The following is a 115,343-nucleotide window of genomic DNA, read 5'->3' as shown; positions in this document are numbered from 1 at the left end:
GAACCATTTTCAGCACCCTAAAGACCCTAAGGAGCCTGATGCTTCTGATAATAAGTAGGGAATGCGCCCCTGATACGACCAGCCCAATGAAAGTGGGCAGTATGGAAAGCAGGTCTATAATCCCGAAAAAGCTAAAGATGTACTTTTTAGGACGCTCGGAAACATAAATCCTGGCTAAATACTCGATTGAAAACAAGAGGGTAAAAATCCACTCTATGGTGTAAAGCAGCTCGCCATAATTCACTTTAATGTCCACCACACTTTCCAGCATCACCGCCAGAACACTCAATAAAATGGCAACCAGTAGCACCACATCAAAAGCCTTTCCCCAGAAAGTATCAGCCTCGAAGATGATGATGTAAAGCCGCTGCTTAAGTGTCTGATTTTTAGCCATGATTGCTAATATAACCGGAGTTGCACACAAATGCCTCGTTTCTGAGCGTCATTGCGGAATTTTTCTTCCAAACTTTTTAAATAGGAAGAAAAATGTCCGCAATCTCAATAACGAACGAGATACCGTATAAAAAGCTGATTTTATCCGGTATCTCTATGAGACAATAAGGGAGATTCCGGATAATTTTATTCCTTTCGGAAATATGTGAATAAAATTTCCGAGATGACAAGATGAAATAAGACTCCATTGGCCATGTATCAACCTGAAAATTATTTAATATCAAAATGATTTTCATATCGTAATTACTCGTAACTTTTCTAAAATCTCCTTCTAATTATGTGCCGATTATTAGCCTATTTAGGTCAACCTATCCTGATGGATAAGTTCCTGTACGAACCAGAAAACTCTATGATCAAACAGAGTTTTAATGCTAAAGAAATTGAAGAGCCACTGAATGGTGATGGCTTCGGGTTGGGGTGGTTCGTGCCTGAAATTGACAAAGACCCTGCAGTTTTTGTGTCTGTTTATCCGGCCTGGAACAACAGGAATTTACGCTATCTGGCACCCAAGATCAGGTCAAATTGCCTGGTGGCTCATGTGCGGGCGGCCAGTGTGGGTGATGTTTCAGAGTCCAATTGCCACCCGTTTCATTATAAAAACTATCTGATGGCGCATAATGGCGGGGTAGAGAATTTTGAGAGAATAAAGAGACCGATAAAAACCCTGCTCTCTGATGATATGTATTTATGGGTGAAAGGGCAGACAGACTCAGAGCACCTTTTTGCTCTTTTCCTTCATTATCTGAAACAGAAAAGGGTAGATTATACTGCTGATGATGTGGCTGATAGCTTTCAGGAAATGATCCATACCATGAACAAGCTGATGCAGGAGCATGGCATAGAAGAAGAGGCCTATCTGAATATGGTTTTTATAGATGGAGAACGAATGGTGGGCCTGCGTTATGTGTCAGATACTACAGCTCAGCCACTCTCGCTTTATTATTCTGAAGGCAGCAGGTATATATGTGAAGATGGTGCCTGTCGCATGGTATCAGCAGAAGGTAAAGATCGTTCGGTTATGATTGTCTCTGAAAAATTGACGGATTTTGCTGAAGACTGGAGACCTATACCTGCCAATCATATGATGATGGTTTATAAGGATTTATCTATTAAACTGAGAAAAATAGAAAGTTAGTCTTGCGTAACGCTATCTTTGCGCAAAATATAAAAATATGTCTTTCTCCTCATTAGGAATTTCACAACCATTCATTAAAGCTCTGGATGAGCTAAAAATAAAAACCCCATCTCCGGTTCAGGAGCAATCCATCCCATTTCTTTTAACCAAAGGAACAGATTTTATTGCCCAGGCGCCTACTGGAACGGGAAAGACCGCAGCCTATGGTTTGCCACTATTGGCAAGAATCAACCCTGCATCACCTCATATTCAAGGGCTGGTATTAGCCCCAACAAGGGAATTGGGACAGCAGGTGGCCAAGCAGTTGTTCAAGTTCACTAAATACTCTGAAAAGATCTTCACTGAAGCCGTTTATGGTGGCGCTAAAATAGAGGCTCAGATTTCAGCACTAAAAAGACCAACACAAATTGTGGTGGCCACACCCGGTCGTCTGGTTGACCTGCTTCAGAAAAATGCCATTGACCTTTCTCATGTAAAGACAGTGGTGCTTGATGAGGCAGATGAAATGTTGAGCATGGGCTTCAAAAAGGAGCTAACGAGGATATTAAAGCATACTACTGGAAAGACCAATACGTGGTTATTTTCTGCAACCATGCCACCAGATATTAAGGCCATCATTAAAGACTATATGGCCCCCGATGCGCATAGAGTTACTATTGGTAGTGATCGTTTGAATAAAGACATTGCTCATCAGTACACCATCACGATGGCGGAAGATAAGCTTGATACTTTGGTGAAATTTCTAAAGGAATCTGGTGAAGACAGAGGTATGATTTTTTGTAAAACCAAAGTTGCTGCTCAAACTTTAGGGAAACAGTTAATAGCCAAAAACCTTTCTGCAGAGGCCATACATGGTGATTTGCTTCAAAAAGAGCGTGATAAAATCATGCGTGCTTTCAAAAATGAGAGCTTGCAATTTTTGATAGCTACTGATATAGCCGCCAGGGGAATTGATGTTAAAGATTTGGCATTCGTAGCTCATTACGAACTCCCTGATCAGATCGAATATTATATTCACAGAAGTGGAAGAACGGGTAGGGCTGGTAATAAAGGACTTTCATTGATGTTCCTGACCAAAGGTGATATGAAGCAGCTAGACTTCCTTCAGGAAAAGCTTCAAATTGGTATAGGTAAGGTTAGGGTTTAGAAGATATCAAATCGGCCTATAATTTATAAATACAAATGGCTATATAAAAGCCAAGGTTTGTAGTGTAAAGATGTCCGCTCCATCATTTATGGATTCATGATTTTAGACTGTTAAAAAAAACACGTTTGAGAGGTAGTTCAGGAGCGGGTTGTGCAGTAAGAATTACAACTTTGGTGTATAGCTTTTGGCAGTTTAATGTCATACAATCCTGATGATTTATCCTTAAGATTTAATTTTCAATCGATTGCCGCGCCTGTATTGAAATAATATTTCCATTTCATTATTCCTTGAAGTCACAGTCAATATACTGCATTATAAAGAATTGACGTATTGATTTGCGCATAGTGGTGTAGTATTGATGTAGTCCTATTTAGTACTTTTCCTTTCCTTGTTGAGTAAGATTGTTGAAGTGTGCAAACGTTTTCATGCACATCTTATTAACTCAACTATGCTTATGAAAAATTTTATACTATTTATTGTTGTCTTGTTTGCCTCATTAAACTTGAATGCTCAAGGACTTCCATTAGATTTTGAGTTGCCATCAGAGGACTACACATTTACCACATTTGGTGATGCTGTATTTGTAGTGGCAGCAGACCCTGATGATGCAGGAAATAATGCCTTGAAGATGACGAGACCAGCTAGTACTAACTGGTGGAGTGGAGGAACTATTGCATTAGATGTTCCTGTCGATGCCACTACTGGAGCGTTCAGTATGGACGTTTATTCAAGCAGAGCCCTTGGTTATGTAGAACTTAAGTTAGAGCAGATCCCGGGAGTTGAAACAATCATGTCAACGACTCATGGCGGCACAGGCTGGGAAACGCTGACCTTTGATACCAGCACAGGAGCAATTAATGGAACACCAAGTGCGGCTGTAATAGTAGTAGTAACTCCAAGGATAACTAATGACGGAGGTGTTGCTACCAATCCGGTATCAGAAGAGATTTATTACTTTGATAACATTCAGTCAGCAGGTGGAGGAGATCCCTCCATTGAGTTACCATTGGATTTTGAGTTAGTAGGCGTTGACTACCTGAGAGAAGTATTCGGTGGAGGCTCAGCTGTAGTGGCGGCAGACCCGGAGGATGCAGGAAATAAGGTGCTTCAGTTTGACAGGCCAGTAGGTGCCAATTGGTGGAGCGGAGGAGTTATAGATTTAGATGCCCCAGTTGATGCGAGCACAGGAACCTTCACTATGGACTTATATTCTACAATTGAACTTGGTTACGTAGAGCTGAAGTTTGAACAGGGAGCTGACAATATTAGTATGTCTGCTACCCATGGTGGTACAGGTTGGGAGACACTTATCTTTGATACAAGTACAGGAACCATGGCAGGCACACCTAGTGCTGCCACTGTATTGGTTTTTACCCCAAGGATAACGAATAGTGAACCTCCTGCTGCTAATCCAACTGTTGCTGAAGTTTATTACATTGATAACATTGCAGTAGGCGCAGGTGGAGGAGATCCCTCCATTGAGTTACCATTGGATTTTGAATTGGTAGGTGTTGATTATCTAAGAGAAGTATTCGGTGGAGGCTCAGCTGTAGTGGCGGCAGACCCGGAGGATGCAGGAAATAAGGTGCTTCAGTTTGACAGGCCAGTAGGTGCTAACTGGTGGAGTGGTGGAGTTATAGATTTAGATGCCCCAGTTGATGCGAGCACAGGAACCTTCACTATGGACTTATATTCGACCATAGTGCTTGATTATGTAGAACTTAAGTTTGAACAGGGAGCCGACAATATTAGTATGTCTGCTACCCATGGTGGTACGGGCTGGGAGACACTTACCTTTGATACAAGTACAGGTACTATGGCAGGTACACCTAGTGCTGCCACTGTATTGGTTTTTACCCCAAGGATAACGAATAGTGAACCTCCTGCTGCAAATCCAACCGTTGCTGAAGTTTATTTCATTGATAACATTCAGTCAGCAGGTGGAGGCGGAGGAGACCCTTCCATTGAGTTGCCATTGGATTTTGAGTTAGTAGGTGTTGATTATCTAAGGGAAGTATTCGGTGGAGGCTCAGCTGTAGTGGCAGCAGACCCGGAGGATGCAGGAAATAAGGTGCTTCAGTTTGACAGGCCAGTAGGTGCTAACTGGTGGAGTGGTGGAGTTATAGATTTGGATGCCCCAGTTGATGCGAGCACAGGAACCTTCACCATGGACTTGTATTCTACAATTGAACTTGGTTACGTAGAGCTGAAGTTTGAACAGGGAGCCGACAATATTAGTATGTCTGCTACCCATGGCGGTACAGGTTGGGAGACACTTACCTTTGATACAAGTACAGGAACCATGGCAGGCACACCTAGTGCTGCCACTGTATTGGTTTTTACCCCAAGGATAACGAATAGTGAACCTCCTGCTGCTAATCCAACCGTTGCTGAAGTTTATTACATTGATAACATTGAAGTAGGAGCAGGCGGAGGAGATCCCTCCATTGAGTTACCATTGGATTTTGAATTGGTAGGTGTTGATTATCTAAGAGAAGTATTCGGTGGAGGCTCGGCTGTAGTGGCAGCAGACCCGGAGGATGCAGGAAATAAGGTGCTTCAGTTTGATAGGCCAGTAGGTGCTAATTGGTGGAGCGGAGGAGTTATAGATTTAGATGCCCCAGTTGATGCGAGCACAGGAACCTTCACTATGGACTTATATTCTACAATTGAACTTGGTTATGTAGAGCTGAAGTTTGAACAGGGAGCCGACAATATTAGTATGTCTGCTACCCATGGTGGTACAGGTTGGGAGACGCTTACCTTTGATACAAGTACAGGAACCATGGCAGGCACACCTAGTGCTGCCACTGTATTGGTTTTTACCCCAAGGATAACGAATAGTGAACCTCCTGCTGCTAATCCAACTGTTGCTGAAGTTTATTACATTGATAACATTGAAGTAGGAGCAGGTGGAGGTGGTGGAGGTACCACACCAAATGGTTCTGAGTTAGTTATTAATGGTGGTTTTGAAGAGGGGCCTGGTCAAACAGCATGGGAATTTCTGGATCAGGGTGGTTCAGTAAGTATTACTGATACTGATAAACGCGATGGCACTTATTCTGCATTAATTGTAGCTGATGTAGCCGGTAATGGAGGTGCGGCATCCTTTCCAGTTCTAAATCAATTGGTTTTTGGTGAAAACGAAGTTGCTCCAGGCGATAAAATTAGGGTGACATTTAACGTCAAGGCCATATCTGGTACGGCAGCTCCTGTATACAAAGCGGCATTATTTTCAAATTTTACAGGATCCGGAGCATTCAGACATGATATTACTTTTCCTGCTATTACAGGTGAATGGCAAACAGTTACCGCAGACATTACGACAAATGGAGCGCTAGATCCTGCCAATGGGCTTGGCATTCAATTTCAGGCAGATTGCGGTGCAAACCCTGACTGTAGCGCTGAAGTTTACATAGATAATGTAAGTGCTTTTGTACTGGGCGATATAGATACAGGAAGACCAGTCATTACACTAAATGGAGATAATCCATTTGAACTTGAAACAGGAACACCATTTGTCGAGCCAGGTTTTACTGCTTCAGACAATGTTGATGGTAATCTTACGGCTAGTGTGGTTGTGAGTGGTGATGTAGTGGATGAAAATGTAGAAGGTTCTTATGAAATTAGATATAATGTATCCGATGCGGAAGGCAATAAGGCCATAGAAATGACCAGAATTGTAAATGTTGGCGAAGGTGGAGGCGGTGTAGATGTAGGGCCTTCTTTAATACCTAATGGTGGTTTTGAGGATGGCGTTGCACAAACAGATTGGGAATTTCTTACTAACAATGGCACCATAGAGATAATTGATACTGACAAAAATGGTGGAACATATTCTGCAAAATTAGTGGCTGATGTTCCTGGCACCACAGCTTCAAATCCAATTATACAGCAGGAAGGATTTGCACTAAATGAAGTGAAGCCGGGAGATGTTGTGAGAGTTAGTTTTGATGTAAAAGCGTTAGTAACTCAACCTGGAGCCGATGTAAAGGCGGCATTATTATCTAATCGTGCAAATGGCGCAGGCGCTACCAGATATGATATAAGTTTTACACCTACAGGAGCATGGCAGTCGGTTACACAGGATATTACTATAGACAATCTCTTTGTTTCTGCGAATGGACTTTCAATACAATTCGAAGCAGGTTGCGGAGGAGTAACAGGTTGTAATATTGAAATGTATGTGGATAATGTAAGTGTTTCTTTAGTTGGTGGCGGAGTAGATCCAGGTTCGGTTGAGTTGCCAATAGACTTCGAACTACCGTCAGAGGATTACACTTTTGCAACATTTGGTAGTGCCGTATTTGCGATAGCTACAGATCCTGAAGACGCAGGAAATAATGTATTGAAGATGACACGTCCTGCAGGCACTAATTGGTGGAGTGGTGGTACGATATCATTAGAAGTTCCCATTGATGCGACTACAGGCGCTTTCACTATGGACGTTTATTCAAGCATTGCCCTGGGTTATGTAGAACTTAAGTTAGAGCAGACACCAGGAGTTGAAACAATCATGTCAACAACTCATGGAGGTACAGGTTGGGAGACTTTAACCTTTGATACCAGCACAGGAGCCATTAATGGCGTACCAAGTGCGGCTGCATTAGTAGTTGTAACACCAAGGATAACTAATAGTGAACCTCCTGCTACCAACCCGGTTGCAGAAGAGATTTATTATTTTGATAATATTCAAGTGGCAGGTGGAGTTGACCCAGATCCAAATTGCGAATCTGGCCTAACAGGAAATACACCAGGTGTGGATTACGTGTTAGTTTGGGCGGATGAGTTTGATGCAGAAGGTGCAGTTTGTTCAGAAAACTGGTTCCACCAAACTCAACTGCCAGCAGGCGGAAGTTGGTTTAATGGCGAACTTCAGCATTATACAGATCGTCTGGACAACTCGTTTGTTGCCGATGGCAATTTGAATATTGTTGCTAAGAAAGAGTCATTTACAGATCAAGGCGAAACCAAAGAATACACTTCGGCAAGGCTTAATTCCAAATATGCTTTCACATATGGCAGAGTTGACGTTAGGGCGATACTGCCAAGTGGAGATGGCACGTGGCCTGCAATTTGGACATTAGGAAGAAACATAAATGAGCCAGGAGGATATTGGCATGATGAATTTGGTGAATTAAATTGGCCGGCTCCAGGTGAAATTGATATCATGGAACATGGGCTTCAGGCTGATGGCGTTATTCTCGGATCAACTCATACACCATCTGGTTTTGGTGGTGCTTCAAATACTGGAAGCACAACAGTAAGTGATTATAACACCGCTTACCATGTATATTCAATTATCTGGGATGCTGAGAAAATAGACTTTTTGATTGATGATGTAGTTTTCCACACTTACAATCCTGAGGTTAAGAATGCAGATACCTGGCCTTTTGATTCACCTCAATACTTATTGTTGAACGTAGCAATGGGAGGCGTAGCAGGTACAATAGATCCTTTATTTACAGAAAGTTCTATGGTAATTGATTATGTAAGGGTTTATCAACAAAATCCTGGTGCTGACGCTACTTTAAGTGACCTATTGGTAGACGGAGAAACAATTGATGGGTTCGATTCATACATTATCAATTATACTGTTGAATTACCAGCTGGTACTGAGTTGGTACCTACAGTAACGGCAGCAACAACAAATAACGCTGCAAGTGCAGTGGTAACGCCTGCCAGTAGTATACCAGGTACTACAGAAATTGTGGTTACATCGGAAGATATGTCAGCAACTAAAACATATTTTGTCGAGTTTATAGAAGCAACTGGGACTGATGCCACGTTAAGTGATCTTCAAGTTGACGGCACTACAATAGCTGGATTTGATGCAAACACCTTAAATTATAGTGTTCAGGTGCCTAAGGGAACTACTTCCGTACCTGTGGTGACTGTTATTACAAATGATGCTTCAGCAAGTGCAGTGGTAACTCCAGCAGGTAGTATTCCTGGAACAACAGAAATAGTGGTAACATCTGGAGATGCATCAGTTTCTAAAACTTATAATGTTGAATTTACAGAAGTAGCGGGTTCAGATGCTACATTGAGTGACCTTAAAATAAATGGAACTACTGTTTCGGGCTTTAGTGCAGACATCTTGACCTATGCTGCTGAATTGCCTTCAGGTACGACCACAGTGCCAACAGTAAGTTTCACAACTTCTGATGCGGCTGCTACTGCAGAAATAACTGCTGCATCTGCTCTTCCGGGCACTACGTCAATTCTGGTAACATCTGAAGACGCTTTAGATACTAAAACTTATACGATAAGCTTTACCGTTGCAGATAAACAAGATCAGCTTATTGAATTTCAGGATATTGAAAACATTTCACTGGCAGCCGAATCCATAGAATTAAGTGCAGAAGCCAGCTCAGGCTTAGCAGTTAGTTTTAGCTCGTCATCTGATAAAATTGAGATAGTTGAATCTAGCGCTACTTTGCTAAGCCCTGGTAGGGTAAGTATTGTCGCTCTTCAAGCGGGAAATGCAAGTTTTGAAGCTGCACCTTCTGTTGAACAGAGTTTCTGTATAAACCCAGTGAAACCAGTGATTACTGCTAATGTGGAAAGTGATGAAGTCATTATTTTAACCTCTAGCAGTAGTTTTGGTAACCAATGGTATGTTAATGGAACTTTGATATCAGGAGCAACTGCAAATACATTTGAAACTACTGAGATTGGTAATTATACCGTGAAAGTAAGGGTTGATGATTGTGTGAGTCCGCTATCAGATGAGTTATCCCTTGTAGTGACAGGCTTTAACCAATTAGCTTCTGGGATCAATATTTATCCTAACCCTGTTCAGGGTGTGTTACAACTTACAGGAATTAAAGGTGAAATAATTAATTATCAATTCTTTGATGCATCAGGTAGAAATGTTCCTGTTCAATTAGTAGAAGGAGAGGGCGTTTACAGAGCGGATATATCGAATTTAAACAATGGAATATATCTTCTGAAAGTCAACGTTAATGACCAATCATTGCAGTTTAGAATAGTTAAAGAATAAGTAATACAAGGTAATTTTTGAAGTATGAAAAACTTAAAGACATCAAATATGAAAACTATAGTATCTATGCTCATTATTATCGCAGCTGGTTTAGTTAGCTGTAATGATGACGATGAAGCGACACCTGTTGATTCAGCACAATTGAAAGCTGAAGTAACCGCTCAGTTATCAGAATCTACCTGGAATGTTCAAACCGTTACTGTTGATAGATTAGATCAAAACGATTTATTTGAAGGTTTTTCCTTGTCATTTGGTGATGGCACTTTTACTTCCCAAAATGGAGGTGAAGTTTGGCCCGCATCTGGAACGTGGCAGTTTGCCAATGAAGAAGCCACGGCAATAGTTAGAGATGATGATACGGTAATAAATATTATAACACTTAATGACTTTGCGTTAGTGATATCCCTGTCCTGGAGTGAAAATACCATTGGACTCGGTCGAACAAACTCAATAAGTGGAGAGCATGTGTTTACGTTTAGCAAATAAAGGTTACATGCCGTGAATCTTTTTTGCATTCAATCAAAGGGCCAGAAGATTCTGGCCTTTTTGCATTATTAAAAACAATGCAAGAATTAAGTAAAGCATGGTTTAGATAAGCTTAAAAAAAGTGCGGAAAGGGTGGTAGATAGCTAATAAACAATATTAAAGTTACTTTGACACCTAGGGTTATAAACACTATCCATAAAATTGAGTTTATTTGCTACTTATGCGAAGTTGGAGCTACAGGATATTTACACTTTTTGTCTTCTCGATTGCCTTTGCCAGTCTGTCCTATTCACAGACAAAGGAGGATTATTTGAACAAGCTGATTGTCAGCAAAAGTGGCCTAAATTCAAGACTCAATAAAGGTGTTTGGCTTGTTGAAATTAACGACCAAACGAAGTTGCATGCGCTGCGAGAGGCTGGTTTTAATATTAAAAGAAGAGTAAGCAATAACCTTCTACTTGTTGAAGCCACCAAGCTCGAATCTGCTAATGCTCTATTCTTAAACCATTGGGCGGTCAATGATCAATGGAAACTTTCTGACCAGCTTTTGTTTGGAAGTCAATGGCCACAAGAGCTTACTGTTCAGGTACTTGACAATAACCTTGTGCCTGATAGCTGGAAGCAGATTGGAGGAAAAACCTATACGGTAAATGCTAAAAGCATTAAGGATAGGCCAGCCTTTCTTAGTAATTCAAACATCCTTTATGTTGGTATTGAATCTAACAATGCTAAGACTGAAACTAGGGTGCTGGACATGAACCTCAACCCAAACAGGATCAATGCTATTCACGCCCAATATCCAACACTCGATGGTCAGTCAATTGTGGTGTCCATAAAAGAGCAGGCATTTAATGATACTGATATTGACCTTGTAGGCCGAACTGTTGACTCAGACTTAAAATCCCCTGATTTGGATAATCATGCCACAGAAATGGCTACTATAATTGCAGGGGCTGGAAACTCCTTTGTTACTGGCAGAGGAGTAGCCAAACAGGCCAAGATTACATCTTCCAATTTTGAAAATGTATTTCCTGATGAAAATACTGATTATAAAGACCTTAATGTATCTGTTCAAAATCATAGCTATGGAACAGAAATTGAGAATTTGTATGGAACAAAGGCCATGGGATTTGACCAAAGTGCTAATGACAACAAACAACTGCTCCATGTTTTTTCTTCTGGAAATCAAGGAGAGGCAACCTCCGAGTCTGGAGATTATAGTGGGATAGCGGGTTATGCCAATCTTACCGGTAATTTTAAAATGGCAAAAAATGTATTGGTGGTTGGCTCTGTGGATACGGTGAACAATGTGCCCTTCTTTGTTTCTGTTGGCCCTGCCTATGATGGTCGTATTAAACCAGAAGTAGTGGCTTATAGTGCCGTTGGCTCCTCCAATAGTGCTGCGCTGGTATCAGGACTCACAGCACTTGTGCAGGAAAAATACCTTGAGATGAATGGAGTTTTGCCTACTTCAGCCCTGGTGAAGTCAGTTTTAATCAATACCGCTGATGATATAGGCAATGCAGGCCCTGACTTTAAGACTGGCTATGGCAATGTTAATGGCCTAAAAAGTATTGAGGCCATTGCCTCTGGTCAGCATTTTGAAAGTACAGTGAGTCAGGGGGAAAGTCAGGGTTTTAATATCGACCTTCCTGCTAATGTTAGTCAGCTTAAAATCACTTTGGTTTGGAATGATCCTGCCGCTGAAGTTAATGCTTCCAAAGCCCTTGTCAATGACTTGGATTTAACAGTAACATCTGATGAGGGAACCTATCAACCATGGGTTTTAGACGCTTCAGCTTCAAAAGAGTCATTGGCGTTACCCGCACAAAAAGGTGCCGATCATACCAATAACATTGAGCAGGTTGTAGTTGATAATCCTGCAGAGGGAAGCTATGGCATTACCATTGAAGGTTTTGATGTACCTCAGGGGCCGCAATCATTTGCCATTACCTATAGCTATGAGCTATCAGATCAATTTGTTTGGACTTCACCTTCAGCAGGTGATAATATGCCTTATAATGGTGAAACAGCTGGCTATCTGCGCTGGGAGACAAGCTTTGCAGGTACTGGCATGCTTGAATACAGCATGGATAATGGCAATACCTGGGCATTGATAGGTGACAATGTTAACCTTAAGCGCGAGCGCTACCGTTGGAACACAGAAGATTTAATCGGTCCGGCCAAAGTCCGAATGGTTATTAATGGTGCTAGTTATGAAACAGAAATCTTCTCCCTTTCAAAGACTTTGAGATCAAGCATTGGTTTTAACTGCGGTGATTCTGTTTTGCTGCAATGGAGTAAAGACCCCAAGGCCCAGTCATACCAGCTATCATCTTTTGATGAAGGTCCATATTTAGAATATTTTACCACTATTGCTGATACATCACTGGTGGTGCATAAGGCCAATGGCATTACTAAATACAGTGTTAAACCGATCTATGAAAATGGATTTTTAGGAATTGGTAGTGAAACCTTTGATTATGACCAGCTGGGTACTAATTGCTATTCAAATGGGTTTGTAGCTGAAATAGAAGATGATAGAATTAAGCTTACTGCTTATTTGGCGCTGACCTATGGCGTAAAGGAAATAGGGTTTGTCAGGTTAAATGATACTAACCCTTGGTACCTAAATATTGCTGTAGGCTCGTTAAGGGAGATAGTAGTTTATGATGAACAGCCTGAGGAAGGGTGGAATGAATATAGGGCCATAATTAAGTTTGATAATGGTGAAACCCTGCTATCAGAAGTCATTAGAATTTACTATTTCAGCACTACATTGGCTTTTGTTTTTCCTAACCCCGCAGAGGCCGATGATTTTTTGGTGGTTTACACCAAGGACTTTGAAGGAGCAGCGTTAAAATTCAGATTGATCAGTAGAACGGGGCAATTGATTTTAGAAGAAAGCCTTTACTCTGACATAAATGATGTCGCTATACCTAATATAGAAGATGGCTTGTACCTGTATCAGATAGAAACCCCTGAAGGAATGGCTTCTGGCAGAATCATTATCCAGCAGTCGAGATAATAATTACATTGCAATACCTTAACAAAAACTTCATTTGGTTGTTCCAAAGATGTTTTTTACCTTTGAAGTACAAAACAATAGCAATGCTATTGCAGAATTAAGCGTTAGTGACCAAGTATAAAGTAGACTATCGCAAAACAGGGAAACTCTCCCGAGCTGGCTGGATATAATCCGGCTTTTTTTGTTTTAAGGCTATTCTAAATTTAATCATAAAAAAGAAAGGTATCTCAAAAGTTAAGCGTCATTACGAACGCAGTGAAGTAATCTCTAATAAGGACTCATAAGAAAGCTTAAGATTGCTTCGATTCCTCGCAAAGACGATATTTAAACACTTTTGAAATACCTTCTTTTCATTTCAACTATATTTAGCAATTAACCAAAAATTATTCCTTCATTGTCAGTACCATGGTCTCCATTCCTACAAATGAGAAAACCAGTTTGGCTCCTTTTGGTGCCTCTATTTTGAAATTTCCATTAAGGTCTGAAACTGTTCCGGTGGTTGTGCCTTGAACAACTACATTAACACCAGGAAGTGGCTTAGCAAGGTGATTTGTAACAGTACCTGAAACTTTTCCATTACTAAAATCAAGGCCATCAACCATCATAGGTTTGTAGGCCTCGGAGTTATCTTCAACTTCTATAGTCTCTGGGATTTCATTTTCCTCTTGACCAATTTTTAAAGTGGCAGTATTACTGCCTTCATCACCAAGTGAGAAAGTAATAGGCAATATAATTCTTTGCTTTACTGCTTTGCCGTTTTGTTTTGGTGCAGACCAGTTAAATGATGCACTCACAGCATCCACAGCTGCCTGATCGCAACCTGCTCCAATTCCTTTTACTGCGGTTACCTCAGTAATTTCTCCAATTTCGTTAACAATAAACTGGACATATACTTTTCCCTGCACGCCAAGTTTTCTGGCTTGTTGAGGGTATTTTAATTCAGAACCCAACCATTTATAAAATGCCTCGTAACCACCTTTTGGTGCTGCAGGCTCATCAACAATAGTGAAAACACCATCTGCAGAATTAGCCTGTTTCATTTGTTGAAAGTTTCCAGAGCGGTCGAGAAAAATTCCTATTTTACCCTCATCTTTCATAACATGCATAGATGCTATGCTTTTTGGGTCAATACCCTGAAGGCTCTGCAACTCTTCCTTTGAATTGGCATCAACTTCCATATATACGAAATCTGATTTGGGAAACTTGGCAATTAATCCTTTGTATTCATCCATCAAGTTAGCAGGTACATCCATCTGAGTGGCGGTTTCCATCACGGTATCAATGTCTTGCATTACTTCATCATTACAGCTTACAATAATGGCCATTGACAATAGGGCAGGAAGGGTCAAAGCCATTTTCCAGCTTTTCACTTTTTCTTTGATTGTTGTTATCATTTGTATTCGTTTGAGGGTTTTAGATTTATTAAAATGATGGCCTATGCTAAGGTGAGCCTGATTTAGGGCCATTTTAGCTAATAGACTTCTGTATTCTTCAGAGTTAGTTACAGCTACGACTTTTTCATCAGCCAGGTATTCATGGATATCCTGTATCTCTCTGCGCATGTACCATGCTAATGGATTTATCCAACATAGTATTTTTGATGCTTCCAGGAGAACAATATCCCATGAGTGTTTCTGTTTGATATGTGCTAACTCGTGATTTACAATTCTTTCCTTCTCCGTTGCTGTTAGCGCAATAGAGTTATCATAAAACAGGAGGTTGAAGAACGAAAAAGTAGGCAGTGTGCCATTAGTCTCAATCCAGATAATACCGTTTTCCTTTTTAATTGAGGTCTTTTTAGAGAAGGTAAACCAAACCACCTGCATCAATTGAAATAGGAAGTACTGAAGCAAAAGACCGGCAATTATCCAGTATACAATAGAAGAGTACTGCAAATAATTTGTAGTGGTTTCAACTTCAAGCGCATTTACTGTTTGTTCACCAATAACAAGCTCAGGTAGTATTGTAATAGGCAGTTCATTTACAGGGACATTGCCTATAAGCATTGCCCCAAGCTTAAATATTGGAGCCATCAAGGCAATTATTGCAGCTGAGATCAGGTAAAACCTTCTAAACTTAAAGTCGGTCTCGTTTCTAAGAAGTAAGTAGTACAATGCTCCAAAAAGCAGAATACATACATTTACTTCGAGTATGTAGGTTATAAAATTATTCATTGTCTTCTGTGTTTATGTCTCCTTTAACATGCTTCAAAAGCTCTTCTACCTCCTTAATATCCATGTCATTTTGCTTGGCAAAAAAGGACACCAGGTTTTGAAATGAACCTCCAAAGTATCCTGATAGAAAGTTGTTAAGATAGAACTTGCTATAGTTGTCTTTGGCAACAATAGGGAAGTACTCATGCGTCTTACCATAGGCCTTATGATTTACAAAACCTTTTTGTTCCAGTATTCTAACAATGGTAGAAACGGTATTATATGCAGGTTTCGGTTCAGGCATTTTTTCTATAATGTCTTTTACAAATGCTTTTTTAAGCACCCAAAGTATTTGCATTACCTGTTCTTCAGCTCTTGTTAATTCTTTCATCTATTGACTGTTTATTGTACACAAAACAAGTATAAGACTAATTTTTTAGTTTAACAACTATAAAATTAGTTTAATAACAAAAACCTTAGTTGTTGTGTGAGTATATTATAAACACTTCTGCATCTGGAAATATGAAAAAAAAGGCTATAAACAGCATAAAAAATGCTAAAAAACCAGTTTATTTAATCATTTCAGAATAATTTAGTAGCCTGATATTTTTTATAAATATTTATGAGGCCTGCTACCCAGTATACTAAAAGTGGACGTATTAATATCGCCTATCAGGTTTTCGGATCCGGTTCAATAGACCTTGTATATATTCCTGGTTGGGTTTCCAATATCGACTGGATGTGGGCTTGTCCTGAACTTGTCGACTTTTTACAAGAGCTGGGCAAAATCTGTCGTGTGATCCTGTTTGATAAAAGGGGTACGGGGCTTTCTGATAGGGTGGTGGAGCTATCGACACTGGAGGAAAGAATGGATGACATCAGGGCTGTGATGGATGCCGTTGGCTCTGAGAAGGCCATTCTATTTGGTCATTCAGAGGGCGGATGTGTATCAGCTCTATTTGCGGCTACTTATCCTAACCGTGTCATTTCATTGATTGCTTTTGGAATATTTGCCAAGCGAAGATATGCCCCTGAATATCCATGGGCACCAACTGATGAGCAACGCCAGGTGGTGTATGACATGATTGAAAACAATTGGGGAAGTGGGGATATGAATTTAGAGTCTCTGGCACCTTCTAAAGCTGATGACAGAGTATTTATGGACTGGCTTGCTAATTATTTCCGATCTGGAGCAAGCCCAAGTGCTGCCATGGTGCTTACCAAAATGAATACTGAAGTTGATATCATAAACATTCTGGGTTCCATCAAAGTACCCACTTTGCTGATGCAGCGGACGCATGATATTGATGTGAAGGTTGAAGAGGGTAGGTTTATTGCAGATAGGATTAAGGAAGCAAGGTTTGTAGAGCTTGAGGGCAGCGATCACTTATTCTGGGTAGGAGATACCCGGGCAGTTCTGGAAGAAATGAAAGCCTTTATCCTTAATACAAATCCAGTGAAGGTGTATGAAGAGAGACTTTATACGATTCTTGCTGCTCGCATTCACCCTCCGGAATTGGGATCAAGTAATATAGAGAAGCTCATTAGTAAATTGGTGATACAATACCGTGGCAAGATTGTAGTGTATGGTCAGCATAGTTTTGTGGCGATTTTTGAAGGGCCAAGTAAAGCTGCTCACTGTAGTATAGATATGATAGGAGCTTTGAAAAGCAAAAATGTTCAACTGACCATTGGTATTCATATCAAAGAAGGAGCTGTAGATCAAGCCCATTTTATTGGTGATAAAACCCAAAGCATAATAACATCAATTCTGGCACCTGCACAACCCAATCAAATTTTGATTACCCAGGCTGTCAAGTTCTTGTTGTCTGGAGCAGGATTGAATTTTACGCAGTATAAAACCATTTTGGAATCAACTTCAGGGGAAACACTCAGCCTTTATCAGATTACTGATCATCTGGAAAGTAACGACAAACCGGCTGATTTCTTAGGGAGGCCCCTGTTTCAAAATGACTCGTTTTTAGAAAACGTGCTTCAGATTATAGATAAACATTTAGGAGATGAGATGTTTGGTGTGGATATGCTTTGCAGGGAAATTGGTATGAGTGAACGTCAGGTTCAACGCAAGCTAAAAGCTATAACCAATAAAGCTCCTAATCAGCTGATCTCTTCAGTAAGACTTCACAGGGCAAAGGAGCTGCTGTTGGACAATCAACATAATATTGCCGAAATTGCCTTTCAAATTGGGTTTTCTAACCCATCTTACTTCTCAAAAAGCTTCAAAAGAGAGTTTGGCCAAAGCCCATCCGACATACTTCAGGATAGATATTAGTCTAAATGTCGGTTTTGTTGCATGCTGTCGGATTTTTCCCAAAATCATGTCGGAAATGTTAAACTATATACCGGATTTGTTCTAGCTCAAAGGCCTTAGGCCCACCTACCTTTGTATCATAATTAATAATAGTTTGGGTTGATTGATAGACTGGCGTCCCCCTATGTAAGGCGGGGGATTGCCATACCCTCCAAGAAAATTCAATAGGAGAAGTCAGATTACCTGAGCTACTGAAAGTTAAAAGAGATACAAATTTTAGTTATGAAAATTAAAAGAGGGCTAAGTATCGTGAGCATTTTGCTCTTTACGAGTGCAGTGTCATGTACATGGGAGCAAATGGCTCCAAAAATAGATTGTTCAACTGATCCTGTTCAAATAGAACTTGTTGAGAGCGCTAATGCCGAATGTGGCGCTTCAAATGGAAGCTTTTCTGTTAATGCCACAGGTGGAGAAGCACCTTATGAGTTTAGCTCAGAAGCAGGAACAAGTACAGACGGGGTATTTTTAAATGTTGAAGCAGGTTCATATGTTATTGTAGCCACGGACGCTAAAGGTTGTAGTGTTGAACTGGCTGTAACAATTCAAAATCAAAGTGGTGTCAACCTTGAAGAGGTAGTAGTCAATCATTCCGGCTGTGACACTTCAAATGGAGCTATTCATGTTTCAGCAACAGGAGGTGAAGAACCTTATTTATTTAGTATTAATGGAAATACTGCACAGTCGAGCAATGTTTTTACAGATCTGGCACCTGGAGATTACGCTGTTAGTGTAAAAGACCAAACTGGTTGTGAGATTACTCAAAGTGTCAAAGTGTTATCAGGTGTGAGCTTCGAAAGTTCTATCAAGAGTATTATCGCCAATAACTGTGCAGTAAGTGGTTGTCATAATGGAAGCAGGTCGCCAAACCTCAACACTTTCGCCAGTATTCAATCCAATGCAAGCAGAATTAAAGCCAGAACGGGAAACGGCTCTATGCCATTAGGCTCTTCACTATCTCAGTCTCAGATTGACATGATAGCCTGCTGGGTAGATGACGGTGCCTTGGAAAACTAAGAATATCAATCACATAAATTAAGATTAAATACTTGAACACTATGAAAACTAGAATAATAACGGTTTTGATTGCTTTGGGCACTGTTGGCCAGGCGTTGGCACAAACTCCAATCGTTGACCATAATGGAAAAGCCTCCTTTTTTTCTGAGGCACCAATGGAAAATATTGAAGCCCTAAATGAGAAGGTACTCGGTGCCATTGACCTTGATAAAGGCATTTTGGCAGTTTCAATGTTGATCAAAGGCTTCCACTTCGAAAGGAGTTTGATGGAAGAGCATTTCAACGAAAATTACCTTGAGTCAGACAAATACCCAAAGGCCACTTTTAAAGGGGTGATAAGCAACTTTTCTGAATTGGATTTCTCTAAAAACGGAAGCTTTGAAGCGGAAGCGGATGGAGAGATTGAAATTCATGGCGTTAAGAAACCTTTAAAAACCATGGTAAAGTTTGATGTTGTAGGCTCAAAACTAGCAGCGGCAACGGCTTTTGAAATAAAAGTAGCGGAGTTTGATATAGAAGTGCCGAGGCTGGTAATCAAGAATATAGCAGAAGTAGTGGAAGTAAAGGCCTCATTTAACTTTTCATTATAACCATCATGACTAAACGATTTATAATAACTTCACTTGTACTGTGCTATTCATTAGCAGTATGGGCGCAGGATGACCTGCTGGCTAGTTTGGAAGCTGAGCAGAGTAATGAGAAGACCATGGTAGAGGCTACTTTTAAAGGAACCAGGTTGATCAATGGCCATACTATTGAAACGAGAAAAAGAGGAGTGATGGATTTTATCATTGCTCACAGATTTGGCACCATTGACGGTGGTACATATGACCTTTTTGGCTTAGATAATGCTACTATGCGTATTGGTTTGGAATATGCATTTTCAGATCGGTTTTACCTTGGTGTAGGAAGAAGTTCATTTGAGAAAACTTATGATGGTTTTGTCAAATACCGTCTGATTCGTCAGTCAAAAGGGGCTGGTAGTATGCTTTTTTCTGCAACCTGGTTGAGTACCATTGCGATCAAAACATTGAAAGATCCTGAAAACGACTTGTCCTTTTCTGATAAGGTGGCCAATTCTCATCAGCTGTTAATTGCCAGTAAACTGAGCAGTGGAGTTTCCTTACAGTTAATGCCAACATTGGTGCATAGGAACCTGATCCGCGAAGAGGATGAGAACAATGATGTGTTTGCATTAGGGGTGGGAGGGCGTATTAAACTTTCGCAGCGCCTGGCTTTATGTGTGGAGTATTATCATCAGTTTCAAAAACTGAATGACAATACAACAGATGCCATCGCAATAGGTGTTGACATTGAGACTGGTGGGCATGTATTTCAACTGCAGTTTACCAATGCTACTTCCATGATTCCTAAAGGCTTTGTGTCAGAAACAACGAACGACTTTTTTGAAGGAGAAATCCATTTTGGATTCAATGTATCAAGAACATTTCAACTGAAATAGTAAGGAATACGCTACCACAAAACTAACTTATGCCAACTAAGTTAGTCAACCGTGCTAAGCGTGAGGGCGGTTCAACGAACCGCCCTTTTTTATAATCCAGATGTTGGAATGTAATAGTTTTTGTCGGAAATGTTAACACCAGTCACAGCGCTCTAACATTATTTTTGTGAAACAATTTTAAACTGAATAGACATGAAATATATAAGCTCATTTTTTACACTTGTTCTAATTGTTGCGGTATTAACAGGCTGCAAAAAGGATGAGGAAGAAGCTCCTGATAATCTACAAATAGTAATAGAAAAAATATCTGGTACTTGGTCCGTATCCTACGCTGAATTAGACGGTAATGGACTGACTGAGGCATTTACAGGACTTCAAATAACAACAGACTCTGATCTGCTATTTAGTACCAACAGCAGTACCGTAGAAAGACAGCCCAATCCCTGGGCTGAATCAGGATCATTTACCTTACCTGATGAAATAACCAGTACGGACAATGTTCTCATAACACGAAATGATGGCGTTGTGCTTTCGCTGTTATTTATAACAGAAACTAATGTTCAGGTTACTTTCAATTTTAATAATGACAATATAGGATCTAATGGAAGAGTCAGTGCGGTTTCAGGAGATTGGGTATTTGAGTTTGAGAAAATATAAGATAGAAGAGTAGCGTAAGAAGCAATTAATTACTCGCTCAAAAAATATATGCATACGCTATCCGATGGGTCACCTTCGTTTATGGCATATTATCATGTCGGAAAAATTCGCATCTGTCGGTTTTTTATCATCCTGATGTCGGAAATGTTGCCAGATTCACCGGATTTGTACTAACGACAAGGCTCCCCAACCTTTTAATTTTGTATTAGCTAAATCAGAACTGCCCTGCACGCCAGTTGCAGTTTATGACATGACTTAATACAATAAATCTACAATATGGACTCCATCAGACTTGATAGACAAAACATTATGAAAAAATCACTCATCCTGATGGTACTCAGTTTAGGTATACTTCAGCCAAGCTTTAGCCAGGAGGGCTTTAGACCTTTTATTACAACATGGAATGTGCCTTCAGAGGACGAATTTATAATACCCCTCACGACTAACAGAGCTTATGATTTCGAATTTCATGTGATTGAAGAAACTGATACTTTATTTTCAGGTCAACATACCAATGCCGATGGAGAATTTGTTTTCGAGAGTATTGATGCTACTACTGTTGAATTACACATTTACGGGCAGTTTCCACATTTTGCTAATTATACCAAGGAGCTTTTGCTGGATGTAAACCAATGGGGTGATATTAGTTGGCTGAGCATGGAGCAAAGTTTTAAAGATTGGCCAGGTTCCAACTTTAGCGCTACCGATACTCCTGACCTCAGTAATGTAACAAGCATGAACAGAATGTTCCAAGCAGCTAATGCATTCAATGCCGACATAAGCTCATGGGACGTAAGCAACGTGAAAAACTTTGGTGTTTTGTTTTTTCAAGCGCATGACTTTAATCAGGATATAAGCTCATGGGATGTAAGCAGCGCTACCAATATGATATCGATGTTCAGAGCCACAAACACCTTTAATCAAGACCTGAGCTCATGGGACGTTGACAGTGTTACCAATATGGTAGAAATGTTTATGGATGCGAAAGCATATAATCGTGACATTAGCCAATGGGATATAAGATCTGTTACTAGTTTTAGCAAATTCTTGCAAGGTGCAAATAGTTTTTCAGGGCCTAACTATGACAAACTCCTGAATGCTTGGGCTGAACTAGCCAGTAATGTTGGTGTAGTTGCAAATGTAAGACTTGATGCTAATACCATAGCGTTTTGTCTAGGTGAGGAAGGTAGAAATGCCTTAATTAATGATTTCGGCTGGCAAATTAATGATGCCGGAAAGCAGTGCAGCTCGGCAAATGACATTGTCTCATTTTCTCCTAACCCTTTTCTAACCATAGGGGACGTTACTATTGATCCAAGCAAGCACCTTGTGCAGATATATTTACCTATTGGCGGTGATTTTACTAATATAACTCCTCAAATTGAAGTTTCAGCCAATGCTATCATTTCACCAGAAAGTGGTGAAGCAGTTGATTTGAGTTCTCCAGTAACCTATACGGTTACAGCGTTTGACGGCACAGAACAAGAATGGATTGTTGAAGTGCTGAACAGACCTTTTGTTACGACATGGGAGGTGACCAGTGATGATGAAACTATCTCTATTCCTACCCCAAGCACTGCATTTGATTTTCAATACCGCTGGATAGAGGAAGATAAAGTCGTTGAAGAAGGGTTACATACGGGTGGTGCAGGAGATTTTAGTACTACATTCCCAGAAGCTGGTATCTACCAGCTGGAGATACTTGGTCACTTTGGTCATTTTGTTAATTACACTAAAGAGTCACTGCTGGATGTAAACCAATGGGGCGATATTGTATGGGGGAATATGGAAAGTAGTTTTGAGGATTGGCTGGGAGAAGGATTTAGTGCTACTGATGCACCTGACCTAAGTGGTGTTACCAATATGCGTAACATGTTTTTTGGCGCATCCAATTTCAACTCACCGCTAAATCATTGGGATGTAAGCAATGTTACAATGATGCGAAATTTGTTTAGTGGAGCATCATCTTTTAATCAGGACTTAGATAACTGGGATGTAAGTAAAGTATTTGATTTTGAAAGAGTCTTTAGAGATGCTACAGCTTTTAATGGTAACGTTACCAACTGGGAAGTAAATGAGGCTACTACTATGTTTTTGATGTTTTCAGGAGCTGAGAACTTCAATCAGGATATTAGTGACTGGCAACCAGTAAAAGTTGTTGAAATGAGGGATATGTTTGCTTTTACTCAAGCCTTTAACCAAAACATCTCTCAATGGAATGTTCAAACCGTTCAGAATATGGGAAGGATGTTTTTTGATGCTAAGGGTTTCGATCAAGACCTGAGTAACTGGAATGTTACGGGTGTTGTCAATATGGCATTTATGTTCGAAGCATCTGGACTTTCACCTCAAAACTATGATAAAACTCTTATTGGCTGGTCTGAAAAGGAGGTTCAAGATGGTGTAACATTAGGCGCACAAGGCATAACCTTTTGTAAAGCGGCAGAAGCCAGACAATCTTTAATTGATGACCATAACTGGACTTTTAATGATGATGGTAATTTTTGTTCATCAGAAACAAACATTGTCTTTTTTCACTCTAATCTGGAAAATGGCTTAGGAATTATCAAAGCTTCAGAAGGTATAATTAGCCTAGCCGTTCCCGAGGGTACTAATGTGAGTGCAATAGCATCGACCATCAAATTATCTCCAGGAGCCACAATTTCACCTGAGAGCGGTACACCTGTAGATCTCAATAATGTGGTGTATACAGTTACTGCTGAAGATGGTGTCACTTCACAAGACTGGACTTTTGAATTTACCGGCCCTCGATTTATAACCACATGGGTAGTAGAAGGTGACGAAGGATTGGTAATTGATGGAAGTGACGAAGGTTTTGATTATGATTTTGAATTTATTATCGTAGATGCTAATAATACAGTCATTAGCACTGGTAATGGCACTACGTTTCAAGCAGAATTTCCTTTTGAAGCAGGGGAATATCGTGTTGAGATAACGGGTGAATTTCCACACTTTGCAGGGTATCCGGGAGACCAGCTAGTGGATGTCTTGCAATGGGGTGATATTCAATGGAAATCGATGAGGAATTCCTTTAGAAATTGGACTGGTGAGCGCTTCAGTGCAACAGATGTGCCGGACCTGAGTCAGGTAAGTAACATGGCTGGGTTGTTCTTTAATGCTCAAACATTTAATGGTGATATAAGCGACTGGGATGTAAGTAGTGTAACTAAAATGCAAAACACATTCCGAGATGCACATGCTTTTAATCAAGACATTAGCTCCTGGGAAGTAAATCAGGTGACGGATATGTTCGGGATGTTTCAGAACGCTACTTCATTTAATAGAGAAGTACAGGTGTGGAATGTGGGCCTTGTCACTAATATGAGAGAAATGTTTAGAGGGGCCACACTGTTTAATCAAGATCTAGGTGGCTGGAATATCACTAGTGTAACAACCATGGTTCAAATGTTTAATAACTCTGGTCTGTCACCTCAAAATTATGACAAGACCTTAATTGGCTGGGCGGCACAGGAAGTAAAAGATAATGTTACTTTAGGTGCAGAGGGCATCACATTTTGTAATGGATCAGAAGCAAGACAATCATTAATTGATGATCACAGTTGGGTGATTAATGATGCAGGTAGTTTTTGCTCGCCAGAAACAGACATCTTGGCTTTCTCTATTGAAGGTCAGGTTGGTGAAGCTATCATTGATACAGATAATCATACAGTGGCTTTAATCATGCCATTTGAAACCGACTTAAGTGCTTTGCTTGCAAATTATACTATCTCGGCTGGTGCTGCTGCCAGCATAGAAAGTGGAGCGATTATAGATTTTTCATCATCAGTAATTTATACTATAACAGCCGAAGACAATGTGACAATTCAAGATTGGGAGATATCAGTGACCGAGGCACCCAACATTGCTACTGACATTGAATCTGTAACTGTAACTACAGCCATAGGCACCGAAGAAATCTTAATTGATGCTGACTCACATACAGTGAATATAAGATTCAGCTTTGGAGCTGATATTACAGCTATTCCTGTGATATTCACTTACTCTGAAGGAGCAACAAGTACTATTGGAGAAACAGGCACTTTCGACTTTACAAATCCGCTAGTAATTACCGTTATAGCGCAGGATGGTGCAACATCTCAGGAGTGGACTGTTTCCGGAACAATAGCACCTAACACTGCTACAGATATTGAAACTGTAACCCTAGAGGTAGACACCGAAGAAGTCATAATTGATTTTGAAGCACATACTGTAAATATGCAATTTAGTTTTGGTACAGATATTACGGCTATACCTGTGCTGTTCACCTACTCTGAAGGAGCTACAAGTACTATTGGAGAAGCGCGCACTTTCAATTTTACAAACCCGCTAGTAATTACCGTTACAGCTCAAGATGGTGTGACATCTCAGGAGTGGATTATTTCAGGAAGAATAGCACCAAACACTGCCACGGATATCCTATCTGTGATTGTTAATGTGCCGACAGATGAAATTGTCATTGATAATGAAGCACATACAGTAGATATTGTATTTGCTCCTAACACCAATTTGTCTTCTGTGCCTTTGGAGTTTACTTTATCAGAAGGAGCTAGTAGTGATCCCGCAAGTGGTACCAATTTTAATTTGACCAACTCAGCAGTTGTTACCATAACCGCTGGTGATGGTGTTACTACTCAAGATTGGGCGATTACAGGTATCTCAGAGACCGTACTAGGAGTTGAACAAGGTGAATTCACTTGGAGAATTTATCCTAATCCTGTCCAAGATATGCTGCATGTGCAGTCATTAATAGAGGTTAGCGCATATATGACCGATCTCAAGGGGCAGACGGTGCTTAATGTGAAACAAGGTCTTGAGTTTGAATTTGACCTCAGTAACATCCCTTCAGGGTTTTATCTTCTCGTGTTAAAATCAGGAGAGAAAATCACCCACCAAAAGATTTTAAAAGCACATTGATAATGTTAAAGCCTGGACAAGGGTGGCCTCATTAGGCCACCTTTTTTTATGACATGTGGTATGTCGGAAATGTATTAGCATGTCGGATTTCTATTAAAACCCTGTCGGAAAAGTTAATGCATTCACCGGATTTGTGTTAGTAACTAAGCTTTTTTGCCTCATACCTTTGGATCAATTAATTATTAAAATAATAACAAAAAAAACAAACCAAAATTTTAAGTAATGAACAACCATTTTAAACATTTAAGAACATTAGCACTCGCTATTTTTGCAATGGGTTTATTTGCGTCTTGTAGTGACGATGATGATGTTAGTATCAATGACACATTAAGTGTTCAATTGGCAAGCACTAGTGATTTAGGAAGCATTCTTGTAAATCAAAATAACCAGACATTATACTTTTTTGGTGGTGATGTTAATGGAGAAAGTAACTGTAATGGAGGTTGTGCAGATAAGTGGCCTCCAATGTTAGGTGATGCAGCAGACCTTGTAATCGCATCAGATTTAAATGCCGCTGGTTTTACTACAATAACCAGAGCTGATGGCCAGAAACAAATTGCTTATAAAGGATGGCCTTTATATTACTTTTCACCAGAAGGTGACGGTCAGTTAGAGGCTGCGGGTTCAACTTCAGGAGAAGGACTAGGTAATTCATTTTTCGTTGCCAAAACTGATTATACTGTCATGTTGGCTAAACAAGTTATAACTGAAGGTGAAGATGCTGTGTTCTATTTGGTAGATGACCGTGGTTTAACATTATATGGTTTTGCCAATGACGAAGATGGTGTAAGCAACTGTTCTGGTGGTTGTGCTAATGCCTGGCCAATATTTCCAGGACAAGACAATGTGGTTGTTCCATCAGTATTAAACGAAACTGCTTTTAGTTCTATTGACAGAACAGATGATTTAGGTTCTCAAATGACTTATGGAGGCAAGCCGTTATATTACTTTGTTCAGGACGAGGAAATCAGAGGAAATGTAACAGGACATAGTGAGACTTTTTACGTTATCTCACCAGCGCTTTAAGCTGACTAAATAGCAATAATGATGAAGCAGCACAGATCTTTTCTGTGCTGCTTTTTTATGACTATTTATTTAAAGTTTAATATTTATCAATTGTTATACTTCAAATGGTTGCTCAGAGGGCAGTTTGTCGGAATTATTGCATTGTGTCGTTTTTCTCTCAAAACCATGTCGGGAATCTTAAAGTATTCACCGGATTTGTGCTAACCCTTCAGGGGATGGAGTACCTAGCTTTGTATCATAATTAAAACAAAGTGTAGTAAGTCAAAGTATTATGGAAAAGAGTATTTATGTATCAATAGCGTTTGGAGTATTGTTTTCACTACAAATAATGGTGCAGCAAAATCAGCTTCAAGGCCTTGAGGCTAAAAATTATAAACCATGGGAGAGTACTAACTATGGGAAAACTATGATGGTGGAGAAGCGCAAGCAAACCACAAGATCAGAAGCTAAGAATGAAAAGCCTTGTGAATCTAAGGTTGATTTAACACCAATTGAGTTCTCAGCAAAAAGAAAGCTAACGGGAGCACGCGCAAAAAACAGGCGCCCTGAAAGAAACAATACCAATCGTATGTTTGATAATTAAAAATGTGAATAGTTTTATAATTCAAGTTAGCTGCCCTCTTGCATTTTTGTGAGGGGGCTTTTTTAATTTGAGTTTGTTCAGGGGACTTTACTGATACTGAGTAAAGGCATAGGAAATAATATTAGCTCCCATTTTTAGTGCTTCCAAGCGTTTTGATTCTGGATCATTATGAATTGAAGGGTCTTCCCAGCCATTACCCAAATCGCTCTCGTAGCTGTAAAAGCAAACCAAGCGGCCTTCATAGATAATTCCAAAGCCTTGCGCAGGTTTTCCATCATGCTCGTGAATCTTGGGCATCCCACCTTCAAAATCAAACTTTTGATGATATATGGGATGATCATACGGTAGTTCTATAAACTCTAATTCGGGGAACACTTTTTTCATTTCCAATCTTATAAACTGATCTAGTCCATAGTTATCATCAATATGGAGAAAGCCTCCTGCTTCAAGATAGGTTCTTAAATTCTCAGCCTGACTAGGGGAGAAGACCACATTACCATGACCCGTCATGTAAATATAAGGATAAAGAAATAGCTCGGGACTGCTTATATCAACCTCTTCGTCATCCTCATCAAAGTTGGTGTTAAGCTGCTGATTGCAAAATTTTGCCAGGTTGGGCAGAGCGGTTTTATTTGCATACCAATCGCCACCACCATCATATTTTAGCTTTGCCAATTTCAGCCTTACCTGACCTTGTACTGAGGCAGATATTATGATTAGCAAAAGGAAAATTGACTTTCTCATACTTCAAATAAACATAAATTGACCAAATTGTTACTTTAATTACTGGTAAGAATGTTCTTATTTTGAACTAAACATTCATCTTTTGGATTCAACAAGCATATTAATAAACATACGCAAGATTTTACGCTCTGTTAATTTAGAGTCAAAACGCATCCAAAAGGAATATGGTATCAGCATTCCACAGTTGCTTACATTGAGTTATTTAAATACCCAGCCCGAGTTTAAAGCTACTCATAAGCAGGTTTCAAGTTATTTAAATCTTAACTCGAGTACAATTAGTGGTATTATCTCAAGAATGGAGAAACACAACTGGATTGCTAGAATTCCAGATCCACAGGATCGTAGAATCAGCTACATTACTTTAACTGCCTTTGGCCAAAAACTATTAAGTGAAACTCCGCAGTTAATGCATGAGCAGCTAACTGTAAAATTGGAAAAGACCTCTCCTGAAAAAGTCAAAGAACTTGAAGCGGCCTTCGAATTACTTATCGAATTTATGGGCATTAAAGATGTTGACGCCTCACCATTGATCACGGTAGAAGAAATCAATTCTGATATTTAATTTCTACACAAACTAATTTGTGTTTATTCCATATTGATCCAGTATAAATGGATTAATTAACCTCATGTTGCTACCTTTGCACCAAATTATGTTCTATAGAAACTAATTAGTGAATGCATATTATTGATTTGACAATCTTTGTCATTTACATGCTGGTGATGTTGGGAGTGGGGTTCTACTTTCTTAAAAAAAATAAAAGTACAGATGATTATTATGTTGGAGGTCGAAGCATGGGCTCCTGGCATGTTGGGCTCTCCGTTGTGGCTACTGATGTAGGTGGTGGATTTTCCATCGGTCTTGGTGGTTTAGGATTTACGATGGGGATATCAGGATCATGGATGCTCTTTACTGGTTTGATAGGTGCTTGGTTAGCTGCGGTATTTTTAATTCCAACCATCAGTAAGCTATCTAAGGAAATCAATCTGCTCACGTTTCCTCAGGTGTTTGGCCATTTTTATGATAAAAAAGTGGCACTACTTGCTGGTATTATATCAGCCATAGGCTATGTAGGTTTTACAAGCTCTCAAATATTGGCTGGTGCCAAGTTAGCCTCTGCTTCCTTTGTAAACCTTGACATCAACAGTGCTTTGATAATAATGGGCGTAATAGCCATTGTATATACCGTTATGGGAGGTATGAAAGCAGTCATCTACACTGACACTATTCAGTGGATCATCCTTATGAGCGGGCTTATCTTTATAGGAATTCCTATGGGTTACATGGCCATTGGAGGCTTGGATGCCATCAGGGAGACATTAGGAAGTGAGTTTTTGGCTTTTAACAATATTGGTTGGCAAACATTTGTCAATTGGGGTATTACCATTATCCCGATCTGGTTTGTTGGTATGACATTATACCAGCGCATTTATTCTTGCAGGGATGAGAAACAGGCAAAGAAAGCCTGGTTTATAGCTGGCTTGTTTGAGTGGCCCATTATGGCGCTCATGGGAGTGATGCTTGGTCTTTTTTCCCGTGTAGCAGCAGAGCAAGGTATGTTTGCAAGTCTTGGCTATGGTGATGTCTCAACTTTAGATGCTGAACTAGGCCTACCACTACTCTTAAGATCAATATTGCCTGTTGGATTAATGGGCTTGATGATGTCTGCTTATTTTTCCGCAATAATGTCTACGGCAGATAGCTGCCTTATGGCGGCTTCTGGTAACCTGCTCACAGATGTTTTTGGCAAATGGCTGCATATCAATCAATCGGATAGTAAAGTGCTACGGTCTAGCCAGTGGCTTACTTTAATTATTGGAGTTTTAGCATTGGTCTTGGCGTTATTCATGACCGATGTGCTTGAATTGATGTTGTACTCCTATGCTTTTATGGTTTCAGGCCTGTTTATTCCCATAATTGCCGCTCTGTTTTGGAATGGCAGAAATGGCAATGCTGCCTTTGCTTCCATGCTTGTTGGCGGAAGCACAACTTTAATCTTAATTTTAAGTGGAGCGACCTTGCCATTTGGGCTAGACGCCAACATCTACGGCATACTTGGTTCGCTTATCACTTACATAATTGTAAATAGATTCGTATCTTTTAATAAATAAACTATGAACGATATAAAAACTAAAATCGAATATACTATTCTTAAACCTGCTCAAACTGTCGGGATGATAGAAAGAGATGAGATAGCCTCGTTTCTTGAAGTTCATTTAGATGAGTATGGTGATGAGAAAGCTGATATTGCTAAATGCATTGATTATGCATTGAACTCAGGTGTTACTCCAGGTGGGTTTATTGTTACAGCCAGAGACAGTGGTAAAATCGTTGGTGCTGTAATTGTGAACAGAACAGGCATGAAAGGCTTTATCCCTGAAAACATTCTTGTATATATTGCCATGCACAGCGGTTACAGAGGGCAGGGCATTGGTAAATCACTTATGCTTAAAGCTATTGAACATGCGGATGGCGACATTGCATTACATGTTGAGCCTAATAATCCTGCTAAGTTGCTTTATGAAAAGCTCGGGTTTACTAACAAGTACCTGGAAATGCGTCTTAAAAAGTAGACATTGGAGACAATAGATATCGAACCTTTGGTGGCACTGAGGCATCAGCTGCATCAACATCCTGAATTATCAGGTCAGGAAACAAAAACTGCAGCTGCTATCATCAATTTTTTAAAGGTTTATCATCCTGACCAAATTGTGGACGGTTTGGGAGGTGATGGTGTGCTTGCTATTTATAATGGCAGTCAGCCAGGCACAACAGTTATGGTTCGTTGTGAGCTGGATGCTTTACCCATTCAGGAAATAAACAATGACCTTTCTTATAAATCATCAATTAATGGTGTAAGTCACAAGTGCGGGCACGATGGTCATATGGCTATGGTTGCAGGTCTTGCTGATCTTCTTAATAAAAACAAACCTGCTAAAGGAAGAGTCATTTTGCTGTTTCAACCAGCAGAAGAAACAGGTGAGGGTGCTCAGCGCATATTAGACGACCCTAAATTCGAAGACTTTCAACCAGACTATATTTTTGCCCTTCATAACTTGCCAGGCTATAAGACCAATCAAATTTTAATTAAAGAGGATGTTTTTGCAGCTGCATCCAAAGGATTAATTGTTAACCTTGAAGGGAAGACATCGCATGCTGCAGAACCTCAAAATGGTATTTCTCCAGCTAAAGCGCTTACAGGAATAGTCAACCAATGGAGTAGTATCAATAATGATAATCTGCCACTGAAAACTTTTGGGATAACAACGGTTGTACATGCTCAGCTAGGAGAGCGAGCTTTTGGTGTGTCTCCCGGTAAGGCTCATGTTATGGCAACACTTAGGACTTACGATGATGAAGATTTGCAATTGATGACGCAGCGGGCCTTGGATGTTGCCAGTAATGAAGCGGAAGAATTGAAGCTTGTTATTAATCATTCAGAAACTGAAGTTTTTTCTGCAACCATTAATGAGGCAAGTTGTGTTGAATATATAAAAGAGGCCGTCAAATATCATAATTTTGAATATGTTATGATGGATGACCCTTTTAGATGGAGTGAAGATTTTGGGTTGTTTACTCAAAAATATAAAGGGGCAATGTTTGGTTTAGGAATTGGTGAAAACCAGCCTGACCTTCACAATCCTGATTATGATTTTCCTGATGAGGTAATACCTACAGGTGTTAAAATGTTTTATTCTATTATTAATCAAATACTAAACAATTGACTAGTAGTCCTTCAAAAATATACCTCAGCCAATCTTCATTAGCCAATAATTTAGACTTTATTAGGCAGCAACTTGGTGATGAGGTTATGCTTTCGTCAGTGGTCAAAGGTAATGCTTATGGTCATGGAATAGCGCAGTTTGTGCCGATGGCAGAGCAGTGTGGTATTCGTCACTTTTCTGTTTTTTGTGCAGATGAGGCACATCAGGTGAAAGAGGTGAGCCAAGAAAAAAGTGATATCATGATAATGGGTGATATTGCTAATGAAGACCTTACCTGGGCTATCGAAAATGGGATTGAGTTTTTTGTTTTTGAATTTGACAGGCTGATTGAGGCAGTTGAGGCTGCAAAGTCATTGGGTATTAAAGCTAAAGTTCATATCGAAGTAGAGACAGGGCTTAACAGAACAGGCTTTGACAAGGACAGTCTTCCCGAATTAGCTAAAGTAATTATTAATAATGTAGAGCACCTGTCTTTGGAAGGTATTTGCACTCATTTGGCCGGTGCCGAGAGTATAGCCAATCATGTGCGGATAAAGAAGCAGTTGAGTATTTTTAATCAAACAGTAAAATGGCTTAACAAAAAGGGAATTATCCCTAAAAGGAAGCATACCGCATGTTCTGCAGCAGCCATGACTTACCCTAAGACAAGAATGGATATGGTGAGAATAGGTATCTTGCAATATGGATTTTGGCCAGGCCCCGAGACTTTTATCCATTTTCTGGGCAAACGGAATGCTGAAAACAAACAAGACCCTTTGAAAAGGGTTATTAAATGGAAGAGTGCTGTAATGAGTACTAAAAATATTTCAAGAGGTGAATTCATAGGATATGGCAATAGTTATTTAGCACATCAGGATATGCGGGTTGCTACAGTGCCAGTGGGCTATTCCCATGGTTATAGCCGCGTGTTAAGTAATCAGGGCAGGGCGTTGATAAATAATACCCGGGTAGGGGTTATTGGCCTTGTTAACATGAACATGATGATGCTCGATGTTACAGAAGTTGACGTTTCAAAAGGAGATGAGGTTATTCTTATCGGTGGAGACAATGGGATTGAGATCTCTGTTGCTTCCTTTGGTGAACTGAGTAATCAGCTAAACTATGAATTATTGACACGATTACCGTACCGGATTCCAAGAATTATAACAAAGTAAAATGGCGTTTTTAGAATTATATAGATCAAGACTTCAACACAATCATAAGTTTTTAGAAAAGCTCTTTAATCAGCGGGGAATTGAATGGGGAGTGGTGACAAAGCTACTCTGTGGCAATAAAAGCTATATTAAAGAAGTACTCAACTTGGGCATTACGGAGATCCATGATTCAAGGATTAGCAATTTGAAGACTGTTAAAAGTATCAACCCAGATATACAGACTGTTTACATTAAACCTCCGGCCAAACGAAGCATACCTAAGATTGTTAGGTTCGCAGATGTTAGTTTTAATAGTGAGTATACTACTATAAAAATGCTTTCTGATGAGGCTGTAAAGCAAAAGAAGCTTCATAAAATCATTATAATGATTGAAATGGGTGATTTGCGGGAAGGTGTTGTTGGCGAGAATGTTATCGAGTTTTATAGCAGTGTTTTTAAATTGCCCGGAATTAAAATTGTTGGACTTGGTACCAATTTAAATTGCCTTCATGGAGTTATGCCATCGCAGGACAAACTGATTCAGTTGAGCCTGTATAAGCAGCTGATTGAAGTGAAGTTTGACAGAAAGATTCCCTGGGTATCAGGAGGTACTTCTGTGACTATTCCATTGTTGCTTAAAAATATGCGCCCAATGGGGATCAATCATTTTAGGGTAGGTGAGATCCTCTATTTTGGGTTAAACTTATTCACAATGAAAACAGTCAAAGGCATGAAGGATGATGTTTTTAAACTTCATGCTGAGATAATTGAGCTGAGTGAAAAACCAAAAGTGCCAATTGGAGAGCTTGCTGAGAATCCTTCTGGAGAAGTAACACAAATCAATGAATCTGACTATGGGAAAACCAGCTACCGGGCTATCATAGATATTGGCCTTCTGGACATTTCTCCGGAATTCCTGATACCTGACGATAAGAAAATTGAGATATCAGGAGCCAGCAGTGATATGCTTATTATCGATTTAGGAAGGACAAGAAGAAATTACAAGGTCGGGGATCTTGTGTCTTTTAAACTTAGGTACATGGGCGCACTGAGCATTCTTAACTCAAACTATATAGAGAAGAAGGTTGTTTAAAGGCCTTTTATATTTAAAATCAGGTTTGCATCTGGTGAATTCTTCAGCCACTTTTCCTTTTCACTAGGTTTGGCAACACCCGGATAGTCTCCTGAATAGTCCCCAATTTCATGAATAATCTGGAAATGCAGATGTGGTGGCCAGTGAACATTCTCTTCATAAGTTCCGAAATTGGCAATGTGGTCACCCTTTTTCAACTTCTTGCCTACGAACAGGTCATTAAGACATTCAGTATTTAAATGTCCATAAAGGGTGTAAAACTTAACATTTTCCAGTTGGTGCCCGAGTATAATGGTCGGGCCATAATCACCATGCTGATTGTTATTGGCAAAGCTATGGACTGTGCCATCTAGTGGCGTGTAGACCGCAGTACCCACTGCGGCCCATACATCTATACCTAAATGTATCGATCTGCTTTCCTCACCACCAAAGACTTCGCTTCTGGAGTAGATAAACCTATCCTCACCATAGCCTCCAACCCCAACACTACATGAGTTATCATATAAAGTGTTAAAGACATAATCAGTAAAAGCCTGCTCATTGTTAAGGTCGATATTCAAAAGAGCAGAATTGTTTGAGGTGAAATCGAAAATATGAAAAGGCTCCTTCTCAAAATTGAAATGTGTAACAGAAGTGAACTGATGCCTATTTTGAAGAAGAACTTGCTCTAGTGAACTCATTAATTGCAGTTTGATATCCCGGCACCAAAGGAAAGAAATAAAAAATAATTTGAACAAGAGTAGGGGTAAAATATGATTGGTGGGTTATGGTATTGTAAACAACTTAAGTGAAATACCGAAACCAAAATTTAGAATTTAAAAGAAATTAAATATTACTACTATGGAGACTTTGAAATTAAAATTGAGAACAATTAATCAGTTAGTGTTGGCAGTATTAATGACTGCTGTGCTTGTGGCTTGTGGTGAAGAAGACATGACCGAAAATCAGTCTGAGGCTGCGGAGATTGTATCTGCAGAAGCTGAAATGGATGCTGTTTTTGAAGATGTGGATGACATTTCCTCAGTTTCTTTGGAATCCGCTGATGCAAACTCAGGAGACCGTATTGCAGAAGGTGATATAGAAGATGACAGGATTTGTGAAGGTGTATTTTCTTATGAAGGAACGCGTGAAGAAGGTACCATCACGCTTGACTTTGGTGATGGCTGTATTGATGCTAATGGAAATGTTAGAAAAGGAAAGATATTTATATCCCATGTCGGAAGTTTCTTTTTGCCAGGAAGTACAACTACATTGACTTTTGAAGATTATTCAATCAATGATATTCAAGTAGAAGGCAAACGTACTGTCACTAATATCACAGAAGATGACCGTGATACCTTATCATTCAGTGTGATGCTGGAAGGAGGTAAAGTCACTTGGCCAGATGGTACTTTCGCTACAAGGGAAGTTGATCATGTTAGGGTATGGGAGAGAGCTTTAAACCCTATTAACGATAGAATACTTGTTTCAGGAACTGCATCAGGCACTACAAGAAGAGGTGTAACTTATGCGAGTGCTATTGCTGAGGACCTGGTTTTTGTGAAAAACTGTAGAAGAAGTAGGAGAGCTGGGCTGCCTGTTGATGGTGTGAACGTAATAACAACCAGCAACAAGGTTATTACGCTTGACTTTGGGGATGGGGAATGTGATAATGAAGTTACAATTACTGTGGACGGAGTTGAAGAAGATGTGACACTGGGTTAATAAATAAAGACAGCAGTTTTTTTGAAGCCATCTCAACATAACGGGATGGCTTCTTTTTGTTTAAGCATATTTCTTACATCTTAATATGGGAAACAGCTGTTATTATTTCCCAAAACAGGAATTAAAAAATTTTGAATATTACCTAAAACGATGATTTTAAGCTGTTTAACCAAAAAATATTCATTGGCATAGTTTTTATTTATGGTAGATTATATTACATTAGAAACACCAACTATGAATCGCATAACAGTCAATACAAAACTATACTATCTGCTAACCCATGCAGATGGTGAAGTCCACAAGAAGGAAGAGGAAATGGGCGACAAGATGATGTGGCACATGTCTATGAACAAAGATAAGTTCTATGCTGAGATTGATGAGTTAAGCAGGCATGATCGGGAGAAGATTTTTGATGACTGTATCAAGGAGTTAAAAACTTTTGATAAAAACGATCAAATCAACTGCCTTGCATGGATGTGTTTAATAGCCAATGCAGATGGCTTCATGGACAAGAGTGAGTGGGATTTGATTTATAGAATTTACCATAAGTATCTTTCCTTAAATCTTCCTGAAATAACTGCTCGCCAAAAGGAACTGCATAAGTTCATTCAGCAATATGCCAATATTCCAGATTCGTCCAAAAACGAACCCAGGGATCCAACAAAAGTTAAGGAGGTGTCAAAACCTACGAAAGTAGAAGTTAAAGTGGCTCAGGCTGTTGACAAACCAAAATTGTCTTTTCCGATGTAATCAGTTGAGTGATTTACCAAACCACTCTTTAATTACACCTTCAGCTGGTTTGTTTTGAGGAGTAAATTCTTTGCACGCAACACCACCTATATTTTCGTGATTAGTATGCCATTTCCAGACAAAACCACCTGCAAACCAATCTTCCTTCCAAAAAGTATCGAAAGTAGCATCAAAGGCATTGGCCTGGGCCTGATGGTTGACTGCTAAAGTATCCTGATCATATTTCCAGTGCCCGTCCGCTGTAAAATCTACACTTTGAAAGCCAAACTCTGTAAATAGTATCGGTTTGTTGTGTTTATCTGACAGCTTTTTCAATTGACTTTTGCTTTCAGCCCACTGCTCCTTTATCTGATCTTTCGAAGGTGTCTTTTCTTCACTGACAGGGAAGTATGCATCTATGCCGATGTAGTCAAGTTGATCCCAAAATGTGACATTCTCAAAATTGTCCCAGTTGGCAGCGTATGTAATTTTACCCTTATATGCCTTTTTTACCTCACTGATTAACCCTTTCCAATATTCGGGTCTTTGCACTACTGCCTTTCTGAATTCGGTGCCAATGCAAAAAAGCTCAGCATTTACTGAATCGGCTATTTTAGCATATGCTAAAATATATTTGGTGTAACTGGTTTCCCATAATTTCCATTTTTCTTCACTATCAGGCTGAAAATCACCTGGCCAGCCCTGCCCCCTGACCCATACATGTGGTTTCACCATTACACTCATGTTCATACTATGAGCCATTTCAATAGTCTTTGCAACGCCATACAGGCTTTCACCCCAATGTTGCCGGGTATGATGAAAGAATATTTCTCCTTCTTCCTCTCTGGTAAAAGCATAAGGTATAACGGCAATCCATCCAGTGTTCACAGCTCTTAGCGGCATTAGCTCGTCTGATGAAATCTCATTTCTTGGGGCTACAAAACTGACACCATTGATTTTGGTTTTAGCAAAAGGCTCTTTATTGAATGATAGTAAACCTATCACCAGAACTCCAAATAATATAATTGAGAGAAATACTTTTTTCATTGATTCTTTTTGTGGTTCCTTTTAAAGAACAATATTATAAAAGTAGGCAATAAAGTTAAATCAATGATCAATGCGAAAATAAGTGTAAGGCTGATGAGCAATCCCGTGAAAAATGTGCCTCCAAAAGAGGAGAGGATAAGGATCAGAAATCCTCCTGAAAGTATAATACTTGTCACTATTATGGCTTTACCTGTACTCAAGTAAGTTCTTTTCAGCGCATATAATAACGACTTTCCTTTATCCAGCTCCAGCTTTAGTTTGCTGGTAAAATGGATGGTGTCATCCACGGCAATACCAAAGGCAATGGTAAAAACTATTGAGGTAGATAGCTTAAGTGTAATTCCGAAAATACCCATAATTCCCGCTACCATCATCAGGGGAATAATATTAGGAATGAGCGTAATGAGGACCATACGCAATGACCTGAAAAGTAATCCGGCAATAAGCGCCACTACCGCAAAGGCAATAGCCAAACCTTTCATCATATTCTCGGCCAGATAGCCATTGTTTTTGTCAATTAAATTGGATGTACCTGTCAGGATGAAGTCAACGTCAGAAGTGTTTACTTCTTCGTCAATGTATGTTCTAAACGCCTCATTTCTCTTCAAGCTAATCGCACTACCTATATCATCGATCCAGCCTGACATACGCCCGGTCATTTCATTATCAGCCGTCAGTTTACCATCTAAATCACCTTTAATTTTCATGCGCTTCAGAGGGCGTTCAATAGCACGCCATTCAACTTTATTATCAGGCAAAGTGTATTCTTTTGCAGAGCCACCACTTACAGCTTGATTCAACGCCTTAAGTACACTATTTGAACTGGTGAGCCCACCAACATCATGTTCTGACTTAAGATAATCGCTGACCCTTTCTATTTCCCGTGCTATATCCGGACTAAATACTGTTTTGGAAGAGTCTTTAACCTCGACTGCAACTTCAAACGGCCTTGAACCACCCAGCTGCTGATCAAAGAAATTGAAGCTCACTTTTAAGGGATCATCATTGGGTAGATCCTCGATAAGGTAGGTATTGACCACTATCTGATTAATTCCATAAACAGAAATTAGCACCAATGCTGCACTTGATACTAAAACAGTAGTTCTGTTTTTCATTACCCCCAAAAAGCATCTGCTCAGTAATTTTACCCATGATGTTTTATGCGCCATCTTGATAGATATAGAGGGTGCCGGTAATAGCAACATACAGGCCGGCAGTAGGGTGAAGGTTACGACAAACGCTATGACAACGCCCAAGGCAGTATATAGCCCAAATTCCTGAATGGGTCTTATGCTCGCAGTATAAAGAGTTAAGAAACCTACAGCGGTGGTTAGTGATGTGAGAAAGGTAGCCATACCAACTTCCTTGGCGGCAATTTTTATTGACTCTATTTTACTATCTCCATTTCTTAAGTTCTCAATGTACTTAGTCATCAAATGAACAACATCAGACATCCCCACCACAAACATGATGGTAGGCAAAAGGCACATGAGTATATCCAACGATTTGTTGGTGACGGCCATGAAGCCCAAGATCCATATAGTAGAGACTGATACAATCAGCAAAGGAATGACAATGCCCCACCAGTTGCGGTAAGCAAGACCGAGGAATAGAATGACTAACACAACAGAGGCACTGATGAAAGTCATGAGCTCTTCCTGTATTTTGCCTATAAAGATTCCCTGAGCATAGGTTTTGCCAGCAATATGATATTGTTCAAATTCTGATTGCCCTAATAGGCTCTGAATTATGCCTAAAAACTGGTCTGTAGCTTCTTTATCTCTAAAGTTTATATGTCGAATGACCACGACTGTTGATTTTCCATTTTGAGAAATAAGGGAACCTATGTATTGTGGTTGTTTAAAGAGTCTTACACTATCGGCATTAAGCCTGTCAGGAGACTCAGGGTGAACCAAAGGGATATTGAAAATTCCGGCTTTAGAGATTATAGGCTGCTCTATATTGGTGATGGAAATAACAGATTCCACTTGTGGTACTTTCTCCAGGCTATCAGTTAGTTCTTTAATTTTTGTGAGCAGTTCCGATTTAAAAATACCTTGTTCATTTTTTATGCCTATAAGTAAGTAGTCATTATCATTTTCAAACTTGCTGCTGAACTCTTTATAAAATTCAAGTTCCGGATCATCAACTGGAAAGAAATCTTCAAATACATAATTGAACTTGAGACTTGGTAATTGACTTATAGATAGTCCTGTTATTAAAAGAATAAACAGGATGGTGCTGACAGCAAGTTTTTTGGTCATGAATGAAAGTTTCTAGTCAGCTAACAGTATTGATTTAATAAGTGTTTGATAAGTATTTTATCTGCTGCGACAAATTTCAAAATTTTGTCCGTGAATGATGCTTATTAATTTATATTTTTGAAGAACCACTACAAATACTACTCATATGAAGCAATATCTCGATTTGATGCAGGATATTTTGGACAATGGAGTTCAAAAAGGAGACAGAACAGGAACAGGTACCATCAGTGTTTTTGGAAGGCAGCTTAGGTTTGATCTTTCTAAGGGTTTCCCATTGGTTACTACCAAAAAGCTTCACATCAGATCAATTGTTTATGAGTTATTGTGGTTTTTGAATGGTGATACAAATATTAAATACCTAGAAGATAATGGTGTATCCATTTGGGATGAGTGGGCTGATGAAAATGGTGAATTAGGCCCTGTTTATGGGCACCAATGGCGTAGCTGGCCTACACCTTCTGGAGGAACTGTTGATCAAATAACCCAGGTGTTGAATCAGATTAAAAACAATCCAAATTCCAGAAGGCATATTGTTACCGCCTGGAACCCTTCAGAAGTAGATAAAATGGCTTTACCACCTTGCCATGCATTGTTCCAGTTTTATGTAGCCGATGGTAAATTGTCTTGTCAGTTATACCAACGTAGTGCGGATTACTTTTTAGGGGTGCCTTTTAACATTGCCTCTTATGCTTTCATGGTTCACATGTTTGCGCAGCAGTGTGATTTGGAACCTGGTGAGTTTGTGTGGACTGGTGGTGACGTACATTTATATAACAATCATATCGAACAGGCCAATACACAATTGGGCAGAGAGCCATTTGAGCTTCCGCAATTGGTTATAAAGAGAAAACCAGACAGCTTATTTGACTATAAGTTTGAGGATTTTGAAATTGTGAACTATCAGGCACATCCGACCATTAAAGCCCCAATAGCTGTTTAATATTTTCAAACAGAGAGTTTGATGTTGAGTAGGCGTTGTTATTGATAGCCTTTATAATTCCTATGCCTGCAACATTAGTGGTAAAGATGAAGTCTGCTGCTAGTAACTCGTCCTTTTGCGCTATTACTTCACTGAGTTGAATGCCCTTTAAGTTGATTGTGTTCATTATATGCTGACGCATAACCCCACCAACACAGCCGCACTCAAGACCTGCAGTGTATAATTGATTTTTCCTGATCCAAAAGATATTGCTTGATACGCATTCTGAAATGTTCCCATTAACATCCGTTAAAATTAGCTCATCCAGCTTTCTATTCTTTCGCTCAATAGCAGCCATGATATAGGGCAGGGCGCTAATGGTTTTAAGTGATGAGTAAGAATGAAAAGCTACTTTTACATTTTCAGAAAACGCTGCTTTTTCAATAATTCTAATGGTTGGCTGATCACAAGGTCTGGTGCTAATTAAAATTTCCACCTTTTCAGAGCCTGAATAATAGCCCTGCTGATCTTCACTACCTCGCCATACCAAAACCTTGATACGATTATACTCATTGGCTTCATTGGCTTCTATTACTTTGGTGATTTTTCTTTCAAAGTCGGCTATTGATAAGTCCAGGTTCAATGACAGTAATTTGGCACCATGCATCAACCTGTCATAATGTAATTTAAACAGGGGTATGGTGGCCTTATTGGTAATGATGGTTTCAAAAAGGCCATCTCCAAACTGTATGGCACGATTATTCACCTGAATGGCCAGATGATCTTCAATGAGTGTATCGTTAAACAGTGCTTTCAATGATTCTAAAATAGTAATAAAAATACCTTGGCATGGCATTTTTGAGTTTTACAATGAATATTAACCATTTATAATTAAAGCTTGTTCGAGTTGTAAAATTATAGCTAATATTGATACCGTAAAATAAGGGATAACTATGGCAGAAAAAAGCAGTGTATTTGATATGATAGGACCAATCATGATTGGCCCTTCTAGCTCGCATACTGCTGGTGTTGTACGTATCGCCCGAGCAGCTATTAGAGTGTTAGGTAGCAAACCTACAGAGGCTGTTATTACTTTCTACAATTCTTTTGCCCGGACTTATGAAGGCCATGGCAGCGATAGGGCCATAGTAGCAGGTTTGTTGGATTATAAAACAGATGACGATAGAATTAAGAACGCTTTTGATCATGCTGAAAAGGAGAACCTTCTCTACACTTTCAAATCTGTTGGCAATGCCTCAACCATGCACCCGAATACCATTAAGCTTAACCTGACCAATGGTGATAAAAAAGTAGAAGTGATAGGGCAAAGCAAAGGGGGTGGAGTGATTAACATTGCTGAAGTTGATGGTTTTGACGCTGACTTCTCTGCAAACCTTCACACATTGATTATAAAAGCAGCCGACACTAAAGGTAGTATTGCCAAAATTGCTAATATTCTAAATCATGATGATTGTAATATAGCTACCATGTCAGTTTCAAGAAAAGGAAAGAATGATGTGGCCTGTCTGGTGATTGAGATGGATTCTGGTCTCAGGCCCTTATCACTGGAATACCTTAAAAGCCTAAAGTGGGTAAATGAGGTGATCTACATCCCGGATATTGATTTATAAAATGATAAATAAACTATTGAATGAAGTATCTTAAATTATTGATATTCATATTGTTAAGTTCTTCTGCTGTGTTTGCACAAGAGGCCAAACAGTGGACATTGCAGGAATGTGTTGACTATGCAATAAAGAATAATATCTCAGTAAAACGCTCTAATCTTAATATAGATCAGAGTTTGTCAAATTTGAACCAGAGTAAGGCTGATTTGGCACCATCATTAAACGGTCGTGCCTCTCATGTTTACAATTTCGGGCAGAATGTTAACCCGGTTACAAACCTGATTACAGATTTGGACTCCAGAACCAATACTTTCGGCCTTTCTGCCAATGTTACGCTCTTTAACGGTTTTGCAAACTACAATACAATAAAGCAAAACAACTTTTTGCTTGAAGCGTCCATCACTGATTTGGAACAGGCCAAAAATGATATCGGATTGAATGTAGCTCAGGCATACTTGCAGGTTTTATTTAATCAGGAGTTGCTGGAATCAGCTACTATACAAGTGGCATCATCAGCCGAACAGGTAAGAAGGACTAAAGTACTTGTGCAGAATGGAGCATTGCCAATGGCTGACCAATTACAGGCCATAGCGCAGGAGGCCACTAACGAGTCACAGCTTATTGCCCGTAAAAACGATTTGAATTTGGCAAAACTTCAATTGATGCAATTGCTACAGCTTCCTTATGACCCTAACTTTTCAATTTTCATTCCCGAGCTATCGGTTGAGGAAGTTGTTCCCGTTACGGCCACCTCGGAAGAGATTTATCAACTTGCTTTTGAAACACAGCCCATAGTGAAAGCAGCAAAGTTGCGGATAAGGGCGAGTGAGCTCGGCCTTGAGGCTGCCAAAGGCAGCAGGCTCCCAACGATCACTGCTTTTGTAGGGGTAGATACACGATTTAATGATCAAAATACAGCCTTTGGGTTTAGTGAACAGTTAGATAATAACCTGGGCCAGAATCTGGGTTTCAATTTAAATGTGCCTATTTTCAACAACTTCAGGGTGCGTCAATCTGTGCAGGTGGCTAAAATCAACAAGACAAGAGCGGAGATTAATGATATCGAAGCGAAGAATACATTAAGACAGCAAGTTGAACAGGCATACCTGAATGTAGAAGCCGCATTGCAAACGTATAATGGTAATCAACGTCAGGTAGAATCTTTGGAATTAGCCTATGAGAATGTAAAAAAACAGCGTGAGCAGGGAGCGGTTAATATTACAGATTTTACAATTCTTGAAAATGATTACAACAGGGCTGTTTCTGATCTTATCAGGGCTAAATACGACTATATTTTCAAACTTAAAGTATTGGATTTTTATCAAGGGAAACCTCTAGAACTATAAAAAATGGCAAAGAAGAAGAAATCAAATAAGTGGTTATATTATGTAATAGGTGCATTCATCGTCCTGATCATCTTTGTGGTGATTGGCAGATCGGCAGGATGGATAGGTAAACCTAAACAAACTGAAGTAGAAGTGGCTTTAGCTAGGAAAGTTACCATTGTAGAGAAGGTAAGTGCTTCTGGTCAGGTTCAGCCTGTATTGGAAGTTAAGCTGAGTCCGGAGGTTTCTGGTGAGCTTATTGAGCTTAACGTGGAAGAAGGTGATGCCGTAGAAAAGGACTTTGTTTTAGCTAAAGTTAGGCCTGATAATTTTATAGCTGCGGTAGAACAGTCCAGGGCATCTTTAAATACACAAAGGGCAAACCTGGCTTCTTCAATAGCAAGTTTGTCAAGATCAAAAGCCACATTTACGCGAGCAGAGCAGGACTATAACCGTCAAAATAAACTGTGGGATGAAAAAGTGATCTCAGAAGCTGACTGGCAATTGGCTGTGCAGAATTATGAGGTAGCGAAGAATGATCTAAGGTCTGCTGAGGAATCTGTAGAGGCATCAAAATTTGTCGTAAAAAACAATGAGGCTCAATTATCACAGGCGCAGGAAAACTTAAGAAGGGCCACAGTAAAATCGCCAATGACAGGTACCGTTTCTAAACTTAACGTAGAGCAAGGAGAGACAGTATTGGGTACGCAGCAGTTTCAGGGTACAGAGATGATGCGTATTGCTGATTTGAACCAGATGGAAGTGCGTGTTAATGTTAATGAGAATGACATCATTAGAGTTGCTCTTGGTGATACTGTATTGATTGATGTGGACTCTTATAGTCACTTAGAGAAAGAATTTAAAGGTATTGTGACTTTGATTGCCAATACAGCAAATGACAAAGCTTCAGCTGATGCGGTAACTGAATTTGAGGTGAAGATTAAGATCCTTAACTCTTCTTATAAAGATTTGATTAAAGAAGGCAACAAATACCCTTTCAGACCGGGTATGACAGCCAGTGTGGAGATTATTACCGAGCGTAAGAACAATATTCTATCTGTACCATTGTCATCAGTTACTACCAGAAAACCTGGTGATGACAAGAAGTTTGGCAGAGGCGGTGATGGTGAAGAAGAGCAACCAAAGCAGGCCAATAATGCTCCAAAACCTGATGAAGAGGTTAAAGAAGTTGTATTTGTGAATGAAGCAGGTGTAGCTAAGATGCGTGAAGTTAAAACGGGTATCAGCGACTACGAAAACATTGAGATACTGGAAGGTATCAAAGAAGGTGAGGAGATTGTTTCAGGGCCATTCTTGGTAGTGTCTAAGCGACTTTCTGATGGTGATGCAGTAACATCTAAGAAAGAGAGAGGCAAAGAGGATGATAAGAAAGAAGAGGAAACTGAAGACGAATAGTTAGTCTTATAAAATGTTATATCTTAAAAAGGTTCAGGTGTTTTGCTTGGACCTTTTTTGTTTATTTTAATATTTTGGTTGCACAAAGGTAAAAGCATGGTTAAGGAAGATGACGGCATATTTAAATCAAATTCAATAGAATATTGGGATAGATTTTTTAATTACCTTTTAAGGTATTGGATGGCGCTAGCTAGCAATGTCGTTGGAATCATTATTAGTACATTTTCATTTCCACCTGCAGCGGCAGCATTTGTAATGATCCTTATAATTTTAATAATTAGAGGTTTTTACTGGAGTAGCGTTAGAATTACTAAGGTTTCAATTCAAGAAGAGAACTTAAGGATTGAGTATTATAAAAAAAATGTATTCCATATTATAGAATCATTAATAGATGGTGTTGAGATTAAACTTGTTCCTCTACATGTGCAAGATAATGTATATAAAATGAAGATTAAGTTAAACAACATCACAATTACTCAATTTCCTGATGATTATTGGTCAACTGAATTCATGGAAAAAATGGAAAATCTCCTCAGAATGAAAAAGAGTAAGTGTTAATATCTTAGCCCTGTTTCGTATCCTCACGAAACAAGCAATAGGATGGGTTTAATAATGACTTACATGAAAAGTTCATGAGGACACAAACCATCGCTTTGTGTAGCTGGAAACCCTTTAAGCTGAAGGGGATTTCTCCATCGTGCCTCGGTTCGAAAAGACGCCTAAATTTGAAAAGTTGATTTCTTAGGACGCAAATCAAGGAAGAAAATACTGTTCGTCACTTCGCTACGCAACGCAGTGGAGTGATAAGTCTCCTGAATCTGATAGGGATTTCTCCCTCATTCCTCAGTCGAAATGACGATAATAAAGAGCGTCATCATGCGTAAGCAGCAATCCCCTTAGTCCTTAAAGGGTTTCTCAAAGCAATTAACGCTATATACAGTTGTCACAAAACGTATTTCAGGAAGAGTTTCTATTGATTAATGATTACCCAAGGTCATAAATGGCACAGAATAACCAATTAATTTGTTAATTTGTTTAACAAAAAAGTATAGCAATGGATATTCAGTTAGAAAAGGCAAACCTTATTGAGAGATTACGTCAGGTTAAAGATGAATCGTTGATCAAGGCAATAAAAAACATGCTTGATTATTCAGCAAAAAAAGAGTCGATCGATCACCTATTAGAAGATTCTTTAGATCGAGGAATTGAACAGTCTAATGCAGGTTCAGGCCGTGCGCATAAGGAAGTTATGAAGGAAATGCGGGAGAAATTCAAAAAATGAGCTTGAAGATTTTCTGGACAAAAGAGTCAGAACTTACTTTTAATGATAATATTGATTATTTGGCAAAAGAATGGAATAACACAGCCATCAATAATTTCCTAGACCGTGTTGATGAAGTAGTTGCAAACATCTCTAAACATCCAAAATTATATCCACTACATAGAAAAAAGACAAACGTCCATAAATGTGTTGTTAATGATCATATTACCCTGTTTTACAGAGTAATCAATAAAGATAGAATTGACTTAATAACATTTTGGAATACTCATCAGAACCCGAATAATTTGAAGTCTTAGATAGTTGTGTCGTACTTTGCTACTTTCTTATATAAAAATCAATTGCAAAAAATCCTTATCATACTTTAGCCCTGTTTCGTGTCCTCACGAAACAAGCAATAGAATAACGACTTACATTAAAAGTTCATGAGGACACAAACCAAGGTATTAATTCAGGGTCAAAAAAGGATTACAGATCAAGCCTGCCTTTGTCGGCAGACAGACCAGAATCTTCTAAAACTAGTGCTTTCTAAAATAACCAATAAGCACTATATTGTACCATGTTCGGACTATTTAAAAGCAAGCCTCCCAAAAAGAAGATAGATTACCTCGTTTATCGCACAGAGGTTGCCAAATACAAAATGATGGTAGATGACATCAGGAAGAAGTTTACCTCTTCCAAAGACATTATTGTGGTGTGCTTTTTTAAGGATACCTATCAGCAGCTCCAAAAGCTCTTTGAAGTGTCGCGGGTTAACCAAGGAGACCATGATACCAGGTTCTCATTACTTATGCATGATGAAGGTAAATGGAAGACTTTTGGTATGGATTATACAATGATTCTTGGTGACATACACCCTATGGCCTCGGTAATGCAGGAGGTAGCAGATAGTCACAATGGGGAAGGCCCATTAACCTGTTACCTGTCCTTTGACAACGCCTTTTTTAATCTCTTTGGAGGTGAACGACTGGTTACTTTACTTGATAGGTTAGGGCTGGAGGAGTACGAACATATATCTCACACCATGGTAGATAAGTCTATTGAAAGTGCTCAGAAAAAAATCGAAGAAAAAGTAGAATTTCAAAAGCCTGCCAGCTCTATTGACGAGTGGATGCAACTGAACGTTAAGAAGTAAAAGCACTCCAATCGATTTTATATGCCTTTGGTATTTGATTGCACTGCTATAACTACTGTTTTTAATATCTAAAGAAAGTAGTATTTTAAGTATATGGGTGAAATTCAGATTTTAGAAAGTCCTAAAGCAAAGTGACTTAGCCCTGTTTCGTGTCCTCACGAAACAAACAATAGGATGGGTTTCATAACTACGTACATGAAAAATTCGTGAGGAAGCGAACTATAGAGTGGAGAAAAAATCTAATTAGTGGATTCTACTGTTATCGTATTTATCTTACCTGAAATCCAATGGTAAATTCAAATCCAAATTCATTTACTGTAAAGTATCCCTCACCGGTTTCATAATCTTTTTCGCTGGCTATGGTAGTTGGGTTCAGTTCCGTATAAAACATAACAGCATCCTGATTTTCTAAATTTAACTCATCCATAGGCTCATCATTGTCAATAAAAATGAATGACCAATCTTCATTCGTGAGTAAAGTTTGACTATCAGGTTCTAACTCACCGCCCACCGGAAAATCCTCAGCCACATAATCTTCACCCAGATCAAATAATGAAATAGAGGTATCAGTGACTTTGGCAAACCCAAATAGTACATCTGGGCCTGAATCATCATCCCATGGCTCTGAATTCGCATTTTCAAAATTTATTGAAACGATGCCAATAGCGACTGCATATCGTTGTCCCACAACCACAGAAGCAGTGGCTGTTTGGGAGATACCGCCAGATCCTGTCGCTGTTAAAACTATATCATAAGTACCTGTGGCAGCATAGGTATAGTTAGGGTTTTCAGCGGTTGAAGTTCCTCCATCACCAAAATTCCAGAGATAAGTGGCCGCATCAGTTGATGTATTGGTAAAAGTTATGGTCTCTCCAGCTTCTATTACCAACCTGTCTTGAGCGAATGACGGTACAGGAGTCGGCCCCGTAGGGTCATCATCTTTGTCGCAACTGAATAGAATTATACTTAAAAAAACGGGTAAAAGCTTGCCAGGTATTTTCATCAGAATAAAATTGAAATTCAATTTAAGGCTATTCTTTAAAAATCCTATCCCCCAAACTAAGTTATAAATTTATTCTGCCGATATTTTTCTAGTCCGGAATGGCTAACAAAGGTATTTCTGTATGATAGATTAGTTTTTTGCTATGGCTCTTGTTAAATAAAGAGTAGAAAAAGCCGTGCTTTCTGGGTATTAGGGCCAACATATCTATTTTCTTCTCCCTGATGTAGCTGTTTATACCTTCTTCCATGTCTTTATTGATGATGAAATGAAAGTGATGCGTAATGTTTTTAAAATGCTGATTTACACTTTTAGCCTCTGCTATTTCCTCTTCAGTAATAATTTCTTTATCGCTAATATGTACCAGGTGAATATTGCTTCTGAAGATTCTGTTAAAAAATTTTAGCACGTCAACTGTACTGCTGTTTAATGCTTTGTAGTCGGTAGCCAAAGCTATATCCTGAATAGCCCTATAGCTCGCATTTTGAGGTATAACCAATACGGGATGTTTGGAATTTTTGGTAATTACATGAGTATTAGTACCCAATACAATCTCATTAATACCATGTGCCCCTTTGGTGCCCATCACAATGAGGTCAATGGATAATTCGTCAGCCATAGTAGCAACAGCATCTTCTATAAGGGCATTTTTATGCACATAGTAGTGAGGGACTTCTTTAAGTTCAGGTAGTTTATTGATCTGATTAGTAAATTCCAGTTCAACTTCATGCTCCTGTTCTTCAATCAGGTCTTCTGCAATAGCAGAAATGGTCATTTCTCCATAAGTAACAGGCAACTTATAGGCATTTAACAAAATTAAGTCCGTTGCATTAATATCTTTTGCAAGGCGTGCGGCATAGCGTATAGCATTTTCGGCACACTCTGAAAAATCTGTGGGTACTAATATGCGCTTGATCATGACGGTGAAAGTTTAGTAAGAGTTCCCCCGCCAAGGGGGGAACTCTTTAAAGTGTTAATGAACAGCAATAGCCTTTTTAGTCAATTTGGCTACTTCTGGTTTTTTAGGAAGATCGAGCTTTAGAATACCATCCTTGTAAGAAGCTTCAATTTTATCTACTTCTACAGATTCAGGTAAAATAAAGGCTCTTGAGAATGAATTATAGCTGAATTCCTTTCTGGTGTAGTTTTCGTTAACTTCTTCTTTCTCATCTTTCTTTTCAGAACTGATGGTCAGTTTGTTGTTAACAATATCAACTTTAAAGTCATCCCTTTTCATGCCGGGGGCGGCCAGTTCAATTTTGAACTCTTTGTCATCTTCAATAACATTGGCAGATGGCATTTTTGTCCATCCATTTGCCCAGTCAAGGTTCATCATACGATTGTCCTCGAAGAAGTCATTGAACAGGGTGCTTACGCCCTGAAATACCGATGGTTTTTCTAATGATTTCATATTAACCTCCTGATTTAAAAGTTGTTAATTATAACTTAAATATCATCTATACCTTTCATGATTCACATGACCCTAATCATGCTTCTGGGTGAGAATTATCAGCGTATCGATACAAAATATTGGGTAATATCACCTCATAAAAATTACCTGAGTAAGGTCATTTTGTGGGATGAGTTGTGTCATGACAATAGTCTCGGATGAAGTATAATTTTATCGAAAAAAGTAATTATGAATACACCAAGTCAGTTAAAAATACATCATGAGCATCAAAAATGGGATTCTGATATTAACATGTGGCACCATGATATGAAAATGTGGCTGGATGAATTAAAATCCCTTAGAGATGCATTGCTGCATGTAGAAGTATTTGTTGATAATCATGAAGACATGTTGAATAATCACATCAGGGAGTTTACCACTCATGGCAATGAACTAAAGATGCATGAGCGTTTTATGGGACTATCAGATAATATTTTAAAGTTAAGGCACCTTGAAGAGAGCTACAGGCATGAGCAGTTGATTGAAAACCATAACAGGCTAAAAATTTATCAGCACACACTAATGATTTTAACCAAAGAGTTTAAGGAAAGGCTCGAGCGCATGCTGGAGTCCAGTTCTGAAGTAAACGAGTAAAGCTTATTCAATAATGTACGATGCCTTCGGATCGATGAAATTGATAATAATCAATTTTAATCGTGACGGCCATCACAAGACATTATAGGTGATAGGACTACTTTTAAACTAGAAATTTAAATAACAAAGCCATGTTACTATTAAAAATAAAAAACAGCCTTTTTCATCGGTTTGGCAATCGTTACGGATCCTTATTTGATGGCAACCACTTTCTGGGTCGAAATTCATTTGACGATAATTGGCTAACAAAGGATAAACCTAAGGCCAAAAGGAAGTTAAGGAAAGCAAAGCCTGAGGACAAGTGAATATTTTAACTGCTACCGGATGAAAGTTTTAATTCCTACAGATTTAACGGGCAATTCTGATGCAACTATTGCAATGGCCTTTGACATTACTGCACACCTGTGCGAAAGCATCACTTTTCTTCACCTTATGAATCTGCCACAGTATTTTATGCAGCTGACAGATGCCGAAAGAAAAACCCAGCACCCAGAGGTGAATGTTGATTTTGAGGAAGCGACCCATAAGCTGAAAGCACTGGTTGAAGAAAGCGCTGAAAAGGGGATTGAAGCTAATTTCTTTATTGGCAGCGTAAAGGATAAGGAAGATATTGCTAACCTGGCCAATGACAAGTTTTACAACTTGATTATAATGAGTTCTTTGTTTGTAGATGGTAATAAAAACAGGCCTTCCGGATATTGGATGAGGGAAGTGATCAGGCATACATCAGTTCCGGTGCTCGCTGTAAAAAATGTAGTCAAAAATCAGATACAAAACGTGGCTCTACTTTCTGATTTTAATAACGAATACCTTACTAATAAGGACTGGATCAATGACTTTGTAATTAAAATGAATGCAAAATTGCATTTGTGCTGCATCAATACACCTTCTATGTTTTTCGATTATAGAACAATGAAAAGTCGAATGGATAATTTTAAAAGGGCATTTGAATTTGATACTACAGAGGTTATTTATAACGATTACCAATTTGATACTGGTGTGAAACACCTTTCTGAGGATTTAAACCTTGATATGATTATTATGAATACTCATGGCCGAAAGGGAATGGATCATTTTGGCAGGGGAGGCATCACAGAACAAATAGTAGAAAGACTGGATACACCAATTTTGTGCTTACCGCTCTTAGATGTGAGCCAAACGATTAATGTGTGATCAGTTCAATCTTTCAAGCCAAATTTATAGACTGTTTTACTGTAAAAACGGCCGTCTTTTTTGAGTGTAGTGCTGGGGAAGCCTGGTTGGTTCGGAGAATCAGGGTAGTGCTGGGTTTCCAAACACAAAGCTTGGTGCTGCTGGAATGGTGCCACTAAATGATTGCCAGTATAGAGCTGAACACCAGGTTCCGTGGAAAATACCTGCATGCTAATGCCTGTTGCTTTAGAACTCACTTGAGCCATTTTCTTAAATTCTGAACTTTCAAATGCATAGCAATGATCAAAACCGATAGCTGAATTATCAGAGCTTTTATAGTCTTCAATCGCTTTTCCTAAGTTTCTCTTGCGCAGAAAGTCAAAAGGAGTATCTGACACATCTTGCAGCACTCCAGTCGGAATTTGATCTGCATTTACAGCAACCAGTTTGTCTGTTTCAATTTGGATGTCATGATCTGCAATGGTATTATCCATAGACCCTGATAAATTGAAGTAGCTGTGGTTGGTCAGGTTGATAACAGTTTCCTGATCAGTGGTGGCACTATATTCAATCAGCAACTCACTGGCATCTGTTAATTCGTATGTTACTGTCACATCCAAATTGCCAGGATATCCTTCTTCCATATGTTTACTGGCATATTCAAGCATCAATTTATTGTCTGCAACTTTAGTGACTTGCCAATAGACTTTATCAAATCCCTTTTCACCACCATGCAGATGGTTCTTGCCATTATTAATGGCCAATTGATAGGCCTTTCCGTCAATGGTTAATTTCCCTTCAGCAATTCTGTTGGCAAACCTTCCTGCAATACAACCCAGGAAAAAACTATCAGTTAGGTAATCGGAAATATCTGTATAACCTAAAACCACATTGGTCAATTGACCTTTTTTATCTGATACCAGCAATTCTGTGATAATTCCACCCAGATTAATTGCCTTCAATACCATCTGCTGGTTAGCTATTTCGAAGGTTTGTAAAGAGGACATATAGTACTAATATATTTAAAAACCAGTTCGAATTAAACCAGTTGCCTTAATATTTGTCCTACACCATCTTCCTCATTACTGGCGGTGGTGTAGTTGGCAATTTTCTTAATTTCTTCATGGGCATTTTCCATGGCGTAGCTGTACTTACCAAGTGCCATCATTTCTATATCGTTCATAAAATCACCAAATACCATGGTTTGATCATAGCCGATGTTTAGCAACTTTTGCAGTTTACCTAGTGCTACGCCTTTATTGGCTTCTTTGTGAGAAAGATCCAGCCAGCGATCTCCGGAAACTTTAACCTGCAGGGTTCCTTCCAAATGCTTGAAATGCGGATAGCTGTTCTTTTCTGAGCCCACAAAGTCACAAATGGCAATCTTAAGAAAATCATCGTCTTTTACGTCTAACAGGTTTTTTACAATCTTTCTCCGGCTATAATACTGGGTCATTTGCTTTATAAAATCTGGTGCCTCCTCATCTACATAAGCATAGTTTTTGCCGCATAAAATAGGGTAGGAGTCTTTTATTTTCCGGGCGATCTCTATTTGCTCAAAGACTACTTCAGGAGCCATCGCCTGCACATGCAAGTCCTGCCCCTTATGCACCATGTAGCTGCCATTATCTCCAATAAAATACATATCGTCATGCAAGTCTGGAAATACCTCAAGCAGGTTGTAATATTGTCTGCCACTGGCGGCTACGAAATGAATACCTTTCGCTTTGAGCTTCTCGAATATTTGATAAAAATCGACACTTAATTGATGCTTACTGTTTAGTAATGTGCCATCCATGTCAGAGACTACTAGCTTAACCTGATTAAAATCCATGTATTGTATAAAGTGTTTTAATTATGTTTTATTTGACTGTGAAAGCTCTTTATATAGCTGGCAGGGTTTTGTCCTACTATTTTTTTGAACTGACTATTGAAATATGTTGCACTTTGAAACCCAACCTGATAGGCAATTTCGCCCACAGCCAGGTTCTTTTCAATTAACAAGTCGCAAGCTTGGGATATTCTATATTGATTTAAAAATAAACTAAAGGTTTTGTTTGTCGCCCTTTTAAAAAACCTGCAGAAAGAAGGTACTGTCATGTTAACAATATCGGCCATCTCATCAATGGTTATGGACTTCTGATAGTTATCACTCACATGATCGTATATGGCATTGATCCTTTCCTGATCATAAGGGTTAGGAAGGGTAGGCTTATGAAAGGTACTTAACGTTTTAAGGTCTTCAGTTTGAGATAGGTTTTGCAAGACATGAAGCAAGGTTAAGAGTCTTTCAAAACCTCGTTTCTCTGATATACCGTTGATAGCATCAAACAACTGGTCTTTTACATCATGCCCAAATGTCAAACCATGCTGAGCCTTGTTTAGAAGTTGATTAATGCTTTTAAATTCTGTTTTATCAAACAATTCTGTGCCCAGGAATTCGCGTTTAAACTGAATGACAATTTCCTTATTGTCAGCATAAATGGCGTTGCTGAAAGAAGCATGAGGAACATAGGCTCCAAGAAGGATGAGGTCACCGTCAGAATAATGGGTGATGCTGTTGCCAACATGACGTTTGCCATGGCCGTTTTTTATCAGTACAAGCTCAATTTCAGGGTGAACATGCCAATTAGAAATGTGGCAGGCAGAGTTATTATCAAAAACTTGTACAGTGAATGAACTTCCAAAACTTGGGTCTATTTTTTCAAATACTGGCTTCAATCTTTCAACTATTTAATTGTTGTGCTATTTTAACGTTATTAATGTAAAAATTAACATTCAGGGTAATATAGTTAAATAATGTGATAATGTAGCATAATGGGTATATTGTACGTGCGGCTAACTTTGCCTCATGATTAAAAAACTAAAACTCTACATCAGCAATCCTAAGCACATGGCAGTGGGACTATGCTTTTTATTGTTGAGTACTTTATTTGCCTTATGGATCACCAGAATACCAGAAGTAAAGGAGGTCTTGGGACTATCTGAAGGCGACCTTGGTTCGGCCCTGTTTTTTACGCCTCTGGGAGCTATCATATCAATGCTGTTAAGCTCTAACCTGATAAAGTGGAAAGGTGAGGGGAAATCAACGGTTTTAGCATTAATATTTTTTGGTGTCACTATGGTTACACCTCTGTTTGCCTATGATTTCATTACACTTTGTGTGGCCTTGTTTTTAGTTGGGTTTTCAATGGGTTGGGTCGATATTTCTATGAATGCAGTAGCCAACACCATAGAAAAGGAAGATGGTGTTAAAATAATGAGTACCAGTCATGGGTTTTTCAGTTTAGGTGGAATAATAGGAGGCACCATCGGAGGCATATTGGCTGGTCTGGAATCTGATGGTATGATACAAATGATTGCGGCATTTGTAGTGCTAGTGATTATAGTTTTGCTGGTAATTAGTCCGAAGATCAGACATATAAATGATGACTCCAACAAGGAGGGGCATGTTATCTTTTCATTTCCGGGCAAATCACTTATAGGTTTAGCCGTTATCGCTTTTTGTATTATGCTTGGTGAAGGCGCTATTACCGACTGGAGTACTGTTTATTTAAGCAACAACCTTAGCTCAGGCCCTGCATTGGCGGGTTTTGGGTTTGCTGCTTTTTCCGCCACAATGACTATTGGCAGGTTTAACGGAGACTATATGATAGAAAAGTTTACTAGTGGTACCGTTGTAAAGGCTGGTTTGGTTATGGCTTTTGCAGGACTTCTTTTACTGTTTGCCAAGAGCATTGCTTTAGCACTACTCGGCTTCGCAATGATTGGTTTTGGGTACAGTACTGTTATTCCTATTTTATTCACGCAAGCCTCAAAGAAAGAAGATGTTTCACCCGCCAGAGGATTAGCTTCAGTAGCTACTTTGGGTTATTTCGGTTTTCTATTAGGCCCTGTAATTATTGGCTGGAGTGCCGAGATTATCGGACTAACCCTCAGCTTTGGCATTTTAGCAGCACTTACATTAGTGGCTTTTATGGTGGTGATAAGAAAGGCCGCTGTTTAGTTGATGCTAACAATTAGTTTAAGCAATTCAGACCACCTATTGAGTATAAATTCAAAAATCTATTAGATTAGCTTGATAATAAAATATAAAGCCCCCTTTGGTCTAGGTGTTACCTGTAAGCAGAAAAACTATACCCTTGAAAAAAATCGGACAGTTATTCAAACCAACTGCAGAAAAGAGTTTATTTTCCAATAATTTTTATTCGATGTTCTTTTCCCCAATCAGTTAAATTATTAATAATAGTTTGCAACGTCTTTCCGTGTTCGGTAAGCTGATATTGAACAGTTATAGGATGTGTTTCTAAAACAGTTCGTTTTATTAACTGATTTATTTCAAGTTCCTTCAACTCTTTACTCAACATTTTATTGGAAATACCATTAATATCATTTAAAATATCAGAAAATCTTCTTTTGCTATAATAACAAATAGACGATATAATCTGTATTTTCCATTTTCCACGTAGCACGTCCATTGCATCTTGAATTGCCATCATTTCTTTTTTGTGTTCGCCCTGATTAAATTCTTTACACTCCATAATAAGTTACTTTGTTACCTAAAAGTTACTGTTACTTTTTGTTACAAAGTAACTAAAATAAATTATTGCTTTCTAACTTCGAACCGCAAACATTAAATAATATCAAAATGAATTTAACAAATAAGAACGTAGTTATCACAGGCGGTAGTAATGGAATTGGTTTAGCAACAGCAAAAGCATTTATAAATGCAGGTGCAAGTGTTTGGATAACAGGTAGAAATACAGACAATCTAGGAAACGCATCAACACAAATTAACAATCCGAAATTGAAAACCATAGTATCTGACACTTCAAATTTGGCAGGTATTGAGTTTTTAGAAAAAGCAATTGCTAAAAATGGCGAAAAGTTGGACATTTTATTCGTGAATGCAGGGATCGCCAAATTTTCACCTATTGCACAAGCGACAGAAGCTGATTTTGATGCACAATTCAATACCAATGTAAAAGGTGCTTATTTTACATTGCAAAAATTACTTCCACATTTGGCAGATGGCGCTACAGTATTGTTTACTTCATCAACCAATGCAAGTTCTTCTTCGCTAGGATCCAGCATATATTCTGCAACTAAAGGGGCGTTAAACAAAATTGCCCAAATTGCATCAAATGAATTGGCTGAAAGAAAAATTAGAGTGAATATCGTTAGTCCTGGGCCAACTGAAACACCTGGATTAGAAAATGCCATACCACAAGGAGCGAAAGAATATTTAGCTTCCATTACTGCTCTGCAGCGATTGGGGGACCCTGATGAAATAGCCAAAGTAGTCTTGTTCTTGGCTTCTGACAATGCTAGTTTTATTACTGGAACAGAGATAAAAGTTGATGGTGGACTTCTCAATTTTGCTATGAAATAAATATCGTCTTTTGAGATCTTGGAAATCATGGAAGATTTATTATTACGAATAGCACAAGACAACAGAGACCTTTCCTAGGCTAGAGTCCCGGTAGTCTGGGCTCATTTCATTACGATGAGTATTTCATCTATATGGTTGACCCAAACCTTATATTCAAACCAAAATTGGAACAATTGAATTAAAATAAATCAATGTAAATAACAGATAAAAACAATTTTATGAAAATAGATAAAACAAAAATTATGCTTGCAGTATTGACTATTGCATTGTGCTTAACCGCTTGCAAACAGGGTGGTAATAAAAGAACTAATCCAAATGAAAAGCTTAGTGCAGAAAGTTCTAGAGATAATCTAAAGGATTTTTACCTTAAATATGTTGAAGCTGCCAATTCACGTGATTTTGAAACGATTTCAAACATGATCAATGATGACGTTGTTCTCAAAGGGAAACCATCTAAAAAAGAGGAATCTATTGCAGGTTTCAAACAGGTCATAAGTACTTTTCCAGATCATAAGTGGCATATTGAAGATCTATTTATAGATGGCGATAGAATAGCTGTGAGATTGCGTAATACAGGAACTCCTAAAAAAACAACTTCCTTTGGCAAGAATCCAAATGAGATATCGGTAGAGTACACAGAATATGCATCCTATAAAGTTGTTGATGGAAAATTTATCGAAATGTGGTATTTGATTGATGACTTAGGCATTCGAGAACAATTAATAAAATAATGACAAGCCGGCAAAGCGCAGTGCCTTTTGCCCAAACGTATTAAAAATTGGCGACCTCATTCCAAGCAGGTTATAACTCAAACTACGGACAAGGAAAAATGCAAGATACATTTTCCTCTCCAACTTTGGGTGCTGTAATTTGGGGTGCAGAACTTGCTTTTGGTAAAGGAAAAGAAAGAATTAATTTAGTGGAGCCAACAGGGTTCATTAGATCTTTCTGTTATGCTTGATCTGAAAAAGATGAATGACAGTCCCCTACGACAAATACTATCTGACAGAGAATTTATTTGGGAAATCTTACCCTGAATTAATTGAGTTTTTTGCTGAATATCCAAGGAAAGGAAAAGTACTTGATTTAGGTTGTGGACAAGGAAGGGATGCAATTGTTTTGGCTCGACTTGGCTACTCGGTAACTGGAATTGACAACTCAAAAATCGGTATAGATCAAATGAACCAAATTGGGCAAAGAGAAAACTTGGATTTGGTAGGACAAGTCAGAGACATTTTCACTTTTAACGGTTTTAGTGAGTTCGACATTATTCTTATTGACAGTATGTTTCATTTCGCCAAGAAAGACAAGGAAAAAGAAATTGGACTGATAAACAGAATTGTCTCGGAAATAAGAAAAGGAAGTCTGGTTGTAGTTTGCATTCAGGACACAGGATACAAAGTTCGAGCCCTCAACCAAGCAATGGATTTTGATAAAAGATATAAACGATTAGCTGACAAAGAATTCAAGTATGTATTTGAAGACAGCGGCAGCGGATATAAATCTGAGACTAACTACAGGATGATAGTAATTGAAAAATAAGAAAAAGGCAATGGCACCAAAATATGGTTGGTGTTTTTTAGCTGATTATTGTACTATATTGGGATTGTGAATATGAAGAGCAAGTGGGTACTCAGTTCCGCCACGCTTAGTATAGTGTAGAGTTACGTATAGGTTATAACACCACCATGCTGCGCATGGCGGCAACATGGGAAGATTTTGTTTTTCAACTCCCTTCCTGCGAAAGATCGTTTTTTAAAGCTCAGTTAGCCAAACGACCTGTCGCGATCAACCCCTCAGTATGTCGTATTTACACTTTAAGGAAAAGAAATTACCACTTAACTTTGAAATACTAAACAAAGCACTAACACTATGGAACAAGAACTATGGCTGAACTTACCTGTAAAAGATCTGGAAAAAAGCAGGACCTTTTTCACATCCTTAGGCTTTGAATCAACAAGGGACTCTCCTGGAATGATTGGCTTTATCATAGGTAAAGTACCGGTAATGATGGTAGAAGAATCTCAACTGGAACAGTACACCCAACACAAAATATCAGATACATCAAAGGGTAGTGAGTTGCTCATTTCGGTAAGCGCACCTGATAAGGGTTATGTAGATAAGATCACAAAAAAAATCATAAGAGCGGGAGGAACGGTCTATTCAGAACCACAGGAAGTACAGGGATGGATGTATGGTATGGCTATGATTGATCCGGATGGCCATCGATGGAACATCATCTATATGGATTGGGAAAAGATGCCCAAATAAGTAAAATGCAACCGACAGTATAGTACTAGATCATAATTTTAATTCAAATTAAGAAGCATGCTAAAAGACAAAAACGCCTTCAGTTCGTTTACAACCAACAACCTGGAAAAATCCAGGGAATTCTATGAAGGGATTTTAGGACTTAAAGTAGACATGAATGAAATGGGGATTCTGGAGATAACAGCTGGGAAAACCCAGTTTATCATTTACCCGAAAGATAATCATGAGCCTGCGAAGTTTACCGTACTCAATTTTGAGGTGGAGGACATCAAAAAGAGCGTGGACGAATTGGCCAGTAAGGGAATCACTTTTGAGCAATACGATGATCCTATCAAAACAGACAAGCAAGGAATCTTCTGGAGTAACCCCGGGCCAAATATTGCCTGGTTTAAGGATAGTGCAGGAAATATTTTATCCCTGATCGAAGAATAACAATTATTAATTTACTCTGTTCCAGCCATGCAGTGCATGGTGAAGAGTTATGTATAGTTTATAAGACCACCATGCTGAGCATGGCGGCAACATGGGTTTGTATGAGGTGACCCCATCTTGCAATTAGAAAACATTGGCTAACCAGCCCTTCTCCTCAGACCAAACACCCTTACAATCAAATAAACCCATGGGAAACCATGAAATGCTAAATCAAAATAGTCCATAAGCTGCATGCCATTGGCGCCACCAAGTAACCATCTCACTTTACCAAATAAATGAGGTTCTGGAGTAAAAGGCGCCAACCCCAAAGTCAGGCACAAAAGTATTGGTATGTACAAAGTGGATAATTTCGCTTTCATTAGCTTTTGTTGAACTGAAGTTTAAAAGTAGTGCCAACACCTACCTTTGAGTCAAATGTGATGTTTCCGCCCATAAGTTCGGTAAACATTTTAACAATGCTCAACCCCAAACCTGTAGACTGCTCACCACCAGTGGGCTGGGCACTAAGTCGCTGATATTTTTTGAACATTCTCTTTTGGTCTTCCTGGGTAAAGCCAGGGCCGCTGTCTGATACCTGAATCTCTACTTTATCACCAAGATCAACAGCTTTCAATACCACTTTTGTATTGGCGTTGGAGAACTTAATGGCATTTGAAATTAAATTATCGAGAATTTGATTAATGAATACCTCATCACCCATTATGCTCAGGTCGGCATCTATGCTAAAATCAAGTTTTATATGTTTATTGGCTGCAATGGAATCATATTCGCCATGGAGCTCCGTGAAGATTTTGTTGAGATGAATTGGGTTGAGTTTGACATTTAATTCCCTGGATTCAATGGCATCTACATCCAGAATCTTACTGATCATTTCCCTCAGCCTGTTAGATGAGTTTATAACTTGCTGAATAATCTCAATCTGTTCTTTCGAAATCTTTTGCTTGTCCATCAGCAGTATTTCAGCCAAGCCTGCTATTTGATTGATTGGCGACCTTAAATCATGTGCCAATACACGGATAAGGTTATTTTTCTCTTCATTAAGCGTTAAAAGCTCTGCATTGGCCTGTTCTATTTTATGTTGTTGCAGCTCCACCTTCTCTTTGTGGGATTCAAGATTTGATACGGCTGTTTCTTTGCCTTTATAAAGTCTGTAAAAAATGAAAAGGCCAAGTAGGGCACCAATAACAGAGATAATAAGAACATATTGAATGATAGTGTTTTCTTGCAGCTCAAGGGCTCTTTCAAGTAGGAGTTGATTTTGAATCTCTTTCTCTTTATTCAAAAGAATGATCAGCTCATCGGCATTTACATTACTGTCTGAAGAAATACTTTTGATCAACTCATAAATATCATTTTGAAGATATTTCTCAATAATTTCAGACTGGATACTTTCAAAATATGAGCTACTCAGGTACTCATCTACTACAGCCTTCCAGTCGCTGTTGTTTGTCATGATCATCCCATAGCCCTGGCCTTTCATAGGATAAAGGTTTTGTCTTATAATAGGTGCCGTAGGGTTGTCTTTAAGACCTATTAAGTAAAGGGGCAGGTCTATATAAGCAAAGTTGCCAACGCCATCCAGCAGGCCGTTAAGTACAGTCTGGTCACTTGGAATGTTATTGATATTGAATTTTATTCCTAATCGCTTCTGCAAGTCATTCAATCCTTTTTCATAGGTAGTGCCTTCCACCGAAACGGCTGTAAGGCCTGCGAAAACCCTTTTAAATTCCTCTTCACTAAGGATAACCGGAATTTCATTGTTGGACACTAAAACAGCAATGTCCATCATGTAGGATTTCGAAAAAAGGACATCTTTTTTTCTTTGATCGGTGATGGAAAAAGCAGAAATTCCGAAATCACCGCTTTGTCTGCTTGTTTTTATTCGCTCATAGGTACCTTTAAACCCATTTCCCTCGATCCAATTTAATGCAAGCTCAACACCATATTTATCTTTCACATACTGTGAGAAGCCTTGCATCAATTCATATTCAATACCGGTAAGGGAATTGTCAGCGTTTTTGAAGATAAAAGGCGAGGAGACATACCAGTAGAGATCTATTGTGCCTGATTTTTTTTGACGAGTACTCTCCCAGGAGTCAGGTTGTGCCCAGCTAACGAATGTAGATAGTAAAAGTATTAGTAAAAGTAGACGACTAAAGAATCTTTGCATTTAATTGAGTTCTAAATCTTAATTTACCAAATGAAAATTAACTAAAGTAAATCGTTCCTCAAAAATGTAATCAATTGAAGAATTAGCTTAATAACTCATTTGAACATAGTCTCTTTCAAAATCATGAAAACCCCCATAACCAATACAAACCATCCAAAGCCCTTCTTCAACTGAGCGCCATTTACTTTTTTACTGAAAAACATACCAATGAATATTCCCAGACCGGCAAGGGTTGAAATAATTAAAAGAAACGGCCAGTCTATATTTTCTCCAGCCTGAATATCACCAATAAAACCAAGTAGGGATTTAACGGCTATAATGAGCAATGATGTTCCGATAGCCATTTTCATAGGAAGCTTGGCAAATAACACTAATGCCGGAATAATCAGGAACCCTCCACCCGCACCAACTAGGCCAGTGAGCATGCCAACGACTGCACCTTCTATTAATATTGCAATAAAATTTAAATCTGAACTACCATTCTTTCCTTCAACTTCTTCAGTTTTGGATTGTCTGATCATTGAAATAGAGGCTGCCACCATAAGTATGGCAAAAAGCAGAAGAATGCCTGTGTCCTTTGAAAGCGTAAATAAATCTGTTGATAGCCAAACATCAGGTAACCAGGGCATTAGATATCTCCTAGTCAGATATACAGATAAGAAGGCCGGTATAGCAAATATCAATCCTGTTTTGAAATTGACAAGTCCCTGTCGGGCATATTTTATTCCTCCAATAAGCGAACTAAAACCAACTATGAATAAGGAGTAGGCAGTGGCAAGCACTGGGCTTACCCCAAGAAGATACACCAGTACTGGCACGGTAAGAATTGACCCGCCACCTCCAATAAGTCCAAGTGAAACACCAATGGCTACTGCACCAATATATCCTAAAATCTCAATAGCTGTCATGCATTATAATTTGACACAAACATAGATACCCCTTAGCTACAGTTCGGTAACAATTGTTACTTAATGAGGCAGTTTGTTTTTAAGTAAGCCATAAGTAAAAGTACCTGCCGCTGCGGACACAATTACTGCCAACATCATAAGAAAACCATTGCCAAAAAGGATAAACATGGGGCCGGGACATGCGCCTGTAAGTGCCCACCCAAGCCCGAATATTGTTCCTCCATAAAGGTATCTTTTATAGCCTCTTTCTTTCGGCACAATCATAATTTCATGTCCGGAAAGCGATTTTATTTTCAATCTCTTTATTAACTGAATAACAACTATTCCTATTAGTACAGCACTTCCGATAACACCATACATGTGAAAAGATTGAAACTTAAACATTTCATACATTCGGTACCATGAAATTACTTCTGCCTTTGTGAGTATAATACCAAAGAGAATTCCCAGGCCAAAAAACTTGAAGTACTTGCCCATAATCAAAATAGTAAAGGAATAATGAAGTGAGTGGTGATTAAGCCACCAATAAAAAAGCCGATAACGGCAATTAAAGAGGGGAGTTGCAGATTGCTTAATCCACTAATGGCATGCCCTGATGTGCATCCACTGGCATATCTGGTGCCAAAACCAACAAGGAAACCCCCAACAATGATCATAACAAAACCTTGCCAGGTAAAAAGTGACTCAATGCTAAACATTTCAGTCGGAATCATTTCTGCTCCTGGGTTTTTAACGCCTATTGCAACAAGGTCTTCTTTTGTAGACTCACTTATGGCAATGATATTATCGGCTTTTAGCCATTGATTGGCGATAAAACCACCGGCAATGCTGCCTGCCAGAAATACCAGATTCCATGTTTGAGTACGCCAATCGAATTTAAAAAAATCACTGTATTTACCTGCTCCGCTAATGGCACATATAGTTCTGAAATTGGAACTGAGTCCAAAGGACTTTCCAAACCAGAGTAATAAAAACATTATAAATGCTATAGCTGGTCCTGCTACATACCACGGCCATGGCTGCAGGATTGAATTAGTAAAGTACTCCAAATTGTTTTGGTTATTTAAATACTATTTAAGTGTAGATGGACAAACATATGCTGTTTTAGGCACATTGGTCTCAGCAATAGCATTAAAACCACCAGCCACATCTATAAGTTTATGGAAGCCTCTTGATTTTAATATGGAGGCCATAATCATTGACCTGTAACCGCCAGCACAGTGAATATGATATTTCTTGTTTTTGTCTACCTCATTCATTCGCTCGCTCACATAATCTAAGGGTATATTTTCAGCATTTTCAACATGCTCAGCATCATACTCTGTAGGCTTGCGAACATCCATGATATTGATTTCTGATTGTTCATAAGCTTTGGCAAATTCATCTGCACTTATTGAGGTGACAGTATCAGTCTCTTTTTTAGCGTTATTCCAGGCTTTAAAGCCTCCTTCGAGATAACCAAGTGTGTTGTCATAACCCACTCTTGATAGTCGGATAACCACCTCTTCTTCACGCCCTTCATCTGCAATGAATATAATGGGTTGCTGTAAGTCAGGAATAAGTGCTCCAACCCACGGGGCAAAGCTTCCATCTATGCCAATGAAAATGGAATTAGGGATATGACCTTTGGCAAAATCTTCCGGTTTTCTTGTGTCTAGCACTAAAGCTCCTTCATGGTTGGCATAGGCCTCGAAATCTTCGACTGACAAAGCAACTTTGCCTTTTTCAAGAATAGTATCTAGGCTTTCGACTCCAGTTTTATTCAGCATGGCATTCTTAGCAAAATACTGTGGTGGAGGTAATATGCCGGTAGTCACTTCTTTTATAAACTCATCTTTGGTCATATCCGCTCTTAGCGCGTAGTTTACTTTTTTCTGATTGCCTAATAGGTCATGCGTCTCTTTACTCATGTTTTTGCCGCAGGCAGAGCCAGCACCATGAGCAGGGTAAACAATAACATCATCAGGCAAAGTCATTACTTTGTTTCTGAGACTATCATAAAGCATTCCTGCCAGATCCTCTTGGGTTAAATCTGATTTAATGGCCAAATCTGGTCTGCCTACATCTCCTATAAATAATGTGTCACCGCTGAAAAGGGAATGCTCCTTACCATTTTCATCTATTAATAAATAGCAAGAACTCTCAGGTGTGTGACCTGGTGTATGAAGGACTTTTATTTTTATGTCACCCAGTTCAAATATTTCATCATCCTTTGCTTCATGTATGTCATAGGAAGTTTTGGCTCCTGGGCCGTAAACAATTTCAGCTCCGGTTTTTTCCGCCAAATCAACATGTCCGGAAACAAAGTCGGCATGAAAATGAGTTTCAAAAATGTATTTGATCTTAGCATTTTGCTCAGCTGCCCTTTTAATATAAACATCTGTTTCACGAAGCGGGTCAATAATGGCCACTTCACCTTTGCTTTCTATATAATATGCTCCCTGTGCTAAGCAACCTGTATATATCTGATCTATCTTCATCGTATTAAAATTTATAACACAAATATAGGCCTTACCTTTTGTTTCAATGTAACAAAAGTTACTTCCTATAGTATTTCAATCTTATTTCTGCTTTGCTCAATCTTTTCTTCGTTTTCCAATTGCTTTAGGAGTCGGGAAATAACAACTCTTGATGTGTTGAGCTCCTTGGCTATTTGCTCATGTGTTTTTTTGATTTCAAATGACCCGGACGCCTGCTTTTTATCTAATAAATATTTGTAGAGCCTCTCATCCATTTTCATAAATGCCATGCTGTCTATGGCTAAAAGCATCTCATCAAATCGCTCTCTATAAGAATTGAAGATAAACCTTCTAAAAGATTGGTATTTTGCTATCCAGCTGTCAAGGTATTCAACGGGGATCATCCAAATAAGTGAATCCTCTTCTGCAGAGGCGCTTATCTGACTTTTTGAGTTGTCTATACAACAGCTTATAGACATAGCACAGGTATCTCCCCCTTCCAGATAGTAGAGGAATATTTCGCTGCCATCTTCATCATGTCGGGTTACTTTGAGTACACCTTCCAACACTAGAGGAATAAAGTTGTTGTTCTGTCCTGGCCTGACAATTACTTCTCCAGCAGTCACCTTTTTAGACCTGCCATTAGCATAAATTTCATCCACTAGCGCTGGCTCAAAGCCATACTTCAACAGGTGGCCACTCAATTCTGATTTATCCATAGCTGAAATTATCTTATATTCAAAGATATCATAAATGAAGTAACCATTGATACTGCAACTAGGTTCATACTAACATTCAAATTGTAAATAACAAAACCAATGGGCAATTGGAAACAACTGTTAATGGGCATAAGATTTATGTGAACTATAGGGGGAGGAATGACCTTTTGGAGGTTACGACCCTTGAAGATTGCAGAGCAATATTGCTATTACAATGTGACCTCAATAGATGACGGGCTCTTTATCAAAAAGAGTTTCTTCAAGTTAATTAAAACCTATTGTTCTTGTTCATTTCACCACTAATTTTTTGTGATATTCCCGAATTTGGACATAATACAATCCAGCTTTCAATCCGTTGATATCTACTACAACGCTTTGATTATTTATACTTTTTACATGAAAGTCCTTAACAACTTGACCTTCCGTTGTTAAAATTTTAACGGCTACTCCATCATATAAGATATTTCCCTGAAGTGTCAATTCATTTGTTGAGTTTGGATTTGGGTATAGATTTATACTGTCTTCGCAAGAGACATTATGAGCTTCAGTGCTAATGATTTTAGAATAACCAAACGCACCATCAAAATCTACATTTCTCAATTGATAGTAGAGTTTTCCGCAGGATGGAGCTGGATTGATTCTATACTCATAATGTTTTAATAGACTGCTGCTTGATTTGGACTCGGATATTTCTTCTATTTTCTGCATCTCACTTGCACCTTCAATACCTTGATAGATTTCAAAATGACTGTGATTGATTTCCTCAGCTGTTTTCCAGTTTAGTACGATTTCATTACGCTCGCGTTTTGCAGTAAAAGAGATTAATTCTACCGGAAGAGGGGTGCTGGAGAAATTAACCGTAGATTGAAAAGATACTCCAGGATCGATACCGTTTCTGTCAGCAAAAGCTGTGGCAGTTATGTTATAGGAAGCTCCGTCTGAAGGTAGGAAAGCAGAACTATTGTCTCCTCCCATAGTGTAATTGGCATTATCGTTTATTGTAAAGAAATTACCATTGTCATCTAATGAAAAACGCACACTAGCCCTGGAATTGAGGTTTTGTGTAGCAGCAGCGATATTTATTTTTCTGGGATCATCATATAAGGACATATCTACTAAATAGTCACCGTTTATGTTATCTATAAAATTACCGTCATAAAAAAACTGCAGTGCAGTTACCTCGGGGCTTGTGGAAGAGGTTATAAGTTCAATGGATATTTCATCACTGGCTGTGTTCATTTGAAGATCAGTCACTGTAAGTCTGAAAGTATATGCACCTGGAGTGTCCATACTTATGGCTAATGTAGGCGAGGAAGCACCTTGAAGGTATAAAGATGGTCCCGACAGTTTTACCCATGAATATTGCAAGGTCAAGTCATCACCATCAGGATCCATTGCAAAACTATTTATTTTGAGGGTTTCATTGGATGCAATAAAAGTTTTATCTGAACCTAAATTCACAAGAGGCTCAAACTCTTTGATAACACCTTTATCTAAAGACTCCATCCAGTCATAAATAGGGTAACCAGAAGACAAATCAAATACTTGATCCCATCCATTGTGTCCTTTGGCTTTGAATACAGTTAGCAAGGGAGGCAAGTAAGGAGAAGGGGAGCAACTATTCAGGCTCTCAACAATTACTTGAGAGCCAGATCTACCAGCTTGATTGAAATCATCCATTGGTATAAGTCCATCGGAATCACCATGGAATGCCCAGACTGCCACATCACTTATTGTGCAGATATTTTCTAAGGAAGAGTTGCCGCTTATGGGCACAATGCCAGCAAACTTATCGGGATAAGTAAGGGCAAAGTCCCAAATTCCTTTGGATCCAAGACTAATTCCTACTCCAATAATTCTGTCTTGATCAATCAGATAATTATGTTCTACATCAGCTAGGACCTCAGCTACGGAGTCAATATTCCAAATAAAATCATTACTAAATTCACCTTTGGCATGAGGGGCGACCATAATAAAAGGATATCCCAGAAGGATGTTATTTTGAGCAATTGCCCTAGGTAACCCTTTACCACTTAGCTTATCAATACCATTTTTAAGAGCTTGGGCACCGTGCAGATATAGGATCAAAGGATATTCTTGAGACGGGTCATGACCCTCTGGCAGATACAACAAGTATTCATTGCCATCTGGTGATGTTTTGATGGTCATGTCGACCTGCTCTTGCGCTTGAACAACACAAACTGTAAAAATACTGGACATCAACAAAAGCAAGGCTTTTTTCATGGGGTAAGTTGGTTTTGGTAAGCTTTTCGGCATAAGAGTATTAGCTTGCCTGCCCGTTCCTGTTAAATATACTTAAATTCAACCTTTAATAGAGTTATTCTATGAGATTTTTAGATTAAATAGCGCAAATTGAAGGGCAGGGTGTAGCAACAGCTTTAGCTAAATTTACATTAGACTATGCTCGAATGAAAGGTTATCAAATTGTGGTTTACTGCCCTTTTGTGGAGGAGTATATTAAAAGTCATCATAAGTATTTTGACCTTCTGAATCACAAATTTCAGAAGCCAGAAAGGTTTAATTGATAAGAGTGGCTATTATCTGGTTAGTTAAGTATTTTTAGTGAATGATGAAAAATCTTCTAATACTATTAATTGTAATCCCAAGCCACTTAAATGCACAAGAGGCTAACGTCCCTTTTTTGAGCGCTGATGATTTTGATTTTGAGTTGGATTACAACTTTAAGACCAAGCCCTACAATGTAAAAGATGTAGCCTATTCTGAGCGGGAGTTGAATAATTCAACTGAGAATCTTCCTTATGTTAAGATGAAAATTATATTAAAAAACACCTCTGAAGATCAATTCAGATATAAGGTTCATACCAACAAAAGTGATATTATATTGAATCGAAAAATTAAGGGAAACGATGATTTTGTAATAGATATGGGCTTCGCTGATGATATTAAGGATCGTGTACATGCTCACCAATTTTCAGTAATAATCTACAATAAGGATAAAGACCCTCTTTCAAAAATTGTTATAGAATTTAGCGTCAATGGAGATATGTTTATCAATGAAAAATTGATGGGTAAGATTTGATAAATATCTGATTTTCAATTAGATAATATAAAATTTTATTTTTTGGCCTCATAATTGTTTAATCTGGTTTAGGAAACCTAAAGTACTAGACACATGAAACAGTTATTACTACTTCCGCTTTTAGCCATAGCATTTTCAGCTTGTGAAATTACCGTAGTTGAAGACCCGGTTCCAGTTATTATTAATGATAGCAGAGACAGGTTCACTGGCTTTTTTGATGCTGAAGAGTATAGTAAGACTGCTCGTATTTATACTTACTACACTATAAGGGTAGTAAAATCCTCCGGAAATAATAATGTCGTATTTATTCGCAATTTCTATGGATTGGATATTGAAGTCTTTGCAGAGGTACATGGTAATGACATTTTCATTCCAGAGCAAGATGTAGAGGGGTACCATATTGAAGGAGATGGATACCTTGACGGAGGTGAGCTAATCTTATATTATTCGGTTTTCGATCATTTAGACCCACATGCGCATACAGACTTCTGTGAAACTGTTGCATTCAGATAAAATAGTTGTGTTGTTGTTTAGTTTTGAGTCCCGTTCTTGGTAATACCGAGAGCGGGATTTTTTTGCCGTTTGTAAAGTATCAAACGATATAGTTGCCATTAGGTACAAACCTTTAGGTTAAGCCTGCGTAACTTACAGCGGTAATCAATACACATTATACTACATGAGAAAATTTATATCGATGCTCTTTCTAGGGCTAATTTTTTCACTTTCCATTTCTGCCCAAAAACCATATAATCCTAATTCGGCAGAGATACTTTTAAAAATCAAAAAATTAAACTTCTTAGGCACTGTATTATATGTTGCAGCTCATCCTGATGATGAAAACACGCGCTTAATAGCCTATTTAAGTAATGAAACATTAGCTAATACTGCCTATTTGTCAATGACCAGGGGTGATGGAGGACAAAACCTTATAGGGCCTGAAATAAGAGAAGGCTTGGGAGTGATTAGAACTCAAGAATTGTTAGCCGCCAGAAGAATTGATGGTGGTAGACAGTTCTTTACCCGTGCGAATGATTTTGGGTATTCCAAATCGACTGAAGAAACCCAGAAAATATGGAATAGGGAACAGGTATTGTCAGATGTAGTTTGGGTGTATAGAAATTTTAAACCAGATGTAATAATAACAAGGTTTCCACCTGATGAACGGGCAGGTCACGGCCATCATACCACATCAGCAATATTTGCAGAAGAGGCTTTTGATCTGGCTGCTGACAAAAATGCCTATACTGACCAGTTAAAGTTTGTAGAGCCTTGGCAGGTAAAGAGGTTATTTATGAATACAGGTAGATGGTGGAGTCCTGATATTAATGAGGAAACTCCGGGAGTATTTGTAATTGATGCAGGAGCCTATAACCCATTATTGGGAACTTCTTATACTGAAATGGCGGCATTGAGCAGATCACAACATAAATCCCAAGGTTTTGGATCAACTGGCCAAAGAGGAGAGTCTTTGGAGTTTTTGGAGCCCGTGAAAGGAGATAAAGCTGAGTTTAATATTTTTGAAGGTGTTGACACATCATGGAAACGGGTAAAAGGTGGTGAGAAAATCGGCAAAATGATTGATGAAATTATTGCCGAATACAACCCTCAAACTCCTTCAGCAAGTTTGCCGGAATTATTAAAAGTCAGAGATGAAATTCTTCTATTGAAGGAGAAACATTGGCAGGTTCAAAAATTGAATGAGGTTGATGAAATTATTAAAGCTGTTTTAGGTTTGTATGTTGAAACCCGTGCTGAGGATTATAATGTTAGCCCAGGAGATGCCTCGAAGCTTTCGATAGAGGTTGTTAATCGTTCCAATACCCCTGTTAAACTTGAAGCAGTAGCAATAGACCATCTCAAGGATACGATCACCAGCGTTGTCCTTTCTAACAACACTAAATTAGAATTTAGCACAACGGTTGTGATACCTGAAAGTTGGAATTATTCGATGCCCTATTGGTTGAAGGAAGAAGGTACACTAGGAACCTATAAAGTTGAGGATAGGGCCTTGCGTGGAACCCCTGAAAATGTCCCTGCTATTGAAGTTTCATATGCAATTGAAGTGCTCGATCATAAAATAATGTTAGAGTCTCCCGTGATTTACAAATGGAATGATCCCGTAAAAGGAGAGCAATATCGGCCATTTATTGTTACACCTCCAGCTTTTGTAAATATTGAGGAACCAGTATATATATTCAGCGGTACTGAATCTAAAAAGGTAAATGTTACGGTTAAAGCAAGTAAATCCGGCATTTCTGGAACTGCAACTTTAAATGTTCCTAAAGGATGGAAAGTACAGCCTGAAAATCAAAAGTTTGAGCTGGCTTTAAAAGATGAAGAAGCCATATTGTCTTTTGATGTTGTGGCTCCTGAGGGGCAAAGCACTGGGGAGATTAGTGCAAGTATTTCTGTAGCAGGGCAATCACATAACAATAGTATTCAAACTATTGCCTACGACCATATTCCTACTCAAGTGCTTATGCCAAGAGCAGCTTCTAAAGTGGCTAAAATTGACATTAAGAAGGAGGGAAATGTAATAGGTTATATTCAGGGAGCAGGTGATGCCATTCCTGCTAGTTTAAGGGAAATTGGTTATGAGGTCTGGGAAATGAAGGACGAAGAAATTACACCCGAGAATCTTGCCAAGGCAGATGCAGTGGTTTTGGGAGTAAGGGCTTTGAATACCAATGACAGAGCTAAGTTTTACATGCCACATTTATTAAATTATGTTTCTGAAGGAGGAACGCTTGTTGTTCAATATAATACCAATTTCAGGTTGAAAACAGAGGAATTTGCACCATATCCACTTCAGTTATCACGTGATCGTGTTACAGAGGAAGATGCAAAGATTAAAATATTAGATCCTAAAAATCCATTGCTTAACTATCCAAACAAAATAACTGAAGCAGATTTTGATGGCTGGGTGCAAGAGCGTGGTCTATACTTCCCGGACAAATGGGATGAAAAATATACACCACTGCTATCCAGCTACGATGAAGGTGAAGATCCTAAAGATGGTGGGCTGCTTGTAGCAGATTATGGCAAAGGAAAATATATTTATACAGGTTACTCATTCTTTAGAGAACTGCCAGCAGGAGTTCCCGGAGCATTTAGATTATTTGTTAACCTTGTATCAGCCGGTAAAAAGGAGCAGCCGTCAAACAAGAAAGTATCCAACTCTCAAAAATAAATGGAAGAAAAGTCCACTCATGTTAACTCGGAGGACAAACCTCCCTTTTTAAATAAATGGAAAAATATCTATTGGCTGTTAATGGCTAATCTGGCATTTTTCATTCTGTTGTTTTATCTCTTTACCCTTCATTTTTCATGAGTAGTATTGATTGGATTGTACTATTTGGTACCCTCATTTTTATTGTTGCCTATGGTGTTTGGAAATCGAAGGGTTCCAACAGCATGGACAGCTACATTAGAGGAGGGAATGATTCTAAATGGTGGACAATAGGTCTATCCATTATGGCCACCCAGGCCAGTGCCATTACTTTTTTATCAACGCCAGGCCAAGCGTACACCGATGGCATGCGCTTTATCCAGTTCTATTTTGGTTTGCCATTGGCCATGATTATCATTTCAGTATTCTTTTTACCTATTTATTATAAGCTAAAAGTCTACACTGCCTATGAGTATCTCGAAACCAGATTTGATGTAAAGACAAGGCTTCTCGCTGCGTTTATATTTTTGGTTCAGCGGGGCTTAGCTGCCGGGATTACTATTTATGCTCCGGCCATAATACTGTCGTCATTGCTGGGGTGGAGGTTGGGTTATACAACTACGATAATTGGCATTTTAGTTATCATATACACAGTTTCTGGAGGGACTAAGGCTGTTTCTCAAACGCAAAAGCAACAAATGGCTGTTATGATGGGAGGGATGATTGTGGCAGGACTTCTGGTAATATACTCACTTCCAGATAATGTTGGGTTTGTAGATGCACTGCATGTAGCAGGCAAAATGGGTAAGCTGAATGTTGTGAACTTTGATTTTGACCTTTCTGACCGTTACAATTTCTGGTCTGGTATAACTGGAGCTGTGTTCCTTTTCCTTTCTTACTTTGGTACAGACCAGTCGCAGGTGCAGAGATATTTGTCTGGTAAGTCATTGTCAGAGAGTAGGTTAGGCCTTATGATGAATGGTTTGCTAAAAGTACCTATGCAGTTTGTTATTCTGTTTATAGGGGCCATGGTGTTTGTATTCTATCAGTTTAATCAGCCTCCAGTTTTCTTTAATGATACAATAAGAACTGAAATGGCAACCTCCGAAAAGGCTGCTGAGTTTGAAAATATTGAAAGCCAGTATCAGCAGTCATTCGATGATAAGCGATTGGTTGTAGATGAGTTTGTTAGTGCCATACAAGACGGAGATGAGGAACAAATAGACATTAAAGCAAAAACATTAAATGATTTGCAATTGAAATCTGAAGAGTTAAGATCAGAGGCCAAAGCTGTGATAGCAACAGCACTACCAGACGCTGAGACCAATGATAAGGATTATATCTTTATGAATTTTGTGATGAATAACCTGCCAGTAGGTATTATAGGCCTATTGTTTGCCGTGATTTTCTCAGCAGCGATGTCTTCAACTTCATCAGAACTTAATGCGCTTGGTTCAACGACTACAATAGATTTCTATAAGCGAAAGTTAAATCAAAAAGGCTCAGACAGGCATTATACTCAATCATCCAAGCTATTCACCCTTGCATGGGGAATTCTGGCTATTATTTTCGCTTCTTATTTATCATTGTTCGAAAATCTTATTCAGGCCGTGAACCTGATTGGTTCACTATTTTACCCTATAGTACTGGGTATTTTTATAGTGGCCTTTTTTGTCAAATATGTAAAAGGAAATGCTGTTTTTATAGCTGCTCTAATCAGTCAAGCATTAATTATTTATACTCATTATCTCAATGTAGAAGGTGAGGCAGGATTGTTTACAATGGGTTTCTTATGGTACAATGCTTTTGGCTGCTTGTTGGTAGTGCTGATTAGCTGCTTGATACAATTCATATCAGGCTCTCCTAAGAAAAATGGTTAAAGTGTATTCAGAATTTTTTCAATAAAAAATGCCATCCACTAACCAGCGGATGGCAAAACTATTTAACCTAAACAAAAAATATTAGTAGGCATTCAGGTATCTGGTACCCGAAGCATTTTTAATCTCAAAAGTGAACTGATTGGCTTCCACTGAAGAAAGATCATAGATTTTTCTAAACCCATATAAGTCATTTACCTTTTCTTCATGAATGGTGTTGCCATTTTGATCGTAAACCTTGATAGAGGTTGGTAAAGCTCTTTCATCTCTGTTCACCACAGCCAATCTAAATTTCTTGCCATCATTAACATTTAAGACATTTGCTGCAAAATTTGGCTCATTAGATGGTTTAACTATTGTTACAGTTTCGCTTAACGTAGTCCCATCAGGAATGGTAACATCAAAAGTATAGTCTCCAGCAGGAAGCAGTTCCATATCGTACGGTTGTGAAAATCCTGCTTTGTTGTTGATTGTTGTTTTGTGGATTATTTCACCAGATGCGTTTTTCAGAGAGACTTTTACCTGACCTTGTTCTTCATCGAGATAGACCAGTTTAAGATGCTCTGGCTCGTTGCTCATAATAGCCACTTTTTTGGTGGCATTTTTGTCTTTTTCTTCTCCTGTAGCAAATGCGGTGGCTACCACCAGCATCATAGCTACTGCTAATGTTGTTTTTTTCATTGTTGTTTTTATTTTGTTTGACCTGTGTATAAAAACGTGGTTCGGGATGCCTCTAGTTGTGTTTTTGAAGTTATTTTAGAAGAATGGTCGCAAACGATGGCGAATGGGTTTTATTAACATTTTGACTGTCCAAAATGGGGGAGATTTCTATCAAAAACATGGACTCTGTTTTTCTAATAACATTTTGTTTTTATTTTACATACTTCATCCGATTCAAAAACAACAGATGTCACAAACATTCAATATTAACTTACTAAATGAGGCAGAATTAGAGCTATTGCGCCATGTTACTGACCCACTGGCAGATGAAACAATAACAGCTATTATTTCTTCTGGTTATGAGGCTAAGATCAATGAGGTTTTTATGACCTTGGTAAGCAATGATAGCTTCGATAGTTCTACCTTTTCCCATTTTGATGATGCTCTTGCTGCACCACTCAATCTGTATTTTAAAAAGTCATCTGTTCTTCCTGATTGGGCAGATTGTGATTTGATTAATCAAGGTGAAAAAATATTCAGCCAATATGGACCTGAAATATTTATGCTTCTCAATGTAAGTGCCCTGCCTATGTGCTACACATGTGCAAAGGGCGCTCATGTACTGTTTAGAACAGGTCGACTATTGGAGCATAATAATGATATTGATCCATTGGCCAGAAGACTGATGGAGACCGCACAAATGATTATGAATGTGCTCTCTGAAGGAGGTCTTGCTGCTGGCGCTGGCGGAAAAGGAATTGTTACAATTCAGAAAGTTAGGTTGATTCATGCCTCAATCAGATATTACCTTAAGCATTCTAAAACAGGCTGGGATGAATCGACATATGGTGAACCAATCAATCAGGAGGACTTAGCAGGCACATTAATGTCCTTTGGGCCGGTTATCCTTAACGGCTTGTTAAAACTAGGAACTCCGATGTCAGAAACGCAGAAAAATGCCTATATGCATTGTTGGAAAGTGGTTGGATTTCTTATGGGAATTGATGAAAAACTTTTGCCTGATACCTACGAGCAGGGTTTTGAATTGGCAAACAAGATTTTGAAACATCAGGCCAAGCCATCTGAAGAGGGAACGGCTTTAACACAATCATGCATCAATTTTATCAATTACATTTTACCAGGCAATGCGTTTGATAAGGTGCCAGTATTTTTGATGGACTACTTCTTGTCTAGTTTTACAGCGTCCTCATCCATTGATTTACAAAACTGCATTGGCGTGAAGTCAGATGAAAATTTGAAAGATAAAATAGTTCTTTCCATTTCCAGAATTATATCAAAAGATTTGGGGCAGTTGGAAAAGTCGAGGTTGGTACAGCAAATAATCAAGCCATTCAATAATCTGCTACTAAAATCTATCATCCATCATTACAATTATGGTAAGTCAGTACATTTCTTTATTCCACCTTCGCTTCAATCGAATTGGGGGATAAGCAATGAATGGATAAATCATCTGGAAACACCTTCAATTGGCAAGAATAGATTAGTTTGGCAAAAACAGAAGTAAAATTATGATTTATAAAACAACTGGATTAGATAGAACTACCATAAGAGTTATTTTGGCATCATCAGGGCTGCTCATTCTCTGGTCTTTGGTGAGTTCTTTAACTAAAGCTGGCCCTCTAAGCGCCAGCATCATTACTTATGGGTTATATGGTTTTTATTGGGGGTATGCCCTGCTGAGGGGCAACCCATTGATATTGAGGTTATTGATAATCGGAACAGTAGCAGGAGTTATGGAGCTCGTTACAGATCATTATCTTGTAGATATAATAAATAGCCTTGTATACCCAGGAAATGAGCCTATGATCTGGAGTTCACCGGCTTATATGCCGATGGCATGGTCAAATGTAATTTTGCAATTAAGTTTTATAGGGGTGATGCTCACCGAAAAGTTTAAGTTAACAAAAGCATCTATTATCCTGGGTGTTGCAGGAGGCATGTACATTCCACTGTATGAACATCTTGCAAACAATGCGGGTTGGTGGTGGTACCATCCCAATACGGTCATGATTTTTAATGCACCACTTTATGTCATAGTCTGCGAAGCTCTAATATCCTTGTCTTTACCAGTGCTGATTTTTTATTCTGAGCATAACAAAGTTGTGAAATCAATTGGATTGGGAATTGTAGAAGGAATATGGATTTTGATAAGTGCCTTTGTGGCCTTTAAAATAGCCCATTAGCACTTTAAAAACGGTTTTTAAATTATTAAATGGACTCTCTATATTTAGATATTAAAATGTATATTGGTCGCTAATTTGACATTTGATTATTGCTGTTTAGTACTCAATTAACTTCTTTCATAATTATATGAATATTGGCCGTCTGGTAGATTTTTTTATAAGTCCCTCAAGATATCATGATCCTGAGAATTTAAGAAGATCAAGGTTATTTGTGAGAGCTTGTTTGCTAACAAGTCTTTTCTCAAACTCCTATATATGGTTGAGCGTTTATTTTCAGTACGATAAGGGTGTATATCTTATGACCTATAATGTTTTAGGTTTTTTGCTTATACCCTTGCTTGCCAGAACTAAACTGCCAATAACATGGCTTGGCAATTTATATGTTAGTATAGGTGCCTTTGCCATACTTGTTCTTACTTATTATTCTGGTGGAGTGTGGTCGGCAATTTATCCCTGGATAATCAGTATTCCAGTGCTTGCTTTGCTGGTTGTCAATAAAAACGCTGGTATTTTTTGGGGCCTGCTATCTTTTGGTTTCATGGTTTGGTATGCTGTCTTAGCAGTACAGGGAGTGGAACTGCCAGTAGAGTATAATATAGAAGATCGAACGCTGTGGTATGTGACCGTTGTTCCAGGCTTATTGCTCATTATTCTATTTATCTCATTTGTTTTTGAATTTACCCAATCCAAAGCCTTAAAAGACTTAGAAGAAAGCAATGCCGTTCTGAAAACGCAAAAGGAAACCATTGCATCACAGTCGAAAACATTGGAAAAACTTATAGAAGAGAAAGATTACATCATCAGGATTTTGGCACATGATTTAAGGAACCCACTAAAAAATATTACCGGTCTTGCACAATTACTGGAGCTTGAGGACGATGCTGTTCGTGTGAAAGAATGTACAGCAATGATCGTACAATCGTCTGCCAAAGCACAACATTTGGTTAACCGGGTCTTGGAAATGGATGCTTCTGAACAGGAAGTAGGTGCAATAAAATTATCAAATATAAAACTGGGGGCTGTTTTGCATCAGGTTCTTGATACCCTTACTGATGCTGCTAAACTTAAAAGAATAGGAATAAAAGTAGTGAATAAAGCTACTAATGATATTGTCCTCGCTGAAGAGACTTATTTGACGTTAATTTTGGAAAACCTAATTTCTAATGCAATCAAGTTCTCAGAGAATAATAAAACAGTAACAGTGAAATTGGAGAATGAATTAGGGAATCTTAAAGTAAGTATAATCGATGAGGGGCCTGGCATTGAACCTGAGGAAGAGGAAATGCTTTTTAAGAAATTCTCAAGGCTGAGTGCAAGGCCAACTGCCGGTGAAAGTTCTACAGGTTTAGGGCTGTCTTTGGTTAAGCGCTATGTAGAGCTTGTTGATGGTAAAGTGTGGTATGAACGGGACGCTTCTGTTGGAGCTACATTTGTGGTAGAGATCAAAACAGTGGGTTAGATATATTTCTCGAAATCACCAAAATTCATGGACTGTTGTTCACAGATAATTTTCAGCCAGCTTGCTACATAATCTAATAATGCAGAGTGCTTCTTGTCCCTGATATACTCTGTCATGTACTTAACATGCATAATAATCCACATTTCCTCAGCCATTTTGAATGTGATATCATACTTGGCCGACCCTTCTAAATTAATGTTTAGACACAAACCAACCCTTGCAAGTTCTTTGTACACTTCCTGATAGGTAGCTGCTTCTACTGTTTTAGAACTATAGTTCATAATATTCATGAAGGTTTTGAAATTGCCATATTTCAAATTTTCACCTTCTCTCTTCAGAAAGTCCTCGATTTTATCACAAGCCTTGCTGCATTCAAGTCTTTCTTCTTCAGTTTCTAAAATTATAGGGTATTCCATGGTTCAAAATAACTTAGCGAGCTCAAATCTAAACCAAAGATATTACTTATCATGCTGGGAGTCACCATTATTGAAATATGCTATTTGAATTAACTTAATTCCATTATCAATACTTTATTTGGATTTATTCTAAATAATCTGGTTTACTAAAAAGTTTGATTCTATATTTGAGTTTATTTAGATATATTCTAAATAGTTGCTATGGGTAAAAAGATCGTTTTAGTTGACAGCCAGTACCTAACCAGGGTATCAATTACATCTGTGGTTGAGAGTATTGAGGGTCTGTCTGTATATCAGACATATAATTACCCTGATGAGGTGATTTCAAAAATTGACAGCACATCTTTTGATATACTTATTACAGAATATTCAGATGATTATCCAGAACAACTAAATGAGATCCTTAAGATTGGGAATACTTTAAAAATTCCAACTCTAGTAGTTACCAATTCGGAAGATACTCTGGTTATTCAACGGTTACTCAAATCAGAAATTAAGGGTATTATTACCAAAAATTGCAGTCAGGAAGAAATAGAGTTAGCGCTCCGTAACGTAGCAGATGAAAAGCGTTTTTATTGTAACAGCGTTCTCGACATTGTAATTGATGAGCAGCCTAAGCCATTAAAAAAAACGGTAACACCAAAATTTGATTTGTCCTCTCGTGAACTGGAAGTTTTAGAGTTGATTGCCAACGGATTTACTACAAGACAGATAGCAGATCAGCTATACCTAAGCATTCATACCATCAATTCACACCGCAAGAATATTTTAAAAAAACTTAGCATAACATCTCCAGCTCATCTGGCAGCATTTTCAATCGAAAGTGGTCTGGTTAAGATGTTTGAATAATTTGATCCAATGAGATTGTAGATAATATCGAGCATGCTAACCTTCTTTAGTTGCCATTTATATAAGATATTGGAGTGTTGATATTTGAATTTGTCTATTAAGAGTATAATCAATCGCTAATTAGGTTTTATATTATTAGATTGATCTCTCGAATCAATTAACTTAACAATGAAGAATCTTTTACTATTCCTTACTATTTTGTTGGCAGTAGCCAGTTGTGACCAACCAGATTATGATACCATTTTGAAAAATGGGTTAATTTATGATGGCTCTGGCGATAAACCATACAAAGCAGATGTAGCTATAAAGGCTGATACAGTGGCTGCTATAGGAGATTTAAGTGAGTTTACTGCTACAGAAATTATAGACTTAAATGGATTAGCAGTGGCACCTGGTTTTATTAATATGTTGAGCTGGGCCAATACTGCATTGTTAGAAGATGGCCGGTCGCAAGGAGATATTAGGCAGGGTGTCACGTTGGAGGTATTAGGAGAGGGCAGTTCTATGGGGCCACTTACTGACAGTATGAAACTGGACATGAGTACCGATCAGGGCGATATTAAATATGAAGTGAAATGGACTACCCTTGGTGAGTATTTACAGTACCTTGAAGAAAAGGGCATTTCTACCAATGTAGCATCATTTGTAGGTAATGGAACACTTAGAAGGTATGCAGTTGGCAACGAAAATAGAAAAGCAACTCCAGAAGAACTTGATGTAATGAAAGGTTTGGTAAAGCAAGCCATGGAAGAAGGGGCTGTGGGTATTTCATCTTCTTTATTATATGCGCCAAGTGGTTATGCTGACACTCAAGAACTGGTAGAGCTGGCCAAGGTGGCATCGGAATATGATGGTATGTACATTTCACACATCCGTAGTGAAGGCTCGGAATTGCTGGAAGCTATCAATGAGTTAATCACAATTTCAAGGGAGGCCAATATTGCGGCTGAGGTGTATCATCTAAAGGCTTCGGGTCAGGAGTATTGGAATAAATTGGATACAGCTATTATGCTAATTGAAGACGCACGTAAAGAAGGTCTGCTAGTAACAGCAGACATATATACTTATCCTGCTTCTTCCACGGGACTGCATGTTCAGCTTCCGGATTGGGTGAGAGAAGAAGGGGTAGAAGCAACAATTAAGAGGCTAGCTGATTCCACTTTAAGAGAAAGAATACTTTCAGAAATTAAATTCACAAATCCACCATCATCAATTATGTTGGTTGGGTTTAAGAATGAGGAATTAAGGAAGTACACTGGAATGAGATTAGATGCGGTGGCCGAGGAACTTGGTAAAACCCCAGCTGAAGCAATGATTGATCTTATTGTTGAAGACGATAGTAGAATTCAGGTGGTTTACTTCTCCATGTCTGAAGAGAATATTGCCAAAAAGGTAGCAGTTCCATGGGTGAGTTTCTGCTCTGATGCAGGGTCATATACTAATGAAGGAGTATTTATTAAATCCAGTACTCACCCAAGGGCTTACGGTTCATTTATTAGGGTATTGGGTAAGTATGCCCGTGATGAAAAAGTGATTACACTTGAAGAGGGAATAAGAAAGCTATCATCATTACCTGCACAAAATCTTAAGCTAGAAAAAAGAGGTATGCTCAAGCCTGGGTACTATGCAGATGTGGTGGTTTTTGACCCTGAAAAGATTAATGACAAAGCCACTTTTGAAAAGCCGCATCAATATGCAGAGGGGGTCATACACGTTTGGGTGAATGGGACTTCGGTGCTAAAAGATGGAAATCATACTGGAGCTAATGCAGGTAGATTTGTCAAAGGCCCGGGGTATAGGGGCAAGTAGTTCTGATTTCTTAATACAGGGCTTTAATGGGTTTTTGTAGCGGTAATTAGAGTGAGACACCCAAAGGAAAAAAAGGTAAAAATCCTAGGACTCAGTGGTTCTGGAGAGTAATTAAGATATGTAATTCAAAAGAAATATGATTTTGAATGGCATTATTTTCACTACTCACAACAATTCATCTTTTAAATCACTGATTACAGTCAAAATACTCAATTTGCTTTGACTCAGTTTGCCCGTTAGATAAGACATACGAGATACTTGTAGGATATGCATCGTCGTTATAAGTGTAGTTTGTTTTCTTTATTTGACCATCATATTCTGAGGAAATAGGATTGTTCTTAGTAAAGAGCCTAACATCTGGAGAAATGGGTGGCGAAGGGAAAAAAAAAGGCATTATATATCCAGTTAGCGGGTTTGGTGAATTGTCGTATTCATAGATTATTTTTCTGTATTCGAAATGATCATAGTCAGAGGAATCGAAAAAATCTGGATTTTTATATATTTCGACTTCATTGACGTTATCATTTCCATCAAAATGATAAATGGAGGTTGTCATTGAGTCATTTCTATACTGTCTATTTGAATAGTTAAGAATTACACTGACGGTTTGAGGAATGGAATAATCAAAAGTATAGTTATAAATGCCTCCGGTAGAGGCATAATAACGATTAATTTCTCTAATTCTATCTTCATTATAAATAATCTTGTAGTACCTTGAGGTTGTACCGTAATAGTAAATAATCGTACTATCTGGATAGTTGGTAAATTCGAAGTAATCATCAAATCTCTCCCAAGTACTGTTAGAATATTTTTCAAGATAAACCTTATGAGCTTCTAAGCCAATATCGTATATGTAGCTTAATCTCATTTGCGGAATAAAACTGGTTCCTTGGTATACATAAGACTGAATCGGGCAGTATTTTTCATGATCTAAGTTCACAATAGGTTCATTGGAATCTTCAGAGCAAGAAAATATCAATGAAAGAAATAAAATCAGAAGCAGGGTTGTTTTAATAGTCATACGACTAAAATACCTTAAAATTTCAATACTCATTTATTATTTATTGTTTCAGATGCTGAATACAAGTTTGTTGGTTAACAGAGTAAGCGCAAAAGTATTCATATATTGTATATTCTATGGTGGAGACTATAGAGAATATAGTTAAATTTTAATTTTTTTGTTATCAATGATTCATGAGAGGCAAAGGAAGTTGAGTACTAACATTTTTTTTAGATTTTGACCTTGAATTAATCACATTTTATACCAGCGGTGTTGATGCCTGCTTCACAATTTCATACTTTAGACTTGATCTAAATACAAGCTAAGCATATGTAGTACATGGCTTGTCAATTTTGCTAAGATCGTATACTAAATGAGAAATATTCTACTGACTTTATTCATCCTCAATGCCTCATGGGTGAATGGTCAGAACATTCTTGATTACAAGTTTAGGGGCGATGAAGCATCAAAACCTTTGACTGAGGTTCTGAATGAAATAGGTGATTCGGAAGGAGCACGGTTCTTTTTTTTACCAGAGTGGATAGAAGATATACAAGTCGATAATGACTTTTCTGGAAGGACATTAGAACAAGTTCTAAACATATTATTTGAAGGCAAAGAGCTTAGGTTTATCTTAATGTATCCTGATGCTTTAGTAATTATAAAAGACCCATCAAAAGCGATAATGCGGAAAAGGGCTATTGAAACCGCCTTAAGAGAAGACAGCAAAATTGATAAATACAGGTTTGGTTCCCCAGGTCAGGTTCAACCAGATAAACCCATTACAATTTCAGGAAGGGTAATTGATAATAAAACTGAAGAGCCCTTACCATACACAAATGTACAAGTAGCAGATACCGAAGCAATAGTTACCACTGATGAACAAGGAAACTATCGTGTTGAATTAACTCCAGGTTCCCACGTTTTAAATTTTAGCTATATAGATTATGACCCAACTGTTATTGATCTAACGGCTTACGAAAATGGAGTAGTTAATGTTGAAATGGAAAAGCAGTCTGTAATGTTGGATGAGATTGTGATACAAGGTCAGGCCAATCAGGAGATGGCCACGAGCAGAATTGGTGAAACTCAACTCGTAATGAAGGAACTGAAACGTGCTCCGGCATTCCTAGGCGAAGTTGATTTGATAAAACAAGTGCAGATTTTGCCTGGTGTAACCACAGTTGGCGAGGCTGCGTCAGGCTTTAATGTTCGTGGTGGTAGCGTTGATCAAAATTTAATACTTTATGATGGGTTGCCTGTTTTTAATAGCTCTCACGTCTTCGGTTTTTTATCTGCCTTTAATTCTGATGCTATAAGTGAAGTGTCTTTTTTTAGAGGTGGAACACCGGCCAGATATGGTGGACGGATTTCATCGGTTCTCGATATTCAATCAAAGGATGGAGACTTTCAGGAGTGGCATGTTAAAGCGGGAATAGGTATGGTTACAAGTAGTTTAATGGTAGACGGGCCACTTAAAAAAGATAAAACCTCTATATCAGCGTCATTAAGATCTACCTATAGCAATTGGCTAATTCATTCAATTGATACCGATTATGCAGACTTAAGCAATAGCTCAGTGTCATTTTATGATGGTATGATTAAAGTAGCGCATAAAGTTGATAAGGATACCAAAGTTTCAGTTTCAGGATATGCTAGCCATGATAGTTTTAGCCTTAGTGGTGACTCTACTTATCGTTGGAGCAACCTTCAAATATCAGGAAGGCTGGATCACAGATTTAATAGCAATTTAGATGGGGAATTCATTGTTGGGATGAGTTCCTATGGCTATAGTGTTTTAAATAATGATTATTTAACCGCTTCAGAGTTATCATTTAGAATCAACACGGCAACATTAAAAGCGGCCTTGTATACAAAAAAGGGAAGCCATAAGTTGAATTATGGATGGCAATTCTCACATAATAAATTCAATCCCGGATCACTAGAGCCAACAAGTGACTGCTCGAATGCCGGAAAAGTTGATCTTGATAAGCAATATGCCATAGAAAGTGCCTTCTTTATAGGTGATGAAATAGAACTCAATCCTTATTTATTTCTTGAAGCCGGGCTGCGGTTACCACTTTTTATAAATTTGGGACCGGGCGAGGTTATTAAGTATGAATCTGGACAACCCGTAGAAGTTACAACAGCTACGGATACTTCTAGTTATGGTAGCTTTCAGCCTGTCAAGGCCTTTTTAGGCTTTGAACCTCGCATATCTATGCGATTAATGACCAGTGCCAATTCATCAATAAAGTTTGGTTATAATCGTATGTTTCAATACTTACATTTAGTATCCAACTCCACAGCTGTAACTCCAGTTGATATCTGGCAGCCTAGTGGTTACTACTTCAAACCGCAGCGAGCAGATCAAGTGTCTCTGGGCTTTTTTAAAGATTTTAAAGAAAAGAAATACGGCACGTCTGTTGAAGGATTTTACAAATACATGAACGACATTATTGATTTTAAAGATGGAGCAGAGTTAGTATTAAATCCTCATATCGAGACTGAACTTTTACAAGGAACAGGCAGGTCTTATGGTCTGGAATTTTCGTTGTTTAAAAACTCGGGTCGACTCTCTGGTTCGTTGAATTATACATACTCAAGATCATTCCGAACTATATCGGGTTCTACAGAGGTTGAATCTATAAATGATGGAAAGGAATATCCTTCGAATTTTGATCAGCCCCATATTCTAAATGTAACATGGAAGTATAGCCTATCTCGCAGGTATTATTTTACAGGTGGATTCACTTATCATACGGGCAGACCAGTTACCATTCCATTATCAGCATTCCAACTGGAAAATACAACAGTAGCTTATTTTTCTGAAAGAAATCAATATCGCATACCGGACTATCATAGGTTAGATTTGGCGTTGGTAATTGAAGGAAACCATAAGAGAACCAAGAAATGGAAAGGCAATTGGGTAATATCTGTTTATAATGTTTACAGCAGAAAAAACCCATACACTATCTTCTTTAAAAACTCTGAAAATGGTGTTCCAAAACCAAATCAATTATCAATTGTTGGTACAATTTTTCCATCAATTAGCTATAACATAACATTCTAATGAATAAGAGAAGAGTTATATTATTTTCATATATGCTGACACTTTTAGTGGGGTGTGTAGATCCTATAGATTTTGATGTGCCACCTGCAGATGAGCAGATAGTTATTGAAGGAACGATCTCTACAGACCCAGGACCTTATACTGTTAAAGTAACAAAAGCCATAGACCTTAATGAAGACACAGTTAGAGCATCTCCTGTAGTACAGATGAAGATCATTTTACACGATGATATTGGCAATAGTGAAGATTTTGTGGAAACAATGCCAGGGATATATGTTACTAATGGTGCTATGCAAGGTGAAGTGGGAAGATCTTATCACATTACTATGGAAACTATTGATGGGAAAAAGTACGAATCTGAGCCTGATAAGCTATTCCCAGTAGGTGAGATAACCGATATACGCTATGAATATGAAGCAAGGTTGAAAGATGAGGGTTTTGGTGAGATTCCTGCAGATGTGTTTAATATATACGTGGACTCAGAAGCGGGTATTAGTGATGAAAATTATGTGAGGTGGAAATTTACAGGATTATATAAGGCAGAGACCAATCCTGAACTTAAACAAGAAATTCTGCCGTCTTATCCAATTCCAAGGCCATTACCGCTTCCCTGTAGTGGTTATGTTGTATTGCCGGGCGTTGGGAATAGAATAGGTAAAGTTGATGAGTGCACTTGTTGTACTTGTTACGCTTACCAATATGAAGAATACCCGCAATTGTCTGATGATCAGTTAGTCTCAGGTAATCAGTTTAATAATATTAAGGTTGCTGAGGTGCCTATTGACGTGGGTACGTTTTACGAAAAATATTTGGTCACCATTGAGCAAATGAGCATGACAAGAAATGCTTTTGAATTTTTTAGGTTGGTAAGATCACAAAAAACCAATGCCAGTAGTATATTTCAACCTCCATCAGGAGAGATTAGGGGTAATATAAAGCCAGCGAATAATAATGATACAGTTATTGGCTTATTTTGGGCTACTTCTATTAAAAAGAAGTCTACTTACATTTACCGTGAAGATGTTCCATACCCACTGACAGAAAAGTTTTTTGTTCCTGATGCGTGTTATAATTTCTACCCAAACTCATCAACAACTCAACCTGCTGAATGGGAATAAGATCAACGATAACTATTCTTCTTAATTTGTTTTTGCTACTTCAGGCGAATGCTCAATTCAGCATTAATGATGTTGTTAATAAGTACAATACATACCAAAGAAACATTCCTAAGACCAAACTTCATTTAAGCCTTCACCAATCCAAGTTTATTCCTGGTGACACAGTATATTTTTCTTCTTATTTTTTATCTGAAGATTTGATTGGAGTAGAAGGTAGGCAGCTGCTCGACCTGCACCTGGTAGGTTCAGATGGTAACTCAATAGTTCATTTTAAATATGCGGTTAAAGATGGTTTTGGGTTTAACCAACTATCCTTACCAAAGTCACTGGAGCCGGGAATCTACCATATAGTTAGCTACAGCAGTTGGATGCGAAATTTTGATAGTGATTTTATTTATAAAAAGGAAATAGAGGTAGTTGGAGAAAAGAAATTACTGGTTAACCAAATACCTAAAATAGGTATTGAAGGAGGTCAATTAATTACTGATGTACCAAACAAAATTGTGGTAAACGGACTCGGTGTTGGAAAAACTGTTGAGTTAATTGGAACAAGTCAACAATTAGTAGCTAGTGCTGAAATCAATAGATCAGGAGTGGGAACATTTGTATTTACTCCAGCTAATGGTGCTGAATATTACATAACCCATGGCACAGACAAGCTGCTTTTGCCTGAACCGGTTTTAGATGGATACTCGTTAAATCTAAATAGTATAGGAAAAGATGAATTACAGGTCAGGCTTTATACTTCTCCAAGCTCCAAATATATTAATAAAGATCTGTTTTTAATTTTAACTGCAAGAGGAAGGATCCTTTACAGTGCTTCATTTAACCAAGGCAGTTCTGGTATAACTATACTCAATATTCCAAAAAGTAATATTCCCGAAGGGATAGCACATATTTCATTGTTAGACACAGGAGGAAAGCCTCTGGCTGAAAGAGATTTCTATAATAGATCTGAACCTGCTGTTGAATTGAGCATGGTGCTTGATAAATCAGCTTTTGAGCCTAGAGAAAAGGTGAAACTTCAGTTTAGACTCGATGGTGATAATAGTAGTATTAAAAATGTTTCAATAGAAGCTTTGAATCAGGCACTTTATGAACAGTCTGTGAATTCATTGAGCGATGAACTTAACATATTGACTTCAATTGAGGACGATTTTTTAATTAATAGAAGTGATAGTAACTGGCAAGAGACATTAGATTATGATTTGATTGTTAATGGTGCCAAAGAGAATTGGGATGATATATTATCTGATCAGTCTCCTAAACCAGCGTTTGCGTTCACCACAGTTATGAGAAAAAGCGGCATAGCTTATGTCAACGATTCGACTAATGAAAGAGTACCAGCAGATACTAAAATGGTTTTTTATATGCAAAAGAGCATGTGGCGTTATGAAACATCGGTTTTGGATAATGGTGAAGTTTGGTTAATGATCCCTGAGCAATATGGACAAGATGAAATATTCTACTTTGCTGAGAATTATAGAGGCAGAAGAATTGAGGGTTTGAAAATTAAATGGAATACGGAAGAGGTAGATGACTTCTCTCAGCCTACATTGGCTTCAGAATCTAAAATGCATGATAAGTATGGTGAATTTGCTAATAAAAGTGCTGCTGTGAATAGCGCTTTTTCTTTTTTCACCAATGTTGATACGGCATTAGTTGGGCAAGTGAAAAATAATGCCAATGACGCTTTTGAACAACGGCTGTATGGTGCTGACATTAATGTGAAGGTGCAGGATTATCAGCTATTCCCAACCATGGACGAGATGATACGAGAAATTGTTCCTTCGGTAATTCATAGAGGTAAAGAGGAGTTAGGATATGTAAGGGTCACTTTACCACAACCCATGGACTTGGCAACCGATGACCCGCTGTATATCATTAATGGAATTGTTACTAAGGACACGAAATACTTTCTTTCATTGAAGCCATCAGATATTGTAACAGTAAAAGTCGTTAACAGTCCACGCAAGCTGATGCCATTGGGACTATTTGGCAAGAATGGAATCATCATGATTGAAACGAAAAATGGAGTAGAAAGACCACCAGTTTCAGTTGATAATATTGTTGACGGCCTGAACAAAAGTGTGGCATTTAATAACCTTGATTCTAGTGAGGTAAATACTTTAAATCATCCACATTTTAAATCTACAATCTATTGGAATCCCGCTGTTAGTATTGATGATTCTGGTACAGGGGAAGTTGAGTTTTATCTTTCTGATGATGTGGGTGAAATGCAGATATATTTGGAAGGTATTACAAAGGAAGGAATTCCTTTTAGTGCACAACGTAAAATTCATGTTCTCAATGGCAAATAGAGTTCAATGAATTCGAATATTAAAAAAGGCAATCATCATAGTAACATGTTGTTAATTTGATGATTGCCTTTTGCTTTAAACTTTTCTTTCTATTCTCACTTCCTAAAACTCATTTATTTTGTTTGGTATGTATTTAAGATGAGACACTTTAATCTTTCTTAAAGAGTAAATGAATTTAGGAAGCCGTAACCTCAGAAGCTTTTTGTTAGGTATATTAAACTGGTATGTAATAATATAAAACCTTAATAGGTCAGCATGTAATCTAACCTTAAGCCTGAGGATAGATTAGGCTTTGGGAGGTGGAGAAGCTGTGTCCAGATAAGATATGTAATAACACATGTTATATGTGTTATTTTCAATATCTCTTAGGATAATTTTGTCTGAATTTAATTCCTCTAGCGAAAAGGAAACATAATGGTCTATAACATGGCTAAGGATAACCTCAACCTTGTCTTTTTCTAAATCAGAAAGCTCTGATAACAAAATATCTTCAGCTTGTTCAACTAGTTCTGCATCATCAGTAAGTACTTCAAAGTGCTCCGTCTTGCCATCAACGTAATGAGTAATTACAAAAGGAGCTGCATACCCTAAAGAAAGTGCGTGTTCAATATCAGTTGCCTTTAACTGTGTCGATTGTGAAAGCCCGAGATCTTTCACCACCTTGTCCGACATGAATTGTTCTCTCTCTGAAAGCCTGTGTTCTACAATTACCTGTTCCACCAAACGAATGGAAAAGATGTTGGAGAACCAGCTAAAAGCTAGTAGGGAGAGTAACAATATAGCAGAGAGTTGTCTCAAATATTCTCAATTAAAAATGAAAATTAAGAAAAGTGACCAGAATATCAAATGTTATGCTGAGTTTAATTAAGTGTGTAATCAATTTCTAAGTCAATGGTAAGTATTAAGTTTACAGGCCTATTTAAGCATGGCCTATCGAATGAGTTTAGTAAAAGTAGATAACGTAGAAAAACAGTATAATAGAGATAGGAAAGCACTTTACCCTATAAGTTTATCCATAAATAAAAATGAAAAGCTTGGCATTGTAGGGGAAACGGGTTCCGGGAAGTCAACTTTACTGAAAGTTATTGCTGGCTTGATAGCACCTGACGGGGGCAGTGTTGCATTTAAAGGTAAAGTATTGCATAATCCTCTGGATCAACTGATTCCTGGCCATCCTTCAATTGCTTATTTGTCACAACATTTCGAATTACCCTTTTTTCGTACGGTTGAAGAAATAGTTTATGATCCGTATAAAATTAGCCAGGATGGGGTTAATGAATTATTCAAAGCTTGTCATATTGATCATTTAATACAGGCTGATTCTCAACAATTGTCTGGTGGAGAGAAACAACGGGTTGCTATTGCCAGATTGTTGGTAGATACTCCCGAAATATTGTTACTAGACGAGCCCTTTTCAAATCTCGACCTTTATCATCAGAATGTTATAAAAAGTACTTTAAAGAATATAGAGAGTACCATGGACACTACCATTGTACTTGTTGCCCACAATCCTTTGGACGTGCTTTCATGGGCTGATATTATACTTGCTATGAAGCTGGGCAAGGTTGTGCAAACTGATGGGCCATTTAACATTTATAATTTCCCCAATAATGAATATGTGGCAGGCTTGTTCGGAAAGTATAATATGGTGAATCCTGCTAAATGGGGAATTAAAGATAAGCGATTAACCAAAATCAAAAGCAAAGTAATTGTTCGACCGGAAGCGTTTTCTATTTCCAATAACAAGGAGGTTGGAACATCAGGAATGGTATTGGAGAAAACTTACTTTGGCAGCCATGAACAACTGTTGGTAAAGGTAGGTGATGAAGAGTTGATTGTTAATGCCGATGTTGGTAAGTTCAGCAATAGGGATAAGGTATTTATTCACTTGAAACCTGTGAGCCAGCAATGAACTCAGTATTTTAGTCCTAAGCCTTCCTTACAAATTCAGACTTCAAAGCCATTGAACCAAATCCATCAATTTTGCAGTCGATGTTATGGTCTCCATCAGTAAGTCTGATATTCTTTACTTTGGTGCCGGCTTTGATGGGCTTTGGAGCACCTTTAACAGGGAGGTCTTTAATTACCACTACAGTATCTCCATCTTGCAGTATGTTGCCATTGGAGTCTTTAATTACACTTGAGTCTTCCTCTACCTTTATTTCATCAGGATTCCACTCATGACCACATTCCGGACAAACCATCAAGTGATCCATGGGATAGGCATATTGAGAGCTACATTGGGGGCATGTTGATGATTCGGGCATGTATTTAAAATTAAAGTAGAGAGCAAATCTACTGATTATTAGAAAAAACAAATGCAAACAGTGTAGAACTGTGTGCATTTGTTATCCAGCTAAAACTATGACAGTTAATTATTTATAATTAATCTTTCAGTAGCTATACTCTTCCCATTTATAATTTTAATTATGTACACGCCTGAAGTTAATTTGCTTGTATTAATGCTGTTCGTATTTAGAGTTCCTTTTTGAATAATTTTTCCCTCAGAATTCAATATTTGATAACTATCTGACCCTGTTGGTTCAATCTTTATTTTTACCAAACCATTCGAAGGATTAGGGTAAATACTAAATTCTTCATTAAATGAGCTTCTTTCATTACTCGTTACTAATAAAGATTCTACATTTGAATATTCGGAGAAATCAAATAAATCGAAAGATCTTACTTTGTAAAAGTATGTGTCTCCCTGATTTAGGTTTTCATCAATGTATAAAGACTCTTCAGTTGATGTTACTAATTGAAATTCTGAATCACTTTTTAAAGATCTGTATATTTCAGATCCAAAGATATTTGTGTCACTTGTTTCCCAAGAAAATAAAAGCCTACCAACACCAACTTCCGTAAGAGTTAGTTGTGGTGCAATCAAATTAGAAGTTGTGGGAGTTGTAAATTCTAATGTGGTGCTAAAATCAGACCTAAATAGCCCTTTTATTGATTTAAGCTTGTAATAATAAGTAGTATTCAATTCTACAATGGGATCAATATGTTGCGTAGTAACCCCATTCATAGTGCTCAAAATACTAAATGTAATGTTGTCAATAGATTTGTATATCTCTATTTCATCAAAATTTTCACCATTATTATTCCAACCAACAACAACTCCATTAAGAAAATCAAATTCTGCAGTTAGGTCTAAAGGAGAGTTTAGGTTTCCCGTTGTAATCTCAACCTCTGCCGATCCTGAGTAAAGTGACTCTTTTAGTGCTCTAACTCTATACTCATATTTTGTGTTCAAAGAAACCTGATTGTCTATATAATTAGTATTGTTCGCAGAAATTGTGTCTAATATGACAAATTCAGCACCAACAGTTCTTTTGGATATTTGATATCCAGTCTCTCTATCTGTTTGATCGTTCCATGTTATTGAAATACCTTGACTAAAATCAAAAGAAGCACTAAGGTTATTTGGAGCCTTTGGGACATCAAAATTTACTTTTGCGATGCTGTATGCACCTTCTCCTTCAATACTTGAAAATCCTCCAGAAATAAGGTAGTTCCCATTTTCTAGTTTAATCAATCCACCAATACTTGGAGCAGAAAGATTGCCAATGATTTCAAATCTATACGAATATTCAGGGTCTACTCCGCCAGATAGATTTACTTTTACGAAGCCATCTACTTTTGCACTATTCATTTCTTGAAACTGCCCCCCAAGAAGAACGTTTTCAGTATCTAAAGGATGAATAACGATGATATCATAACCTCTTGTCTGAACTGAAATATCATCTTTTAGAGCGCCTGAAGCCTCAAACTGCAGCAATTTGGCAATATTATCATCATATTGATATGTAGAGACCAAAATGACATCTGTTTCAGGAACAGGCTCTATTTCATTAATAGGTATATTGGTGAAATCATAAGACATATTAAAAGTGACATCTACGTTTCCATCTGAATTGATTTTTCCGAATATACCTTTGTTGTCTGCTTGAATTAAGCCACTATAAATTATTTTACCGTCAGGAAGCAGATCAATGTCATTTAAATAATGATTCTCGGGTAATGAAAAATTGAAGGAATTATCCACAGTTCCATCTGAATTCAATCTAATAATGCTTGATTTATCAGGCAAGTTTGGATTGTCAATGCCTCCAGCAATAAGAAGTTTGTCATCAGACAGGACAATAATATCATTAATACTCCTACCTAAATTGTTAGCTTTAATCTGGTCATTGAAGGTATTTTCCAATATTCCACTAGCTGACAATTTGATTAAAGAACCTGTATTGATACCATTGAAAGTTGAGAAATTGCCTCCTATCAGAATATTACCCGCATTATCTTCTTCAATGGCATATGCCCATGAATCTACACTTGAGAATTCAATATTATCAATAAAGGTATAATCTGGAGAGCCGTCACTATTCAACTTTACTAGAAAGTCCGCAGGTGTATCTTCTACAGCTGAAAATTGCCCACTGATAACGATACTTCCATCGCTAAGCACTTTACTGCTGTAAATTCCAACACGTCCAGATAGATCAGCATTAAAATCAATGTAAACTTCCCCAGAAGCATTTAGTTTAGAGAGTCCTTGGCTAAAGTGGTTGTCGAAGTGGGTATGAAAGCTTGAAAACAATATATCACCTGAAGAATTAACACCTAAAAGCGGAGAGATAATAGATCCGTTTGAAGGGTGGTAGTTAGCTTTCTTCTGGGTATATGTATTGTTAACAGCCCCATTATTATCGAGTTTAATTATTGAGTATTCATCAAATCCTTTTTCAATACCTGCTACAAGAATATTTTCATCTTTATCAAGTAGCGTAAATACTTGATTGGCAAAAATGTTAGCTCCAGGCCCGGGCAATGCAAAGCCTACATCCCTTGAGCCATCCGAATTTATTTTTGCAACACTCTTCGCTGTTTGACCATATAGAACATCAAAGTTTCCTGAAATTATTAGATCTCCATTACTTGTCTCGTGTATGTTGTTTATGTAGGAATAATTTTCACCAAAAGCATTGTTAAAATTAAAGGATTCATCAATTGTACCATCAATATGTAACTTTACCATATCGTTAAATTGTGCACCATTAAAGCTGTTAAAATCGCCTCCAATAATAATTTCATCATTTGTTAGAATTTTTAATTCGCTTGTATAGGTTCCATATGAGTCAGGGCCAGAATTATTATTGAATGTTTCATCAATTGTTCCATCGATATTAAATCTTATGATACGATTTGATGATTCACCCAAACAAACAATTTTACCACTAGATTGCATTCCAATGTTATAGATATTTGTGATAGACGCTCCAATGTTAAATGTTTCATCAATTGTTCCATCATAGTTCAGTCTGAGGAGATCATTATAATCTTCAAAATACCCTGCAACATAAATTTTGTTTAATTCTTGGTCATAAACAGCATCAAATATGTTGCTAAACCCTTTGGTTATTATTGAGATATTATCTGTAAATTCCTCATCTAAGCTACCATCAGCTTCTAATCTAGCCATACGATTTACAGCATTGTCATCAACAGATGAGAGATCACCAGAAAGCAAAATCTTGTCGTCAGGTAAAATCATCATAAACCTAATTTCAGGTACTCCTTTTAATTTAGGTTTAAAATTAGGGTCAATAATTTGACCTTTTCCAACGGTTAATGTCAAAACAAGGAGAGGTAGTAGCCAATATTTTTTCATATACATGATTAAAATAAAGGCAATTATAATTTATCTAAACACATATTTTATCGTTTGATCTAAAATAATAATATAATATTTAATTAGAATTTTATTATTGACTGAAAAAGAGCGGGTTACGGATGATTAATTACAATAAAGGAAACTGGATAATGTTTCTATTCCCAAATAATTTCTATATTTAACCGTTTGAAACAGTTTTCTGCCATATTATTAGTTGTATTACTGGCCTCTTCTTGGTGTGCCAGCTACTTCACATTGCGCCTGATCGACAATGTTGTGGTACAGAATAAGTTGTCTGTCAACGAGATAAACCGTTCCCTGCAAGTGACAAAATCGTTAGGGATATCGAAAGATATTCTTCTAAAACAGACTGATGTTTCTTACAAACTATCCCTCGGTTATGCAGCACCTTTCATACTCGAACATAACAATGATTTTTATGAGGTAATGGAGAAGCCTGTTAATGTAGTAATGAGCACCAGTATTTTAAAATTTGTCAGGGTTGCAGACTCTGAAAAGGATGAGGTGGCTTATATCGTTAACAACATGTTTCAGACTTATGTCAATCCTTCTGGTGATTTTATACTAAATAAATACTTAGTATTTAGTGAGTTAAATGTATTATTTGACTCAAATGATAACTATTCTAATGCGCTCTCTGTAGCGGTTCCACCTCCCCGGGCCTAATACCCCTTACTTACTTTTGATTGATGATGTTCTCACCGGCACTTATTGCTGCTTGACAGATTACTCTTGTTGTTTCTTCTAAAATAATAAGGGACATAAGTTATTAGTCGTCCGGTTTGATGTTGAGTATATCAGATACTCTGATAATAATCTCTGTAATCCACTTAAAGATGAACCTATCTCAAAGGGGGATCTATCATTTCAATCTTAATGCAGGTAAGGTGACTAATGCACTTTTACTAAACGCTACTATTTAAAATAATTAAAATGAATAAAATTAAATACCTAAGTATTGCCATTTTGGTCTTGCTTGGTTGCTATGGCAGCGCAAATGCACAGACACCAAATGATGCAATTATGATGGAAGGAAAACAGGCCTGCGTATTATTTGAATACAATTATGGCACCTTCTATAAATATTGGGAAGGAAGCGACCTTCGTGAAAACCAAACCATAGCGACAGTTTATAGAAACACAGTAATGCCAATGGCGGCCATTGGAATAGTTGACCGTCTTAATTTCTATATAGGCGTTCCTTATATAAAAACCAAGTCATCAGATCCTAATGGGGGGCAATTTGCAGGGGCGAAAGGCTTCCAGGATTTGACCGTTGCATTGAAGTACCAAATTCTAAACCGTGAGAGCGAGTCAGGTACATTTTCGCTGCTGGCGGGAGTTGGCTTTTCAACTCCAATATCAAATTATTTACCTGATTATATGCCTTACAGCCTTGGGCTGGGTGCCCCTGAGCTTTCATACAGGGCTATTGCTCAATATGAGATGAAAAATGGGATTTATTTCCGTGGTGGAGCTGCTTATTTATGGAGAGGTTATGCAAAAGCTGAAAGAGAGTATTACTATAACGATGGCAGCTATTATACACCTTGGATGGACGTTCCCAATGCCATTACGGCCGATTTTTCTCTTGGTACTTGGTTACTTGAAAAGGCGCTGAGGGTAGAGCTTAATTACCTGGGTTCTAAATCTACAAGTGGAGACGATATAAGAGCTTATAATGCTCCTCAACCTACTAATGATATTGAAATAGATAGGATAGGAATTTTTGCCCATTATTACTTTCCTAATATCAAAGGATTGGGCGTAGCTGCCTATCACAATCAGGTTATAAACGGAAAGAACACTGCCAGGATCAGAACTACTGGCATAGGCGTTACATATTTTTTCAATTATCTAAAGAATAAATCACAATGAGAAGTCTAATATTTTTCACTTTGGTAGCGACAATGCTAATATTGAGTTCGTGCGAAAAGGAGCTCCCTACGCATTTGTCTTTTGATAATTATGCCTTTTCGACTACCGACCAGGATGGTGGAACCTGGAATACCACGTTAATATCAAGTACATATGAAATCTCTATTTCAGAACCCACAGCCACATCTTCGTCAGAATACCAGCAAGAATTGGCAGAGCTAAAGCAGGAGATGTCTCAAATGAGTGATGATGAACGAAATGCTGTTGAATACTGGTCTGATAACTCAACGATCAGATGGAATGAGATTGCACTTGAACTAATAGCAAAGTACAATCTTATACCAGGTTATAATGATGACGGCACTTATACATTGCCAAGTCCAGCTAACCCGGCAGGACCTCCTGCATTTCCATTTGCCCATCCCCCTTATGCGGTTAGGGCCTTGGCCTATATGTCTGTAGCCCAGTTTGATGGTTTAATAACAGCATGGCATCACAAATACATTCACAACAGACCTGCACCTTACCAGTTGGACAATGAAATAGAGTATGCCTACATGGACAATGGTATACCGTCATATCCAAGCCATGGAGCTGTTATAGCAGCTGCTTCTAAGAATGTGCTAACAGCAATGTTCCCACTTGAGGCTGAATATCTGGCACAAAAGGAGGCTGAGCACCTTAAGAGCCTGTTGCTATCAGGTGGTTATGTGCAAAGTGATATAGATGCTGGAAAGCAAATAGGCGATGAGATAGCTTCTATAGCTTTAGTTAGAGCCTCCAATGATGGAATGAAAAATGCCCAGACACCCAAACCGGTTTCAGATTCAATAGCAGACGCAGCTTTTGATAGGTATGGATGGAAGTGGATCAATAAAGAATTACCCCAGCGACCAGTCGGTCTAACTCCATTATACAGCAAAGTAAGAATGTGGAATGTGCCCAATGTTGAAATGACCAGGCCTATTCCTCCTCCGGCAATTGGTTCGCCTGAATACTTAAAAGATGTTGAAATATTAAAGGATTATGCTGATAATATGACAACTGAAAGAAGACGAATAGCCAATTTTTGGCAAGATGGCTTAGGTACGTACACCCCACCGGGACATTGGAATGAATTCGCAAAAGAATTTATTGTGAAATACCGACTTAATCCTTTGCGGACAGCGCGGACGTTTGCTTATATAAATATGGCCATGATGGATGGAGGTATAAGCTGCTGGGATGCTAAATATTACTATCACTATCCAAGGCCGATACAAACTATCGATGGGTTCAAAACCATTGCTGGTACGCCTAATTTCCCTTCATATACTTCCGGACATAGTGTGTTTTCCGCTGCTGGCGCAGAAGTGTTGGCTTACATTTTCCCACAAGAAGCAGCAGTTGTTAGGGAATGGGCTAAAGAGGCGGCAATATCAAGGGTTTATGGAGGAATCCACTGGACTTTTGATGCATACATTGGTACGGATCAGGGCATAGATGTTGCCCAGTACACCATTGACATAGCTAAGTCTGACGGAGCTGATTAATCAATTTTTAATAAAAATCTAAAATTCAATAAAATGAAAAATATATACTTATTAACAATACTATTATTTATTGCTGTAAGCATTGATTCTTACGGGCAAGGTTGTGTAGCCATAAGAGGAAATGGCTGTGGTGGTGGATTGAACAGTGGCATTGGATTGTCCAAAGGCGAATTCAATGCACAATTGGGATACCGCTATTTTAAATCTTACAAGCACTATAGAGGTAGTCACGAGGAAGTTGAACGCGTAGAAAATGGCACAGAGGTGATTAACAAATCTAGTTTTGTTGATTTCTCGTTGAGATATGGCATTACAGACCGTTGGTTTGCCAATATCATTTTGCCCTATGTACATCACGACAGGTCATCAATGTATGAGCATGGTGGCAACCCTCCAAATGGCCTTGGGGAAAGGCATACTACTGTTTCAAGCGGTTTGGGAGATATTAGAATAGGCGCAGGGTTCTGGCTGTGGGAGCCTGGCAAGCATGACTTTAACTATTCACTAGGTCTTGGCCTTAAATTGCCTTCTGGAAGTTATGACTATGAAGACACTTTCTACAATCAGGGAGATGACAGGGATCAGGATGTAAAAAGGGTGGTTGATCAGTCAATTCAGCCAGGAGATGGGGGTACAGGCCTTGCCCTTGACATTCAAGGATACCAAAAATTGAATCATCGTTTCGGTATCAATACTTCAGTTTATTATCTATTCAATTTTGAAGAGACCAATGGTGTGTTGACCAGAAATGGTAGTAGTGAGTTTTCTGTTCCTGATCAGTTTGCCTTTCAGGTTGGTAGTTATTATGCCACTATGAAAGGGTTTAGCCTCTATCTTGGAGGTAGGGTTGAGGGTGTTCCTGCCAAAGATTTGATAGGTGGTGATGCCGGGTATAGAAGGCCAGGTTATGCAGTTTCGCTAGAGCCAGGTGCTGGATATGCATATAAAAACTGGTCCTTGTTTGCTAGTGTACCCATTGCAATGTATAGGAACCGCATCCAGAGCTATGAAGATAAAGTGCGTACGCAAGAGACTGGAGTTTACAGACATGGAGATGCAGCTTTTGCCGATTATTTAGTGAATATAGGTTTGAGTTTCCGCTTTGGTGGCGCTCAACAAGATGCAGAGCCTGTGGATAATAATCCGTTTTATAATTAAATACATAACAAATTGACTTGGAAGGCTTGATGTTTTAGCATCAAGCCTTTTTCATTTTTAATGTATAGCATACTGTCCCATTTTTGTTGTTAAAGAAATAGTCAGAATTCATAGTCAGGTTATACGCATGTTTAAACATCAATAACCTACATTTGCCACTTCTTTTTCAGAAAGGAAAGCTTCTGATACGGCCATGGCAATAGACACAAAAAATAACCGGCTCTTATTAATTCTTATCCTGGGGTCACTGACCACTATCGGACCGCTGTCTATTGACATGTATCTGCCAGCTTTTGAGGAGATATCCATTGGCTTAAATACAGATATCAATCATATCTCACTTTCACTTTCCAGTTTCTTTATTGGGCTAGCCGTTGGGCAGCTGTTTTATGGTCCTATGCTTGAACGATTTGGACGTAAAAAACCAGTTTATTTTGGTTTGGGGTTGTACGTTTTGGCATCCATAGGTTGTGCATTTAGCACTTCAGTAGAGGGACTTATAGCTTTCAGGTTTTTTCAGGCTTTGGGCTCATGTGCAGGTATGGTGTCATCCAGAGCTATAGTTCGTGACCTTTTCACTACTAAAGAAATGGCCAAGGTTTTCTCAATGTTGATGATGGTGATAGCCGTATCACCTATTATAGCGCCAACAGCAGGAGGTTATGTGACAGCCAGCCTGGGCTGGAGGGCAGTATTTGGCGTTCTAATAGTGCTTTCGGTTATGGTTTTAGTGAGCTGTATTTTCTGGTTACCAGAAAGTAAAAAAGCTGATCCTAGCTATTCCTTAAAGCCTAGAAAGATATTGAGAAACTATATCGATATTTTCAAAGACAAACAGTTTTTGGTTTTTGCCTTTACCGGAGCCATAGCTTATGCGGGATTGTATGCCTATTTAAGCGGATCTCCTTATTTGTTTATGCAACTGTTCAACGTGTCTGAAAAGGAGTATGGGCTTATTTTTGCTGTGATTGCTGCGGGACTTATCAGTGCCAGCCAAATCAATAATTTGCTATTGAGAAAGTTGCGAAGTGAACGGATTATCTTGTTTAGCCTGATGGCACAATCTGTAATAGGCATAGGGCTTTTGGTAGTAACTTACCTTAACCTTTCAGGGCTTTATCTTACCACATCATTGATTTTTGGGTATCTGTTCTTTTTAGGTTTTATCTTCCCAAACTCTTCGGCACTTTCATTGGCTACCTTAGGGCATACAGCTGGTAATGCCTCAGCTTTAATGGGCTCACTTCAGATGGTGGTAGGAGCATTGGCCTCTGCATTGGTTAGTATATTACAATCCGACAGTGCCATGCCCATGGCGGTCGTAATGGCACTGTGCTCAACTGCAGCCTTGTTTCTACTCAGTTTTGGGAGTAGGAGGTTGGTACTGGGTTGAAATTCAAACTCAATAATTGCAATCAGTTTGAAAGTTTGAAAGCGCATACTGCCTTGCATTAATGAAGTTATAATGCCACCATTCTGTACGAATGGATTTAAAGCTGAATGATTCCATAACTTCCTTCAATAGTTTCCTGTTTTTTAGAATGTTTTCTGGGAGATCAGTAAAATCATGATTTGCTTCCTTGCCAAAAAAATCAAACGCAGTACCCATTTCTACTTCTTTACCATCAAGACGTACTAAGGTGATATCAACAGCACCACCTCTGTTATGAATAGAGCCAGATGTATATGGGTTGGCCACATAGCCGGGTTTTGGATATATCTTCCACATTAATTTCTGTACATCTACAGGTCGATAACAGTCGAAAAATTTTATCCTAAAACCCAGATTAATTAGTGAATCATTAGCGGCTATAAGTTTATTAGCAACCTCTTTTCTAATCATGCACTTATCGCAGCTATATACTTTTCTTTTTAAAAAATTATCATCAGTGGCATATTTCATGTCATAGCTAAAACCTTCAGCGTACTCTTGCATGACAACAAATGTGGTGTCAGATTCTGTTTGATGCTCTATTTCATCCTTGGGTTTAGATGCATTGAATCCTAACTTATCAAAATTGATTTCTTGTGTTCTCTGTGGTTCACACGCAGCTTGTGTAATAAATAGCAAGAAAGTTAAAACTGTTCTAATGTTCATTAAACAACTTGTTTAGTTTCGTAAACTTATATCTTATATAATATTCTGCAATTATTAAATTCGGAATCCAGCCAAGCCAGGCTACCAACATATAGACATCCATTGGATGTGGCCTAAAAAAGAATACTAATGCTACCTTCCATGCTCTTAGTGTTAGGGCAGATAGTGTTAATGCATAACTTCTTATTATAAAATTACGATGGGCTAGAAAATTAAACTTCCTAGCCTGATTAAATCCTTGATAGGTAAAATAAATCCATAAAACGCTCAAAATCAAAAATGAAGTTTGAGAAATGAGGCCACCATTTGCATAAATAGACATAATAATGCCTGAAGGGCCTGATAATAGAAGTATTACACCTACATATACCCAGCCTGCAGTTTTATGAATTTTTGGATATTTAAAAAGCAGTGTTTTTGAGAATTGTGTAAATCCTGCCATTAGGCAAATACAACTGGTTATGACATGAATGTAGAATGCCACTTTCCATATTTCATTATGAATAATCCATTGCTTAATTCTAAGAAATGCAGTTTGGTCATTGAAAGAAAAGTAAGGAATAGTGAGTCTTACCATTAAAAAGGTAAAGAAGCTTAAAATCAAAAGTAATGATACCTTTATTCCTAATCGCATTCAAATTGTATTTTAAGTAAAAATATATCTATTTTACTACGCAATCATTTAAACTGAGCTAAAATATGAGATTATCATCTTCAACCCCATATATTGTCTATTTTCTAGTCTTATGCTCTTGCGGGCAGGGTAATAAACAAGAAACTCAATCGGAAATTCTTAAAGAAGATTCTACTAAAGTTAAGAAAGAAGTTTTGAGAGCTGCTTTGCAGAATGATCCCAGAAAAATTGGTCCAGAAAAATCAAAGGAACAGTACCAGATAGAAGAAGATATTTATAAGATTAATGCTGCTGACAATCCTTTGTATGGCTATTGGGTAGGAGACTTTGGCAAAAATAAAATCAATATAGCCCTGGCATATGCCAATAATGATTCCATTTATGGTCATAGTGTCTGCGCTGGTAATTTTAGGCCGATTAAGGGGCTATTAGAGGAAGTTGAAGAAGGAAAATATTCCATTGTTATGAGAGAGCCCGGTGATGATAAATATGATGGTGAATTTCAATTTGAAATTGATATTAACAAAGGTGAGTTAGTAGGTACTTGGAGTCCTTACAAAAATACAGTTTCATCAAAACAATATCGGTTAATGAGAAGGGTGTTTAGGTATGAGCCTTCGAATGGTGATTTTCCTATGGCTTCAACTCAATATTTGGACGTGCCAGATGTTGAGAACTTTTTACCTGAAGAAATAGAATTGATAAGAAATGAAATTTATGCAAGGCATGGTTATAGTTTTCAGAACTTAAAAATTCGTAGAATATTTGATGCCAAGGACTGGTACATTCCAATGGCTATTGATATTAGAGATCAACTGACCGAGTTGGAAGCACACAATATAGACCTACTGTATAATTATGAAGAGTATTATGCTGAATACTACGATGAATATGGTAGATGAATTAGTAAAGTTTAATTTTACTTTATAGTTCAAATTTCCCCCTATTTGCGTTAATTCAATACTTCAGATTACCACTATCTTGGATTAAGTTTAACCTTAAACCTGAAGATCATGAAAAGCCAATTTAAACTTTCAATTGACCGTCCATGTGCTGAGAAATTTGAAAACTTTACCTCAACATCTCTTGGTGGTTTTTGTCAAAGTTGCCAAAAAGAAGTGATTGATTTTACTAAAATGACCGATGATGAAATAGTTAGTCATTTTAAAAATGTAAAAGGCAAATCCTGTGGAAGGTTTAAACAAGACCAATTAACAACCTATACAAAGTATTCTCAAGTCAGATCGAATAACAGCTTTAAATGGGCTGGAGTGGGTGCACTTGGTTTGTCTTTGTTGCTACCAGTTAATGAATCTTTCAGTCAGGGTAGAAATGATCAAAATACAGTTTTCGTTGACAGTAAAGTCAATCAAAATATTGAGTTTTCAAATTCAAAGGATAAACACTATGTGAAAGGGACCGTTTTTTATCGGGATGACAAGGAGCCTCTTCCAGGAGTAAATGTAGTAGTAAAAGGTACTACAATAGGAACTGTAACTGACATGGATGGGAAGTTTGAGTTCAAGGAACCTTTAAATACAGGTGATGTCCTTGTTTTTAGTTTTATAGGATTAGTAACTGAAGAGGTTAAAATATCAAATAAATTATCCTTTAATGTTGACTTAGGGATGATTGAAATGGAGGCTGATTTTATGGGTGAAGTTGCGATAAACGAGGTCTATTCATCAAAAGTTTCTTTATGGCAAAAGGTGAAGGGGTTGTTTAAATGAGATTAAGCATTATTGCCTTTTTTCTTGGATTCAGTTTCAATATATCATGGGCTCAAGCCAGAGATTTTGAAGAAGTAAATTTTGTTATGGCTGATAGTATTGCAGAAGCCTATGTGGGATCGGAGCTGATGAACTTACCTAAGCTATCTTACAATTTAACCCACTCTTTAACTTCCGATGTAGAGAAGTTCAGAGCTATTTATACTTGGGTATCTCGAAACATAACTAATGATGTCAATGATTATCTGTTGAATAAACGAAAGCGTGAGAAGTATCAAAATGATGCTGATGCGCTTGAGCTCTGGAATAAAGAGTTTGTAAAAGAATCATTTAGAAAATTACTGAAATACAAAAGAACTGTCTGTACTGGTTACGCCTATTTAGTGAAAGAGCTTGCTTATTTTGCTGGTATAGAAAGTGTAATAGTGGACGGATACGGTCGCACTTCTGGGATCAATGTGATGGAAAAATCCATTCCCAATCATTCATGGAATGCTGTAAAACTTGACGGGAAATGGTATTTGTGTGATGCTACCTGGTCAAGTGGAGGAATGCTGCCCACAGTAAAACTCTTTGTGCCTGATTATAACGATGGTTATTTCCTCGCTGATCCTGAGTTGTTTGCCTTGAGCCATTACCCTTTAGATAAAAAGTGGCTATTGACTGAGAAGGAAAAGACCTTCGAAGAATTTATCAATGACCCATTGGTTTATAAATATGCATTCAGTTATGATGTAATGCCGCTTGTACCTTCAGTGATGAAAAAAGTTATTCAAAAACATGACTCGGTAACTTTTGGTTTTCAGCTGGGGGATATGTCTATCGTTGATAAACTTTCTCTGGAAGTTGCCCGAGGTAATTCTCCAAGAAGTTATACACCAGAGATAGTTGTTGAGGAAAATGGTATGGTGACATTAAATCATGTGTTTAGCTCAAAGGGCACTTTCGATGTTCACTTAAAAGTTGATGATGACTATTTGGCGACTTATGTAGTTGAAGTAAAAAGGATCAATTAAATTTTTATACTTTTTAGGCATAATGTCCACTGAACCTGCTGCGTGTCACTCAAAGAGGACATTGAAATACGATAACCTATCCATCAAAGACCCTTCAGGTAACTCTGATGGAGAGAAATTACTTAAAGTAAATTATAGATACTCATTACTATACCTCAGCAGCTGAATTAAATCAAAACTTTTACCTAGGTTCAGTTGCATAGTGGCCACCAGGCTATGGACCGCAATTAGTTCTCTGTCTATTGATCTGGGGTTTTGTTTACAGGCTTTGCCAATTTCCACTTTGGCGGCATCAAAACCTTTACTTTCATAGGTAATCAGTACACTTACACTATTTTCTTCAGCACTTTTTTGTCTTGGTTTAGGTGTATAACCGATTTGAGCAATCATGGCTTCTGCCAATGCCCATACTGACCATGGGTTTTGACCGGTAATTAAATGTTTATCGATACTCAATTGTTCCAGATAAAGATACCCTTCATCGAATTTGGCGCCTTGCTCTATCAACTTGTCCTGAAGTAAAAATGGAAATATCTCCTTGGCATCCTTAATTAGGAATAACTCTTCTTCATTAGTAAATGCGCTAACCGTCTTGTTTTCCAATAGAGGCCTTCCATTATCTAATTTTACATTTATCAATGCAGCTGGACCATGACATACTGCACCTATTACTTTTCCAGACTGATAATAGTCCTTCAATAATGCCTGAATGTGTTCATTGTCAGGGAAATCAAACATGGCACCTTTGCCACCGACAAAATATATTGCTGCATAATCATCAGGGTTTACTGTACTAATAGCAATGCTATTGCGGACTTTACCTTGAGCTATTGAATCGTTTAAGAAGGCATAGTCAAATTCCTTCATATCATCACCATCAATGACCACAGGAGGCAAACCACCTTTAGTGCTTGCTATATCTACTTCAAAGCCATTGGCCTTAAATACATAATAGGCTCTGGATAATTCAGTGAGTTCGTAACCAGTACTTTTACCACTGCTGCCCATCACACCAACACTGGTGACTACGGCCAATATTTTACCTCGTGGTTCAATAACATTTTCTGTCAGGTACGGCAAATCAGTTGGTAGTGTAGCTTGTAGCTCTTCTTTGGATATTTCAGGTTTAGGAAGCAGGTTGATAAACCAGTATCCGAAAGAGACAATTGAAACGATGAGAACGAGTGTTACAATTAATGACCATTTTAAGATTTTCTTTATCCTCGACATAGTATTTGCTTTTTAAGCAAATGAGGGACTATGCCGTGTGAAAGTCTTTCGAAATGATCATTTCGATAAACAAAAAGATAAATTCGTTAACTGTCTTTGAAAGCCACAGGCGTTTTTCCTGTTTGTTTTTTGAAGGCTGTGTTAAAGCTGGAGATACTATTAAACCCTACTTCAAAGGCAATGGCTGCCATTGTGTGATTCTTAAATGCTTTGGAATGGAGTAATTGTTTTGATTCTTCTATCCGATAATAATTAATAAAGCTATTGAAGTTCTTCCCACTTCGCTGATTGATTACCATAGAAAGCGTCTGAGTGGTAACATTTAAATCCTTGCTCATGGATTTTAAGGTAAGCTCAGGGTTTTGGTACTGTTTTTCATTTTCAACAAGTGCTAACACTCTTGAGTAAAGTTGTCTGCTTTGTTCATCTGAAATGGTGGTGGTTTTGTACTTGGTTTGATCAATTTTTGATATGTAGTCCTTACTGATAACTATAAAACTGATAACATAAGCCACAACAGAATACAATACCGGGCCAACTATATAGGGCACCGTTTCATCAAATAGGTTTAACACATAGACAACCCAGATGGCCAAAAGTCCATAAGTTAATAAGGTAAGTAGTTTGTGAACATCATTATTAAGTTCCTTAGCCCGCCTTACCAATTTGTAGGTAATAAAAATATAAATGATAAAGTGCAGGTAATATGCTATGAACAGTATGGCAAAAAATGGGAGAGGAATTGTTTCTATATGTCGGTCTTCAAGCCATAAACCAAAGCAAACACCCAAAATGGATGGGATGAATTCCAGGAGATACTTCCTTGAGACTACAAATGATTTGTTAATGCATGACTTGGCGAAAAGATAAAACAACGGACCAATGGCCATGATTGTGCCCAGTCCTGCAAATATGAATTTCACATCAAGATCGAGAGTGAACTCTAGAAAAACAGATTTTCCGACTCTAAAGGAAAGAACAAGCAGCAGCAGACCTAGCAGAATGTTTGATAAGCGATTCCCTTTCCGATAAGTCCAAAGAAATATGGCCAGGAACAGCCCATGCACTACTCCAAGGCCGCTAATAATTACAAGGACAATATCATCTACTGACATGCCTGCAAATTAGTCGAAAATTGAAGACTAAAGTGCCAATTACTGATTGATAATGACTTCATAAAATAAGACTAAACCCGAAATACTGACAGGCTCTCATCTTTTCTCCCTACTTAATTCATGGTTTGTTGTGAGCTTAAATAGTAATATAACGATGATGGCTTTGGAGTTAAGACCCTGTCTGAAGTAACTAATATTCTTCATATATTAATTTTTAAAGAAATAACTAGCCTTTAGTATTATTTCTTTATGTAGTTTGTCGAAAACACTTCTATAAGACGCAGATTTTCTTTAGATTAACGGCTTGTATATGCTTCATTTTTGATTTTTTAAGTATTTACTCTGTTTATTTTTTAGAGTGTGATGAGCAAGCATTTTAGGTCAGTTTTACTTTCGAGTGTATTTATTCTTACGGCTTCGGCTGTGAGTAATTCTGCGCCTATAATTACACTTTGCCCTTCCGATATTACTCATACTATAACCACTGGCTGCGATAGAACTGCAACTTGGATAGAACCTTTAGCAGTTGATGTTATCAGTGGTATTAAATCTTTTACAAGTACCCATGATCCAGGAGATACTTTCGAAATTGGTAGAACTACTGTTGTTTATACTGCCATTAATAACAATGATGAAGTGTCTACCTGTACTTTTATTGTAAATATTAAACCAAGTGCTGGTTATGCCTTAGCTAATTGTCCTTCTGACGTAACATTAAATGTAAATGCAGGATGTAACCGTGCTGCTGCATGGGTTGCTCCTACAGTGCCGTGTTCTGAAATAACGCTTTCAAGTGATTATAATCCAGGGGAAACATTTCCTATTGGCACCACTACAGTTACCTATATCGCATCAAAAGGGGTGGACATCTATGCCATTTGTATGTTTGATGTTACGATCAATGATAATATTGCACCCACTTTTGATGTAACTCCCGGTGATATAACTGTTGCCGCTAATGCTGGTTGTGAGGCTACTGTAAACTGGGCTGCACCAACTGTTTTAGATAACTGCACAGATAATATCACACCAACGGGTGATTTTGATCCAGGAGACACATTTCCGCTTGGTACTACTTTAGTTACTTATTCAGCCAGTGATGAGGCAGGAAATCCTGCCACTTATTCTTTTAATGTGACTGTAGAAGATCAAACAGGTCCGGTATTTACAAATCTACCGGCCAACAGAACGGTATCAGCTAGTGCGGTGAATTGCAAAGGTACAACAACATGGCCCACAGTTATAGCTACTGATAATTGTACTTCTAATGTCAGTGATATTGTTTTTTCTCATGCTTCTGGAAGTGCTTTTGATTTAGGTATTACTGAAGTGACTTATACGGCTACCGATGATGAAGGAAATGAAACTATTGAATCTTTCAATGTTACTGTAGTAGATAATACTGACCCCGAGGTGGTTACGTGCCCAGGTAATGTGAACGTTGTAGCAACAGCAGGATGTACTGCGGTGGCTACATGGACAGCTCCAACTTTTGATGATGCCTGTGATATATCACTGTCAGTAAGTAGCTCACATTCCTCTGGTTCAACTTTTGATATCGGCTCTACAACAATTACCTACACAGCTACTGATGACGCAGGCAATCAAACTACATGCACTTTTGATGTTATCGTTACCGATAACACTCCTCCAGTTTTAATGAATTGCCCAACTAATGTTAAAGTAGTTGCAGGGGCTAACTGTGAAGCAGTTGCAAACTGGTCAGCACCAACTGCAACAGACAACTGCTCTTCAAGTATAACCCCAACGGCTAATTTTAGCTCTGGAGACTCATTTCCTCTAGGCACTACAACAGTTACATACACGGCCGTTGATGAGGCTGGGAATATTGTTACTTGTTCTTTCAATGTAATTGTTGAAGATCAGACGGGCCCGGTTTTTTCAAACTTTCCTATTGATCTAGAAGTTTCCGTTAGAGAATTGGATTGCAAAGGTACAGCAACATGGGATACAGTTACTGCTACAGATTTGTGTAACAGCCCTGTCATTATTAATCAATCACATGCATCTGGTGATCTTTTTAATTTAGGAGAGACTGAAGTCACTTATACCGCTACAGATGATGAAGGAAACGAAACCGTTGATTCATTTATCGTTACAGTAGTTGACAGTACACCCCCTGTTATAACTAACTGTCCGTCAGATATTAATTTAATTGCTACCAATTCATGTACTGCGGTGGCTATCTGGTCTGGGCCTACATTCAATGATAGTTGTGACGCTACACCTTCAATAACCAGATCACACACTTCTGGCACATCTTTTCCTATTGGAACCACCTCAGTAACTATTGTTGCCACTGATGAAGCAGGAAACCAAACAGCATGTACATTTAATGTAACAGTTTCAGATATTGTCGCCCCGGTTTTCAATTCCTGCCCATCAAATATAACTGTTGCCGCTTCTGGAGACGGGTGTGAGGCTACCGCTACATGGACTGTTCCCACAGCATCAGATAATTGTTCATCAGACATAGTCCCTACTGCAGACTTCAGCCCGGGAGATGCATTTCCTTTGGGAACAACTACTGTAACTTACACTGCAACTGATGTAGGTGGTAACGAATCCACTTGTTCTTTTGATGTTACGATTATAGACCAGACAGCACCAGTATTTATTGACTGTCCTGAAGATATTGAAATAGCTGCTAATGCCGATTGTGCTGCTATAGTTTCCTGGGTTGCACCTGCGGTAACTGACAATTGTAATTCAGGCGTAACCATTGCTCCAAGTCATAACCCTGAGGATAGTTTTGATTTAGGTACTACCATAGTTACTTATAAAGCTACTGATGAAGCTGGTAATGAGACCACCTGCACTTTCAATGTTACTGTCATTGACGAAACAGGACCTGAAATAGCCAATTGCCCTGTTGATATTGAAATTACTACTGCGGAGTGTGAGGCTGTTGTGAATTGGGAAGCATTGACAGCAGTTGATAATTGCAGCACTGTAACTACAAGTTCCAATTTCTCTCCCGGAGATACGTTTGCATTAGGCACCACAACAGTAGTTTATACTTTTACCGATGATCTGGGCAATGAAAGCCAATGTTCATTTAATGTAACTGTTGTAAATCCGGATGCCCTGCAATTGCTGAACTGTCCTGATGACATATCCATAGAGACTGATGACAGTGGTAGGGCAGAAGTGAGCTGGGCAGAACCAAGTGTGGAAAGTATTTGCACGAATTTCACTACTAGTCAGTCGCACCAGCCGGGCGATACCTTTCAGGAAGGCACAACTTTAGTTACCTATCAATTTACTGATGAGTTTCAGGCAGTAGTCACTTGTTCATTTAATGTAACAGTTTCTATTAGGGATATAGAATTTGATGTTCCCAAACTGCTGACCCCAAATAATGATGGCAATAATGATACATGGGTGCTGGACGGCATTGAGAATTTCCCTGATAATGAAGTGGTAGTAGTGGATAGATGGGGAGGTGAGATCTTCAAAACAACGGGTTATGATAACCAAAGGGTGGTTTGGGATGGAACCAATCAAAATGGCAAAATTGTACCTACAGGTACCTATTTCTTTTACATCTCGGTGAAAACAAATGCATCAACGCAAAAGACGCAGGGCTTTATAGAAATTATACAATAGGATGAAGAAAGCTGTAAGCCATATCGCCATTGTTGTTATCTGCATCTGCTGTGTGCTTGCCAGTAAATCTGCAATGGCACAACAGAATGTTCAGTACACCCAGTACATGTATGATGGCTCGCTGATTAATCCTGCCTATGTGGGAGCTGATGAAGCATTGAGCATGACGCTGGTTCATCGCGATCAGTGGAATGGTTTAGATGGTGCCCCTCAGTCACAAACCTTCTCGGCACATACATTATTCAAGAAAAAACAGTTTGGTACAGGCATTATCATTCATCGCGAAAGCATAGGTATCCATCAAAGGTTCAATGCCGGGGCAAATTTCGCCTATCATTTGCCTACTGGCAAATACAGCTATCTTTCATTTGGCATGCAGGCGGCTGCTTTTAACAGGCGGTCCGATTATCTGGCAGTTCAGGGTAATACTGCAGACCCTTCAGCAGCCAATGGCGATTTTAACGAAACCTATTTTGATGCCAGCTTTGGCCTCTATTTCAGGAGTAGGAAATTTCATATGGGGTATTCAGCTTCTGAAATCCTGCCGAGAAACTATGCTTTGGGAGATACACTCAATGTAAATTCAGATAATTTCAACCACCTTGTTTTCACTAAATTAATTTTACCCCTGAGCAGATCGGTAGATTTAACGCCAAGTGTATTGTTAAAATATTATGCGGGAGCACCGCTATCTTATGATATAAACCTGAATACCACCATCCATGAGGTGGTTTCATTCGGTGTTTCTTACAGAAAGGACGAGTCTGTGGATTTTCTCGTCAGATTAAACATTACCCCGCAGTTTCAGGTTGGGTATGCGTATGATAATCCAATTGGTACGGTAGCGGAATTTGCCAGGGCTTCCAATGAATTGATGCTCAGGTACTTGTTTAAGTTTAAATACGATAAAGTAGTCTCTCCAAGGTGAGGTATTTTTCAGCACATATAAATCGATTTATAAGCAAATCAATTGTCTTTTTCATAGCTGTCTTGTTATGTCTTGGATTTAATGCCGATGCCCAGGAGTCTGTTTTTAGTTTGTTTACAAAGGATTTAGATACTGCTGATGACTATTATGTAAATGGCAATTACAAAAGTGCACTCGATCTTTACGAAGTAGTGGCTTCCAAAAAATCTGCCCCTGCAAATATTGACTTAAGGTTGGCGCGCTGCTATTACTTCACGCATGATTATGCAAAGGCTGTTACCAGCTATGAGAAGTTTATGAAAGTGGAGAAGCTTTCAGACATGGATCAATTCTATTATGCCGAAGCATTAACCGCAACGGGGGATTACACTAAGTCAGCAGAAGTATATGCTATGAGTTATGCCAAGGATAGTCAGAACGAAATGCTGGCGGCCCGAATCTGGCGGATGAACAATATAGCCTACCTTTTTGAAGATTCTGTTGACAATGCTGTGCGTTATATCTCTTTAAACACACCTAATAGCGAATTGAAGGCCTTGCCTTATAATGATGGGGTGGTTTATGTTTCCAATCAGCAGCCGGTATCGATGGTGCAGAAAGTGGACACCAAAACCAATGCTCCGTTCTATCATTTATACTATTCAGATACAAAGCCCGATCCGTTTAGTGTCAATGCCTTGATTTATGATCAGGCAGAATCTTTTGATAGTGACTTAAATGGAGGTTTTCATATTGGCTCACTTGACTTTTATAATGGCCATAGTAAGATGGTGGTGGCCATGACCAGTAAATACAAAAATGAACAGGACAAGTATCCGCTACAGCTTTATTTTGCCGCTAAGAAAAAGAAACGCTGGAAAGTGGTAAAGCCATTTGAGCACAATAACAATGGCTATTCCCTAAGTGAGCCTTCCATTAGTGAAGATGGTAAAAAACTCTATTTTTCTTCAAACCTGCCAGAAGGGTACGGTGGCCGTGATATCTATGTCTCAAATTATAAAGATGGTGCCTGGACAGCTCCTGAAAACCTGGGGCCTGCGGTAAATACCTCAGCGGACGAAATATTCCCTTTTTCTGGTTCTGATCAAACACTTTATTTTTCTTCCAATGGCCATCCCGGACTTGGAGGATCAGATATTTTCAAGGTAGAATTGTTAACAGATGGGTTTGGCGAAGTGGAAAACCTCGGCTATCCTATTAATTCGGGTTATGATGATTTTGCCTTCACTATCGACTCGTTGAACAGGCATGGTTTCTTAAGCTCTAACAGAAAAAATGGAGGCCTTGATGATGATATCTACGAGTTTGACATGGGCTTGCAGAGCTATCCATTGAAAATAGATGGTGTGGTTAAGTTTATTGAGCACAATTGGATGGATTCTACGGATTTGAAGCCTTTACCTAATGTGCAGTTGATATTAATTGATGACAATGGAAACAACAGGGTTACCGAGGCCATATCAGATGATAATGGTAATTTTAGCTTCACTATACCTTTTTACAGCAAGTACAAAATCAGGATAGTCGGGAACGATTTGGATGGCATTGTCAGTTTTGAGGTTCCAAAGTATGCTAAAACCAATTCTACTTACGAAATTGTGGTAGTCAATGACGATTTCAAGAAATCAAAAGAAGGGGTGAAATGAAACGCTTTCACAAATCATATTTTTTTATAGTCTTACAAACCGCTTTGCTTCTGCTCATTATGGCTGCCCAACCGGTGCAGGCACAAGACAATCAGGTAGTACAGATAAAAGCATTTGATGAAGACCTGAAGCCTTATGGCAATATCAAAGTGGGTATCAATCAGGGCAGCCTTATTGATTTAAATGCAAGGGGGACAGCTTTCGCCAACCTCAAAAAAGATGACTTTCCAATCAAATCCATTGCCATTGGGGATAATACTTTGGAGGCTGCCTCATGGAACCTGAGCAAGGGTGTTTTGGAAATTACCATTCGCAAGAAAAGTTATAAAGACATTACTGTGGTGATTCAAAATATGAATGGTGAGGTATTAAGGAGGCAGGCTTTCACTTATAAAGGGGAAAAAACCATCAATACTGCTACTGATGCCAGCGGATCGGCCAGTTTGCCTATGGCGCTAAATGAGCGAATTACGAATGCCAGCCAATTTGAGGTTAAAGGCTATAAGCCAATGAGCGTGGCGCAGAATGGGGCTCAGTATGTGCTTAAGGTAGAATTATTAAACCCTGTTAAGCAGCTGGCAGAAGTGAAACCAGAAGCCAGTCGGCCAGTCATTGATACCAATACTGAAGATTTAAACGCATTTGCGCTCTCACAGCTGGACTCAATACAGTCACTGCAAGAGTTTTATGCTTTGTTTAAGGGGATAAGAATGGACAACCTCTCTGCGGATGCCCGAAATAGCATTGATGCGAAATTTGATGAGCTTTTGGCAGGAGTGGGGAATGGCAATCAGGACTCTACCTCTTATATCACTTACATCACCGATACTACTGTAGTGGAAAATGATCTGGAAAATCTGTTGAAAGAAGTGCAGCGCGAGAATAAACGTCTGAGTTCCCAGAAGTCTGAGTTTGATACTAAAATCAGACTGGTAAATGAAAAGCTGACCCAGGGTTTTGAAAACCTCAGTGATGAAGCCAGGGATGAACTACTCAGCGACCTTAACCTGCTGGAAGAGCTGCTGGCCAATAATGAGAATGAGTTTAACGAGAACCAGAGCAACTATCTGGCGATGATTACTGAGCTTAAGAACAGGTTCTTTGACCTTGAAAAATTGGAAGGCCAGCTCAGTTTGAGTGAGCAAAAGAGACTGGCTGAGAAGAAGCTTTATCAACAAAGGATTTTGGCCATTTCAGCAGTGGTATTATTCTTTGCCTTGTTGCTCGTTTTGTTGCTTTATCTGCGGCTCAGACTTAAAAAACAGCAGAAGCAGTTGCTTAGCGCTAATGAAAATGTGAAACATATCAATCAGAACCTGGAGAGTATAGTGTCTGAAAGGACCGAGATGCTCGAAAAGACCTACAAAGAGCTTGATTTGGTGTTGTATCGTGCTTCTCACGACTTAAGGGCGCCTTTGTGCTCCATTACTGGTCTTAGCCAATTGATTGCGCTCAATACTGATGATGTGCAGCTTACCGATTTGATATTGAAGACCAACAACCAGATGGATAAATTGCTCAAGAAATTGAGCACTATTAGCGAAATCCATCAACCGGGCACCTTTAGCGAAGTGCAACTGGATGACCTCATTTTCGAGGTGACCAGGCGTTTTGATACTATGATCAGGCAAAACAATATTAACCTGGCCGTTGATTGTGCCGATGATCTGGCTATAGTGAGCATCCCATACCTATTGGAGGTGACCCTTCATAACTTGCTGGAAAATGCCTTGTTCTTCACAAGCATTAAAGAAGACCAACTGCGTGAGGTGTCTATAAAAGTCAGAAAAGTGAATAGCCAGCTTTTGATTGAAGTATATGATAACGGTATTGGGATAGATAAGTCCACGGTCAACCAGCTTTTTGAGATGTTCTACATAGGCACTGAGTTTTCCAAGGGCAATGGGCTGGGGCTTTATATAGTAAACAAATCT

At 38.4% G+C, this 115,343-nt stretch carries 97 protein-coding genes (2 of these 97 cut by a window edge); 64 read left to right on the top strand and 33 right to left on the bottom strand.

The genetic code is table 11. The annotated features are described in order from the left end of the window. A protein-coding gene (locus RIB54_RS02920; protein WP_350099198.1) for an ion transporter crosses the window boundary here: on the bottom strand, nt 1-394 show its start. The gene continues 434 nt to the left of window position 1, outside the view; 394 of the gene's 828 nt are visible here — the first part of the coding sequence; its start codon is at nt 392-394; its stop codon lies beyond the left edge, outside the window. Nucleotides 395-769: 375 nt separating this feature from the next. Between RIB54_RS02920 and RIB54_RS02915 the strand changes: the two genes are divergently transcribed. The 5 genes from RIB54_RS02915 (at nt 770) to RIB54_RS02895 (ending at nt 13,255) form a co-directional block, all read left to right on the top strand. Beyond that, the gene (locus RIB54_RS02915; protein ID WP_350066223.1) at nt 770-1,588 is read left to right on the top strand and encodes a class II glutamine amidotransferase; all 819 of its coding nucleotides are present in this window, start codon (nt 770-772) and stop codon (nt 1,586-1,588) included. 37 nt (nt 1,589-1,625) lie between these two features. After that, nucleotides 1,626-2,735 (top strand): DEAD/DEAH box helicase, encoded by a 1,110-nt coding sequence (locus RIB54_RS02910; RefSeq protein WP_350099197.1) that lies wholly within the window; start codon nt 1,626-1,628, stop codon nt 2,733-2,735. A gap of 454 nt (nt 2,736-3,189) precedes the next feature. Then, nucleotides 3,190-9,741, top strand: a complete 6,552-nt coding sequence (locus RIB54_RS02905) for an immunoglobulin-like domain-containing protein (RefSeq protein ID WP_350099196.1) — start codon at nt 3,190-3,192, stop codon at nt 9,739-9,741. 48 nt (nt 9,742-9,789) lie between these two features. Then, nucleotides 9,790-10,227 (top strand): hypothetical protein, encoded by a 438-nt coding sequence (locus RIB54_RS02900; protein WP_350099195.1) that lies wholly within the window; start codon nt 9,790-9,792, stop codon nt 10,225-10,227. 220 nt (nt 10,228-10,447) lie between these two features. After that, nucleotides 10,448-13,255: a S8 family serine peptidase gene (locus tag RIB54_RS02895; protein WP_350099194.1), complete on the top strand. Its 2,808-nt coding sequence runs from the start codon at nt 10,448-10,450 to the stop codon at nt 13,253-13,255. Nucleotides 13,256-13,638: 383 nt separating this feature from the next. Here the strand turns inward: RIB54_RS02895 and RIB54_RS02890 are convergent, their stop codons facing one another. After that, complete coding sequence (locus RIB54_RS02890; RefSeq protein WP_350099193.1) at nt 13,639-15,429, bottom strand: TonB family protein; 1,791 nt, start codon at nt 15,427-15,429, stop codon at nt 13,639-13,641. Further along, nucleotides 15,422-15,751 carry a BlaI/MecI/CopY family transcriptional regulator gene (locus RIB54_RS02885; protein WP_502879596.1) on the bottom strand — a complete coding sequence of 110 codons (330 nt, stop codon included), beginning with the start codon at nt 15,749-15,751 and terminating at the stop codon, nt 15,422-15,424. Before RIB54_RS02885 ends, RIB54_RS02890 begins: the two co-directional genes overlap by 8 nt. A 279-nt stretch (nt 15,752-16,030) precedes the next feature. Between RIB54_RS02885 and RIB54_RS02880 the strand changes: the two genes are divergently transcribed. From RIB54_RS02880 to RIB54_RS02845, 8 genes are all read left to right on the top strand, one after another. Further along, entirely contained in the window at nt 16,031-17,701 is a 1,671-nt protein-coding gene (locus RIB54_RS02880; protein WP_350099192.1) for an alpha/beta fold hydrolase, read from the top strand. 261 nt (nt 17,702-17,962) lie between these two features. After that, nucleotides 17,963-18,754, top strand: a complete 792-nt coding sequence (locus RIB54_RS02875) for a hypothetical protein (protein ID WP_350099191.1) — start codon at nt 17,963-17,965, stop codon at nt 18,752-18,754. A 41-nt stretch (nt 18,755-18,795) separates the two neighbouring features. Continuing rightward, the gene (locus RIB54_RS02870; RefSeq protein WP_350067056.1) at nt 18,796-19,344 is read left to right on the top strand and encodes a YceI family protein; all 549 of its coding nucleotides are present in this window, start codon (nt 18,796-18,798) and stop codon (nt 19,342-19,344) included. Nucleotides 19,345-19,349: 5 nt separating this feature from the next. Next, entirely contained in the window at nt 19,350-20,216 is an 867-nt protein-coding gene (locus tag RIB54_RS02865) for a DUF5777 family beta-barrel protein (protein ID WP_350099190.1), read from the top strand. Nucleotides 20,217-20,408: 192 nt separating this feature from the next. Next, nucleotides 20,409-20,873, top strand: a complete 465-nt coding sequence (locus RIB54_RS02860) for a hypothetical protein (protein WP_350099189.1) — start codon at nt 20,409-20,411, stop codon at nt 20,871-20,873. Nucleotides 20,874-21,182: 309 nt separating this feature from the next. Continuing rightward, the gene (locus RIB54_RS02855) at nt 21,183-25,808 is read left to right on the top strand and encodes a BspA family leucine-rich repeat surface protein (protein ID WP_350099188.1); all 4,626 of its coding nucleotides are present in this window, start codon (nt 21,183-21,185) and stop codon (nt 25,806-25,808) included. A 222-nt stretch (nt 25,809-26,030) separates the two neighbouring features. Further along, nucleotides 26,031-26,834: a hypothetical protein gene (locus RIB54_RS02850; protein WP_350099186.1), complete on the top strand. Its 804-nt coding sequence runs from the start codon at nt 26,031-26,033 to the stop codon at nt 26,832-26,834. A gap of 271 nt (nt 26,835-27,105) precedes the next feature. Beyond that, entirely contained in the window at nt 27,106-27,417 is a 312-nt protein-coding gene (locus RIB54_RS02845; RefSeq protein WP_350099185.1) for a hypothetical protein, read from the top strand. Between the two features lie 87 nt (nt 27,418-27,504). On the opposite strand, the gene RIB54_RS02840 is transcribed toward RIB54_RS02845, so the two are convergent. After that, nucleotides 27,505-28,161 carry a DUF4159 domain-containing protein gene (locus tag RIB54_RS02840; protein WP_350099184.1) on the bottom strand — a complete coding sequence of 219 codons (657 nt, stop codon included), beginning with the start codon at nt 28,159-28,161 and terminating at the stop codon, nt 27,505-27,507. An 82-nt stretch (nt 28,162-28,243) separates the two neighbouring features. Between RIB54_RS02840 and RIB54_RS02835 the strand changes: the two genes are divergently transcribed. The 6 genes from RIB54_RS02835 to RIB54_RS02810 all read left to right on the top strand — a co-directional run bounded on the left by RIB54_RS02835 (nt 28,244) and on the right by RIB54_RS02810 (nt 34,110). Further along, nucleotides 28,244-28,723 carry a MarR family winged helix-turn-helix transcriptional regulator gene (locus RIB54_RS02835; RefSeq protein WP_350099183.1) on the top strand — a complete coding sequence of 160 codons (480 nt, stop codon included), beginning with the start codon at nt 28,244-28,246 and terminating at the stop codon, nt 28,721-28,723. 113 nt (nt 28,724-28,836) lie between these two features. Next, nucleotides 28,837-30,270 (top strand): sodium:solute symporter family protein, encoded by a 1,434-nt coding sequence (locus RIB54_RS02830; RefSeq protein WP_350099182.1) that lies wholly within the window; start codon nt 28,837-28,839, stop codon nt 30,268-30,270. Between the two features lie 63 nt (nt 30,271-30,333). Then, on the top strand, nt 30,334-30,732 hold the full coding sequence (locus RIB54_RS02825; RefSeq protein ID WP_350099252.1) for a GNAT family N-acetyltransferase: 399 nt from the start codon (nt 30,334-30,336) through the stop codon (nt 30,730-30,732). 3 nt (nt 30,733-30,735) lie between these two features. Then, nucleotides 30,736-31,884, top strand: a complete 1,149-nt coding sequence (locus RIB54_RS02820; RefSeq protein ID WP_350099181.1) for an amidohydrolase — start codon at nt 30,736-30,738, stop codon at nt 31,882-31,884. After that, nucleotides 31,881-33,038, top strand: a complete 1,158-nt coding sequence (gene alr, locus RIB54_RS02815) for an alanine racemase (protein ID WP_350099180.1) — start codon at nt 31,881-31,883, stop codon at nt 33,036-33,038. The genes RIB54_RS02820 and alr overlap by 4 nt, the downstream gene beginning before the upstream one ends. Before the next feature lies 1 nt (nt 33,039). Next, the gene (locus tag RIB54_RS02810; RefSeq protein WP_350099179.1) at nt 33,040-34,110 is read left to right on the top strand and encodes an alanine racemase; all 1,071 of its coding nucleotides are present in this window, start codon (nt 33,040-33,042) and stop codon (nt 34,108-34,110) included. Here the strand turns inward: RIB54_RS02810 and RIB54_RS02805 are convergent. Further along, on the bottom strand, nt 34,107-34,790 hold the full coding sequence (locus RIB54_RS02805; RefSeq protein ID WP_350099178.1) for a peptidoglycan DD-metalloendopeptidase family protein: 684 nt from the start codon (nt 34,788-34,790) through the stop codon (nt 34,107-34,109). The two genes, RIB54_RS02810 and RIB54_RS02805, sit on opposite strands and share 4 nt — an antisense overlap. A 160-nt stretch (nt 34,791-34,950) precedes the next feature. On the opposite strand from RIB54_RS02805, the gene RIB54_RS02800 reads away from it, so the two are divergent. Next, entirely contained in the window at nt 34,951-35,814 is an 864-nt protein-coding gene (locus tag RIB54_RS02800) for a hypothetical protein (protein WP_350099177.1), read from the top strand. Between the two features lie 234 nt (nt 35,815-36,048). After that, entirely contained in the window at nt 36,049-36,564 is a 516-nt protein-coding gene (locus RIB54_RS02795; RefSeq protein ID WP_350099176.1) for a TerB family tellurite resistance protein, read from the top strand. Here the strand turns inward: RIB54_RS02795 and RIB54_RS02790 are convergent, their stop codons facing one another. Next, nucleotides 36,565-37,590: a glycoside hydrolase family 113 gene (locus tag RIB54_RS02790; RefSeq protein ID WP_350099175.1), complete on the bottom strand. Its 1,026-nt coding sequence runs from the start codon at nt 37,588-37,590 to the stop codon at nt 36,565-36,567. It lies immediately after the preceding gene. Next, complete coding sequence (locus tag RIB54_RS02785) at nt 37,587-39,854, bottom strand: efflux RND transporter permease subunit (RefSeq protein WP_350099174.1); 2,268 nt, start codon at nt 39,852-39,854, stop codon at nt 37,587-37,589. The genes RIB54_RS02790 and RIB54_RS02785 overlap by 4 nt, the downstream gene beginning before the upstream one ends. Nucleotides 39,855-39,999: 145 nt before the next feature. Here RIB54_RS02785 and thyA point away from each other — a divergent pair, with 145 nt between their 5' ends. After that, nucleotides 40,000-40,794 carry a thymidylate synthase gene (gene thyA / locus RIB54_RS02780; RefSeq protein WP_350099173.1) on the top strand — a complete coding sequence of 265 codons (795 nt, stop codon included), beginning with the start codon at nt 40,000-40,002 and terminating at the stop codon, nt 40,792-40,794. Here the strand turns inward: thyA and RIB54_RS02775 are convergent. Beyond that, nucleotides 40,772-41,590, bottom strand: a complete 819-nt coding sequence (locus tag RIB54_RS02775) for an aminotransferase class IV (RefSeq protein ID WP_350099172.1) — start codon at nt 41,588-41,590, stop codon at nt 40,772-40,774. The two genes, thyA and RIB54_RS02775, sit on opposite strands and share 23 nt — an antisense overlap. Before the next feature lie 136 nt (nt 41,591-41,726). On the opposite strand from RIB54_RS02775, the gene sdaAB reads away from it, so the two are divergent. The 7 genes from sdaAB (at nt 41,727) to RIB54_RS02740 (ending at nt 47,556) form a co-directional block, all read left to right on the top strand. After that, nucleotides 41,727-42,404, top strand: coding sequence for an L-serine ammonia-lyase, iron-sulfur-dependent subunit beta (gene sdaAB, locus RIB54_RS02770; RefSeq protein ID WP_350099171.1), 678 nt, complete (start codon nt 41,727-41,729; stop codon nt 42,402-42,404). Between the two features lie 20 nt (nt 42,405-42,424). After that, entirely contained in the window at nt 42,425-43,747 is a 1,323-nt protein-coding gene (locus RIB54_RS02765) for a TolC family protein (protein ID WP_350099170.1), read from the top strand. A 3-nt stretch (nt 43,748-43,750) separates the two neighbouring features. Then, nucleotides 43,751-45,142, top strand: coding sequence for an efflux RND transporter periplasmic adaptor subunit (locus tag RIB54_RS02760; protein ID WP_350099169.1), 1,392 nt, complete (start codon nt 43,751-43,753; stop codon nt 45,140-45,142). 96 nt (nt 45,143-45,238) lie between these two features. Next, the gene (locus RIB54_RS02755; RefSeq protein WP_350099168.1) at nt 45,239-45,700 is read left to right on the top strand and encodes a hypothetical protein; all 462 of its coding nucleotides are present in this window, start codon (nt 45,239-45,241) and stop codon (nt 45,698-45,700) included. A gap of 496 nt (nt 45,701-46,196) precedes the next feature. Next, nucleotides 46,197-46,424, top strand: coding sequence for a hypothetical protein (locus RIB54_RS02750; RefSeq protein WP_350069105.1), 228 nt, complete (start codon nt 46,197-46,199; stop codon nt 46,422-46,424). Further along, nucleotides 46,421-46,720: a type II toxin-antitoxin system RelE/ParE family toxin gene (locus tag RIB54_RS02745; RefSeq protein WP_350099167.1), complete on the top strand. Its 300-nt coding sequence runs from the start codon at nt 46,421-46,423 to the stop codon at nt 46,718-46,720. Before RIB54_RS02750 ends, RIB54_RS02745 begins: the two co-directional genes overlap by 4 nt. A gap of 260 nt (nt 46,721-46,980) precedes the next feature. Then, a complete protein-coding gene (locus RIB54_RS02740; RefSeq protein ID WP_350099166.1) occupies nt 46,981-47,556 on the top strand; it encodes a hypothetical protein in 576 nt (191 codons plus the stop codon). A 268-nt stretch (nt 47,557-47,824) separates the two neighbouring features. On the opposite strand, the gene RIB54_RS02735 is transcribed toward RIB54_RS02740, so the two are convergent. The 3 genes from RIB54_RS02735 to RIB54_RS02725 form a co-directional block, all read right to left on the bottom strand. Then, a complete protein-coding gene (locus tag RIB54_RS02735) occupies nt 47,825-48,559 on the bottom strand; it encodes a PKD domain-containing protein (protein WP_350099165.1) in 735 nt (244 codons plus the stop codon). Between the two features lie 88 nt (nt 48,560-48,647). Continuing rightward, nucleotides 48,648-49,475: a universal stress protein gene (locus tag RIB54_RS02730; RefSeq protein WP_350099164.1), complete on the bottom strand. Its 828-nt coding sequence runs from the start codon at nt 49,473-49,475 to the stop codon at nt 48,648-48,650. A 54-nt stretch (nt 49,476-49,529) separates the two neighbouring features. Further along, nucleotides 49,530-49,967 (bottom strand): Hsp20/alpha crystallin family protein, encoded by a 438-nt coding sequence (locus tag RIB54_RS02725; protein WP_350063842.1) that lies wholly within the window; start codon nt 49,965-49,967, stop codon nt 49,530-49,532. A gap of 228 nt (nt 49,968-50,195) precedes the next feature. Here RIB54_RS02725 and RIB54_RS02720 point away from each other — a divergent pair, with 228 nt between their 5' ends. Further along, nucleotides 50,196-50,600: a hypothetical protein gene (locus RIB54_RS02720; protein WP_350099163.1), complete on the top strand. Its 405-nt coding sequence runs from the start codon at nt 50,196-50,198 to the stop codon at nt 50,598-50,600. A 324-nt stretch (nt 50,601-50,924) separates the two neighbouring features. Continuing rightward, nucleotides 50,925-51,773 (top strand): universal stress protein, encoded by an 849-nt coding sequence (locus tag RIB54_RS02715; RefSeq protein ID WP_350099162.1) that lies wholly within the window; start codon nt 50,925-50,927, stop codon nt 51,771-51,773. A 5-nt stretch (nt 51,774-51,778) separates the two neighbouring features. Here the strand turns inward: RIB54_RS02715 and RIB54_RS02710 are convergent, their stop codons facing one another. The 3 genes from RIB54_RS02710 to RIB54_RS02700 are packed head-to-tail and all read right to left on the bottom strand — an operon-like array spanning nt 51,779 to nt 54,473. Continuing rightward, complete coding sequence (locus tag RIB54_RS02710) at nt 51,779-52,759, bottom strand: aldose epimerase family protein (protein ID WP_350099161.1); 981 nt, start codon at nt 52,757-52,759, stop codon at nt 51,779-51,781. A gap of 32 nt (nt 52,760-52,791) precedes the next feature. Then, nucleotides 52,792-53,586, bottom strand: a complete 795-nt coding sequence (locus RIB54_RS02705; RefSeq protein ID WP_350099160.1) for an HAD family hydrolase — start codon at nt 53,584-53,586, stop codon at nt 52,792-52,794. A gap of 17 nt (nt 53,587-53,603) precedes the next feature. After that, nucleotides 53,604-54,473, bottom strand: coding sequence for an AraC family transcriptional regulator (locus RIB54_RS02700; RefSeq protein WP_350099159.1), 870 nt, complete (start codon nt 54,471-54,473; stop codon nt 53,604-53,606). Nucleotides 54,474-54,603: 130 nt separating this feature from the next. On the opposite strand from RIB54_RS02700, the gene RIB54_RS02695 reads away from it, so the two are divergent. Next, complete coding sequence (locus RIB54_RS02695) at nt 54,604-55,758, top strand: MFS transporter (RefSeq protein ID WP_350099158.1); 1,155 nt, start codon at nt 54,604-54,606, stop codon at nt 55,756-55,758. Nucleotides 55,759-55,939: 181 nt separating this feature from the next. On the opposite strand, the gene RIB54_RS02690 is transcribed toward RIB54_RS02695, so the two are convergent. Then, nucleotides 55,940-56,293, bottom strand: a complete 354-nt coding sequence (locus RIB54_RS02690; RefSeq protein ID WP_350099157.1) for a winged helix-turn-helix transcriptional regulator — start codon at nt 56,291-56,293, stop codon at nt 55,940-55,942. Nucleotides 56,294-56,400: 107 nt separating this feature from the next. On the opposite strand from RIB54_RS02690, the gene RIB54_RS02685 reads away from it, so the two are divergent. The 6 genes from RIB54_RS02685 (at nt 56,401) to RIB54_RS02660 (ending at nt 59,847) form a co-directional block, all read left to right on the top strand. Next, a complete protein-coding gene (locus tag RIB54_RS02685; RefSeq protein ID WP_350099156.1) occupies nt 56,401-57,144 on the top strand; it encodes an SDR family oxidoreductase in 744 nt (247 codons plus the stop codon). Nucleotides 57,145-57,362: 218 nt separating this feature from the next. After that, complete coding sequence (locus RIB54_RS02680) at nt 57,363-57,875, top strand: ester cyclase (RefSeq protein WP_350099155.1); 513 nt, start codon at nt 57,363-57,365, stop codon at nt 57,873-57,875. A 98-nt stretch (nt 57,876-57,973) separates the two neighbouring features. After that, nucleotides 57,974-58,105, top strand: coding sequence for an NAD(+)--rifampin ADP-ribosyltransferase (locus tag RIB54_RS02675; protein WP_502879595.1), 132 nt, complete (start codon nt 57,974-57,976; stop codon nt 58,103-58,105). Nucleotides 58,106-58,119: 14 nt separating this feature from the next. Then, the gene (locus RIB54_RS02670; RefSeq protein WP_350099153.1) at nt 58,120-58,686 is read left to right on the top strand and encodes a class I SAM-dependent methyltransferase; all 567 of its coding nucleotides are present in this window, start codon (nt 58,120-58,122) and stop codon (nt 58,684-58,686) included. A gap of 330 nt (nt 58,687-59,016) precedes the next feature. Next, nucleotides 59,017-59,415 (top strand): VOC family protein, encoded by a 399-nt coding sequence (locus RIB54_RS02665; RefSeq protein ID WP_350099152.1) that lies wholly within the window; start codon nt 59,017-59,019, stop codon nt 59,413-59,415. Between the two features lie 57 nt (nt 59,416-59,472). Beyond that, a complete protein-coding gene (locus RIB54_RS02660; protein WP_350099151.1) occupies nt 59,473-59,847 on the top strand; it encodes a VOC family protein in 375 nt (124 codons plus the stop codon). Between the two features lie 137 nt (nt 59,848-59,984). Here the strand turns inward: RIB54_RS02660 and RIB54_RS02655 are convergent, their stop codons facing one another. The 8 genes from RIB54_RS02655 to RIB54_RS02620 all read right to left on the bottom strand — a co-directional run bounded on the left by RIB54_RS02655 (nt 59,985) and on the right by RIB54_RS02620 (nt 68,347). Further along, complete coding sequence (locus RIB54_RS02655; RefSeq protein ID WP_350099150.1) at nt 59,985-60,206, bottom strand: hypothetical protein; 222 nt, start codon at nt 60,204-60,206, stop codon at nt 59,985-59,987. Then, entirely contained in the window at nt 60,206-62,017 is a 1,812-nt protein-coding gene (locus RIB54_RS02650) for an ATP-binding protein (RefSeq protein WP_350099149.1), read from the bottom strand. Before RIB54_RS02650 ends, RIB54_RS02655 begins: the two co-directional genes overlap by 1 nt. Before the next feature lie 95 nt (nt 62,018-62,112). Beyond that, nucleotides 62,113-62,925 (bottom strand): sulfite exporter TauE/SafE family protein, encoded by an 813-nt coding sequence (locus RIB54_RS02645; protein ID WP_350099148.1) that lies wholly within the window; start codon nt 62,923-62,925, stop codon nt 62,113-62,115. A 60-nt stretch (nt 62,926-62,985) separates the two neighbouring features. Then, the gene (locus RIB54_RS02640; RefSeq protein ID WP_350099147.1) at nt 62,986-63,402 is read right to left on the bottom strand and encodes a DUF6691 family protein; all 417 of its coding nucleotides are present in this window, start codon (nt 63,400-63,402) and stop codon (nt 62,986-62,988) included. A gap of 2 nt (nt 63,403-63,404) precedes the next feature. Next, nucleotides 63,405-63,974, bottom strand: coding sequence for a YeeE/YedE family protein (locus RIB54_RS02635; protein WP_350068512.1), 570 nt, complete (start codon nt 63,972-63,974; stop codon nt 63,405-63,407). A gap of 21 nt (nt 63,975-63,995) precedes the next feature. Next, nucleotides 63,996-65,405: an MBL fold metallo-hydrolase gene (locus tag RIB54_RS02630; RefSeq protein ID WP_350068514.1), complete on the bottom strand. Its 1,410-nt coding sequence runs from the start codon at nt 65,403-65,405 to the stop codon at nt 63,996-63,998. A 65-nt stretch (nt 65,406-65,470) separates the two neighbouring features. Further along, nucleotides 65,471-66,103 carry a Crp/Fnr family transcriptional regulator gene (locus tag RIB54_RS02625; RefSeq protein WP_350068516.1) on the bottom strand — a complete coding sequence of 211 codons (633 nt, stop codon included), beginning with the start codon at nt 66,101-66,103 and terminating at the stop codon, nt 65,471-65,473. 288 nt (nt 66,104-66,391) lie between these two features. Next, a complete protein-coding gene (locus RIB54_RS02620; RefSeq protein WP_350099146.1) occupies nt 66,392-68,347 on the bottom strand; it encodes a PKD domain-containing protein in 1,956 nt (651 codons plus the stop codon). A gap of 119 nt (nt 68,348-68,466) precedes the next feature. Between RIB54_RS02620 and RIB54_RS02615 the strand changes: the two genes are divergently transcribed. The 5 genes from RIB54_RS02615 to RIB54_RS02595 all read left to right on the top strand — a co-directional run bounded on the left by RIB54_RS02615 (nt 68,467) and on the right by RIB54_RS02595 (nt 74,213). Next, nucleotides 68,467-68,649, top strand: coding sequence for an N-acetyltransferase (locus RIB54_RS02615; RefSeq protein WP_350099251.1), 183 nt, complete (start codon nt 68,467-68,469; stop codon nt 68,647-68,649). Between the two features lie 41 nt (nt 68,650-68,690). Then, entirely contained in the window at nt 68,691-69,164 is a 474-nt protein-coding gene (locus RIB54_RS02610; RefSeq protein ID WP_350099145.1) for a hypothetical protein, read from the top strand. Nucleotides 69,165-69,257: 93 nt separating this feature from the next. Next, nucleotides 69,258-69,677, top strand: a complete 420-nt coding sequence (locus tag RIB54_RS02605; protein ID WP_350099143.1) for a hypothetical protein — start codon at nt 69,258-69,260, stop codon at nt 69,675-69,677. A gap of 163 nt (nt 69,678-69,840) precedes the next feature. Then, nucleotides 69,841-72,354, top strand: coding sequence for a PIG-L family deacetylase (locus tag RIB54_RS02600; RefSeq protein WP_350099142.1), 2,514 nt, complete (start codon nt 69,841-69,843; stop codon nt 72,352-72,354). A 137-nt stretch (nt 72,355-72,491) separates the two neighbouring features. Further along, entirely contained in the window at nt 72,492-74,213 is a 1,722-nt protein-coding gene (locus RIB54_RS02595) for a sodium:solute symporter family protein (protein WP_350099141.1), read from the top strand. An 81-nt stretch (nt 74,214-74,294) separates the two neighbouring features. On the opposite strand, the gene RIB54_RS02590 is transcribed toward RIB54_RS02595, so the two are convergent. After that, the gene (locus RIB54_RS02590; protein ID WP_350099140.1) at nt 74,295-74,891 is read right to left on the bottom strand and encodes a hypothetical protein; all 597 of its coding nucleotides are present in this window, start codon (nt 74,889-74,891) and stop codon (nt 74,295-74,297) included. 226 nt (nt 74,892-75,117) lie between these two features. On the opposite strand from RIB54_RS02590, the gene RIB54_RS02585 reads away from it, so the two are divergent. The 3 genes from RIB54_RS02585 (at nt 75,118) to RIB54_RS02575 (ending at nt 78,533) form a co-directional block, all read left to right on the top strand. Beyond that, nucleotides 75,118-76,395: an oxygenase MpaB family protein gene (locus RIB54_RS02585; protein ID WP_350099139.1), complete on the top strand. Its 1,278-nt coding sequence runs from the start codon at nt 75,118-75,120 to the stop codon at nt 76,393-76,395. A gap of 4 nt (nt 76,396-76,399) precedes the next feature. Then, nucleotides 76,400-77,074: a DUF6989 domain-containing protein gene (locus tag RIB54_RS02580; RefSeq protein ID WP_350066819.1), complete on the top strand. Its 675-nt coding sequence runs from the start codon at nt 76,400-76,402 to the stop codon at nt 77,072-77,074. 127 nt (nt 77,075-77,201) lie between these two features. Further along, the gene (locus tag RIB54_RS02575; protein WP_350066817.1) at nt 77,202-78,533 is read left to right on the top strand and encodes a sensor histidine kinase; all 1,332 of its coding nucleotides are present in this window, start codon (nt 77,202-77,204) and stop codon (nt 78,531-78,533) included. Here RIB54_RS02575 and RIB54_RS02570 read toward each other — a convergent pair. Continuing rightward, the gene (locus RIB54_RS02570) at nt 78,530-78,949 is read right to left on the bottom strand and encodes a hypothetical protein (RefSeq protein WP_350066815.1); all 420 of its coding nucleotides are present in this window, start codon (nt 78,947-78,949) and stop codon (nt 78,530-78,532) included. The genes RIB54_RS02575 and RIB54_RS02570 overlap by 4 nt on opposite strands. A gap of 201 nt (nt 78,950-79,150) precedes the next feature. On the opposite strand from RIB54_RS02570, the gene RIB54_RS02565 reads away from it, so the two are divergent. Both RIB54_RS02565 and RIB54_RS02560 read left to right on the top strand, forming a co-directional pair. Beyond that, nucleotides 79,151-79,798 carry a response regulator transcription factor gene (locus RIB54_RS02565; protein ID WP_350099138.1) on the top strand — a complete coding sequence of 216 codons (648 nt, stop codon included), beginning with the start codon at nt 79,151-79,153 and terminating at the stop codon, nt 79,796-79,798. A gap of 168 nt (nt 79,799-79,966) precedes the next feature. Next, nucleotides 79,967-81,607: an N-acyl-D-amino-acid deacylase family protein gene (locus RIB54_RS02560; protein WP_350099137.1), complete on the top strand. Its 1,641-nt coding sequence runs from the start codon at nt 79,967-79,969 to the stop codon at nt 81,605-81,607. A 187-nt stretch (nt 81,608-81,794) separates the two neighbouring features. Here RIB54_RS02560 and RIB54_RS02555 read toward each other — a convergent pair whose 3' ends face one another. Next, a complete protein-coding gene (locus RIB54_RS02555; RefSeq protein ID WP_350099136.1) occupies nt 81,795-82,628 on the bottom strand; it encodes a hypothetical protein in 834 nt (277 codons plus the stop codon). Between the two features lie 352 nt (nt 82,629-82,980). On the opposite strand from RIB54_RS02555, the gene RIB54_RS02550 reads away from it, so the two are divergent. From RIB54_RS02550 to RIB54_RS02540, 3 genes are read left to right on the top strand one after another with little or no spacing between them, the layout of a single operon-like run. Then, entirely contained in the window at nt 82,981-85,680 is a 2,700-nt protein-coding gene (locus RIB54_RS02550; protein WP_350099135.1) for a TonB-dependent receptor, read from the top strand. After that, complete coding sequence (locus RIB54_RS02545) at nt 85,680-86,798, top strand: DUF4249 domain-containing protein (RefSeq protein WP_350099134.1); 1,119 nt, start codon at nt 85,680-85,682, stop codon at nt 86,796-86,798. Before RIB54_RS02550 ends, RIB54_RS02545 begins: the two co-directional genes overlap by 1 nt. After that, nucleotides 86,789-89,119 carry a hypothetical protein gene (locus tag RIB54_RS02540; RefSeq protein WP_350099133.1) on the top strand — a complete coding sequence of 777 codons (2,331 nt, stop codon included), beginning with the start codon at nt 86,789-86,791 and terminating at the stop codon, nt 89,117-89,119. The genes RIB54_RS02545 and RIB54_RS02540 overlap by 10 nt, the downstream gene beginning before the upstream one ends. 285 nt (nt 89,120-89,404) lie before the next feature. Here RIB54_RS02540 and RIB54_RS02535 read toward each other — a convergent pair whose 3' ends face one another. Continuing rightward, a complete protein-coding gene (locus RIB54_RS02535; protein WP_350099132.1) occupies nt 89,405-89,917 on the bottom strand; it encodes a hypothetical protein in 513 nt (170 codons plus the stop codon). Between the two features lie 139 nt (nt 89,918-90,056). On the opposite strand from RIB54_RS02535, the gene RIB54_RS02530 reads away from it, so the two are divergent. Further along, a complete protein-coding gene (locus tag RIB54_RS02530) occupies nt 90,057-91,031 on the top strand; it encodes an ABC transporter ATP-binding protein (RefSeq protein WP_350099131.1) in 975 nt (324 codons plus the stop codon). Between the two features lie 16 nt (nt 91,032-91,047). Here RIB54_RS02530 and RIB54_RS02525 read toward each other — a convergent pair whose 3' ends face one another. Further along, nucleotides 91,048-91,386 (bottom strand): zinc ribbon domain-containing protein YjdM, encoded by a 339-nt coding sequence (locus RIB54_RS02525; protein ID WP_350099130.1) that lies wholly within the window; start codon nt 91,384-91,386, stop codon nt 91,048-91,050. Between the two features lie 104 nt (nt 91,387-91,490). After that, entirely contained in the window at nt 91,491-94,790 is a 3,300-nt protein-coding gene (locus tag RIB54_RS02520; protein WP_350099129.1) for a T9SS type A sorting domain-containing protein, read from the bottom strand. A 189-nt stretch (nt 94,791-94,979) separates the two neighbouring features. Between RIB54_RS02520 and RIB54_RS02515 the strand changes: the two genes are divergently transcribed. The 5 genes from RIB54_RS02515 to RIB54_RS02495 all read left to right on the top strand — a co-directional run bounded on the left by RIB54_RS02515 (nt 94,980) and on the right by RIB54_RS02495 (nt 100,775). After that, nucleotides 94,980-95,480, top strand: a complete 501-nt coding sequence (locus RIB54_RS02515; protein ID WP_350099128.1) for a hypothetical protein — start codon at nt 94,980-94,982, stop codon at nt 95,478-95,480. A 267-nt stretch (nt 95,481-95,747) separates the two neighbouring features. Beyond that, nucleotides 95,748-96,692 (top strand): transporter, encoded by a 945-nt coding sequence (locus tag RIB54_RS02510; protein WP_350099127.1) that lies wholly within the window; start codon nt 95,748-95,750, stop codon nt 96,690-96,692. Then, on the top strand, nt 96,689-98,224 hold the full coding sequence (locus tag RIB54_RS02505) for a vanadium-dependent haloperoxidase (protein ID WP_350099126.1): 1,536 nt from the start codon (nt 96,689-96,691) through the stop codon (nt 98,222-98,224). The genes RIB54_RS02510 and RIB54_RS02505 overlap by 4 nt, the downstream gene beginning before the upstream one ends. Before the next feature lie 33 nt (nt 98,225-98,257). After that, the gene (locus RIB54_RS02500; protein WP_350099125.1) at nt 98,258-99,382 is read left to right on the top strand and encodes a transporter; all 1,125 of its coding nucleotides are present in this window, start codon (nt 98,258-98,260) and stop codon (nt 99,380-99,382) included. A gap of 193 nt (nt 99,383-99,575) precedes the next feature. Then, nucleotides 99,576-100,775, top strand: a complete 1,200-nt coding sequence (locus RIB54_RS02495) for a multidrug effflux MFS transporter (RefSeq protein ID WP_350099124.1) — start codon at nt 99,576-99,578, stop codon at nt 100,773-100,775. A gap of 9 nt (nt 100,776-100,784) precedes the next feature. On the opposite strand, the gene RIB54_RS02490 is transcribed toward RIB54_RS02495, so the two are convergent. Both RIB54_RS02490 and RIB54_RS02485 read right to left on the bottom strand, forming a co-directional pair. After that, on the bottom strand, nt 100,785-101,480 hold the full coding sequence (locus RIB54_RS02490) for a M15 family metallopeptidase (protein ID WP_350099123.1): 696 nt from the start codon (nt 101,478-101,480) through the stop codon (nt 100,785-100,787). Continuing rightward, on the bottom strand, nt 101,470-102,114 hold the full coding sequence (locus tag RIB54_RS02485; RefSeq protein ID WP_350099122.1) for a DUF2306 domain-containing protein: 645 nt from the start codon (nt 102,112-102,114) through the stop codon (nt 101,470-101,472). Before RIB54_RS02485 ends, RIB54_RS02490 begins: the two co-directional genes overlap by 11 nt. Nucleotides 102,115-102,179: 65 nt before the next feature. Between RIB54_RS02485 and RIB54_RS02480 the strand changes: the two genes are divergently transcribed. From RIB54_RS02480 to RIB54_RS02470, 3 genes are all read left to right on the top strand, one after another. Next, complete coding sequence (locus RIB54_RS02480; RefSeq protein ID WP_350099121.1) at nt 102,180-103,016, top strand: YARHG domain-containing protein; 837 nt, start codon at nt 102,180-102,182, stop codon at nt 103,014-103,016. A gap of 111 nt (nt 103,017-103,127) precedes the next feature. Beyond that, nucleotides 103,128-103,844: a carboxypeptidase-like regulatory domain-containing protein gene (locus tag RIB54_RS02475; RefSeq protein WP_350099120.1), complete on the top strand. Its 717-nt coding sequence runs from the start codon at nt 103,128-103,130 to the stop codon at nt 103,842-103,844. Then, the gene (locus tag RIB54_RS02470) at nt 103,841-104,860 is read left to right on the top strand and encodes a transglutaminase domain-containing protein (protein WP_350099119.1); all 1,020 of its coding nucleotides are present in this window, start codon (nt 103,841-103,843) and stop codon (nt 104,858-104,860) included. The genes RIB54_RS02475 and RIB54_RS02470 overlap by 4 nt, the downstream gene beginning before the upstream one ends. 132 nt (nt 104,861-104,992) lie before the next feature. Here the strand turns inward: RIB54_RS02470 and RIB54_RS02465 are convergent, their stop codons facing one another. Both RIB54_RS02465 and RIB54_RS02460 read right to left on the bottom strand, forming a co-directional pair. Next, nucleotides 104,993-106,090, bottom strand: a complete 1,098-nt coding sequence (locus tag RIB54_RS02465) for a type 1 glutamine amidotransferase domain-containing protein (RefSeq protein WP_350099118.1) — start codon at nt 106,088-106,090, stop codon at nt 104,993-104,995. Between the two features lie 86 nt (nt 106,091-106,176). Next, nucleotides 106,177-107,205 (bottom strand): helix-turn-helix domain-containing protein, encoded by a 1,029-nt coding sequence (locus tag RIB54_RS02460; RefSeq protein ID WP_350099117.1) that lies wholly within the window; start codon nt 107,203-107,205, stop codon nt 106,177-106,179. Nucleotides 107,206-107,568: 363 nt separating this feature from the next. Here RIB54_RS02460 and RIB54_RS02455 point away from each other — a divergent pair, with 363 nt between their 5' ends. The 4 genes in view from RIB54_RS02455 to RIB54_RS02440 are tightly spaced (at most 1 nt apart) and all read left to right on the top strand, a layout consistent with a single transcriptional unit that may run on beyond the window. Further along, entirely contained in the window at nt 107,569-110,835 is a 3,267-nt protein-coding gene (locus RIB54_RS02455; protein WP_350099116.1) for an HYR domain-containing protein, read from the top strand. 1 nt (nt 110,836) lies between these two features. Further along, nucleotides 110,837-111,763 (top strand): PorP/SprF family type IX secretion system membrane protein, encoded by a 927-nt coding sequence (locus RIB54_RS02450; RefSeq protein WP_350099115.1) that lies wholly within the window; start codon nt 110,837-110,839, stop codon nt 111,761-111,763. Then, a complete protein-coding gene (locus tag RIB54_RS02445; RefSeq protein WP_350099113.1) occupies nt 111,760-113,409 on the top strand; it encodes a hypothetical protein in 1,650 nt (549 codons plus the stop codon). The genes RIB54_RS02450 and RIB54_RS02445 overlap by 4 nt, the downstream gene beginning before the upstream one ends. Next, nucleotides 113,406-115,343 carry the 5' portion of a sensor histidine kinase gene (locus RIB54_RS02440; protein ID WP_350099112.1) on the top strand. 138 nt of this gene lie beyond the right edge of the window, so the window shows 1,938 of its 2,076 coding nt (coding positions 1-1,938); it begins with the start codon at nt 113,406-113,408; its stop codon lies beyond the right edge, outside the window. The genes RIB54_RS02445 and RIB54_RS02440 overlap by 4 nt, the downstream gene beginning before the upstream one ends.

Origin of the sequence: Fulvivirga sp. (assembly GCF_040218215.1) — a bacterium.
Taxonomy (GTDB): domain Bacteria; phylum Bacteroidota; class Bacteroidia; order Cytophagales; family Cyclobacteriaceae; genus Fulvivirga.
This window is presented reverse-complemented; position numbering and strand designations above follow the sequence as displayed.

Bases quoted from the DNA above. Each gene is read 5' to 3' on its own strand.
- RIB54_RS02915 (WP_350066223.1), top strand. From the start codon at position 770: ATGGATAAGTTCCTGTACGAACCAGAAAACTCTATGATCAAACAGAGT.
- RIB54_RS02910 (WP_350099197.1), top strand. From the start codon at position 1,626: ATGTCTTTCTCCTCATTAGGAATTTCACAACCATTCATTAAAGCTCTG.
- RIB54_RS02905 (WP_350099196.1), top strand. From the start codon at position 3,190: ATGAAAAATTTTATACTATTTATTGTTGTCTTGTTTGCCTCATTAAAC.
- RIB54_RS02900 (WP_350099195.1), top strand. From the start codon at position 9,790: ATGAAAACTATAGTATCTATGCTCATTATTATCGCAGCTGGTTTAGTT.
- RIB54_RS02895 (WP_350099194.1), top strand. From the start codon at position 10,448: ATGCGAAGTTGGAGCTACAGGATATTTACACTTTTTGTCTTCTCGATT.
- RIB54_RS02890 (WP_350099193.1), bottom strand. From the start codon at position 15,429: ATGAATAATTTTATAACCTACATACTCGAAGTAAATGTATGTATTCTG.
- RIB54_RS02880 (WP_350099192.1), top strand. From the start codon at position 16,031: ATGAGGCCTGCTACCCAGTATACTAAAAGTGGACGTATTAATATCGCC.
- RIB54_RS02875 (WP_350099191.1), top strand. From the start codon at position 17,963: ATGAAAATTAAAAGAGGGCTAAGTATCGTGAGCATTTTGCTCTTTACG.
- RIB54_RS02870 (WP_350067056.1), top strand. From the start codon at position 18,796: ATGAAAACTAGAATAATAACGGTTTTGATTGCTTTGGGCACTGTTGGC.
- RIB54_RS02865 (WP_350099190.1), top strand. From the start codon at position 19,350: ATGACTAAACGATTTATAATAACTTCACTTGTACTGTGCTATTCATTA.
- RIB54_RS02860 (WP_350099189.1), top strand. From the start codon at position 20,409: ATGAAATATATAAGCTCATTTTTTACACTTGTTCTAATTGTTGCGGTA.
- RIB54_RS02855 (WP_350099188.1), top strand. From the start codon at position 21,183: ATGAAAAAATCACTCATCCTGATGGTACTCAGTTTAGGTATACTTCAG.
- RIB54_RS02850 (WP_350099186.1), top strand. From the start codon at position 26,031: ATGAACAACCATTTTAAACATTTAAGAACATTAGCACTCGCTATTTTT.
- RIB54_RS02845 (WP_350099185.1), top strand. From the start codon at position 27,106: ATGGAAAAGAGTATTTATGTATCAATAGCGTTTGGAGTATTGTTTTCA.
- RIB54_RS02840 (WP_350099184.1), bottom strand. From the start codon at position 28,161: ATGAGAAAGTCAATTTTCCTTTTGCTAATCATAATATCTGCCTCAGTA.
- RIB54_RS02830 (WP_350099182.1), top strand. From the start codon at position 28,837: ATGCATATTATTGATTTGACAATCTTTGTCATTTACATGCTGGTGATG.
- RIB54_RS02825 (WP_350099252.1), top strand. From the start codon at position 30,334: ATGATAGAAAGAGATGAGATAGCCTCGTTTCTTGAAGTTCATTTAGAT.
- RIB54_RS02810 (WP_350099179.1), top strand. From the start codon at position 33,040: ATGGCGTTTTTAGAATTATATAGATCAAGACTTCAACACAATCATAAG.
- RIB54_RS02805 (WP_350099178.1), bottom strand. From the start codon at position 34,790: ATGAGTTCACTAGAGCAAGTTCTTCTTCAAAATAGGCATCAGTTCACT.
- RIB54_RS02800 (WP_350099177.1), top strand. From the start codon at position 34,951: ATGGAGACTTTGAAATTAAAATTGAGAACAATTAATCAGTTAGTGTTG.
- RIB54_RS02795 (WP_350099176.1), top strand. From the start codon at position 36,049: ATGAATCGCATAACAGTCAATACAAAACTATACTATCTGCTAACCCAT.
- RIB54_RS02790 (WP_350099175.1), bottom strand. From the start codon at position 37,590: ATGAAAAAAGTATTTCTCTCAATTATATTATTTGGAGTTCTGGTGATA.
- RIB54_RS02785 (WP_350099174.1), bottom strand. From the start codon at position 39,854: ATGACCAAAAAACTTGCTGTCAGCACCATCCTGTTTATTCTTTTAATA.
- thyA (WP_350099173.1), top strand. From the start codon at position 40,000: ATGAAGCAATATCTCGATTTGATGCAGGATATTTTGGACAATGGAGTT.
- sdaAB (WP_350099171.1), top strand. From the start codon at position 41,727: ATGGCAGAAAAAAGCAGTGTATTTGATATGATAGGACCAATCATGATT.
- RIB54_RS02765 (WP_350099170.1), top strand. From the start codon at position 42,425: ATGAAGTATCTTAAATTATTGATATTCATATTGTTAAGTTCTTCTGCT.
- RIB54_RS02760 (WP_350099169.1), top strand. From the start codon at position 43,751: ATGGCAAAGAAGAAGAAATCAAATAAGTGGTTATATTATGTAATAGGT.
- RIB54_RS02755 (WP_350099168.1), top strand. From the start codon at position 45,239: ATGGTTAAGGAAGATGACGGCATATTTAAATCAAATTCAATAGAATAT.
- RIB54_RS02750 (WP_350069105.1), top strand. From the start codon at position 46,197: ATGGATATTCAGTTAGAAAAGGCAAACCTTATTGAGAGATTACGTCAG.
- RIB54_RS02745 (WP_350099167.1), top strand. From the start codon at position 46,421: ATGAGCTTGAAGATTTTCTGGACAAAAGAGTCAGAACTTACTTTTAAT.
- RIB54_RS02740 (WP_350099166.1), top strand. From the start codon at position 46,981: ATGTTCGGACTATTTAAAAGCAAGCCTCCCAAAAAGAAGATAGATTAC.
- RIB54_RS02735 (WP_350099165.1), bottom strand. From the start codon at position 48,559: ATGAAAATACCTGGCAAGCTTTTACCCGTTTTTTTAAGTATAATTCTA.
- RIB54_RS02730 (WP_350099164.1), bottom strand. From the start codon at position 49,475: ATGATCAAGCGCATATTAGTACCCACAGATTTTTCAGAGTGTGCCGAA.
- RIB54_RS02725 (WP_350063842.1), bottom strand. From the start codon at position 49,967: ATGAAATCATTAGAAAAACCATCGGTATTTCAGGGCGTAAGCACCCTG.
- RIB54_RS02720 (WP_350099163.1), top strand. From the start codon at position 50,196: ATGAATACACCAAGTCAGTTAAAAATACATCATGAGCATCAAAAATGG.
- RIB54_RS02715 (WP_350099162.1), top strand. From the start codon at position 50,925: ATGAAAGTTTTAATTCCTACAGATTTAACGGGCAATTCTGATGCAACT.
- RIB54_RS02710 (WP_350099161.1), bottom strand. From the start codon at position 52,759: ATGTCCTCTTTACAAACCTTCGAAATAGCTAACCAGCAGATGGTATTG.
- RIB54_RS02705 (WP_350099160.1), bottom strand. From the start codon at position 53,586: ATGGATTTTAATCAGGTTAAGCTAGTAGTCTCTGACATGGATGGCACA.
- RIB54_RS02695 (WP_350099158.1), top strand. From the start codon at position 54,604: ATGATTAAAAAACTAAAACTCTACATCAGCAATCCTAAGCACATGGCA.
- RIB54_RS02690 (WP_350099157.1), bottom strand. From the start codon at position 56,293: ATGGAGTGTAAAGAATTTAATCAGGGCGAACACAAAAAAGAAATGATG.
- RIB54_RS02685 (WP_350099156.1), top strand. From the start codon at position 56,401: ATGAATTTAACAAATAAGAACGTAGTTATCACAGGCGGTAGTAATGGA.
- RIB54_RS02680 (WP_350099155.1), top strand. From the start codon at position 57,363: ATGAAAATAGATAAAACAAAAATTATGCTTGCAGTATTGACTATTGCA.
- RIB54_RS02675 (WP_502879595.1), top strand. From the start codon at position 57,974: ATGCAAGATACATTTTCCTCTCCAACTTTGGGTGCTGTAATTTGGGGT.
- RIB54_RS02670 (WP_350099153.1), top strand. From the start codon at position 58,120: ATGACAGTCCCCTACGACAAATACTATCTGACAGAGAATTTATTTGGG.
- RIB54_RS02665 (WP_350099152.1), top strand. From the start codon at position 59,017: ATGGAACAAGAACTATGGCTGAACTTACCTGTAAAAGATCTGGAAAAA.
- RIB54_RS02660 (WP_350099151.1), top strand. From the start codon at position 59,473: ATGCTAAAAGACAAAAACGCCTTCAGTTCGTTTACAACCAACAACCTG.
- RIB54_RS02655 (WP_350099150.1), bottom strand. From the start codon at position 60,206: ATGAAAGCGAAATTATCCACTTTGTACATACCAATACTTTTGTGCCTG.
- RIB54_RS02650 (WP_350099149.1), bottom strand. From the start codon at position 62,017: ATGCAAAGATTCTTTAGTCGTCTACTTTTACTAATACTTTTACTATCT.
- RIB54_RS02645 (WP_350099148.1), bottom strand. From the start codon at position 62,925: ATGACAGCTATTGAGATTTTAGGATATATTGGTGCAGTAGCCATTGGT.
- RIB54_RS02640 (WP_350099147.1), bottom strand. From the start codon at position 63,402: ATGGGCAAGTACTTCAAGTTTTTTGGCCTGGGAATTCTCTTTGGTATT.
- RIB54_RS02630 (WP_350068514.1), bottom strand. From the start codon at position 65,405: ATGAAGATAGATCAGATATATACAGGTTGCTTAGCACAGGGAGCATAT.
- RIB54_RS02625 (WP_350068516.1), bottom strand. From the start codon at position 66,103: ATGGATAAATCAGAATTGAGTGGCCACCTGTTGAAGTATGGCTTTGAG.
- RIB54_RS02620 (WP_350099146.1), bottom strand. From the start codon at position 68,347: ATGAAAAAAGCCTTGCTTTTGTTGATGTCCAGTATTTTTACAGTTTGT.
- RIB54_RS02610 (WP_350099145.1), top strand. From the start codon at position 68,691: ATGATGAAAAATCTTCTAATACTATTAATTGTAATCCCAAGCCACTTA.
- RIB54_RS02605 (WP_350099143.1), top strand. From the start codon at position 69,258: ATGAAACAGTTATTACTACTTCCGCTTTTAGCCATAGCATTTTCAGCT.
- RIB54_RS02600 (WP_350099142.1), top strand. From the start codon at position 69,841: ATGAGAAAATTTATATCGATGCTCTTTCTAGGGCTAATTTTTTCACTT.
- RIB54_RS02595 (WP_350099141.1), top strand. From the start codon at position 72,492: ATGAGTAGTATTGATTGGATTGTACTATTTGGTACCCTCATTTTTATT.
- RIB54_RS02590 (WP_350099140.1), bottom strand. From the start codon at position 74,891: ATGAAAAAAACAACATTAGCAGTAGCTATGATGCTGGTGGTAGCCACC.
- RIB54_RS02585 (WP_350099139.1), top strand. From the start codon at position 75,118: ATGTCACAAACATTCAATATTAACTTACTAAATGAGGCAGAATTAGAG.
- RIB54_RS02580 (WP_350066819.1), top strand. From the start codon at position 76,400: ATGATTTATAAAACAACTGGATTAGATAGAACTACCATAAGAGTTATT.
- RIB54_RS02575 (WP_350066817.1), top strand. From the start codon at position 77,202: ATGAATATTGGCCGTCTGGTAGATTTTTTTATAAGTCCCTCAAGATAT.
- RIB54_RS02570 (WP_350066815.1), bottom strand. From the start codon at position 78,949: ATGGAATACCCTATAATTTTAGAAACTGAAGAAGAAAGACTTGAATGC.
- RIB54_RS02565 (WP_350099138.1), top strand. From the start codon at position 79,151: ATGGGTAAAAAGATCGTTTTAGTTGACAGCCAGTACCTAACCAGGGTA.
- RIB54_RS02560 (WP_350099137.1), top strand. From the start codon at position 79,967: ATGAAGAATCTTTTACTATTCCTTACTATTTTGTTGGCAGTAGCCAGT.
- RIB54_RS02555 (WP_350099136.1), bottom strand. From the start codon at position 82,628: ATGACTATTAAAACAACCCTGCTTCTGATTTTATTTCTTTCATTGATA.
- RIB54_RS02550 (WP_350099135.1), top strand. From the start codon at position 82,981: ATGAGAAATATTCTACTGACTTTATTCATCCTCAATGCCTCATGGGTG.
- RIB54_RS02545 (WP_350099134.1), top strand. From the start codon at position 85,680: ATGAATAAGAGAAGAGTTATATTATTTTCATATATGCTGACACTTTTA.
- RIB54_RS02540 (WP_350099133.1), top strand. From the start codon at position 86,789: ATGGGAATAAGATCAACGATAACTATTCTTCTTAATTTGTTTTTGCTA.
- RIB54_RS02530 (WP_350099131.1), top strand. From the start codon at position 90,057: ATGAGTTTAGTAAAAGTAGATAACGTAGAAAAACAGTATAATAGAGAT.
- RIB54_RS02525 (WP_350099130.1), bottom strand. From the start codon at position 91,386: ATGCCCGAATCATCAACATGCCCCCAATGTAGCTCTCAATATGCCTAT.
- RIB54_RS02520 (WP_350099129.1), bottom strand. From the start codon at position 94,790: ATGAAAAAATATTGGCTACTACCTCTCCTTGTTTTGACATTAACCGTT.
- RIB54_RS02510 (WP_350099127.1), top strand. From the start codon at position 95,748: ATGAATAAAATTAAATACCTAAGTATTGCCATTTTGGTCTTGCTTGGT.
- RIB54_RS02505 (WP_350099126.1), top strand. From the start codon at position 96,689: ATGAGAAGTCTAATATTTTTCACTTTGGTAGCGACAATGCTAATATTG.
- RIB54_RS02500 (WP_350099125.1), top strand. From the start codon at position 98,258: ATGAAAAATATATACTTATTAACAATACTATTATTTATTGCTGTAAGC.
- RIB54_RS02495 (WP_350099124.1), top strand. From the start codon at position 99,576: ATGGCAATAGACACAAAAAATAACCGGCTCTTATTAATTCTTATCCTG.
- RIB54_RS02490 (WP_350099123.1), bottom strand. From the start codon at position 101,480: ATGAACATTAGAACAGTTTTAACTTTCTTGCTATTTATTACACAAGCT.
- RIB54_RS02485 (WP_350099122.1), bottom strand. From the start codon at position 102,114: ATGCGATTAGGAATAAAGGTATCATTACTTTTGATTTTAAGCTTCTTT.
- RIB54_RS02480 (WP_350099121.1), top strand. From the start codon at position 102,180: ATGAGATTATCATCTTCAACCCCATATATTGTCTATTTTCTAGTCTTA.
- RIB54_RS02475 (WP_350099120.1), top strand. From the start codon at position 103,128: ATGAAAAGCCAATTTAAACTTTCAATTGACCGTCCATGTGCTGAGAAA.
- RIB54_RS02470 (WP_350099119.1), top strand. From the start codon at position 103,841: ATGAGATTAAGCATTATTGCCTTTTTTCTTGGATTCAGTTTCAATATA.
- RIB54_RS02465 (WP_350099118.1), bottom strand. From the start codon at position 106,090: ATGTCGAGGATAAAGAAAATCTTAAAATGGTCATTAATTGTAACACTC.
- RIB54_RS02460 (WP_350099117.1), bottom strand. From the start codon at position 107,205: ATGTCAGTAGATGATATTGTCCTTGTAATTATTAGCGGCCTTGGAGTA.
- RIB54_RS02455 (WP_350099116.1), top strand. From the start codon at position 107,569: ATGAGCAAGCATTTTAGGTCAGTTTTACTTTCGAGTGTATTTATTCTT.
- RIB54_RS02450 (WP_350099115.1), top strand. From the start codon at position 110,837: ATGAAGAAAGCTGTAAGCCATATCGCCATTGTTGTTATCTGCATCTGC.